Source organism: Ramlibacter cellulosilyticus (assembly GCF_014297465.1).
Lineage (GTDB): Bacteria > Pseudomonadota > Gammaproteobacteria > Burkholderiales > Burkholderiaceae_C > Ramlibacter > Ramlibacter cellulosilyticus.
Window position 1 is genome coordinate 155,102 of record NZ_JACORT010000005.1, and the last position, 111,512, is coordinate 266,613.

At 70.1% G+C, this 111,512-nt stretch carries 102 protein-coding genes, 2 tRNA genes and 3 rRNA genes (1 of these 107 cut by a window edge); 64 read left to right on the top strand and 43 right to left on the bottom strand.

The annotated features are described in order from the left end of the window. Window positions 1-454: 454 nt before the first annotated feature. The 7 genes from rrf to H8N03_RS13530 all read right to left on the bottom strand — a co-directional run bounded on the left by rrf (window position 455) and on the right by H8N03_RS13530 (window position 8,795). Window positions 455-567 (bottom strand): 5S ribosomal RNA (rrf, locus tag H8N03_RS13500). 136 nt (window positions 568-703) lie between these two features. Continuing rightward, window positions 704-3,586, bottom strand: a 23S ribosomal RNA gene (locus H8N03_RS13505). A 330-nt stretch (window positions 3,587-3,916) separates the two neighbouring features. Continuing rightward, window positions 3,917-3,992: transfer RNA gene (locus H8N03_RS13510), tRNA-Ala, on the bottom strand. 23 nt (window positions 3,993-4,015) lie between these two features. Beyond that, window positions 4,016-4,092: transfer RNA gene (locus H8N03_RS13515), tRNA-Ile, on the bottom strand. 95 nt (window positions 4,093-4,187) lie between these two features. Further along, a 16S ribosomal RNA gene (locus tag H8N03_RS13520) occupies window positions 4,188-5,718 on the bottom strand. The 16S, 23S and 5S rRNA genes sit together here with 2 tRNA genes alongside, the layout of an rRNA operon. Before the next feature lie 363 nt (window positions 5,719-6,081). Continuing rightward, window positions 6,082-8,352, bottom strand: a complete 2,271-nt coding sequence (locus H8N03_RS13525) for a xanthine dehydrogenase family protein molybdopterin-binding subunit (protein ID WP_187076715.1) — start codon at window positions 8,350-8,352, stop codon at window positions 6,082-6,084. Continuing rightward, window positions 8,349-8,795 (bottom strand): (2Fe-2S)-binding protein, encoded by a 447-nt coding sequence (locus H8N03_RS13530; protein WP_187076902.1) that lies wholly within the window; start codon window positions 8,793-8,795, stop codon window positions 8,349-8,351. The genes H8N03_RS13525 and H8N03_RS13530 overlap by 4 nt, the downstream gene beginning before the upstream one ends. Window positions 8,796-8,917: 122 nt before the next feature. Between H8N03_RS13530 and H8N03_RS13535 the strand changes: the two genes are divergently transcribed. Next, the gene (locus tag H8N03_RS13535; RefSeq protein WP_187076716.1) at window positions 8,918-10,783 is read left to right on the top strand and encodes an ATP-binding cassette domain-containing protein; all 1,866 of its coding nucleotides are present in this window, start codon (window positions 8,918-8,920) and stop codon (window positions 10,781-10,783) included. 84 nt (window positions 10,784-10,867) lie between these two features. Then, window positions 10,868-12,586: a phospholipase D family protein gene (locus tag H8N03_RS13540; RefSeq protein ID WP_255428204.1), complete on the top strand. Its 1,719-nt coding sequence runs from the start codon at window positions 10,868-10,870 to the stop codon at window positions 12,584-12,586. 4 nt (window positions 12,587-12,590) lie between these two features. Here the strand turns inward: H8N03_RS13540 and H8N03_RS13545 are convergent, their stop codons facing one another. Beyond that, window positions 12,591-14,033, bottom strand: a complete 1,443-nt coding sequence (locus tag H8N03_RS13545) for an aminotransferase-like domain-containing protein (protein ID WP_187076717.1) — start codon at window positions 14,031-14,033, stop codon at window positions 12,591-12,593. 127 nt (window positions 14,034-14,160) lie between these two features. Between H8N03_RS13545 and H8N03_RS13550 the strand changes: the two genes are divergently transcribed. Genes H8N03_RS13550 through H8N03_RS13580 form a run of 7 tightly spaced genes read left to right on the top strand, consistent with a single transcriptional unit; the run spans window position 14,161 to window position 20,170 of the window. Beyond that, window positions 14,161-14,775, top strand: a complete 615-nt coding sequence (locus H8N03_RS13550) for a LysE family translocator (protein ID WP_187076718.1) — start codon at window positions 14,161-14,163, stop codon at window positions 14,773-14,775. After that, the gene (locus H8N03_RS13555) at window positions 14,772-15,704 is read left to right on the top strand and encodes a DMT family transporter (RefSeq protein ID WP_187076719.1); all 933 of its coding nucleotides are present in this window, start codon (window positions 14,772-14,774) and stop codon (window positions 15,702-15,704) included. Before H8N03_RS13550 ends, H8N03_RS13555 begins: the two co-directional genes overlap by 4 nt. Then, a complete protein-coding gene (locus tag H8N03_RS13560) occupies window positions 15,701-16,906 on the top strand; it encodes an aminotransferase-like domain-containing protein (RefSeq protein ID WP_187076720.1) in 1,206 nt (401 codons plus the stop codon). Before H8N03_RS13555 ends, H8N03_RS13560 begins: the two co-directional genes overlap by 4 nt. An 8-nt stretch (window positions 16,907-16,914) precedes the next feature. After that, on the top strand, window positions 16,915-17,781 hold the full coding sequence (locus H8N03_RS13565) for a PhzF family phenazine biosynthesis protein (protein WP_187076721.1): 867 nt from the start codon (window positions 16,915-16,917) through the stop codon (window positions 17,779-17,781). 1 nt (window position 17,782) lies between these two features. Then, the gene (locus tag H8N03_RS13570; RefSeq protein WP_187076722.1) at window positions 17,783-18,460 is read left to right on the top strand and encodes a VOC family protein; all 678 of its coding nucleotides are present in this window, start codon (window positions 17,783-17,785) and stop codon (window positions 18,458-18,460) included. Then, window positions 18,460-19,449 carry a threonine dehydratase gene (locus H8N03_RS13575; protein WP_222622975.1) on the top strand — a complete coding sequence of 330 codons (990 nt, stop codon included), beginning with the start codon at window positions 18,460-18,462 and terminating at the stop codon, window positions 19,447-19,449. Before H8N03_RS13570 ends, H8N03_RS13575 begins: the two co-directional genes overlap by 1 nt. Window positions 19,450-19,498: 49 nt before the next feature. Further along, the gene (locus tag H8N03_RS13580; RefSeq protein WP_187076723.1) at window positions 19,499-20,170 is read left to right on the top strand and encodes a histidine phosphatase family protein; all 672 of its coding nucleotides are present in this window, start codon (window positions 19,499-19,501) and stop codon (window positions 20,168-20,170) included. Here the strand turns inward: H8N03_RS13580 and H8N03_RS13585 are convergent. Together H8N03_RS13585 and H8N03_RS13590 are read right to left on the bottom strand one after the other, a co-directional pair. Further along, window positions 20,161-21,513, bottom strand: coding sequence for a histidine kinase dimerization/phospho-acceptor domain-containing protein (locus H8N03_RS13585; protein ID WP_222622976.1), 1,353 nt, complete (start codon window positions 21,511-21,513; stop codon window positions 20,161-20,163). The two genes, H8N03_RS13580 and H8N03_RS13585, sit on opposite strands and share 10 nt — an antisense overlap. Window positions 21,514-21,533: 20 nt before the next feature. Further along, complete coding sequence (locus H8N03_RS13590) at window positions 21,534-22,220, bottom strand: response regulator transcription factor (RefSeq protein ID WP_187076725.1); 687 nt, start codon at window positions 22,218-22,220, stop codon at window positions 21,534-21,536. A gap of 54 nt (window positions 22,221-22,274) precedes the next feature. On the opposite strand from H8N03_RS13590, the gene H8N03_RS13595 reads away from it, so the two are divergent. The 4 genes from H8N03_RS13595 to H8N03_RS13610 all read left to right on the top strand — a co-directional run bounded on the left by H8N03_RS13595 (window position 22,275) and on the right by H8N03_RS13610 (window position 25,436). Then, the gene (locus H8N03_RS13595) at window positions 22,275-22,958 is read left to right on the top strand and encodes a phosphatase PAP2 family protein (protein WP_255428205.1); all 684 of its coding nucleotides are present in this window, start codon (window positions 22,275-22,277) and stop codon (window positions 22,956-22,958) included. A gap of 4 nt (window positions 22,959-22,962) precedes the next feature. Continuing rightward, window positions 22,963-24,591 (top strand): phosphoethanolamine transferase, encoded by a 1,629-nt coding sequence (locus H8N03_RS13600; protein WP_354005121.1) that lies wholly within the window; start codon window positions 22,963-22,965, stop codon window positions 24,589-24,591. A 31-nt stretch (window positions 24,592-24,622) separates the two neighbouring features. After that, the gene (locus H8N03_RS13605) at window positions 24,623-25,006 is read left to right on the top strand and encodes a thioredoxin family protein (RefSeq protein ID WP_187076726.1); all 384 of its coding nucleotides are present in this window, start codon (window positions 24,623-24,625) and stop codon (window positions 25,004-25,006) included. Between the two features lie 136 nt (window positions 25,007-25,142). After that, on the top strand, window positions 25,143-25,436 hold the full coding sequence (locus H8N03_RS13610) for a KGG domain-containing protein (RefSeq protein ID WP_187076727.1): 294 nt from the start codon (window positions 25,143-25,145) through the stop codon (window positions 25,434-25,436). Window positions 25,437-25,525: 89 nt separating this feature from the next. Here the strand turns inward: H8N03_RS13610 and H8N03_RS13615 are convergent, their stop codons facing one another. The 4 genes from H8N03_RS13615 to mdeB form a co-directional block, all read right to left on the bottom strand. After that, the gene (locus H8N03_RS13615) at window positions 25,526-25,702 is read right to left on the bottom strand and encodes a hypothetical protein (RefSeq protein WP_187076728.1); all 177 of its coding nucleotides are present in this window, start codon (window positions 25,700-25,702) and stop codon (window positions 25,526-25,528) included. A 143-nt stretch (window positions 25,703-25,845) separates the two neighbouring features. Next, complete coding sequence (locus H8N03_RS13620; protein ID WP_187076729.1) at window positions 25,846-26,325, bottom strand: CBS domain-containing protein; 480 nt, start codon at window positions 26,323-26,325, stop codon at window positions 25,846-25,848. A 109-nt stretch (window positions 26,326-26,434) separates the two neighbouring features. Further along, on the bottom strand, window positions 26,435-27,247 hold the full coding sequence (locus H8N03_RS13625; RefSeq protein WP_187076730.1) for a creatininase family protein: 813 nt from the start codon (window positions 27,245-27,247) through the stop codon (window positions 26,435-26,437). Between the two features lie 133 nt (window positions 27,248-27,380). Continuing rightward, complete coding sequence (mdeB, locus tag H8N03_RS13630; protein ID WP_187076731.1) at window positions 27,381-29,945, bottom strand: alpha-ketoglutarate dehydrogenase; 2,565 nt, start codon at window positions 29,943-29,945, stop codon at window positions 27,381-27,383. A gap of 84 nt (window positions 29,946-30,029) precedes the next feature. Here mdeB and H8N03_RS13635 point away from each other — a divergent pair, with 84 nt between their 5' ends. The 7 genes from H8N03_RS13635 to H8N03_RS13665 all read left to right on the top strand — a co-directional run bounded on the left by H8N03_RS13635 (window position 30,030) and on the right by H8N03_RS13665 (window position 36,288). After that, window positions 30,030-30,500, top strand: a complete 471-nt coding sequence (locus H8N03_RS13635; RefSeq protein WP_187076732.1) for an Lrp/AsnC family transcriptional regulator — start codon at window positions 30,030-30,032, stop codon at window positions 30,498-30,500. A gap of 127 nt (window positions 30,501-30,627) precedes the next feature. Further along, entirely contained in the window at window positions 30,628-30,783 is a 156-nt protein-coding gene (locus H8N03_RS13640) for a hypothetical protein (RefSeq protein ID WP_187076733.1), read from the top strand. Between the two features lie 98 nt (window positions 30,784-30,881). Continuing rightward, window positions 30,882-31,625 (top strand): alanyl-tRNA editing protein, encoded by a 744-nt coding sequence (locus H8N03_RS13645; RefSeq protein WP_187076734.1) that lies wholly within the window; start codon window positions 30,882-30,884, stop codon window positions 31,623-31,625. A gap of 41 nt (window positions 31,626-31,666) precedes the next feature. Beyond that, window positions 31,667-33,802, top strand: a complete 2,136-nt coding sequence (locus tag H8N03_RS13650) for a protein-disulfide reductase DsbD family protein (RefSeq protein WP_187076735.1) — start codon at window positions 31,667-31,669, stop codon at window positions 33,800-33,802. A 9-nt stretch (window positions 33,803-33,811) separates the two neighbouring features. Further along, window positions 33,812-34,417, top strand: coding sequence for a thioredoxin family protein (locus H8N03_RS13655; RefSeq protein WP_187076736.1), 606 nt, complete (start codon window positions 33,812-33,814; stop codon window positions 34,415-34,417). 34 nt (window positions 34,418-34,451) lie between these two features. Continuing rightward, window positions 34,452-34,931: a CoA-binding protein gene (locus tag H8N03_RS13660; protein ID WP_187076737.1), complete on the top strand. Its 480-nt coding sequence runs from the start codon at window positions 34,452-34,454 to the stop codon at window positions 34,929-34,931. A 34-nt stretch (window positions 34,932-34,965) separates the two neighbouring features. Then, a complete protein-coding gene (locus tag H8N03_RS13665; RefSeq protein ID WP_187076738.1) occupies window positions 34,966-36,288 on the top strand; it encodes an O-acetylhomoserine aminocarboxypropyltransferase/cysteine synthase family protein in 1,323 nt (440 codons plus the stop codon). Window positions 36,289-36,370: 82 nt separating this feature from the next. On the opposite strand, the gene H8N03_RS13670 is transcribed toward H8N03_RS13665, so the two are convergent. After that, window positions 36,371-37,459, bottom strand: coding sequence for a tetratricopeptide repeat protein (locus tag H8N03_RS13670; RefSeq protein WP_187076739.1), 1,089 nt, complete (start codon window positions 37,457-37,459; stop codon window positions 36,371-36,373). A gap of 37 nt (window positions 37,460-37,496) precedes the next feature. Here H8N03_RS13670 and hemE point away from each other — a divergent pair, with 37 nt between their 5' ends. Then, window positions 37,497-38,603, top strand: a complete 1,107-nt coding sequence (gene hemE, locus H8N03_RS13675) for a uroporphyrinogen decarboxylase (RefSeq protein ID WP_187076740.1) — start codon at window positions 37,497-37,499, stop codon at window positions 38,601-38,603. 358 nt (window positions 38,604-38,961) lie between these two features. Further along, window positions 38,962-41,004 carry a primosomal protein N' gene (locus H8N03_RS13680; protein ID WP_187076741.1) on the top strand — a complete coding sequence of 681 codons (2,043 nt, stop codon included), beginning with the start codon at window positions 38,962-38,964 and terminating at the stop codon, window positions 41,002-41,004. 143 nt (window positions 41,005-41,147) lie between these two features. Here the strand turns inward: H8N03_RS13680 and rsmI are convergent, their stop codons facing one another. Further along, window positions 41,148-42,053, bottom strand: a complete 906-nt coding sequence (rsmI, locus tag H8N03_RS13685; protein ID WP_187076742.1) for a 16S rRNA (cytidine(1402)-2'-O)-methyltransferase — start codon at window positions 42,051-42,053, stop codon at window positions 41,148-41,150. A 13-nt stretch (window positions 42,054-42,066) separates the two neighbouring features. On the opposite strand from rsmI, the gene H8N03_RS13690 reads away from it, so the two are divergent. After that, a complete protein-coding gene (locus H8N03_RS13690; protein WP_187076743.1) occupies window positions 42,067-42,426 on the top strand; it encodes a YraN family protein in 360 nt (119 codons plus the stop codon). 39 nt (window positions 42,427-42,465) lie between these two features. On the opposite strand, the gene H8N03_RS13695 is transcribed toward H8N03_RS13690, so the two are convergent. Next, on the bottom strand, window positions 42,466-42,717 hold the full coding sequence (locus H8N03_RS13695) for a hypothetical protein (RefSeq protein ID WP_187076744.1): 252 nt from the start codon (window positions 42,715-42,717) through the stop codon (window positions 42,466-42,468). A 393-nt stretch (window positions 42,718-43,110) separates the two neighbouring features. Here H8N03_RS13695 and H8N03_RS13700 point away from each other — a divergent pair, with 393 nt between their 5' ends. Both H8N03_RS13700 and H8N03_RS13705 read left to right on the top strand, forming a co-directional pair. Then, window positions 43,111-43,710 carry a phosphoheptose isomerase gene (locus H8N03_RS13700; protein ID WP_187076745.1) on the top strand — a complete coding sequence of 200 codons (600 nt, stop codon included), beginning with the start codon at window positions 43,111-43,113 and terminating at the stop codon, window positions 43,708-43,710. Further along, window positions 43,707-44,453: a BON domain-containing protein gene (locus H8N03_RS13705; RefSeq protein WP_187076746.1), complete on the top strand. Its 747-nt coding sequence runs from the start codon at window positions 43,707-43,709 to the stop codon at window positions 44,451-44,453. The genes H8N03_RS13700 and H8N03_RS13705 overlap by 4 nt, the downstream gene beginning before the upstream one ends. Window positions 44,454-44,694: 241 nt before the next feature. Here the strand turns inward: H8N03_RS13705 and H8N03_RS13710 are convergent, their stop codons facing one another. The 3 genes from H8N03_RS13710 to H8N03_RS13720 form a co-directional block, all read right to left on the bottom strand. Then, on the bottom strand, window positions 44,695-45,597 hold the full coding sequence (locus H8N03_RS13710; RefSeq protein WP_187076747.1) for an NAD(P)-dependent oxidoreductase: 903 nt from the start codon (window positions 45,595-45,597) through the stop codon (window positions 44,695-44,697). Window positions 45,598-45,757: 160 nt separating this feature from the next. Continuing rightward, complete coding sequence (locus H8N03_RS13715) at window positions 45,758-46,894, bottom strand: PilT/PilU family type 4a pilus ATPase (RefSeq protein WP_187076748.1); 1,137 nt, start codon at window positions 46,892-46,894, stop codon at window positions 45,758-45,760. 12 nt (window positions 46,895-46,906) lie between these two features. Further along, window positions 46,907-47,950 carry a type IV pilus twitching motility protein PilT gene (locus H8N03_RS13720; protein WP_187076749.1) on the bottom strand — a complete coding sequence of 348 codons (1,044 nt, stop codon included), beginning with the start codon at window positions 47,948-47,950 and terminating at the stop codon, window positions 46,907-46,909. A gap of 63 nt (window positions 47,951-48,013) precedes the next feature. Between H8N03_RS13720 and H8N03_RS13725 the strand changes: the two genes are divergently transcribed. Continuing rightward, complete coding sequence (locus tag H8N03_RS13725) at window positions 48,014-48,706, top strand: YggS family pyridoxal phosphate-dependent enzyme (RefSeq protein ID WP_187076750.1); 693 nt, start codon at window positions 48,014-48,016, stop codon at window positions 48,704-48,706. Here the strand turns inward: H8N03_RS13725 and H8N03_RS13730 are convergent, their stop codons facing one another. Together H8N03_RS13730 and H8N03_RS13735 are read right to left on the bottom strand one after the other, a co-directional pair. After that, window positions 48,707-49,246: a DUF3617 domain-containing protein gene (locus tag H8N03_RS13730; RefSeq protein ID WP_187076751.1), complete on the bottom strand. Its 540-nt coding sequence runs from the start codon at window positions 49,244-49,246 to the stop codon at window positions 48,707-48,709. A gap of 80 nt (window positions 49,247-49,326) precedes the next feature. Then, complete coding sequence (locus tag H8N03_RS13735; protein ID WP_187076752.1) at window positions 49,327-49,806, bottom strand: Lrp/AsnC ligand binding domain-containing protein; 480 nt, start codon at window positions 49,804-49,806, stop codon at window positions 49,327-49,329. A gap of 90 nt (window positions 49,807-49,896) precedes the next feature. Between H8N03_RS13735 and H8N03_RS13740 the strand changes: the two genes are divergently transcribed. Then, a complete protein-coding gene (locus H8N03_RS13740; RefSeq protein ID WP_187076753.1) occupies window positions 49,897-52,860 on the top strand; it encodes an L-glutamate gamma-semialdehyde dehydrogenase in 2,964 nt (987 codons plus the stop codon). On the opposite strand, the gene H8N03_RS13745 is transcribed toward H8N03_RS13740, so the two are convergent. The 6 genes from H8N03_RS13745 to H8N03_RS13770 all read right to left on the bottom strand — a co-directional run bounded on the left by H8N03_RS13745 (window position 52,861) and on the right by H8N03_RS13770 (window position 59,682). Beyond that, window positions 52,861-53,127, bottom strand: coding sequence for a hypothetical protein (locus H8N03_RS13745; RefSeq protein ID WP_187076754.1), 267 nt, complete (start codon window positions 53,125-53,127; stop codon window positions 52,861-52,863). Between the two features lie 174 nt (window positions 53,128-53,301). Beyond that, window positions 53,302-54,864 (bottom strand): DHA2 family efflux MFS transporter permease subunit, encoded by a 1,563-nt coding sequence (locus tag H8N03_RS13750; RefSeq protein WP_187076755.1) that lies wholly within the window; start codon window positions 54,862-54,864, stop codon window positions 53,302-53,304. Between the two features lie 8 nt (window positions 54,865-54,872). Next, entirely contained in the window at window positions 54,873-56,132 is a 1,260-nt protein-coding gene (locus tag H8N03_RS13755) for an HlyD family secretion protein (RefSeq protein ID WP_187076756.1), read from the bottom strand. A 25-nt stretch (window positions 56,133-56,157) separates the two neighbouring features. After that, window positions 56,158-57,585, bottom strand: a complete 1,428-nt coding sequence (locus tag H8N03_RS13760; RefSeq protein ID WP_187076757.1) for an efflux transporter outer membrane subunit — start codon at window positions 57,583-57,585, stop codon at window positions 56,158-56,160. Then, entirely contained in the window at window positions 57,582-58,076 is a 495-nt protein-coding gene (locus H8N03_RS13765; protein WP_255428206.1) for a MarR family winged helix-turn-helix transcriptional regulator, read from the bottom strand. Before H8N03_RS13765 ends, H8N03_RS13760 begins: the two co-directional genes overlap by 4 nt. 76 nt (window positions 58,077-58,152) lie before the next feature. Beyond that, a complete protein-coding gene (locus H8N03_RS13770; RefSeq protein WP_187076758.1) occupies window positions 58,153-59,682 on the bottom strand; it encodes a class I adenylate-forming enzyme family protein in 1,530 nt (509 codons plus the stop codon). A 136-nt stretch (window positions 59,683-59,818) separates the two neighbouring features. On the opposite strand from H8N03_RS13770, the gene H8N03_RS13775 reads away from it, so the two are divergent. After that, entirely contained in the window at window positions 59,819-60,163 is a 345-nt protein-coding gene (locus H8N03_RS13775) for a hypothetical protein (RefSeq protein ID WP_187076759.1), read from the top strand. 4 nt (window positions 60,164-60,167) lie between these two features. Next, complete coding sequence (locus H8N03_RS13780; RefSeq protein WP_187076760.1) at window positions 60,168-61,901, top strand: RecQ family ATP-dependent DNA helicase; 1,734 nt, start codon at window positions 60,168-60,170, stop codon at window positions 61,899-61,901. Between the two features lie 101 nt (window positions 61,902-62,002). Here H8N03_RS13780 and H8N03_RS13785 read toward each other — a convergent pair whose 3' ends face one another. From H8N03_RS13785 to H8N03_RS13795, 3 genes are read right to left on the bottom strand one after another with little or no spacing between them, the layout of a single operon-like run. Further along, complete coding sequence (locus H8N03_RS13785; protein WP_187076761.1) at window positions 62,003-63,454, bottom strand: hypothetical protein; 1,452 nt, start codon at window positions 63,452-63,454, stop codon at window positions 62,003-62,005. Then, entirely contained in the window at window positions 63,451-64,719 is a 1,269-nt protein-coding gene (locus H8N03_RS13790; RefSeq protein WP_187076762.1) for an SPFH domain-containing protein, read from the bottom strand. Before H8N03_RS13790 ends, H8N03_RS13785 begins: the two co-directional genes overlap by 4 nt. A 30-nt stretch (window positions 64,720-64,749) precedes the next feature. Beyond that, on the bottom strand, window positions 64,750-65,370 hold the full coding sequence (locus tag H8N03_RS13795; protein ID WP_187076763.1) for a hypothetical protein: 621 nt from the start codon (window positions 65,368-65,370) through the stop codon (window positions 64,750-64,752). A gap of 143 nt (window positions 65,371-65,513) precedes the next feature. On the opposite strand from H8N03_RS13795, the gene H8N03_RS13800 reads away from it, so the two are divergent. The 8 genes from H8N03_RS13800 to H8N03_RS13835 all read left to right on the top strand — a co-directional run bounded on the left by H8N03_RS13800 (window position 65,514) and on the right by H8N03_RS13835 (window position 73,846). Further along, entirely contained in the window at window positions 65,514-66,230 is a 717-nt protein-coding gene (locus H8N03_RS13800; RefSeq protein ID WP_187076764.1) for a response regulator transcription factor, read from the top strand. Beyond that, window positions 66,227-68,326, top strand: a complete 2,100-nt coding sequence (locus H8N03_RS13805; RefSeq protein WP_187076765.1) for a sensor histidine kinase — start codon at window positions 66,227-66,229, stop codon at window positions 68,324-68,326. The genes H8N03_RS13800 and H8N03_RS13805 overlap by 4 nt, the downstream gene beginning before the upstream one ends. A gap of 47 nt (window positions 68,327-68,373) precedes the next feature. Continuing rightward, the gene (locus H8N03_RS13810) at window positions 68,374-69,057 is read left to right on the top strand and encodes a D-Ala-D-Ala carboxypeptidase family metallohydrolase (protein WP_187076766.1); all 684 of its coding nucleotides are present in this window, start codon (window positions 68,374-68,376) and stop codon (window positions 69,055-69,057) included. A 110-nt stretch (window positions 69,058-69,167) separates the two neighbouring features. Continuing rightward, complete coding sequence (locus H8N03_RS13815) at window positions 69,168-70,310, top strand: methyl-accepting chemotaxis protein (RefSeq protein WP_222622977.1); 1,143 nt, start codon at window positions 69,168-69,170, stop codon at window positions 70,308-70,310. 154 nt (window positions 70,311-70,464) lie between these two features. After that, window positions 70,465-71,481, top strand: coding sequence for a cytochrome-c peroxidase (locus tag H8N03_RS13820; protein WP_187076767.1), 1,017 nt, complete (start codon window positions 70,465-70,467; stop codon window positions 71,479-71,481). 24 nt (window positions 71,482-71,505) lie between these two features. Next, window positions 71,506-73,074 carry a methyl-accepting chemotaxis protein gene (locus tag H8N03_RS13825; protein WP_187076768.1) on the top strand — a complete coding sequence of 523 codons (1,569 nt, stop codon included), beginning with the start codon at window positions 71,506-71,508 and terminating at the stop codon, window positions 73,072-73,074. Between the two features lie 26 nt (window positions 73,075-73,100). Continuing rightward, complete coding sequence (locus H8N03_RS13830; RefSeq protein WP_222622978.1) at window positions 73,101-73,421, top strand: plastocyanin/azurin family copper-binding protein; 321 nt, start codon at window positions 73,101-73,103, stop codon at window positions 73,419-73,421. Next, window positions 73,418-73,846: a c-type cytochrome gene (locus tag H8N03_RS13835; protein ID WP_222622979.1), complete on the top strand. Its 429-nt coding sequence runs from the start codon at window positions 73,418-73,420 to the stop codon at window positions 73,844-73,846. Before H8N03_RS13830 ends, H8N03_RS13835 begins: the two co-directional genes overlap by 4 nt. Here the strand turns inward: H8N03_RS13835 and H8N03_RS13840 are convergent, their stop codons facing one another. Continuing rightward, entirely contained in the window at window positions 73,847-74,347 is a 501-nt protein-coding gene (locus H8N03_RS13840; RefSeq protein WP_187076769.1) for a pyridoxamine 5'-phosphate oxidase family protein, read from the bottom strand. Between the two features lie 318 nt (window positions 74,348-74,665). On the opposite strand from H8N03_RS13840, the gene H8N03_RS13845 reads away from it, so the two are divergent. Both H8N03_RS13845 and H8N03_RS13850 read left to right on the top strand, forming a co-directional pair. Beyond that, window positions 74,666-74,875, top strand: coding sequence for a hypothetical protein (locus tag H8N03_RS13845; protein ID WP_187076770.1), 210 nt, complete (start codon window positions 74,666-74,668; stop codon window positions 74,873-74,875). Between the two features lie 42 nt (window positions 74,876-74,917). Then, window positions 74,918-75,589 (top strand): alpha/beta hydrolase family protein, encoded by a 672-nt coding sequence (locus tag H8N03_RS13850; protein WP_354005122.1) that lies wholly within the window; start codon window positions 74,918-74,920, stop codon window positions 75,587-75,589. On the opposite strand, the gene H8N03_RS13855 is transcribed toward H8N03_RS13850, so the two are convergent. Then, entirely contained in the window at window positions 75,580-76,131 is a 552-nt protein-coding gene (locus H8N03_RS13855; RefSeq protein ID WP_187076771.1) for a hemerythrin domain-containing protein, read from the bottom strand. The genes H8N03_RS13850 and H8N03_RS13855 overlap by 10 nt on opposite strands. Before the next feature lie 80 nt (window positions 76,132-76,211). Then, window positions 76,212-76,499, bottom strand: coding sequence for a hypothetical protein (locus H8N03_RS13860; protein WP_187076772.1), 288 nt, complete (start codon window positions 76,497-76,499; stop codon window positions 76,212-76,214). Window positions 76,500-76,569: 70 nt separating this feature from the next. On the opposite strand from H8N03_RS13860, the gene H8N03_RS13865 reads away from it, so the two are divergent. From H8N03_RS13865 to H8N03_RS13875, 3 genes are read left to right on the top strand one after another with little or no spacing between them, the layout of a single operon-like run. Next, a complete protein-coding gene (locus H8N03_RS13865; protein ID WP_187076773.1) occupies window positions 76,570-77,322 on the top strand; it encodes a metallophosphoesterase family protein in 753 nt (250 codons plus the stop codon). Then, the gene (locus H8N03_RS13870; protein ID WP_187076774.1) at window positions 77,319-78,749 is read left to right on the top strand and encodes a serine/threonine protein kinase; all 1,431 of its coding nucleotides are present in this window, start codon (window positions 77,319-77,321) and stop codon (window positions 78,747-78,749) included. The genes H8N03_RS13865 and H8N03_RS13870 overlap by 4 nt, the downstream gene beginning before the upstream one ends. Then, window positions 78,746-79,798: a zinc-binding dehydrogenase gene (locus H8N03_RS13875; RefSeq protein WP_354005123.1), complete on the top strand. Its 1,053-nt coding sequence runs from the start codon at window positions 78,746-78,748 to the stop codon at window positions 79,796-79,798. Before H8N03_RS13870 ends, H8N03_RS13875 begins: the two co-directional genes overlap by 4 nt. A gap of 7 nt (window positions 79,799-79,805) precedes the next feature. On the opposite strand, the gene H8N03_RS13880 is transcribed toward H8N03_RS13875, so the two are convergent. Then, window positions 79,806-80,069 (bottom strand): DUF4242 domain-containing protein, encoded by a 264-nt coding sequence (locus tag H8N03_RS13880; RefSeq protein ID WP_187076775.1) that lies wholly within the window; start codon window positions 80,067-80,069, stop codon window positions 79,806-79,808. A 131-nt stretch (window positions 80,070-80,200) separates the two neighbouring features. Between H8N03_RS13880 and H8N03_RS13885 the strand changes: the two genes are divergently transcribed. Next, window positions 80,201-81,091 carry a LysR family transcriptional regulator gene (locus tag H8N03_RS13885; RefSeq protein WP_187076776.1) on the top strand — a complete coding sequence of 297 codons (891 nt, stop codon included), beginning with the start codon at window positions 80,201-80,203 and terminating at the stop codon, window positions 81,089-81,091. A gap of 41 nt (window positions 81,092-81,132) precedes the next feature. Further along, window positions 81,133-81,759, top strand: coding sequence for an HAD family hydrolase (locus H8N03_RS13890; protein WP_187076777.1), 627 nt, complete (start codon window positions 81,133-81,135; stop codon window positions 81,757-81,759). 110 nt (window positions 81,760-81,869) lie between these two features. Here the strand turns inward: H8N03_RS13890 and H8N03_RS13895 are convergent, their stop codons facing one another. Then, window positions 81,870-83,078: an ABC transporter substrate-binding protein gene (locus H8N03_RS13895; RefSeq protein ID WP_187076778.1), complete on the bottom strand. Its 1,209-nt coding sequence runs from the start codon at window positions 83,076-83,078 to the stop codon at window positions 81,870-81,872. A gap of 248 nt (window positions 83,079-83,326) precedes the next feature. On the opposite strand from H8N03_RS13895, the gene H8N03_RS26345 reads away from it, so the two are divergent. After that, window positions 83,327-83,461 (top strand): hypothetical protein, encoded by a 135-nt coding sequence (locus H8N03_RS26345; RefSeq protein WP_354005124.1) that lies wholly within the window; start codon window positions 83,327-83,329, stop codon window positions 83,459-83,461. Window positions 83,462-83,470: 9 nt separating this feature from the next. Further along, entirely contained in the window at window positions 83,471-83,665 is a 195-nt protein-coding gene (locus H8N03_RS13900; RefSeq protein WP_187076779.1) for a hypothetical protein, read from the top strand. Window positions 83,666-83,668: 3 nt separating this feature from the next. Here H8N03_RS13900 and H8N03_RS13905 read toward each other — a convergent pair whose 3' ends face one another. The 3 genes from H8N03_RS13905 to H8N03_RS13915 all read right to left on the bottom strand — a co-directional run bounded on the left by H8N03_RS13905 (window position 83,669) and on the right by H8N03_RS13915 (window position 86,413). After that, on the bottom strand, window positions 83,669-84,832 hold the full coding sequence (locus H8N03_RS13905; protein ID WP_187076780.1) for a zinc ribbon domain-containing protein: 1,164 nt from the start codon (window positions 84,830-84,832) through the stop codon (window positions 83,669-83,671). A 90-nt stretch (window positions 84,833-84,922) separates the two neighbouring features. After that, window positions 84,923-85,303: a hypothetical protein gene (locus H8N03_RS13910; RefSeq protein WP_187076781.1), complete on the bottom strand. Its 381-nt coding sequence runs from the start codon at window positions 85,301-85,303 to the stop codon at window positions 84,923-84,925. Window positions 85,304-85,381: 78 nt separating this feature from the next. Next, window positions 85,382-86,413 carry an AI-2E family transporter gene (locus tag H8N03_RS13915; RefSeq protein WP_187076782.1) on the bottom strand — a complete coding sequence of 344 codons (1,032 nt, stop codon included), beginning with the start codon at window positions 86,411-86,413 and terminating at the stop codon, window positions 85,382-85,384. A gap of 189 nt (window positions 86,414-86,602) precedes the next feature. On the opposite strand from H8N03_RS13915, the gene H8N03_RS13920 reads away from it, so the two are divergent. From H8N03_RS13920 to H8N03_RS14000, 17 genes are all read left to right on the top strand, one after another. Next, a complete protein-coding gene (locus H8N03_RS13920; RefSeq protein ID WP_187076783.1) occupies window positions 86,603-87,034 on the top strand; it encodes a hypothetical protein in 432 nt (143 codons plus the stop codon). A 3-nt stretch (window positions 87,035-87,037) separates the two neighbouring features. Further along, the gene (locus H8N03_RS13925; RefSeq protein ID WP_187076784.1) at window positions 87,038-87,412 is read left to right on the top strand and encodes a DUF1622 domain-containing protein; all 375 of its coding nucleotides are present in this window, start codon (window positions 87,038-87,040) and stop codon (window positions 87,410-87,412) included. Between the two features lie 108 nt (window positions 87,413-87,520). Next, window positions 87,521-89,356 (top strand): glycoside hydrolase family 15 protein, encoded by a 1,836-nt coding sequence (locus H8N03_RS13930; protein ID WP_187076785.1) that lies wholly within the window; start codon window positions 87,521-87,523, stop codon window positions 89,354-89,356. Beyond that, window positions 89,356-90,282, top strand: coding sequence for a cation diffusion facilitator family transporter (locus tag H8N03_RS13935; protein WP_187076786.1), 927 nt, complete (start codon window positions 89,356-89,358; stop codon window positions 90,280-90,282). Before H8N03_RS13930 ends, H8N03_RS13935 begins: the two co-directional genes overlap by 1 nt. Further along, window positions 90,269-90,931, top strand: coding sequence for a cytochrome c3 family protein (locus tag H8N03_RS13940; RefSeq protein WP_187076787.1), 663 nt, complete (start codon window positions 90,269-90,271; stop codon window positions 90,929-90,931). Before H8N03_RS13935 ends, H8N03_RS13940 begins: the two co-directional genes overlap by 14 nt. Before the next feature lie 4 nt (window positions 90,932-90,935). Then, a complete protein-coding gene (locus H8N03_RS13945) occupies window positions 90,936-93,710 on the top strand; it encodes a 4Fe-4S dicluster domain-containing protein (RefSeq protein WP_187076788.1) in 2,775 nt (924 codons plus the stop codon). 3 nt (window positions 93,711-93,713) lie between these two features. Beyond that, complete coding sequence (nrfD, locus tag H8N03_RS13950) at window positions 93,714-95,084, top strand: NrfD/PsrC family molybdoenzyme membrane anchor subunit (RefSeq protein WP_187076789.1); 1,371 nt, start codon at window positions 93,714-93,716, stop codon at window positions 95,082-95,084. Further along, complete coding sequence (locus H8N03_RS13955; RefSeq protein WP_222622981.1) at window positions 95,081-95,608, top strand: DUF3341 domain-containing protein; 528 nt, start codon at window positions 95,081-95,083, stop codon at window positions 95,606-95,608. The genes nrfD and H8N03_RS13955 overlap by 4 nt, the downstream gene beginning before the upstream one ends. Further along, entirely contained in the window at window positions 95,605-96,216 is a 612-nt protein-coding gene (locus tag H8N03_RS13960; protein WP_187076790.1) for a c-type cytochrome, read from the top strand. Before H8N03_RS13955 ends, H8N03_RS13960 begins: the two co-directional genes overlap by 4 nt. Then, entirely contained in the window at window positions 96,213-97,193 is a 981-nt protein-coding gene (locus tag H8N03_RS13965; protein WP_187076791.1) for a hypothetical protein, read from the top strand. Before H8N03_RS13960 ends, H8N03_RS13965 begins: the two co-directional genes overlap by 4 nt. Next, on the top strand, window positions 97,183-97,518 hold the full coding sequence (locus H8N03_RS13970) for a hypothetical protein (protein WP_187076792.1): 336 nt from the start codon (window positions 97,183-97,185) through the stop codon (window positions 97,516-97,518). Before H8N03_RS13965 ends, H8N03_RS13970 begins: the two co-directional genes overlap by 11 nt. Beyond that, window positions 97,515-98,288: a thioredoxin domain-containing protein gene (locus tag H8N03_RS13975; RefSeq protein WP_187076793.1), complete on the top strand. Its 774-nt coding sequence runs from the start codon at window positions 97,515-97,517 to the stop codon at window positions 98,286-98,288. Before H8N03_RS13970 ends, H8N03_RS13975 begins: the two co-directional genes overlap by 4 nt. Continuing rightward, complete coding sequence (gene coxB, locus H8N03_RS13980; RefSeq protein ID WP_187076794.1) at window positions 98,285-99,235, top strand: cytochrome c oxidase subunit II; 951 nt, start codon at window positions 98,285-98,287, stop codon at window positions 99,233-99,235. The genes H8N03_RS13975 and coxB overlap by 4 nt, the downstream gene beginning before the upstream one ends. Then, a complete protein-coding gene (ctaD, locus tag H8N03_RS13985; protein ID WP_187076795.1) occupies window positions 99,232-100,827 on the top strand; it encodes a cytochrome c oxidase subunit I in 1,596 nt (531 codons plus the stop codon). The genes coxB and ctaD overlap by 4 nt, the downstream gene beginning before the upstream one ends. Further along, on the top strand, window positions 100,824-101,444 hold the full coding sequence (locus H8N03_RS13990; RefSeq protein WP_187076796.1) for a cytochrome c oxidase subunit 3: 621 nt from the start codon (window positions 100,824-100,826) through the stop codon (window positions 101,442-101,444). Before ctaD ends, H8N03_RS13990 begins: the two co-directional genes overlap by 4 nt. Then, window positions 101,441-101,785 carry a cytochrome C oxidase subunit IV family protein gene (locus tag H8N03_RS13995; RefSeq protein ID WP_187076797.1) on the top strand — a complete coding sequence of 115 codons (345 nt, stop codon included), beginning with the start codon at window positions 101,441-101,443 and terminating at the stop codon, window positions 101,783-101,785. Before H8N03_RS13990 ends, H8N03_RS13995 begins: the two co-directional genes overlap by 4 nt. Next, the gene (locus tag H8N03_RS14000) at window positions 101,782-102,771 is read left to right on the top strand and encodes an SDR family oxidoreductase (protein ID WP_187076798.1); all 990 of its coding nucleotides are present in this window, start codon (window positions 101,782-101,784) and stop codon (window positions 102,769-102,771) included. The genes H8N03_RS13995 and H8N03_RS14000 overlap by 4 nt, the downstream gene beginning before the upstream one ends. Before the next feature lie 3 nt (window positions 102,772-102,774). Here H8N03_RS14000 and H8N03_RS14005 read toward each other — a convergent pair whose 3' ends face one another. From H8N03_RS14005 to H8N03_RS14015, 3 genes are read right to left on the bottom strand one after another with little or no spacing between them, the layout of a single operon-like run. Next, window positions 102,775-105,672, bottom strand: a complete 2,898-nt coding sequence (locus H8N03_RS14005; protein WP_354005125.1) for an FAD-binding and (Fe-S)-binding domain-containing protein — start codon at window positions 105,670-105,672, stop codon at window positions 102,775-102,777. Continuing rightward, complete coding sequence (locus H8N03_RS14010) at window positions 105,669-106,772, bottom strand: enolase C-terminal domain-like protein (protein WP_187076799.1); 1,104 nt, start codon at window positions 106,770-106,772, stop codon at window positions 105,669-105,671. Before H8N03_RS14010 ends, H8N03_RS14005 begins: the two co-directional genes overlap by 4 nt. Window positions 106,773-106,779: 7 nt before the next feature. Continuing rightward, window positions 106,780-108,573: a thiamine pyrophosphate-requiring protein gene (locus tag H8N03_RS14015; RefSeq protein WP_187076800.1), complete on the bottom strand. Its 1,794-nt coding sequence runs from the start codon at window positions 108,571-108,573 to the stop codon at window positions 106,780-106,782. 247 nt (window positions 108,574-108,820) lie between these two features. Here H8N03_RS14015 and H8N03_RS14020 point away from each other — a divergent pair, with 247 nt between their 5' ends. After that, a complete protein-coding gene (locus H8N03_RS14020; RefSeq protein ID WP_187076801.1) occupies window positions 108,821-111,250 on the top strand; it encodes a membrane-bound PQQ-dependent dehydrogenase, glucose/quinate/shikimate family in 2,430 nt (809 codons plus the stop codon). A gap of 13 nt (window positions 111,251-111,263) precedes the next feature. Here the strand turns inward: H8N03_RS14020 and H8N03_RS14025 are convergent, their stop codons facing one another. Beyond that, window positions 111,264-111,512, bottom strand: the final stretch of a protein-coding gene (locus tag H8N03_RS14025) for a DUF4142 domain-containing protein (RefSeq protein WP_187076802.1). Its footprint extends 936 nt past the window's final position; 249 of the gene's 1,185 nt are visible here — the last part of the coding sequence; its start codon lies beyond the right edge, outside the window; the stop codon is at window positions 111,264-111,266.

The following is a 111,512-nucleotide window of genomic DNA, read 5'->3' on the forward strand; positions in this document are numbered from 1 at the left end:
GCATTCCGCCAGCGTTCAATCTGAGCCAGGATCAAACTCTACAGTTCGATCTTGAATAACTCGCTCATTTAGGAATCGACAAAGACGGCTCATCTCTGAACCTTCTTGTCTTTTCATGAGCGTTTGATTTGTTCCGAAGAACTTGGCAATCCGCCATCAAACGCCCACGCTTATCGGCTGTATGTTGTTAACGATCCGCAGCAAGAACTCCAGCGTTGCGCCTTCTTTCTTGCCCAACCTCGCTGCGATCAGCGAAGCCCTCGATTATGACAGAGCTTTGAGAGGACTGTCAACCTCTTGCTTGCCTTGCTGTCTGTCGCGCTCTCACGCGACTGTCAGCGAAGACTCACATTCTAGCACGCTTTTCGCGTTCTCATCAATGCTCGCTGCAGCTGCCGCCCAGAAGCACTGATGAGAACGCCCCGTCGTTTCCAACGGGGCGGCTCGAATAACAGCCTGACGATGTCCTACTTTCACACGGGAATCCGCACTATCATCGGCGCAGAGGCGTTTCACTGTCCTGTTCGGGATGGGAAGGAGTGGGACCACCTCGCTATGGTCATCAGGCATAACTTTTTGCCCTGCAGCCTTGTGGGCTGCAAAGCCAATTCATAGAGTCTTCTCAGCTTCGGTGCTGGTGGGCACCTGGTATTTGATTGCGTTCAACCCGGCATACACGTTGATCGATGTCGATCAAAGTTATAGGGTCAAGCCGCACGAGCAATTAGTACTGGTTAGCTTAACGCATTGCTGCGCTTCCACACCCAGCCTATCAACGTCCTGGTCTAGAACGACTCTTCAGGGGGCTCAAGGCCCCGGCAGATCTCATCTTGAAACGAGTTTCCCGCTTAGATGCTTTCAGCGGTTATCTCTTCCGCACTTAGCTACCCTGCAATGCCACTGGCGTGACAACAGGTACACCAGAGGTGCGTCCACTCCGGTCCTCTCGTACTAGGAGCAGGCTTCCTCAAATCTGCAGCGCCCACGGAAGATAGGGACCAAACTGTCTCACGACGTTTTAAACCCAGCTCACGTACCTCTTTAAATGGCGAACAGCCATACCCTTGGGACCGGCTACAGCCCCAGGATGAGATGAGCCGACATCGAGGTGCCAAACACCGCCGTCGATATGAACTCTTGGGCGGTATCAGCCTGTTATCCCCAGAGTACCTTTTATCCGTTGAGCGATGGCCCTTCCATACAGAACCACCGGATCACTATGTCCTGCTTTCGCATCTGCTCGACTTGTCAGTCTCGCAGTTAAGCACGCTTATGCCATTGCACTATCGTCACGATGTCCGACCGTAACTAGCGTACCTTCGAACTCCTCCGTTACGCTTTGGGAGGAGACCGCCCCAGTCAAACTGCCTACCATGCACTGTCCCCGACCCGGATAACGGGTCTAGGTTAGAACCTCAAACGCACCAGGGTGGTATTTCAACGTCGGCTCCACCAGATCTAGCGACCCGGCTTCAAAGCCTCCCACCTATCCTACACAGATCCGTTCAAAGTCCAATACAAAGCTACAGTAAAGGTTCATGGGGTCTTTCCGTCTTTCCGCGGGGAGATTGCATCATCACAAACATTTCAACTTCGCTGAGTCTCGGGAGGAGACAGTGTGGCCATCGTTACGCCATTCGTGCAGGTCGGAACTTACCCGACAAGGAATTTCGCTACCTTAGGACCGTTATAGTTACGGCCGCCGTTTACTGGGACTTCGATCAAGAGCTTGCACCCCATCACTTAATCTTCCAGCACCGGGCAGGCGTCACACCCTATACGTCCACTTTCGTGTTTGCAGAGTGCTGTGTTTTTATTAAACAGTCGCAGCCACCGATTTTTTGCAACCCCATTGGGCTCCATCCGCGAGGGACTTCACCTACTAAGGGCACACCTTCTTCCGAAGTTACGGTGTCAATTTGCCGAGTTCCTTCTCCCGAGTTCTCTCAAGCGCCTGAGAATACTCATCTCGCGCACCAGTGTCGGTTTGCGGTACGGTCGTTGCAAGCTGAAGCTTAGTGGCTTTTCCTGGAAGCAGGGTATCACTCACTTCGGAGGCAAGCCTCCTCGTTGTCACCCCTCATCTAAGCCCGGCGGATTTACCTACCAGGCACGACTACAGGCTTGAACCGGGACATCCAACACCCGGCTGAGTTAACCTTCTCCGTCCCCACATCGCACTTGCAATCGGTACAGGAATATTGACCTGTTTCCCATCAGCTACGCATCTCTGCCTCGCCTTAGGGGCCGACTCACTCTACGCCGATGAACGTTGCGTAGAAAACCTTGCGCTTACGGCGAGCGGGCTTTTCACCCGCTTTAACGCTACTCATGTCAGCATTCGCACTTCTGATACCTCCAGCAGCCTTTACAAGCCACCTTCACAGGCTTACAGAACGCTCTCCTACCACTTGCACTTGCGTGCAAATCCGCAGCTTCGGTAACTGGCTTAGCCCCGTTACATCTTCCGCGCAGGACGACTCGATCAGTGAGCTATTACGCTTTCTTTAAATGATGGCTGCTTCTAAGCCAACATCCTGACTGTTTTAGCCTTCCCACTTCGTTTCCCACTTAGCCAATTTTAGGGACCTTAGCTGGCGGTCTGGGTTGTTTCCCTCTTGAGTCCGGACGTTAGCACCCGGTGCTCTGTCTCCCGCGCTGTACTCTTCGGTATTCGGAGTTTGCCTTGGTTTGGTAAGTCGCCATGACCCCCTAGCCAAAACAGTGCTCTACCCCCGAAGGTAATACGCGAGGCACTACCTAAATAGTTTTCGGAGAGAACCAGCTATTTCCAAGTTTGTTTAGCCTTTCACCCCTATCCACAGCTCATCCGCTAGTTTTGCAACACTAGTCGGTTCGGACCTCCAGTACCTGTTACGGCACCTTCATCCTGGCCATGGATAGATCACTTGGTTTCGGGTCTACACCCAGCGACTGAAGTTCGCCCTGTTCGGACTCGGTTTCCCTGCGGCTACCCTATTCGGTTAACCTTGCCACTGAATGTAAGTCGCTGACCCATTATACAAAAGGTACGCCGTCACCCTTGCGGGCTCCGACTTTTTGTAAGCATGCGGTTTCAGGATCTATTTCACTCCCCTCCCGGGGTTCTTTTCGCCTTTCCCTCACGGTACTAGTTCACTATCGGTCGATTACGAGTATTTAGCCTTGGAGGATGGTCCCCCCATCTTCAGACAGGATTTCACGTGTCCCGCCCTACTTTTCGCTAGCTCAGTACCACACAGATCTTTTCGCGTACGGGGCTATCACCCTCTGTAGCCGGCCTTTCCAAGCCGTTCCGCTAAGTTCTGCGCTATCACTAGCAGGCTCTTCCGATTTCGCTCGCCACTACTTTCGGAATCTCGGTTGATGTCTTTTCCTCGAGCTACTGAGATGTTTCAGTTCACCCGGTTCGCCTCGCGCAACTATGTATTCATTGCGCGATACCGCTTGCGCGGTGGGTTTCCCCATTCGGAAATCTCCGGATCAAAGCTTATTTGCCAGCTCCCCGAAGCTTATCGCAGGCTATCACGTCCTTCGTCGCCTGTAATCGCCAAGGCATCCACCACATGCTCTTAGTCACTTGACCCTATAACTTTGATCCCTCTCACGAGGATTCATCATCAATCAAGGACTCGCGAGGTCTTTCACCTCGCGCGTTATGCCGTCTTCATACTTTCGGTTTGATCCGAAATTGAAGTCTGGTTGACGCAATCAAAAAATTGTCGCTAGCGGCACGGTCTGCCATGAAGCAGTTTCCGCTAACGACGCTGATTCGACTCTATGAATTGTTAAAGAACAGCCGATTGACTTGCGAGCAATCTCGCAGTCAACAACAAAGCAGCCTGGTCTTGCGATCAAGCCGCTTTGGTGTTGATTTTTCGGGAAGGCGCATTGTAGCGCCGCGCCCAACAACGTTTGGTGGAGGATGACGGGATCGAACCGACGACCCCCTGCTTGCAAAGCAGGTGCTCTCCCAGCTGAGCTAATCCCCCAGGAATTTCAATTCGAGGAGAGATGGTGGGTCTGGTTGGTCTCGAACCAACGACCCCCGCCTTATCAAGACGGTGCTCTAACCAACTGAGCTACAGACCCCGGGCCGGTCGCTTCAGTTGCGAGCTTCGCCGCTGGCGACATCTTCCAACAACCGATAAGTGTGGACGTTTGAATTGGATTGCTAGTATTTCCAGAAAGGAGGTGATCCAGCCGCACCTTCCGATACGGCTACCTTGTTACGACTTCACCCCAGTCACGAACCCTGCCGTGGTAATCGCCCTCCTTGCGGTTAGGCTAACTACTTCTGGCAGAACCCGCTCCCATGGTGTGACGGGCGGTGTGTACAAGACCCGGGAACGTATTCACCGCGACATGCTGATCCGCGATTACTAGCGATTCCGACTTCACGCAGTCGAGTTGCAGACTACGATCCGGACTACGACTGGTTTTATGGGATTAGCTCCCCCTCGCGGGTTGGCAACCCTCTGTACCAGCCATTGTATGACGTGTGTAGCCCTACCCATAAGGGCCATGAGGACTTGACGTCATCCCCACCTTCCTCCGGTTTGTCACCGGCAGTCCCATTAGAGTGCCCTTTCGTAGCAACTAATGGCAAGGGTTGCGCTCGTTGCGGGACTTAACCCAACATCTCACGACACGAGCTGACGACAGCCATGCAGCACCTGTGTTCTGGCTCCCTTTCGGGCACTTGCACATCTCTGCGCAATTCCAGACATGTCAAGGGTAGGTAAGGTTTTTCGCGTTGCATCGAATTAAACCACATCATCCACCGCTTGTGCGGGTCCCCGTCAATTCCTTTGAGTTTCAACCTTGCGGCCGTACTCCCCAGGCGGTCAACTTCACGCGTTAGCTTCGTTACTGATCCAGTGAAGGACCAACAACCAGTTGACATCGTTTAGGGCGTGGACTACCAGGGTATCTAATCCTGTTTGCTCCCCACGCTTTCGTGCATGAGCGTCAGTGCAGGCCCAGGGGATTGCCTTCGCCATCGGTGTTCCTCCGCATATCTACGCATTTCACTGCTACACGCGGAATTCCATCCCCCTCTGCCGCACTCCAGCGATGCAGTCACAAATGCAGTTCCCAGGTTAAGCCCGGGGATTTCACACCTGTCTTACATCACCGCCTGCGCACGCTTTACGCCCAGTAATTCCGATTAACGCTTGCACCCTACGTATTACCGCGGCTGCTGGCACGTAGTTAGCCGGTGCTTATTCTTACGGTACCGTCATGAGCCCCAGGTATTAACCAGAGCCTTTTCGTTCCGTACAAAAGCAGTTTACAACCCGAGGGCCTTCATCCTGCACGCGGAATGGCTGGATCAGGCTTGCGCCCATTGTCCAAAATTCCCCACTGCTGCCTCCCGTAGGAGTCTGGGCCGTGTCTCAGTCCCAGTGTGGCTGGTCGTCCTCTCAGACCAGCTACAGATCGTCGGCTTGGTGAGCCTTTACCCCACCAACTACCTAATCTGCCATCGGCCGCTCCAATCGCGCGAGGCCTTGCGGTCCCCCGCTTTCATCCAGAGATCGTATGCGGTATTAGCGTAGCTTTCGCTACGTTATCCCCCACGACTGGGCACGTTCCGATGTATTACTCACCCGTTCGCCACTCGCCACCAGGGTTGCCCCCGTGCTGCCGTTCGACTTGCATGTGTAAAGCATTCCGCCAGCGTTCAATCTGAGCCAGGATCAAACTCTACAGTTCGATCTTGAATAACTCGCTCATTTAGGAATCGACAAAGACGGCTCATCTCTGAACCTTCTTGTCTTTTCATGAGCGTTTGATTTGTTCCGAAGAACTTGGCAATCCGCCATCAAACGCCCACGCTTATCGGCTGTATGTTGTTAACGATCCGAAGCAAGACCTTCCAGCGTTGCGCCTTCTTTTCTTGCCAGCCCCGCTGCGATCAGCGAAGCCCTCGATTCTATACCGACTTTTCATCGTCGTCGAGCCCCAGGCTCAATTTTTTCTCCGCCGCCTTCGCTTGCTGCCTTCGCGGCACCTGCTGCTTTCGCAGCGCCGTTGTCAGCGGAGCCCGCGACTATAGCACAGGGAAAACCCCGACCCCTACAGCGCGAAAGGTAACGAACGGTTGCGCTGCCCGGTGAGGGCAAACAGCGCATTCGCCACCGCGGGCGCGATCGGGGGGACCCCGGGCTCGCCCACGCCTGCCGGCGGCCGCTCCGACGGGACGATGTACGTCTCCACCAGCGGCGCAGAGGCCAGTCTGAGCATGGGGTACTCGGGAAAGTTCCCCTGCTGCACCACGCCGTCGCGGATGTCGATGCGGCCGTGCAATGCAGCCGTCAGGCCGAACACGACCGCCCCTTCCATCTGCTGCGCGACGATCTGCGGATTCACCACCGTGCCGCAGTCCACCGCGCACACCACACGATGGACCCGCACCAGCCCTCTTTCAAGGGAGACCTCGGCGACCTGGGCCACGACCGTGCCGAAGCTCTCATGCAAGGCCACCCCGCGGGCGCGTCCCGCCGGCAGCGGCCTCAAGCCCCAGCCGGAACGCTCGGCCGCCAGGTCGAGCACTGCGCGATGGCGCGGCGCGCGACGCAGCAGCGCGCGCCGGAACTCCACCGGATCCCGGCGCAACTCGCTCGCGAGCTCGTCGACGAAGGACTCCGTGAAGAAGGCGTTGTGCGAGTGACCCACGGACCGCCAGAAGCCCACCGGCACTCCCGTGTGCGCGAACACGTGCTCGATCCGCTGGTCGTCGAACTCGTAAGGCTGGTCGAACAGCCCCTCGGACGCCGTCTTGTCCGGCAGATCGACCGGCCCGGCGAGCGCCGGCAGCCCGCGCTCCATCCAGCGCGGCGAGATCGCATCTCCGGCCGACTTGATGTGCAGCCCCAGCGCTTCCCCACCCGCGCCCAGCACCGCCCGCATGCGAGCGACGTGCATGGGCCGGTAGAAATCGTGCCGCATGTCTTCTTCGCGGGACCAGATCAATTGCACCGGAACCCCGGGAAGGTCCATCGCGACGCGCACGGCCTGGGCAACGTAGTCGACCTCGAGCCGCCGTCCGAAGCCGCCGCCGAGCAGTGTCACGTGCAGGTCGACGTGGTCCTCCGGCACGCCGGCAACGCGCGCCGCGGCCGCCCGGCACATTCCCGGCACCTGGGTCGGTGCCCAGACCTCCACGCGTCCGCCCGCCACGCGTGCCGTGGCATTCATCGGCTCGAGCGTCGCGTGCGCCAGGAAAGGCGCGCTGTACCAGGCCTCCAGGGTACGCGCGCCCGCCCGCAAGGGCCGGTCGACCTCGCCCTGCTCGAAGAAACGGTAGCCGTCGCGCCTCTCGACGGCGCGTCGCAGATCTTCCTGCACCCGCTGCGAATCCGGCCCGCTGCCGGGCGGCGGCAGCCAATCCACCTGCACGGCATTCAAGGCCTGCTGCGCACGCCAGTAGCTGTCGGCGACCGCCGCGATGCCCGCGGTCGAGCCTGCATAAGCCGGCAGCGTGACCACACGGTCCACTCCCGGCATGGCAAGCGCCGCCTGCGCGTCGACGCGGCCCGGCGCGCCGCGCAACATGGGTGCGAGGCGCAAGGCCGCGAATCGCATGCCCGGCAGCCGCACGTCCAGTCCGAAGCGCGCGCTCCCGTTCACCTTGGCCGGCACGTCGAGCCGCGGCGCCGGCTGCCCGATCACCCGCCACTCCTTGCGATCCTTCAGCTGGACGACGCCCGGCGGCGTGGCTGCCGCGACGCGCGCCAGTTCCCCATAGGTGATCGAGCGGCCCGACGGGTGGGACACCACGCCCCGCGCCGTCTTCAAGTCTTCCGCGGGCAACTTCCATTGCAGGGACGCTGCGCCGAGCAGGGAGGCACGCGCCGTGGCCGCCGCGAGCCGCACCACCTCCCACGCATCGGCGACGCTGGACGAGCCCCCGGTCGCATTCAGCCCCAGCTCGCGGCTGAACTTCCCCACCAGCCAGCGGCCGGCCTTCACCCGCCCGAAGCCGTCCTCGCGTTCTTCCTCCAGCGGATGGAACGGCAGGTTCCCCACCAGCATCGCCACGTTGCCGTAGACCGCGTCCCAGCCCGCCTGCTCGATGCGCACGCTGGCCAGCGGCACGTCCAGCTCCTCCGCCGCGAGCTGCGGCAGCGCCGTGTGCACGCCCTGCCCCATCTCGCTGCGCGGCATGGCAAGGACCACGCTGCTGTCCGGAAGGATCTTGATCCAGCCGTTGAGGGCGATGTCGCCTTCGCCCGGGGCCATCATGGAAGCGAGCCCGAGCCGCGAGCGCTGCGGCAGCGCCATCCAGCCCAGGAGCAAGGCGCCCGCACCCACCGTGGTGCCGAGCAGCCACGCGCGGCGTTTCACGCCTTCACCCCCGCAGCCCGCTTGATCGCCACGCGCACGCGCTGGTAGGTGCCGCAGCGGCAGATGTTGGTGATCGCCTCGTCGATGTCCGCGTCGCTCGGCTTGGGCTTCTTCTCCAGCAGGGCCGCGGCGGCCATGAGCATGCCGCTCTGGCAGTACCCGCATTGCGGCACCTGTTCGGCGATCCAGGCGGCCTGCAGCGGATGCGGTTTCGCCGCCGTGCCGAGCCCCTCGATCGTCTGGATCGCCTTCCCGGCCACGCTGCCCACCGGCGTCACGCACGAGCGCACCGCCTGCCCGTCGACACGCACGGTGCACGCGCCGCACGCAGCGATGCCGCAGCCGAACTTCGTGCCGGTCAGCTGGAGGACGTCGCGCAGGACCCAGAGCAGGGGCATCGCGGGATCGGCCTGCACCTGCAGGCGCGCACCATTGACATTCATCTCCACGGGAACCCCTCCTCCAACGGCAGGTCCCACTATAGCCAAGCGCGGCCGCGGCACGAAGCACGCAACGCGCCGGTTGCAGCGCGCGGTGATACGCTCGCTGGCTTTTCCCCCGCACGATGGCCCTGATCACCCTTGCCGACGCACAACTCGCCTACGGACACGTGGCGCTGCTGGACCACGCCGATTTCTCCCTCGAAGGCGGCGAGCGTGTCGGCCTGATCGGGCGCAACGGCGCGGGCAAGTCCTCGCTGCTGCGCATCCTGGCCGGCTCGGAGCGTCCCGACGACGGCGAAGTGCAGCGCCAGCAGGGCCTGCACACCGCCTTCGTCGCGCAGGAGCCCGTCCTGCACGAGGACGCGACCGTGTTCGAGGCGGTGCAGTCCGGCCTCGGCGACGTGATCGCGCTGGTCGACGACTACACGCACGGCCGCGGCGACCTCGACGCGCTGCAGGGGCGCATCGAGGCGCAGGACGGCTGGAACTGGCGGCAGCGCGTCGACGAGACCCTGCAACGGCTGCACCTCGATCCGCAGGCCCGCATCGGCGCGCTGTCCGGCGGCAACCGCAAGCGCGTCGCGCTGGCGCAGGCCCTCGTGCGCCGCCCCGACGTGCTGCTGCTCGACGAACCCACCAACCACCTCGACCTCGACTCCATCGAGTGGCTGGAGAACCTGCTGCTGGAATTCCGCGGCAGCGTGGTGCTGATCACGCACGACCGCGCGTTCCTCGACCGCGTCGCCACGCGCATCGTGGAGCTCGATCGCGGCAAGCTGCTGGGATACCCCGGCAACTTCACGCAGTACCAGGCGCTCAAGCAGGAGCAGCTCGCGCAGGAGGCGGTGATCAGCGCCAAGGCCGACAAGCTGCTCGCGCAGGAAGAGGTCTGGGTCCGCAAGGGCGTGGAAGCGCGGCGCACGCGTTCGCAGAGCCGCATCGGCCGCCTCGAGCAACTGCGCGCACGGCGTGCCGCCCGCCGCGAGGCGCTCGGCCGCGTCAGCATGGAAGTCGCCACCGGCCAGCCGAGCGGCAAGCTCGTCGCCGAACTCACGAACGTCTCCAAGTCCTTCGGCGACAAGGCCGTGGTGCGCGACTTCACCGCCACGCTGCTGCGCGGCGACAAGGTGGGCCTGGTCGGCCCCAACGGCGCGGGCAAGACGACGCTGCTCAAGCTGATCCTGGGCGAACTCGCTCCCGACAAGGGCAAGGTCCGCCTCGGCACCAACCTGCAGGTCGCGTACTTCGACCAGATGCGCACCGCGCTCGATCCGAACGCGACGCTCGAGGACTTCATCAGCCCGGGCAGCGAGTGGATCGAGATCGGCCGCCAGCGCAAGCACGTCAAGAGCTACCTGGGGGATTTCCTCTTCTCGCCCGCGCGCTCCGCATCGCCGGTGCGCTCGCTCTCCGGTGGCGAACGCAACCGCCTGCTGCTCGCGCGCCTGTTCGCGCGGCCAGCCAACGTGCTCGTGCTCGACGAGCCCACGAACGACCTGGACATCGACACGCTGGAACTGCTCGAGGAACTCCTGCAGGACTACGAAGGCACCGTGTTCCTGGTCAGCCACGACCGCGCCTTCCTCGACAACGTGGTGACCAGCACGATCGCCTTCGAAGGCGACGGCCGCTGGCGCGAGTACGAAGGCGGCGTCGAGGACTGGCTCACGCAATCGCGCCGTTCGCGGGAGATCGCGGAGGCTGCGCGCGCGCCGGCTCCGGCGCCGGAAAAGGCTGCAGCCGCGCCGACGGCCGCACCCGCAGCCCGACGCAAGCTGGGCTACAAGGAGCAGCGCGAGCTCGAAGCGCTGCCGGCGCTGATCGATTCGCTCGAAAAGGAGCAGAAGGCGATCCAGGAAGAACTCGCCGCCGGTGCCGTCTATCGCGACGATCCGCAGCGCGCCGCGCAGCTGGCCACGCGCAGCGAGCAGATCGAGGAAGAACTGATGACGGCGCTGGAGCGCTGGGAAGCCCTGGGTCAGCTGTAGGCTGCCGCCGTCACCTTTTCACGGCGCCAGCCGACCCACGCCTGGCCCCATCGCGGCAGCGCGGCCGCTACAGTCGCTGCACCCATGCAGATGACCTTTGCCAGCGCCGCGATCCCCTCCCTGCCGGCCTGGCTGCGCCTGCTGCGGTGGTGCGTGCTCGTCATCTTCTCGGGCTGGGCGAGCGGCTGCGCGAGCCTGCCGGCGAACACCAACCGCACGCCGTCCACCCACTTCGCACACCCGGAGCAGACGGCTCTCGGCCAGCTCACGCAGGCACGCCGCTCGCAGGCGGGCACGCGCAGCGATTCCGCCTTCTTCCTCCTGGATAGCGTGGACACCGCGCTCACGAGCCGGCTCGCACTGGTGGACGCCGCGCAGCGCACGGTGGACCTGCAGTACTACGCCATCCACGCCGACGCCAGCTCCGAGGTGATCCTGCAGCGGCTGCGCGAGGCGGCGCGCCGCGGGGTGCGCGTGCGCATCCTGCTCGACGACTTCAACACCGTGGGCGAGGACGCGCAGGTGCTGCGCCTCGCCTTCGAGCCCAACGTGGAGATGCGGCTGTTCAACCCGCTGCCCGGGCCGCGCAACAGCATGCTGGGCCGCATCGTCACGTCGCTGAAGGACGTCGAACGCATGCAGAAGCGCATGCACAACAAGCTGTTCATCGCCGACAGCGCCTGGGGCATCACCGGCGGCCGCAACCTCGGCGACCGCTACTTCGGCGGCGGCGACAAGCAGAACTTCGTGGACCTGGACGTGCTCGCCACCGGCCGCATCGTGCGCGACATGGCGGCCAGCTTCGACCACTTCTGGAACGACCCGCTGGCCTATCCCGTGCAGACGCTGCTCGATCCCGAAGACCTCGATGCATTGCGCAAGCCCGAGCCCGCGGCGCCGCCGGCTGCCGGCGCGCCGCAGGCCGTCAAGCCCGTGCTGCCCGTGACCGCGTCCGCCACGGTGTTGCCGTCGGTCACGCCGGGAGAAGCGCGCGACGCCGAGAAGCCGCCCATGGACTTGCGCACCATCCCGCTGGTGTGGGCGCCTTCCGTGCTGCTCGTCGACCAGCCCGGCAAGGTCGCGCCGGGCGACGACGAGGTGAACGCCGGCGAAACCGTCATCGACGGCCTGCTGCAGCTCATACGCGGCGCGCAGCGCGAGGTGCTGATCATCTCCCCCTACTTCGTGCCCGGGCCGCGCATGATGGCCGTGTACGAAGAGCTGCGCCGGCGCAACGTGCGCATCCGGGTGCTCACGAACTCGATGGCATCCAACGACGCGCCCGCCGCGCATGCAGGCTATGCGCGCTACCGCGACCAGCTGCTCGCCATGGGCATCGAGGTGTACGAGATGCGCTCGGATCCGGAAACGGCGGCGGAGCTCCTGGGCGGCTCCGGCTCGGGCAAGTCAAGGAAGCAAGAGGGCAACAGCTGGTTCGGCAGCGGCCCGGGCGGGTCCAAGAGCGCCACGCACTCGCGCGCCAGCCTGCATTCCAAGGCGGTCATCATCGACCAGCGCCTGTCCGTCATCGGCTCCATGAACCTGGACCTGCGCTCGCAGCTGAAGAACAGCGAGGTCGGCCTCGTCATCCGCAGCACCGCGCTCGCGCAGCAGGCGCACCGGCAGGTGGAGAACACGCTGGCGACGGCCGCGTACCGCCTCGAGAAGCAGGATGGCAAGTTCTTCTGGCGGGCGCCCCCGGGGGCCTCGTTCGGCAACGAGACGAGCGAGCCGGGCGCGAGCACGAAGCTCAAGCTCATGGTGAAGCTGATCGGCCCGTTCGCGCCGGACGAGATGCTCTGAAGCCTCAGAGCTTCTTCACGATCTCCCCGTATTTCTTCCAGAACGCCGCGTCCTGCGCGGTGGTGAAGTTGATGCGCATCAGCGTGCTCGGCTTGCGCTCGGCGTGGAACAGCGCGCCGGGCGCGAGCAGGTAGCCCTCGTCCAGCATGCGCTGCGAGAGCGCATCCGTGTCCACGCCGGTGTCCACCCAGCCGAAGAGGCCGGCGGGCTCCGCCGCGAACGTGCAGCCGGCGGCCAGCGCCAGCTTCACGCTGCGTGCGCGCGCCAGGTCCAGCCGGGTGCGGATGCGTTCGCAGTGCCGCCGCAACTGGCCTTGCTCGATGCACAGGGCCAGGGCCTTTTCCAGCAGCGCGGGCGTCGTGAGCGTCGCCAGCAGCTTCGTGTCCAGCAGTTGCTCCAGCAGCGCAGGCGGCGCGGCCAGGAAGCCGATGCGCCAGTTGGGCGCCAGGATCTTGGCAAAGCCCCCGACGTAGATCGTGCGGCGCAGGCCGTCCAGCGAAGACAGCCGCGTTGCGTGCGGCGGCGCGATGTGGCTGTACGTGTCGTCCTCGACGATGTGGAAGTCGTGCTGGTTGGCGAGCTGCAGCAGCCGGTGCGCGCTGCCCGGCGACAGGCAGTAGCTGGTCGGGTTGTGGAACACGCTCACGCTCACGTACAGCTTGGGCTTGTGCACCTCGCAGTACTTCGCCATCACCTCGAGGTCGGGCCCGTCGGCGCGGCGAGGCACGGGCAGCAGGTGCATGCCCAGGGCGTTGAGGCGTGCGAACTCCACGGCCCAGCCCGGCTCCTCCACCATCACCGGGTCGCCCGCGCGCAGCAGCGTGCGGCTGACGATGTCGAGCGCATGCGTGGCACCCACCGTGGTGATGATCTGCTCCGGCGATGCAGGCACGTCCAGGCCCGTGAGCTTGTTGGCCAGCGCGCGGCGCAGGCCGGCGTCGCCGAGCGGCTCGCCGTACTGCAGCGAGAAGTCGTGCAGCACCCGCGTGCCGGTCACCTTGCGCACCGCCGCCGGCATGAAGGAGGTCTCGAGCCAGTCCGACGGAAACACGCCCATGCCCGGCTGCGGCTTGTTGCTGATCCTGTGGAACATGCCGCGGATCAGCGAGGTGGCGTTCACCGGCGCCGGGCCGCGGCGCGCGACGATCCAGTGCGCCGCATTCCACTCCTGCGGCGACGCGGGCACCTGCTGCGGCGCTTCCTCCGCGGCCGGCACGGTGGCCTCGCGCACGAAGAAGCCGCGGTTCTTGCGCGCCTCCACGAGGCCCTGCGCCAGCAGCTGGTCGTACGCCGCGACCACCGTCGACGGGCTCACGCCATGCTGCTCCGCGCACTGGCGCACGGACGGCAGCCGCGCCCCGGGCGCGAGCAGGCGGTTGCGGATGCGCTCGGAAAAGCGGGCCGCGAGCTGCTCGGTGAGCGACTGCGACGATGCCTTCATCAGCATGGGGAATCCTCGTGTACTGGCATGGCGGCCAATACAGTTCCCATAGTGATCTGGAAAACTGTATTGGCCGTGTATTGGTCAGCCAGATTACATTGGCTCGCATGACCCTGCAATCCCCCTGCCCGCGATGAGTGCCGCGGAGCTGACGGCCCTCCTCCTGTTCTGCACGGCGATGAGCTTCTCGCCGGGGCCGAACACCACCTTGTCCACGGCGCTTGCCGCCAACGGCGGACTGCGCCGCGCGCTGCGCTTCTGCGTCGCGGTGCCCACGGGCTGGACGCTCCTGATGGCGGGCAGCGGCCTGGGCCTGGGCGCGCTCGTCCTGGGCGTGCCGGCGCTGCGCTGGGCGCTGAAGTTCGCCGGCGTCGCCTACATGCTGTGGCTCGCCTGGAAGGTCGCCGGCGCCGGCAAGCTCGCCGAAGTCGACGCGCGCCGGCTCGACGTCACCTTCTGGCAGGGCGTGGGCCTGCAGTTCGTGAACATCAAGGCGTGGATGCTGGCCCTCACGCTCACCGCCGGATGGGTGGTCAACAGCGGCGGGCAGCCCGCGGCCAACCCCGGCGAGCGGCTGGCGATCATCTGCCTGGTGATGCTGGCGTTCGCCTTCACCAGCAACTTCACGTATGCGCTGGTGGGCTCGCTGCTGCGGCACTGGCTCGCGCAGGGGCAGCGCCTGCTCTGGTTCAACCGCGCGCTGGCCCTGGTGCTGGCGGGCACGGCCGCCTGGATGGTGACGGTATGAACGCCGCGGAACGGCGCGGGCTCTGGCTCGGGTTCCTCGGCGTCGCGATCTTCGCGCTCACGCTGCCGATGACGCGCCTGTCGGTCGGCACGCCGGAGGCGCCGCTCATGTCGGGCGTGTTCGTCGCCCTCGGCCGCGCCGCGGTCGCGGCGGCGCTCTCCGCCGTCTTCCTGCTCGCCACGCGCGCGCCCCTGCCGCGCCGCGAGGACTGGTGGCCGCTCGTGCTCACGTCGGCCGGCGTGGTGTTCGGCTTTCCGCTCTTCACCTCGGTGGCGATGCGCTACGTGGAGGCCGTGCACGCGAGCGTGATCGTGGGCGTGCTGCCGCTCGCCACGGCGCTGGTGGGCGCGCTGCTGCACCGGCAGCGGCCCTCGGCGGGCTTCTGGGCCTGCGCCATCCTGGGCAGCGCGCTGGTCGTCGCCTTCGCGCTGCTGCGCTCCGGCCCGGGCGTGCAGCTGCACCTCGCGGACGTCCTGCTGCTCCTTGCCATGGCCTGCGCCGCCGTCGGGTACGCGTACGGCGCGCGCCTGTCGCAGCGCATGCGTGCCGAGCACGTGATCTGCTGGGCGCTGGTCATTGCCACGCCCCTGACGCTGCCGCTCGCCTGGTGGACGCGTCCCGCGGTCGCCCTGCCGGCGAGCGCCTGGTGGGGCTTCGCGTACGTGTCGCTGTTCTCGATGTGGATCGGCTTCTTCGCCTGGTATCGCGGCCTCGCCCTCGGCGGCACGGTGCGCGTGAGCCAGGTGCAGTTGGTCCAGCCTTTCATGAGCATGCTGTTCGCCGTGCCCCTGCTCGGCGAGCGGCTGGACCTCGTCACGCTGGGCTTCGCCCTCGGCGTGATCGCCACCGTGTTCCTGGGCCGCCGCATGCCGGTGCGGCCCGCCGCGCGTTCCGCGCCATCCTTGTCCCCCGCCATGGAGCCCCGATGAAGCCCCACGACCTGCCGCCCACCTCGCAATGGACGCTCGCACGCCGCGCCGAGCGCATGAACCCCTCCGTCCTGCGCGAGATCCTCAAGGTCACCGAGCGGCCCGGCATCATCAGCTTCGCCGGCGGCCTGCCGTCGCCGCGCACCTTCCCCGTGGACGCGTTCGCGCAGGCCTGCGAGCAGGTGCTGCGCAGCGACGGCCCCGGCGCGCTGCAGTACGCCGCGAGCGAAGGCTACCGGCCGCTGCGCGAGATGGTCGCGCGGCTGCTACCCTGGCAGGTCGACCCCGACCAGGTGCTGATCACCACCGGCTCGCAGCAAGGCCTCGACCTCGTGGCCAAGGTGCTGCTCGACGAAGGCAGCCGCGTGCTGGTCGAGACGCCGACCTACCTCGGCGCGCTGCAGGCCTTCGCGCCGATGGAGCCGCAGGCGGTGGGCATCGCGAGCGACGCGGAAGGCATCGACGTCGCCGACCTCGCTCGCCAGCGCGCCGGGGCCCGCTTCCTCTACGTGCTGCCGAACTTCCAGAACCCCACCGGCCGCACCATGAGCGAGGCGCGCCGGCAGGCCCTCGTGCAGACCGCGCGCGAGCTGGCCTTGCCCATCGTCGAGGACAATCCGTACGGCGACCTCTGGTTCGACATGCCGCCCCCCGCCAGCCTCGCATCGCGCCATCCGGAAGGCACGATCTACCTGGGGTCCTTCTCCAAGGTGCTGGCGCCCGGCCTGCGCCTGGGCTACCTCGTCGCGCCGAGCGCCGTCTTCCCCAAGCTGCTGCAGGCGAAGCAGGCCGCGGACCTGCACAGCCCCAGCTTCAACCAGCGCATGGTGGCCGAGGTGCTGCGGGACGGCTTCCTCGACCGCCACGTGCCCACCATCCGCGCGTTGTACAAGGCGCAGCGCGACGCCATGCTGGCCGCCCTCGCGCGCGAGATGCAGGGCCTCGACGTGCAGTGGAACGCGCCCGAGGGCGGCATGTTCCTGTGGGCACGCCTGCCGGCCGGCCTCGACGCGGTGCGCCTGCTGCCGCAAGCCGTGGAGCGCGGCGTCGCCTTCGTGCCGGGTGCGGCCTTCTATGCAGGCGAAGCCGACACGCGCACGCTGCGCCTCTCCTTCGTCACGGCGTCCGTCGAGGAGATCGACCGCGGCATGGCCGCGCTGGCGGCGACCCTGCGCGCGGCGCTCGCTGCCGCGCGGACCTAGGAGGCCCCATGCGCCTGCGACCCTTCCAGCAAGTCGACGTGTTCACCGACGTGCCCTACCGCGGCAATCCGCTCGCGGTGGTCCTCGATGGGGAGGGCCTCTCCGACGCGGAGATGCAGCACTTCACCAACTGGACCAACCTGTCCGAGGCGACCTTCCTGCTGCCGCCCACGCAGGCCGGCGCGGACTACCGCGTGCGCATCTTCTCGCCGGGTCGCGAGCTGCCTTTCGCCGGCCACCCGACCCTCGGCAGCTGCCACGCCTGGCTGGCCGCCGGCGGCCAACCCCGCGGTGAATTCGTCGTGCAGGAATGCGGCGTCGGCCTCGTGAAGCTGCGGCGCGACGGCACTCAGCTCGCCTTCGCGGCCCCGCCGCTGCGCAAGAGCGGTCCGCTGCCGGAAGACGACGTGGCGCTGATCGCGCGCGGCCTCGGCGTGGCGCGCGAGGACATCGTCGGCCACGCCTGGTGCGACAACGGCCCCAACTGGCGCGGCGTGCTGCTGAAATCGGCCGAGCAGGTGCTCGCGCTGAAGCCCGATGCCGCCATCCTTTCGGGCCTGGACATCGGCGTCGTCGGTCGGCGCGGCAAGGTCGGCGTCGTCGGCTCCCGCCCCGCGGGCGACGGGATCGCGTTCGAGGTCCGCGCCTTCTTCCCGGGCAACAACGGCATGGCGGAAGACCCCGTCACCGGCAGCCTGAATGCGGCGCTCGCGCAATGGTTGATCGGTGACGGCATCGCACCGCCCCGCTACGTCGCGAGCCAGGGCACGGCGCTCGGCCGCGCCGGACGCGTGCACGTCGAGCGCGACGAGGGCGGCGAGACCTGGATCGGCGGCGCGTCCGTCACCTGCGTGCATGGCCAGGTGAGGCTCTGACATGGCGGCGCGGGTCGACCACCTCGTCGTCGCGGCCGCCAGCCTCGAGCAGGGCGCCGCCTGGTGCGAAGCCACGCTCGGCGTGACGCCCGGCCCCGGGGGCGAGCATCCGCTCATGGGCACGCACAACCGCCTGCTGCGCATCGCGACCGTCGACTATCCGCGGGCCTACTTCGAGATCATCGCGATCCAGCCGGGGCGGCAGCCCCAGCGCGCGCGCCGCTGGTTCGATCTCGACGACGAGAGCGTGCGCGACACGCTGGCGCGCGAAGGCCCGCGCCTGCTGCACTTCGTCGCGAGCGTGAGCGACGCCGCGGCCGGCGTGGCCGCCTGGCGCGGCCTCGGACTCGAACGCGGCGAACCCGTCGCCGCTTCGCGCATGACGCCGCGCGGACCGCTCTCCTGGCAGATCACCTTGCGCGACGATGGCCAGCGCCTGCTGGACGGGCTGCTGCCCACGCTCATCGAATGGGGCGACGCCCATCCCGCATCGGCCCTGCCGGAGTCCGGCGTGACGCTGCAATCCCTCACCGCCTGCCACCCGCAGGCGGCGACGCTGCGCGCCGCGTACGAAGCCGTGGGCCTGCAAGGCGTCGCGGTGAAGGAAGGCGCCGCCGACCTCTGCGCCGTCTTGGACACCCCCCGCGGCCGCGTGAAGCTGGCCTCGCAAGGCCTGTGATGACGACTGCCATCCACTTCTCTGCCGACGAAGTCGAACACGCGCGGGCGACGGTGCGCCGCTCCGTACCGCCCACCCCGCAGTACGCCTGGCCCTTGCTGCGCGAACGGCTCGGCACCACGGTCTGGGTCAAGCACGAGAACCACACGCCGGCAGGTGCCTTCAAGGTCCGCGGCGGCATGACCTACTTCGAGGGACTGGTGCGCCGCGAGCCCGCGGTGCGCGGCGTGATCTCCGCCACGCGCGGCAACCACGGCCAGTCCGTCGGCTCGGCCGCGCGCCGCTACGGCCTGGAGGCGACGATCGTGGTGCCGCACGGCAATTCGATCGAGAAGAACGCCGCGATGCGGGCACTCGGCGTCACCCTGCTGGAGCACGGCGACGACTTCCAGGCCGCGCGCGAGCATGCGATCGCGCTCGCGGCCGAGCGCGGGCTGCACATGGTGCCGTCCTTCCACCGCGACCTGGTGCTGGGCGTCATGAGCTACTGGGTGGAGTTCTTCGAGAGCTTCCCGGCCGGCGAGGAACCGGCGGTCGTGTACGTGCCGATCGGCCAGGGCTCGGGCTTCTGCGCAGCGGCTGCCGCCCGCGCGCACACGGGACGGCGCAGCCGGCTCGTCGGCGTCGTCTCCGCGCATGCCACGACCTACCTGGACTCCTTCCGCGCCGGGCGGGTGCAGGAAGCCCCTGTCACGACGCAGCTGGCCGACGGCATGGCCTGCCGCATCGCCGACGAGGAAGCGCTCGCGATCGTGCTGCGCGAAGCGGAGGACATCGTGGCCGTGACCGACGAAGAAGTGGCGGACGCCATGCGCATCCTGTTCGCCGACACGCACAACGTCGCCGAAGGCGCGGGCGCCGCCGGCCTGGCCGCGGTCATCCGCGACCGGGAGCGTGCCGCCGGCCGCAGCGTCGGCTTCGCCCTCACCGGCGGCAACGTGGACACCGCGGTCTTCGCGCGCGTGCTCGGCGGCGGCTCGCCGCGCTGAAGTCGCCGCTGGGACGCGCGCGCGCCGCGCGCTTTGCCAGAATGGCCGCATGGGCACCCTTTACCTCGTCCGCCACGGCCAGGCCTCCTTCGGCGCCGACGACTACGACCACCTGAGCGAACTCGGGCAGCGCCAGACCGTGCGGCTCGGCGAGTACTTCGCCGAGCGCGGCGTGCACTTCGACGGGCTGATCGCGGGCACCCTGCGCCGGCACAAGCAGACGCTCGAAGGCATCCTGCAAGGCATGAACCACGCGGGCGAGCACCTCGCGTGGGAGGGCCTCAACGAGTACGACAGCGAGGCCGTGATCGCGACGGTGCACCCGGAAAAGCTGCAGAAGCCCAGCTCCCCCGAGATGGTGCGTCACCACTTCCGCCTGCTGCGCGACGGCCTGTCGCAATGGATGGCGGGCACGGCGAGCCCCGCGGGCATGCCCAGCTACGTCGACTTCGTGGCGGGCGTGGCCGGCGCGCTCGACCACGTGCGGGCCAACCACTACGGCCAGAACGTCCTGGTGGTCACGAGCGGCGGACCCATCGCGACGGCGGTCGGCCACGTCCTCGGCACCCGGCCGGAGACGACGATCGACCTGAACATGCGCATCCGCAACACGGCGATCACGGAGTTCGCGTTCACGCCCAAGCGCCACATGCTGGTGTCCTTCAACGCGATCCCGCACCTCGACGCGCCGGCCTGGCGCGACTGGGTCACCTACACCTGAAGCGCGGGCGCGGGCGCGTCGAAGCGGATGCGCCAGCCGCGGCGCTCGCCCGGCAGCGGCAGGTCCGGCTCGAAGATGGCGCCGTGCAAGGCCGCGACCTTCTCCACCACGCGGTGGCCGAGGCCGAGGCGCAGGGCCTGCACGCCCGGCGCCGCCGGTTCCTCGTCCTGCGTGCCGTGGCTCGCGCCGTCGTCGCTCACCTGCAGCCAGTGCTGAGCGGGGTCGAGCTCGACTTCCACGCGCGTGCCGCGCGGCGTGTGGGCCAGCGCGTTCTGCACCAGGTTGCGCAGCGCCAGTTCCAGCAGCAGCGGGTGGCCGGAGAGCGGGAAGGGGCCGGGGCTGGAGAGCCCCAGCTCGCGGCCACCGGCATGCGCATCGGGCGCGAAGTCGGCCACGACGCGGCGCGCGACCGCGTCCAGGTCCAGCGACTCCGCGGCTTCGTCGAGCTCGGCGCGGCTCGCGCGGGCCAGGGCCAGCAGGTGCGCGAGCACTTCGCCCGCCCGCAGCGCGTCCGCCCCCAGCCGCGCAAGGGCGGCCTCCTGCTCGGGGCCGGGCGGCGTGTCCTGGATGCTGCGCGCCTGCAAGGCGATGGACGCCAGCGGCGTTCGCAGCTCGTGGGCGAACTCGTTGGCCAGCGCCCGCTCGCGGGTCAGGGCCGCGTGATAGCGGTCGACGAGGCGGTTGATCGCGTCCACCGTGGCCGCGAGCTCGCGAAAGCGCACCGGCGCGTCGACCTTCTGCGCGGCATGCGTGTCCAGTGCGTGGATCTGCGCGGCGAGCCTGCGCATCGGCCGCAGCCCGCGATGGATCGCGAGCCCGAGCACCAGTGCCACGGCGGGCAGCAGCCACAGGCCCGGCTGCATCACCTGTTCGGCGATGTCCGCGGCGAGTTCGTCGCGTTCCTGCGCCGACGCCATCACCGTGAGCTTGAAGGCGTGCGGCTCGTCCCAGCGGGAGAAGGTGCGCCAGGCCTGCGCCGGCTGGCCGAGCTGCAGGGTGGCGAAGCCCTCCGGGACCGCGAACGGGGGCGCGGGCGCATCGCCCGTGCGCGAGAGCAGCCGGCCCTGGGCATCCCACACCACCACGGTCAGCGAGCGCTGGTAGTCGTGGGCACGCAGGTCCTTGCCGTTGCCGTTGCTGGTGCCGTGGATGCGCACGGGCGGTGCGCCATCGGGCTGCAGGCCGCCGGGCGCGAGCGGCAACAGCAGCGAGCTGACGCTGGCCAGGTGCCCGTCGGTCAGTTCGTCCGCCTCGTGCTCGCCGGTCTTGTAGCCGAAGAAGACGAACGTGGCCCAGACGATCGTGAGCGCGCCCAGCGCCCAGGCGAGCAGGTGGCGCGTCAACGTCGGGGATCGCGCTCCGTTCACGCTTCGGGCTCCGCCGGCACGTAGTAGCCGACCCCGCGCACCGTGCGCACCACGCCTTCGCCCAGCTTGCGGCGCAGGCGGTGGACGTGGACCTCGATCGCGTTGCTCTCGAGCGTGCTCTCGAAGTTGTAGAGCTTGCCCTCGATCTGCGCGCGCGACAGCACGCGCGGCCGCGACTCCATCAGCGCGAGCAGCACCGAGAACTCGCGCGCGGACAGTTCCACCGGCTCGCCGGCCCGCCGCACGGTGCGGGCCGCCGGATCGATCTCCAGCTCGCCGTAGCGGATGGTGGTCTGCGCGCGCCCGGCCAGGCGGCGCGTCAGGGCACGCATGCGCGCGGCGAGTTCGTCCGGGTCGAAAGGCTTGGTGAGGTAGTCGTCGGCGCCGAGGTCCAGGCCTTCGATGCGGGACGCCACCTGGTCGCGTGCCGTCATGATCAGCACCGGGGTCGCCGGGTCGGGCAGCCGGCCCGCCGGGGCCTGCCGCAGGCGCCGCAGGAGGTCCGTGCCGTCGCCGTCCTCCAGCCCCAGGTCCAGCAGGACGACGTCGTAGGGTTCCGCGCACAGCGCGCGCCACGCCGGCGCCATGCCCGGCGTGCAATCCACCGCGTGGCCCGCCCGCCCCAGGTGGGCCGCCAGGCCGTCCGCGATGCCCCGGTCGTCCTCCACCACCAGCACGCGCATGCGGCATTGTGCCGTTAAGGATCACTTAAGAAGCAACCCCGAGCATCCGCCACCATGAAAACGAGGATGCGGGGCGGGCTCGGCGAAGCCGGCTGGATCACCCTGGGACTGGCGGCCCTGGCGCTGGCCTGGGACGCGAGCGGGCTGGACCTGCCGGCGGCGCGGCTCGCGGGCGGCGCGGACGGCTTCGCGTGGCGCAACAGCTGGCTGCTGGCGGTGCTGGTGCATGAAGGCGGCCGGTCGCTCGCCTGGCTGCTGGCGCTGGCCCTGTGCCTGGCCGCCTGGTGGCCGGTCGGCCCGCTGGCGCGCATCGGCCAGCGCGAACGCCTGCAGCTCGCCCTCTCCACCCTGCTGGGCGCGCTGGCCGTGTCGCTGCTCAAGACCGGCAGCCACACCAGCTGCCCCTGGGAACTCGCCGATTTCGGCGGGCTCGCACGCTACGTCCCGCACTGGAGCGCTTCCGTGGACGGCGGCAGCGGCCATTGCTTCCCGGCGGGCCACGCGGCTTCCGGTTTCACCTTCGTCGGGGGCTACTTCGCGTTCCGGTCCTCGCATCCGCTCCTGGCACGCCGCTGGCTCGCGGCCTCGCTGGCGGCGGGGCTGGTGCTCGGCCTCGCGCAGCAGTGGCGCGGAGCGCATTTCATGAGCCATACCTTGTGGTCTGCGCTCGTGTGCTGGGGCGTCGCGTGCCTCCTGCAGGCCGCATGGCCCCGCGCCTGGAACGCGGAAGGAGCCTGAGGTCGTGAACAAGCGCCAGTCGCGCCCACTGCCTGCCGCCGCCGTCGTGGGGGCCGCCAGTGCCTGGATGGCCACCGCAGGCAACGCTCCCTTGTGGCGCGAGCTGCAGGGACTGGGGCTGCTGCAGGCCCACGGTGGCTGGCTGCTCGCGATCACGCTGGGGGGCATGGTGGCGGCGGCGCTGTTCGCACTGCTGAGCCTGGCCACCTGGCGCCCGCTGCTGAAGCCGCTGATCGCCGTGCTGCTGTTCGTCTCGGCGCTCGGCGCGTACTACATGTGGACCTTCCACATCGTCATCGACGGCGCAATGGCGACCAACACCCTGCAGACCGACTGGCGCGAGGTGAAGGGCCTGCTCACGTGGCGGCTCGTCCTGGTGCTGCTGCTCGGGGCGGCCCTGCCCACGTGGCTGCTGTGGCGGGTCCCGCTGCTGCACCGGCCGTGGCGCCAGCAGGCGTGGCGCAATGCGCTCGGCACTTTCGCGGGCCTCGCCGCGGTGATCGCCCTGGTGCTGCTCAGCTTCCAGCCGCTCGCGTCGACGATGCGCAACCACAAGGAGATCCGCTACCTGCTGAATCCGCTCAACGCGCTGTGGGCCACGGGGCAGGCGGCCTTCGCCGGCCGGCACGTGCAACGCGAACTGCTGCCGGTGGGTCGCGACGCGAAACTGCTCGCCGCCGGCGGCAAGCCGCGCATGCTGGTGCTGGTGCTCGGGGAGACCGGCCGCAGCGGCAATTTCGGCATCAATGGCTACGACCGCGACACGACGCCGGAACTCGCGCGGGCCGACGTGGCGAGCTTCCGCAACGCCTGGTCCTGCGGCACCAGCACGGCCGCCTCGGTGCCCTGCATGTTCTCGCCCCTGGGGCGGGACGCCTTCCTGGCGCGCGAGCGCGACACCGAGGACCTGCTGGATGTCCTGCAGCACGCGGGCCTCGCCGTGCTCTGGATCGACAACCAGCCGGGAGGCTGCAAGGGCGTGTGCGACCGCGTGCCGAACGTGAACACCTCCCAGCTGAAGGATCCGCTGCTCTGCCCGGACGGCGAATGCCGCGACGAGATCCTGCTGGCCGGCCTCGACGATCGCGTGGCGTCGCTTCCCGCGGAACGCCGCCGCAACGGCGTCGTGCTCGTGATGCACCAGATGGGAAGCCATGGCCCCGCGTACGCGCAGCGCACGCCCGCCGCCTTCAAGCGCTTCCTGCCGGAGTGCACCAGCAACCACCTGCCCGATTGCGAACCCGCGACCCTGCGCAACGCCTACGACAACACCATCGCCTACACCGACCACGTGCTCGGCGCCACCATCCGCTGGCTGCAGCAGCGCGCCGACTACGACACGGCCATGCTGTACGTCGCCGACCACGGCGAATCCCTCGGCGAGAACAACCTGTACCTGCACGGACTGCCTTACGCACTGGCCCCGGACGTGCAGAAGCACGTCCCCTGGATCACGTGGCTGTCCCCTGGCTTCGAGCAGGCGAGCGGCGTTGCCACCAGCTGCCTGCGGCGCAATGCGCAGGTGCACGTCACGCACGACGCCCTGTTCCACTCGGTGCTCGGTCTGATGCAGGTGGGCACGTCGGCCTACCGCCGCCCCCTGGACGCGTACGCGGGCTGCCAGCAGCACTGAGCGGCCGCGCGGCGCGGGATAAACTGCCCGCATGGAGAACCCGCCGGGAGACGCCGAACAACCCACCTGGTGGGTCGCGTGCCTGTGCGCCGCCTGGTGCGGCGTGTGCCGCGAGTGGCTGCCCCAGTTCACGACGCAGGCACGCGCGCACCCCACGATGCGCTTCGCGTGGGTCGACGTGGAGGACGAGGACGAGACCATGGGCGACGTCGACATCGAGACGTTCCCGACGCTGCTCGTCGCGCGCGGCGCGGAGGTGATGTATCTCGCGCCCATCCCGCCGCTCGGCACGCAGTTCACGCGGCTGCTGGCGCGCCTGCAAGCTCAGCCTGCGCCCGATCCGGGCGTTCCGGCCGAAGCCAACGCGCTGCTCGCGCGGCTGCGCACCGAAGTCCTGCCCCGCACGCTGCTCTGACGAGGCAGGAAAGCTCCTACAAGCGGCAGCATTGACGCCTGACGAGCGGAGTGCGCACTTGCAAGCTCAATCACAGCATGGCCGGCGCAGACCGGGCATGCAGTTCCAACATTCAGTTTGCAAGGAGATCCTCATCATGGCTTCCAACAATCAGGGCAACCAGGGCGGCAAATCCAACCGTGGTTTCGCCTCCATGGACCCGCAGCGGCAACGGGAGATTGCCAGCGAAGGCGGTCGCGCGGCGCACGAGAAAGGCACTGCGCACGAGTTCACTTCCGAAGAAGCCCGTGAAGCCGGCCGCAAGGGCGGGATGGCGCGCAGCGCCAACCGTCGCAACGCGATGAACCAGGCCAACGGCGGCGGTTCGCATGCGGGCGGCAGCAACAGCGGCGGCGGCTCGCACGGCGGCAGCGGCAACAGCTCGCAGTAAGTCAGCTGCACGGAAGGCTCCCCGGCCTCCCCTCCAACGACAAGGCCCGCATCCGCGGGCCTTGTTCATCCTGGGACCGTGAATTCGTCTCAGTCTTCGCCGAACTGCCACTCGCCCACGAGGCGCACGCGCGCGTCGAGGTCGTCGGGAAGGTCTTGCCCGGGCGCCACGGCCGGCTGCGGCGCGTCGCGCAGCGGCTCCTCGCGCCGGGCTTCGGCCGGCGATTCGGGGCGGTGGAAGACGGACGAGAAACGCATGAGGTTCACCTGCCTGGCAGTGTAGGCAGGCGCCATGACAACGGCATGACCCTTTCGGGGGAGCGCGACATGCTGCGCGCCCCTGTGGCCAGCCTCCAACTCGTCCATCCGGGAGATGGACGCGGGCGCCGACGGGCGGCGCCCGCGTGGTGTCAGTGCTGCGACTGCGACTGGGACTGCTGCGTGCCGGTGCCGGAGCGGTCCGGCTCGGCGGGAGAGGAGATGTCGCCCAGCGACATGGCGACGTCCGCCTCGTCCTCCGGGTTCTTCGCAGCGATGTCCCCCAGCGAAACGATCCCCATGAGGCGTTCGTTGCCGTCGACCACCGGCAGGCGCCGGATCTGCGCCTCGGCCATTTCGGACAGCACCTTGTCGACGTCGTCGTCCTCGCGCGCGCAGCGCACGTGGCCGCTCATCACGTCGGCGAGCTTCATGCTGCCCACTTCGCCCTGCTGGGCCACGCCGCGCACGACGATGTCGCGGTCGGTGACGACACCCACCAGCTTCTCGCCCTCGCAAACGGGGATCACGCCGACGTTCAGTTCGTCCATGCAGCGCGCCGCATCCACCACCGTATCGTTCGGCCCCAGGGTGCGCACGTCCCGCGTCATGACATCTGCCACGGTCGTCATAGGCTAGCTCCTTGCAAGAATGCCTCCCAATCTAGCGCCGCGCTGCGCGGGCGCTGTCGGTGGCCTCGCAAGGTGGTGTAGGACCGCTCTCGCCGCGCTTCGGACGCGACTAGCTGCGCTTCACGACCGTGGAGAGCGGCAGTTGCGCGACTTCCTGCAGCAGCAGCGCCAGCTGCCGGGCCGCGGCGTCGAGCACGGCCCGGCCTTTCTCGGCGCTGCCTGCGGCGGCGTTGCCCGCGGCGCCTTGCGCGTTGTAGTCCTGCATGGCCCAACCGAGCTTGGCGCTGCGGCCGTTGCCGAGGATCGCGTACTTCGCCGCGCGGTCGCGCGACGTGGACGGGAAGTCGCCGGCCTGCGCCATGCGCACCCGGTCCGCGGCCAGCGCGAGCATCAGGGAGGTTTCCATGTCGCCGCCGTGCACGCCGAAGCGGTGCTCCTCCGGCGGGAAGAGGCCGTTCACGTCGTCGCCCAGCGGCAGGTTCCACCAGCTGGCCCCGTACACGATGAGGCCGCAGCGCATGCGCAGCTCGCGCGCGACGATGTCCATCACGCTCACCTGGCCGCCGTGCGCGTTGAACAGCAGCAGCTTGCGCACGCCCGCGCGCGCCACGCATTCGCCCAGCGCGACCCAGGTCGCGATCACGGTGTCGATCGGCAGCGTCAGCGTGCCGGGGAAGTCTGCGTGTTCGGGGCTGTAGCCGACCTGCTGCGTGGGCAGCACGAGGACCGGGAGCTGCCCGGACAGGAGCGGCAAGGCGCGCTGCACGATGCCGTCCACGAGGCAGTGGTCCACCGCCAGCGGCAGGTGCGGGCCGTGCTGCTCGGTGGCGCCGAGCGGCAGCACGGCGACCGTGCTCGCCGGGTCGAGCGCGGCAAAGTCGGTCGTCGTGAGGTCGGCCCAGTAGCGGGAGGGGAGTGCCATGGGGAAGGAGTTTACGGTGGGGTTCGCTGCCGCTCACCGTCCGCGGCTTCGCCGCGCCACCCTACGCCATCGCGGCCCGTGGGGTAGGCCGGCGAATGCCGGCGCAGGTGAGCGCCAGCGAACCCCACCGAAATCATGCGATCGCATCGCGTGCCGCCTGCGCGATGCTGACGCTGTCCACCCCGAAGAACGCCCGCAGCGCCGCCCGCGTGTCGCTGCGGCCGAAACCATCCGTGCCCAGGGTGGTGTAGCTGCGCCCCTGGGGCACGAAGGCGCGGATCGCCTCCGGCACCATGCGCACGTAGTCCGTCGCGGCGACCAGGGGCCCGCCCGTGCCGGCCAGCAGCTGCGTGGCGTAGCCGCCGTCGCGGGCCAGCTCGCTCCAGCTCGTGATGCTCAGCACCTCGCTCGCGATGCCGTCGGCCGCGAGCTGCTCCGCCGCCTTCAGCACCTCGGTGAGGATGGCGCCGGAGCCGAGCAGCGTCACCCGCGGCTCGCCCTGCCCGTAGCGGGCGAAGCGGTAGCCGCCGCGGATCACGCCTTCGCGAGCCTCCGCCGGCAGGTCCGGCATGGCGTAGTTCTCGTTCATCAGCGTGACGTAGTAGAAGACGTCGCGCTGCTCCACCAGCATCTCCCGCATGCCGCGGTCGACGATCACGGCCATCTCGCCCGCGAACGCCGGGTCGTACGCCTTGCAATTGGGGATCGTCGCGGCGACCAGGTGGCTGCTGCCGTCCTGGTGCTGCAGCCCTTCGCCCCCGAGCGTGGTGCGGCCCGAGGTGGCGCCGAGCAGGAAGCCGCGCGCGCGCTGGTCGGCCGCCGCCCAGATCGCGTCGCCCACGCGCTGGAAGCCGAACATGGAGTAGTAGATGTAGAACGGCAGCATGGCGTGGCCGTGCACGCTGTAGCTGGTCGCCGCGGCCGTCCAGCTCGCGATGGCGCCGGCCTCGCTGATGCCTTCCTCGAGGATCTGCCCGTCGAGCGCCTCGCGGTAGGAGAGCACGGAGCCGATGTCCTCCGGCTCGTAGCTCTGGCCCGCGCTGGAGTAGATACCCACCTGCTTGAACAGGTTGGCCATGCCGAAGGTGCGCGCCTCGTCGGCGACGATGGGCACGATGCGCGGGCCGAGCTGCGGGTCCTTCAGCAGGGCGCCGAGCAGCCGCACGAAGGCCATGGTGGTGGACATCTCCTTGCCGCCGGCCTGCAGCGCGAACTGCGCGTAGGCGGCAGCGTCGGGGACCGGCACCACGGCGCAGGCAGTCTCTCGCTTCGGCAGGTAGCCGCCGAGGGCTTCGCGCCTGGCGTGCAGGTACTCCATCTCCGCGCTGTCCGCGGCTGGCTTGAAGAAGGCGAGGCTGGTCGCCTGGTCGTCGCTGATCGGCAGGTTGAACCGGTTGCGGAACTCCAGCAATGCCGCGTCGTCCAGCTTCTTCTGGCTGTGGGTGGTCATGCGGCCCTGGCCGGCCGCGCCCATGCCGTAGCCCTTCTTCGTGTGGGCGAGGATCACCGTCGGCTGGCCGCGGTGCTTCGCGGCCGCGTCGTAGGCCGCGTGGATCTTCACGAGGTCGTGGCCCCCGCGCTTGAGGCGGTCGATCTGTTCGTCGGTCATGCCTTGCGCGAGCCGCGCCAGCGCCTCGTTCTGGCCGAAGAAGTTGTCGCGGTTGAAGCGCCCGTCCTTGGCCGCGAAGGTCTGCATCTGGCCGTCCACCGTGTGCGCGAACGCCTGCACCAGGGCACCCGTCGCATCGCGCGCGAACAGGCCGTCCCAGTCGCTGCCCCACAGCAGCTTGATCACGTTCCAGCCCGCGCCGCGGAACAGCTTCTCCAGTTCGTCGACGATGCGCCCGTTGCCGCGCACCGGGCCGTCGAGGCGCTGCAGGTTGCAGTTCACGACCCACACGAGGTTGTCCAGCTTCTCGCGCGAGGCGAGCGTGAGCGCGCTCATGCTCTCCGGCTCGTCCATCTCCCCGTCGCCGAACACGCCCCACACCTTCCGGCCTTCGCAGTCCAGGAGCTGCCGGTGCGTGAGGTAGCGCATGAAGCGCGCGTGGTAGATGGAGCTGATGGGGCCGATGCCCATCGATCCGGTCGGGAACTGCCAGAAGTCCGGCATCAGCCAGGGATGCGGATAACTGGAAAGCCCGCGGGCGCCGGCGTCCGGCGCCGTGATCTCCTGGCGGTAGTGCGCCAGGTCGTCCTCGGTGAGGCGCCCCTCGAGGAAGGCACGCGCATACACGCCGGGCGCACTGTGCGGCTGGAAGAAGACCAGGTCTCCGCCGTGCCTGTCGTTGCGGGCGCGGAAGAAGTGGTTGAAGCCGACCTCGAACAGGTCGGCCGCGCTGGCATAGCTGGCGATGTGGCCGCCCAGCTCGCCGTAGGCCGTGTTCGCGCGCACCACCATCGCCAGGGCGTTCCAGCGCATCAGCGATGCGAGCTTCTCCTCGATCGCGAGGTCCCCGGGGAACACGGGCTGCTTCTCCACCGGCACCGTGTTCACGTAGGGCGTCACCAGCTCCGGCGACCACGCGACCGCAGGGTGGCGCGCCAGCACGGCGAGCTGGTCCAGGATGAACCGGGCACGCGCCGGCCCCTGCGATGCGACGAGCGCCTGGAAGGCGTCGCGCCATTCAGTGGTCTCGACGGGGTCGGCGTCGCCGCCCTGGTCGGCGAGGTAGCGGGTGATGCTCTGATCGGCCATGGCCGCACTCTAGGCGCGCACGGACGGAATGGGCTACCGAAAAGCCCGCTCCATGGCCCAGTTGCAGCATAAAATGCCGCCAGCATGCAACTCGACGCCATCGACCTCCGCATCCTGGCCGAGCTGCAGCACGATGGCTCGCTGACCAACGTGGAACTGGCGCGTCGCGTCCACCTCTCGCCCTCGCCGTGCCTCGCCCGCGTGAAGGCGCTCGAACAGGCGGGCGTGATCGAGCGCTACGTAGCCCTGGCCAGCGCCAAGCTGCTGGGGCTCGGCCTCAACGTCTTCATCAACATCAGCCTGAAGACGCAGTCCAAGGAAGCGCTGGCGGACTTCGAGCGCCGGATCGCGGAGCACGAGCAGGTGATGGAGTGCTACCTCATGACCGGCGACAGCGACTACCTGATCCGCGTGGCCGTGCCGGACATCGCCGCCCTCGAGCGTTTCATCCTGGAGCAGCTCACGCCCATCCCCGGCATCGAGAAGATCCGCTCGAGCTTCGCGCTCAAGCAGGTGCGGTACAAGACGGCGCTCCCGCTGCCCGTGCGTTCCTGACCGACACGCGTAGTACCTTGCGCCCGCCAGGCGCAGACGGGGCTGACTGCCGCGCAGCCACTGCGCGACCATGCAGTATCGGTGTCCTCTGAATCACACACCCCGGGCGGACGGCGACCATGTGTGCATGGAAAAGCTGTACACGATCGCTGACTGGGCCTGGCGGGAGAGCTGGAACCGCGCCTTCTGGCCCTCGCTCGCGCTGATGGTCGTGGCGTCGATGGACCAGTGCACGCGCGGCCCTTCCATCACCGCGATGGTGCTGACCTACCTCTGCGGCTGAACTCCGGGACGACCCGCCCCACCACGCCGCAGGCGTCGTCCGCCCCCGGCAGCGCCCCCACGTCGGCGGGCCCCCCGCAGAAGCGGGACAATGCCGCCATGACGCAAGAGCTGTTCCGCCAGGACGCGTACCTCCGCGAAAGCCCCGCCACGGTCGTGGGCGTCGATACGCAGGGCATCGTCCTGGACCGCACCGTCTTCTATCCGCTGGGCGGCGGCCAGGCCGGCGACACCGGTGTGCTCGTGCTGGCCGACGGCAGCCTGCTGCAGGTGGCCGACACGCGCAAGTGCAAGGACGCGGAAGGCCGACCCACCGCGCAGATCGCGCACGTGCCCGCCCCCGGCCAGGAAGCGCTTCTTGCGCGCCTGTGCCCCGGCGACGCGGTCGTCGCGCGGATAGCCTGGGACCGCCGCCACCGGCTGATGCGCTTCCACACGACCACGCACCTGCTTTGCCACCTGGTGCCGCAACTGGTGAACGGCTGCTCGATCACGCCCGAATACGCGCGCCTGGACTTCAACATGACGGATCCGCTCGACAAGGACGCCTTGACCGAAGGCATCCGCGCGCTGGTCGCGGCCGGCCACGGCGTCGAAGTCGGCTCGATCAGCGACGGGGACCTGGACGCCAACCCCGCGCTGGTCAAGAGCATGTCCGTGCAGCCGCCGCGCGGCACCGGCCGCGTGCGCACCATCCGCATCGGCGCGGGCGACACCGCGATCGACTACCAGCCTTGCGGCGGCACCCACGTGGCCAACACCTCGGAGATCGGCGCCGTGGTCGTCACCAGGATCGAGAAGAAGAGCGCCACGACCCGACGGGTGGTGCTCGGCTTCGCCTGAGTGGCCGGAACTTGGCCGCCCCCATGCGCTCCCACGCTCCGATGAGATTCCCGCGCCTGTTCGCCGCCTGCCTGGCCTTCGCGGCCCCGCTGCTCGCGCTCGCCCAGCCCGCGCCCGCCGGCACGGTGACGACGCCGCAGGTGCGGGCCGAACTGCTCGCGCACGCTCCCGACGGTGTCCAGCCGGGCAAGCCCCTGTGGGTCGGCCTGCAGATCACGCACCAGCCCGAGTGGCACACGTACTGGAAGAACCCGGGCGATTCCGGGCTGCCCACGGAACTCGCGTGGACGCTGCCGGCGGGCATCGTCGCCGGCGACATCGCCTGGCCCACGCCGAAGCGCATCCCGATCGGCACGCTCGTCAACTACGGCTACGAGGGCACGGTGCTGCTGCCGGTGCCGCTGACCGTCACGCCCGATTTCAAGCCTTCGCCGTTCTCGGGCGAGGTGCCGGTGAAGCTCAAGGCCACCTGGCTGGTGTGCAAGAAGGAATGCATCCCCGAGGAGGGCGAGTTCCTCCTCAAGCTCCCGGTGCGCAGCACCACGGCGCTGAACGGCCCGGCCTTCGACGCGGCGCTGGCCGCGCAGCCGAAGCCCGCGCTGCCGGACACCGGCATCGTCACGGCGAGCAGCGCCCGCATCGACGGCGACGCGCTCGCGCTCACCGTGCAAGGGCTGCCCGTGCAGCTGCGCGGCAAGACGCTGGACTTCTTCCCCGAGCTCGGCGAAGTGATCGACAACGGCGCCAGGTGGACGCAGGCGTGGAACGGCGCGGCGTGGACGGCGCGCGTGCCGCTCTCGCCGCAACGCAGCGCGAGCCCGGGCGTGTTCCCGGTCGTCGTCGCGGCCGATGGCCAGGGCTGGCGCTCCGAGCTGAAGGTCGCGGGCACCTGGCCGGCCGTCGCGCCGCCGGCGACGGTCTCCCCCGCGCTGGAGCAGGCGCTGCGCGAGAACGCGGCGCGGCCGGCGGCACCGGCCGTCGGTTTCGCCACCGCGCTGCTGTTCGCCCTGGTCGGCGGCCTGATCCTGAACCTGATGCCTTGCGTGTTCCCGGTGCTCGCGATCAAGGTCGTGGGCTTCACGCGGCACGCGGACGACCGCCGCGGCCACCGGGTCAGCGCGCTGGCGTACACGGCGGGCGTGGTGGTGTCCTTCCTGTTGCTCGGTGGCGTGATGCTGGCCCTGCGCGCGGCCGGCGAGCAGCTGGGATGGGGCTTCCAGCTGCAGTCGCCCGCAGTGGTGGCGAGCCTTGCCGTGCTGTTCACGCTGGTGGCGCTCAACTTCGCCGGCGTGTTCGAGTTCGGCGCGATGCTCCCGAGCAGCGTGGCCAGCCTGCAGGCGAAGCACCCGGTGCTCGATGCCTTCCTCACCGGCGTGCTCGCCGTGGCGGTGGCCTCGCCATGCACCGCGCCTTTCATGGGCGCGTCGCTGGGGCTCGCGATCAGCCTGCCGGCGGTGCAGGCGCTCGCGATCTTCGCGGTGCTGGGCGTCGGCCTCGCTCTGCCCTACCTCGCCGCGGGCTGGATCCCTGCCGTGGCCCGCATGCTGCCGCGCCCCGGCGCATGGATGGAGACCTTCCGCCGCCTCATGGCCTTCCCCATGTTCGCGGCCGTCGCCTGGCTCGTGTGGGTGCTCGGGCAGCAGAGCGGCGTCGACGGTGCGGGCGCCCTGCTCGCGATGCTGGTGGCGCTGAGCATGCTGGTCTGGGCGCTGACGCTGCGCGGCCGCGCGCGCGTGGCGCTCGGCGCGCTGGCGCTCGCCGCGCTCGTGGGCGTCACGTGGACTGCGGGGGGAGCGATCACGCGCCCGGCGCCCGCCGGTGCCGTGGCCTCGTCGGACACGCGCTGGCAAGCGTGGTCGGCCGACCGGGTCGGGCAACTCGTGTCCCAGGGCCAGCCGGTGTTCGTGGATTTCACCGCAGCCTGGTGCGTCACCTGCCAGTACAACAAGAAGACCACGCTCGCGAACCCCGAGGTGCTGGCCGCGTTCGACGCAGGACGCTTCGCGCTGCTGCGCGCCGACTGGACGCGCCGCGATCCCGCCATCACCGCCGCCATCACGCAGCTGGGACGCAGCGGCGTGCCCGTGTACGTCGTCTACCGGCCGGGGCGCGCGCCGGTGGTGCTCTCCGAAGTGCTCGGAGTGGAGGAAGTGCGCGCCGCCCTGTCCGACCTCTAGGAGCCTGCCATGCTGCGCCGTGCCCTGATCGCCCTGCCTGCCCTCCTCTTCGCCGCCGCCGCGCAGTCGGCGCCCGCCGTCGGCCAGCCCGCGCCGGCCTTCGCGCTGCAGGACGCGAGCGGCCGCACCGTGCAGCTCGCCGATTTCCGCGGCAAGTACGTCGTGCTGGAGTGGACCAACCCCGGCTGCCCCTACGTGCGCAAGCACTACGACAGCGGCAACATGGCGGCCACGCAGCAGGATGCGCTCGCGCGCGGCGCCGTGTGGCTGTCGATCAGCTCCACGGAGAAGGCGAGCTACGACTGGATGGAGCCCGCGAAGCTGGTCGCCTGGCAGAAGGAGCGCAAGGCGCAGCCCACGGCCATGCTGCTGGACGAGGAAGGCACGGTGGGCAAGGCCTACGGCGCCCGCACGACGCCCCACATGTACATCGTCGATCCGCAGGGCCGGCTGGTGTACGCCGGCGGCATCGACAGCATTCCCTCCAGCAGCAAGGACGACATCGCGAAGGCGGTGAACTACGTGCGGCAGGGACTGGCCGAGGCCACGGCCGGCAAGGCGATCAGCGCCGCGACCACGCGCGCGTACGGCTGCTCCATCAAGTACAAATCCTGAGCGCCGGCCCGTGGCGCGTCCCTACACTGGCGCCATGAGCACGATCCACGAACTGCGCCGCATCCTGGGCACCTGCCGCACGATCGCGGTGGTGGGGCTGTCGCCGCAATGGCACCGTCCCAGCTTCTTCGCGGCCAAGTACATGCAGGAGCACGGCTACCGCATCGTGCCGATCAATCCTTCGGCGCCGGAAATCCTCGGACAGCGCAGCTACGCCAGCGTCACGGCGGCCGCGGAAGCGGGCATCGCGATCGACATGGTGGACTGTTTCCGCAAGAGCGCCGACATTCCCCCGCTTGCCGACGAAGCGATCGCCGTCGGCGCGAAGTGCCTGTGGATGCAGATCGGCGTGGTGAACGAGGAAGCAGCGGCGAAGGCGCGCGCCGCGGGGCTGGACGTGGTGATGGACCGCTGCGTGAAGATCGAGCACGCGCGCCTCTTCGGCGGCCTGAACTGGGCGGGCGTGAACACCAAGGTGATTTCGGCGCGGCGTCCGCAGCAATTGTTCTACTAGCTGGGGTGCGCTTCGCGCAACCCAGCCTACCTCCATGAGCCAAGACCACGACTACGGGTTCGGAACCCGCGCCATCCATGCAGGGGCCATTCCCGACCCCGTGACCGGCGCCCGCGCGACGCCGATCCACCAGACCACCAGCTTCGTGTTCGACTCCGCCGAACACGCGGCGAGCCTGTTCAACCTGCAGACCTTCGGCAACGTCTACTCGCGGATCAGCAATCCCACGGTGGCGGTGCTGGAGGAACGCGTGGCCTCCCTCGAAGGCGGGCGCGCCGCGCTGGCCTGCGCCACCGGCATGGCGGCGCAGATGACGGCGATCCTCGCGATCCTGAAGGCGGGCGACCACATCGTCGCGGCCTCCACGCTGTACGGCGGCACGGTGGGCCAGCTCGGGATCGGCTTCGGGCGCCTCGGCATAGCGACCACCTTCGTCGACCCGGAAGATCCGGAGAACTTCCGCCGCGCGATCCGCCCGAACACGCGCGCCGTGTACGGCGAGACGCTGGGCAACCCGCTGGTGAACGTGCTCGACATCGAGGCCGTCGCGCGCATCGCGCACGAACACGGCCTGCCCCTGATCGTCGACAACACCGTGGCGAGCCCCTACCTGTGCAACCCCTTCGCCTTCGGCGCAGACATCGTCGTGCACAGCGCGACGAAGTACCTGGGCGGACACGGCACCACCATGGCGGGCGTGGTGGTCGAATCCGGCAAGTTCGACTGGGGCAGCGGCCTCGCCCGCGAGAAGTTCCCGGAGATGCTGGAGCCCAGCCGCGCCTACCACGGCGTGAAGTTCTACGAGACCTTCGGCGACTTCGGCTACACGATGAAGGCGCGCATGGAGGTGAACCGCACCTTCGGCGGCGCGCTGTCGCCGCTGAACGCGTGGCTGATCCTGCAGGGCATCGAGACGCTGCACCTGCGCATGCAGGCGCATTGCCGCAACGCGCAGCGCGTGGCGGAGTTCCTGGCAGGCCATCCGCTGGTGTCGTGGGTCAACTACCCCGGCCTGGAAAGCTCGCCGCACCATGCGCTGGCGAAGAAGCAGTTCCGCGCGATCGACGGCCGGCCGGGCGCGTCGGGCATCCTGACCTTCGGCATCCGCGCCGCGGACGCGGTCAAGGCGGGCGAGCGCTTCATCGACGCCTGCGAGTTCATGAGCCACCTCGCGAACATCGGCGACGCCAAGACGCTGGTGATCCACCCCGCTTCGACCACGCACCGCCAGCTGGACGAGGCGGAGCTGGAGCGCGCCGGCGTGCGGCCGGACATGATCCGGTTGTCCGTGGGCATCGAGGAGGTCGAGGACATCCTCTGGGACCTCGACCAGGCCTTGCGCCGGGCCGTGTCGTAGGCTGGGTTGCGCGAAGCGCACCCCAGCATTGCGGCGCGCGAAGCAAGCTGGGGTTCGCTTCGCGAAACCCAGCCTACGGCCCCTACAGCCTCTCCATCCACGCGAACAGCCCCGCAATCGGCTGCCGCTGGTCCTCGCGCACCGGACGCCGCTCCAGCGCCTGGATGCGGAAGCCATGCTCCCGCGCGAGGCGCTGCAGCCCCGCTTCCGAGTGCGCGTACCGCAGGCTGCCGCGCAGCACCACCTCGGCGCCCGTGCTCTCTTCCACGGTGAACGCGAAGAGGCCACCGGGCGGCATGCGCGCCGCGAGCAGCCGGAACACTTCGTCGAGCACGCCGACGTAGATGAAGACGTCGGCGGCGACCACCGCGTCGAAAGGGCCGGCCTGCGCGGCGAGGTACTCCACCACGTCGGCTTGCTGCAGGTCGTCGTACACGCCGAGCGCGCGGGACCTGGCCAGCATCTGCGGCGACAGGTCCACGCCGGTCAGCCGCGTGGCCAGCGGCCGCAGCAGCCTCCCGCACAGGCCCGTGCCGCAGCCCAGGTCCAGCGCATGCGCGAAGCGGCGTCCGGAGGCGGCGAGGCGCTGCACGAGCACGCCCGGCGCGTCGTAGCGCAGCGTCTTCAGGTGCGTGTCGAAGCCGTCGGCGTAGCTGTCGAAGAGGCCTTGCACGTAATGCCGCGGCGGCCGCGGGGGAGCGGCACCGCCTTCGAGGCCGGCGAGGTAGTAGTTCAGCAGTTCCGCGTCGCCGCCGCGCGCCAGCGCTTCCCGGTACGAAGCCGCGGCCTCCTGCGCGCGCCCCAGTTCGCGCAGCACGCTGCCGCGGAACATCCACACGGTGGCCGGCTGCGGGCCGGCGGCGATGGCCCGGTCGAACAGGGGCAGCGCGTCCGGCGTCCGGCCCAGCTCGGCGAGGGCCGTCGCGGCGTGGGCGAGCGCTTCCGGGTTGTCCGGCTCCTGCGCCAGCGCTTCCTCCAGCACGGGCAGCGCCTCCGCCGCCCGCTGCAGCCGCAGGCGCACGGCGCCGAGGTTGGTCAGCACGGAGGGCCGGCCGGGGGCCAGCGAGAGGGCGGCGGCGAACTGCCGCTCGGCCTGCTCCAGCCGGCCGGCTTCGTAATGCGCGACCCCTTCCAGGAAGAACGTGCGCGCCTGCTCCAGGGTCTTGTCCATGTCGGGTCGGGATCATAGGCCCTGCGACAATCGGGGCATGACTTTCGCGCCGCTCGCCAACGACACCTTCCTGCGTGCCTGCCTGCGCCAGGCCACCGACTACACGCCCTTGTGGCTGATGCGGCAGGCGGGCCGCTACCTGCCCGAATACAAGGCCACGCGCGCACGCGCCGGCAGCTTCATGGGGCTGGCCACGAACGTGCAGTACGCGACCGAGGTGACGCTGCAGCCGCTGGACCGCTTCCCGCTGGACGCGGCGATCCTGTTCTCGGACATCCTCACGGTCCCCGACGCGATGGGCCTGGGCCTCAGCTTCGCCGAGGGCGAGGGCCCGAAGCTCGCGCGTCCGCTGCGCGACGAGCAGTCCGTAGCCGCGCTGCAGGTGCCGGACCTGGAGAAGCTGCGCTACGTCTTCGACGCCGTGACATCCATCCGCCGCGCCCTGAACGGCCGCGTGCCCCTGATCGGCTTCTCCGGCAGCCCGTGGACGCTGGCCTGCTACATGGTGGAAGGCGGCGGCTCCTCGGACGACTGGCGCGGCGTGAAGAACATGCTGTACAGCCGGCCCGACCTGATGCACCGCATCCTGGACGTCAACGCCGAAGCCGTCGCTGCGTACCTCAATGCGCAGATCGCCGCCGGCGCGCAGGCGGTGATGGTGTTCGACAGCTGGGGCGGCGCCCTGGCGGATGGCGCCTTCCAGCAGTTCAGCCTGCGCTACACGCAGCAGGTGCTGGCAAAAGTCGAGCGCAGCCGCGGCGGCGTGACCATCCCGCGCATCGTGTTCACCAAGGGCGGCGGCCTCTGGCTGCAGGAAATGGAGAAGCTCGACTGCGACGTGCTCGGCGTGGACTGGACCGTGAACCTCGGACGCGCACGCGCCCTCGTCGGCGGCAGCAAGGCCTTGCAAGGCAACCTGGATCCGGCCGTGCTGTTCGCGCCCCCGGAACAGGTGGCGGCCGAAGCGCGCCGCGTGCTCGACGACTTCGGCACGCCGCACGCCGGCCCGGGCACCGGCCCCACCCACGTCTTCAACCTGGGACACGGCATCAGCCAGCACACGCCGCCGGAACACGTGCATGCGCTGGTGGAGGCGGTGCACACGCATTCGGCACGCCTGCGCGCAAGCAACCCGAAAGCGTGAAAGTCGCGTATCAGGGGCTTCCCTAGCAGACAAGAAGCACGAATCCGTCCGGTCGCGCGCTTGACTTATGCACAAAAACCGTGTTGCGGCGCAGCTAGCCCGGCTTTGGGACGCCCGCGGCGCTTCAAAATCGCTAGCGCTCGTAAGTCGTTGATTTTTCTAGGTTCGGCGAACGGAAAAAATCCGGCACGGCCCAGCCAAGCCCTTGATTTTTCGGGCCCTTCCGGGCACGGAGACGGGCAGTATCAACAAAGTTATCCACAGGAGCGAAGGGGTGGAGGCAAAGTGCAGTGGAATCAACGACTTACTCGGGTTTTCGCGAGTCGGTCTTAAGCATGCCGCCTAAGCGCCCCTACCGATGAGTTGCGTCACGCACGTCATCGTTGCCACGCCCGCGCACAGCGCGCTCGGCGAACCCTTGAGCTACCGCAGTGAGTTGCCACTCGCGCCCGGAACCTTGCTGCGCGTTCCCCTGGGCCAGCGCGAAGTGTGCGGTGTCGCGTGGGAGGCGCCCGCGGAGCCGGACAGTCCCACTCCGGAGCAGCTCAAGCCCGTGCTCGGGCCGCTGGAAGGCCTGCCGCCCCTCTCCGCTGCCTGGCGGCAGCTCGTCGGTTTCGCCGCGGGCTACTACCAGCGCAGCCTGGGCGAGGTGGCGCTGGCGGCCCTGCCGCCCCAGTTGCGTGCGCTGGACGCAACGCAGCTCGCCCGACGCCTCGCCCGCGCGGCCCCACCCGCGCCGGACGCGGCGCCTGCCGCGCGGCCGCAGCTCACGGCCGACCAGCAGCAGGCCCTGCAAGCCATGGCCGGCGACGCCGGCCCTTTCCTCCTGTTCGGCGCGACCGGCAGCGGCAAGACGGAGGTCTACCTGCGTGCGGTCGAAGCCCTGCTGGAGCGCGACGCGGAAGCGCAGGCGCTGGTGCTCGTGCCCGAGATCAACCTCACGCCGCAGCTGCAGGCGCGCTTCGAGGAGCGCTTCGGGGCCGCCGCGGTGGTGTCGCTGCACAGCGGCATGACCAACCCGCAGCGGCTGCGCAGCTGGATCGCGGCGCACCTCGGGCGCGCGCGCATCGTGCTCGGCACGCGCATGGCGATCTTCGCTTCCCTGCCCCGGCTGGGCCTCATCGTCGTCGACGAGGAGCACGACCCGAGCTACAAGCAGCAGGAAGGCGCCCGCTATTCCGCGCGCGACCTCGCCGTGTACCGCGGCCGCCTGGAAGGCGCGAAGGTGATCCTGGGCTCCGCCACGCCTTCGCTGGAAAGCTGGCAGGCCTGCGACCGCGGCCGCTACCGCTGCCTCGAGATGCCGACGCGTGTCGGCGCGGGCTCGCTGCCGGCCGTGCGCATCGTCAACATGAACCACCAGCCGCGCGGCACGCTGTTCTCGCCGCCTCTGCTCGCGGCGATCGGGCAGCGCGTCGCCCGCGGCGAGCAGTCGCTGGTGTTCCTGAACCGCCGCGGCTACGCGCCCGTGCTCGCCTGCACGGCCTGCGACTGGCGCAGCGAATGCAGCCACTGCAGCGCCTACCGCGTGTTCCACAAGATCGACCGCACCCTGCGCTGCCACCACTGCGGCTACACCGAACGGGTCCCGCGCGCCTGCCCGAAGTGCGGCAACGTCGACATCGCCCCGCTCGGGCGCGGCACGGAGCGGCTGGAGGAGCAGCTCGCCGAACTGCTCGCGGACACGCGGCGCCCGGACGGTGGGCCCGTGCGCATCGCGCGCATGGATGCGGACAGCACGCGCCACAAGGGCGCGCTGGAGGAGCAGCTCGCCCAGGTGCACGCGGGCGAGGTCGACGTGCTCGTGGGCACGCAGATGGTGACCAAGGGCCACGACTTCCGCCGCATCACGCTGGTGGCGGCCGTGAACCCGGACGCGGCGCTCTTCTCCAGCGATTTCCGCGCGCCCGAGCGGCTGTTCAGCCTGCTGGAGCAAGCCGCGGGGCGCGCCGGCCGCGATGCCGCGCACGCGGACGCGAGCGAGATGTGGGTGCAGACCTGGAACCCCGAGCATCCGCTGTTCACCGCCTTGAAGCGCCACGATTTCCCGGCGTTCGCCGAGCAGCAGCTGAAGGAACGCCAGCAGGCGGCGATGCCGCCCTTCGCCTACCAGGCGCTGCTGCGGGCCGAGGCGCGCACGCAGGAAGTCGCGCAAGCCTTCCTGCAGGCCGCGGCGTCCGCGAGCGAAGCCCTGACCGGCAGCGACCGCGTGGTCGTCTATGCGCCGGTGCCGATGACGGTGCAGCGCGTGGCGAACGTGGAGCGCGCGCAGCTGCTGCTGGAAAGCGGGTCACGGCCCGCGCTGCAGGCCTTCCTGGCGGACTGGCAGCCGGTGCTGCACGGGCTGCGGATGAAGGGCTTGATCCGGTGGGCGGTGGATGTGGATCCGTTGGCGATTTGAGGCCGATCGGTGGGGTTCGCGGCGCTCACCTGCCGCCGCTGGCGCGGCGCCACCCTACGAACACCGGCGCCGCCTTCTCCGTGGGGGTGGCGCGGCAACGCCGCGCCTGTAGGGTGGCGCGGCGAAGCCGCGGACGGTGAGCGTCAGCGAACCCCACCGTTCTTGATCTGCAACGCCTTGTCGTACAGCTCGTTCTTCGACCCCCCCGTGATCTCCGCCGCCAGCTTGACCGCCGTCTTCAGCGGCAGCTCCGCCAGCAGCAGTCCCAGCACCCGCTGAGCCTCGGCATCGTCCTGCACCCGCGCTTCCGGATGCAGCACGAGGGCGAACTCGCCCCGGCTGCGCTGCGGCGAGGCCTGCACCCACGCCGGCAGCTCCGCGCACGCCAGCGACGCGATCTCCTCGAACTGCTTGGTGAGCTCGCGCCCGACCGTGATCCCGCGCGCACCCAGCGCGGCGAGCGTGTCCGCAAGCGCAGCAATGCGGTGCGGCGCCTCCAGCAGGACCACGGCCCGCGCCTCCTGCCTCAGCGCTTCCACCGCCTGCTGGCGCTCGCCGGCCTTCGCCGGCAGGAAGCCGAAGAACACGAACGCACTGTCCTCCTGCTGTGCCGGCACCGCCGACAGCAGCGTGGTGACGCTGCTGGGCCCGGGCAGCGGCACCACCGGCAGCCCCGCCGCGCGCACGGCGGCGACCACCCGCGCGCCGGGGTCGCTCACGCCCGGCGTGCCCGCATCGCTCGCATACGCCACGCGCTGGCCCTGCTGCAGCCGCGCGACCACCTGCTGCGCGCCTTCGGCTTCGTTGTGCCGGTGCACGCTGAGCCAGGCCCCTTTCTCGATGCCGTAGGCGCGCAGCAGGGCCTGCGTGTGGCGCGTGTCCTCGCACGCGACGGCGTCCACCAATTGCAGGACGTGCAAGGCCCGCAGGCTGACATCCGCCAGGTTGCCGATCGGCGTGGCGACGATATAAAGGGCGCCCGGCGGATAGTGCTGCGCACCGGCCGCCTCGCGTGCGGCCGCCAGTGCGGCGGCGAAGGAAGCGCTCAAGGGGACTCCTGCAATGGCGACCACGAAGCAGCAAGGCGACGCGGCGGAAGACCGCGCTCTCGCGCACCTGCTCGCGCGCGGCCTGCGGCTGGTCGCACGCAATTATCGGACGCCCGGGCGCGGAGGCGGCGAAATCGACCTCATCGTGCGCGACACCGACGGCACGCTGGTCTTCGTGGAGGTGCGCAAGCGCAGCGGCAGCGCCTTCGGCGGCGCGGCGGCCAGCATCGGATGGCGCAAGCGCAGGCGCATCGTGTTCGCGGCGCGGCACTACCTCATGCGGCTGCCTTCACCGCCGCCATGCCGCTTCGACGTCATCAGCATGGAAGGCGGCAGCATCCAGTGGATGCGTGCCGCCTTCGATGCTGGCTGAGGCTGCGCCCGCAGGACGAGCCCCAGCAAGGACGCGTGATCAGCCGCGGTCGCGCTTCGGCGCCATCACGGGAGCGGGCTGCTCCACGGGGGCCGGGGCGGCGCCCATGGACTGGCGCTCTTCGACGATGGGGGCCTGCGCCACTTGGGCCGGCTGCTCCACGACGGCGACTTCGCGCACCGTGGTGACCTGGGCGGTCTGCACCTGGTCGATCAGGCCGGGCACGCCGGTCTCACCCATGGAGGTGAGGTGCGAGCTCTGCTGGCCGGCGCCCAGCGCGGGGTTGGACACGAACGGGTTCGGGGGAACACCCTGAGCCACGGCGACACCGATCACGGCGACAGCGGAAGCACCGGCAACCAGACCGGCAATTTTTTTCAGAACAGCCATTGCAACTTCTCCTAGAACTTGATTTGTGGGAACTCAGAACCTGCGGGCTTGATTGGTTAGCCAGCAAGCGCAAGATTAATGAGCCACAGCGGCGGCGAAGTCAGTTCCGCGCGTGAGCTCGTGTCGGGTCGCGTCCGCCAGCGCGTCGGTCATTCCTTCCCGCATTCGTCCGATAGGGACTACACCTGCCGCGCCACGCGAAACATTGGGACAAAACGGGTAACCGCATGTTCACCGTTGGCTCATGCAGCAGACATTTTTCACGCGGAGGCAGGGGGGTATCATGGAGGGGCCATGCTCGAGCAACGCATACAGCAGAACTTCATCGACAGCGCCGACCTGAAGTACCAGGCGGCGCAGATCCTCAGCAAGCCCATCGCGCAGGCCGTGCAGGCAGTGCTTGCCTGCGTCACGAGCGGTGGCAAGGTGCTCGCGTGCGGCAACGGCGGGTCCGCCGCCGATGCGCAGCACTTCTCCGCCGAATTCGTGGGCCGTTTCGAACGCGAGCGTCCCGAGCTCGGCGCGATCGCGCTCACCACGGACAGTTCCATCCTCACCGCGGTGGCGAACGACTACGACTACGAGCGTGTCTTCTCCAAGCAGGTGCGCGCGCTGGGACAGCCCGGCGACGTGCTGCTCGCGCTCTCCACCAGCGGCAACTCGGCGAACGTGCTCGCGGCCATCGAGGCCGCGCACGAGCGCGAGATGACGGTGGTCGCGCTCACCGGCCGCGGCGGCGGCAAGATGAACGGCGTGCTGCGCGAAACCGACGTGCACATCTGCGTGCCGCACGAGCGCACCGCGCGCATCCAGGAAGTCCACATCCTCGCGCTGCACTGCATCTGCGACGGCGTGGACGCGCAGCTCCTCGGAGACCCGGACCCTCCCGCATGACCCGCAAGACCTTCTCCCTTCCCGTTGCCTCGCTCGCCGCGGCGCTGCTCGCGAGCACGCTGGCGGGCTGCGCGCCGCTGGTGATCGGCGGCGCGGCCGCCGGTGCCGCGATCATGATGAACGACCGCCGCAGCTCCGGCGCGCAGATCGACGACGAGACGATCGAGATGCGCGCGGGCTCGCGCCTGACCGAAGCGTTCGGCGAACGCGCGCACGTGAACGTGGCGAGCTACAACCGGCAGGTGCTGCTCACGGGCGAGGTGCCGAGCGAAGCCGCGAAGCAGCAGGCGGAGCAGATCGTGTCGCGCGTCGATACGGTGCGCTCGGTGGTGAACGAGCTGGCGGTGATGCCGCCGACCTCGCTCACGCAACGCAGCAGCGACGTGTTCGTCACGGGCAAGGTGCGCGCCTCCTTCGTCGACGCCGCCGACCTGCAGGCGCAGGCCTTCCGCGTGGTCACCGAGCGCGGCACCGTGTACTTGATGGGGCGCGTGACGCCGCGCGAAGCCGAGCGCGGCACGAACATCGCGCGCCAGATCCCCGGCGTGCAGCGCGTCGTGCGCATCTTCGAGATCATGTCCCCGGAGGAACTGCGGCAGGCCGGCGTGTCGGTGCCGGGCGGCAGCACCGCGGCGCCGGCGACGGTGGCGCCGACGCCGGCCCCCGCGCCAGCGCGCCCGGTGGATCCCGCCTCCGAGATCCCGCCCGCGGGCGGTGGGGCGATCGCGACGCCGGTGCGATAACCGTCATCCCCGCGCAGGCGGGGACCCAGGAAGAAAGCCCCGCAACGCGGGGCTTTCTTCTTGTTCTTCACAGGATTGCGCGGACATCGAAGACTTCGGAACGCAGAGGTCGCAGAGGTGACGCAGAGATCGCAGAGAAGACCTTCCCCAATATCCTGGCTGTTCTCTGCGACCTCTGCGTGACCTCTGCGACCTCTGCGTTCTCCTGCTTGCGCCCCCACGGAGGTCGGGGGGCGCGCGATCAGCGCAAGCGCCGGATCAGGCTCGACGTGTCCCAGCGGTTCCCGCCCATCGCCTGGATGTCCGCATAGAACTGGTCCACCAGCGCCGTCACCGGCAGGCGGGCGCCGTTGCGCTTGGCTTCGTCGAGCACCAGGCCCAGGTCCTTGCGCATCCAGTCCACCGCGAAGCCGAACTCGAACTTGTCGGCGATCATGGTCTTGCCGCGGTTGTCCATCTGCCAGCTCTGGGCCGCGCCCTTGCCGATCACCTCGAGCACCTGCTCCATGTCCAGGCCGGCCTTCAGGCCGAAGGAGATGGCTTCGGAGAGGCCCTGCACCAGGCCGGCGATCGCCACCTGGTTCGCCATCTTCGCCAGCTGCCCGGCGCCGCTCGCGCCCAGCAGCGTGAAGGCGCGCGCGAAAGCCATGGCGACGGGCTTCGCGGCGTCGAAGGCCGCCTGCTCGCCGCCGCACATCACCGTCAGCATGCCGTTCTGCGCACCCGCCTGCCCGCCCGACACCGGGGCGTCGACGAACTGCAGGCCGCGCTTCTGCGCTTCGGCCGAGAGCTCGCGCGCGACGTTCGCCGAGGCGGTCGTGTGGTCCACGAAGATCGCGCCGGCCTTCATGCCGGCGAACGCGCCCTGCTCGCCCAGCACCACGGAGCGCAGGTCGTCGTCGTTGCCGACGCAGCAGAACACCAGGTCGCAGTCCGCCACCGCCTCGCGCGGCGTCGGCGCGGCGGCGCCGGTGAACTCCTTGCACCAGGCCAGGCGCTTCTCCGCGCTGCGGTTGTAGACCGTGACCCGATGGCCCGCCAGCGCCAGGTGGCCAGCCATGGGAAAGCCCATCACGCCCAGGCCGAGGAAGGCGACCTTGCGCGAGGGAACGGATTCGTAGGTACGGGGGTTGGTGCTTGCCATGCGCGGCACTTTAGCAGCGCAGGAAGCCGGACATCCGAACGCAAAGGGCGCAAAAACTACGCAAAGGACGCAAAAGAGCCAAGGAAAACTTCAAGGGTTTCCCTTTTGCGTCCTTTGCGAATCCTTTGCGCCCTTTGCGTTCGGATGTCCGCTCTCGTCTTCAGACGATCGCCAGGTGCTCCGTGCCCGCCGCCAGGTCCTGCGTCTTCGCGCGCTGGCTGTTCAGCTTGATCTGCAGGCGCAGGTCGTTGACGGAGTCGGCGTTGCGCAGGGCGTCTTCGTAGCTGATGACGTTGTTCTCGTACATGTCGAACAGCGCCTGGTCGAAGGTCTGCATGCCCAGGTTGCGGCTCTTCTTCATGATCTCCTTGATCTCGGAGATCTCGCCCTTGAAGATCAGGTCGGAGATCAGCGGGGAGTTCAGCATGATCTCCACCGCCGCCCCGCGGCCCTTGCCGTCCTGCTTGGGCACCAGGCGCTGCGACACGAAGGCCTTGAGGTTCAGCGACAGGTCCATCAGCAGCTGCGGACGGCGCTCTTCCGGGAAGAAGTTGATCACGCGGTCCAGCGCCTGGTTGGCGCTGTTGGCGTGCAGCGTGGCCATGCACAGGTGGCCCGTCTCGGCGAACGCGATCGCGTGTTCCATCGTTTCGCGGTCGCGGATCTCGCCCATCAGGATCACGTCGGGCGCCTGGCGCAGCGTGTTCTTCAGCGCCGCCTCCCAGCTGTCGGTGTCCAGCCCCACCTCGCGCTGCGTCACCACGCAGTTCTTGTGCGGGTGCACGAATTCGACCGGGTCCTCGATGGTGATGATGTGGCCGTAGCTCTGCTCGTTGCGCCAGTCGATCATGGCCGCGAGCGTCGTCGACTTGCCGGAGCCCGTGGCGCCCACCAGCACGACGAGGCCGCGCTTGGACATCACCACTTCCTTGAGCACCTGCGGCACGCCCAGGCCGTCGATGGTCGGCAGGATCTGCGGGATCACCCGCAGCACCATGCCCACCTTGGCCTGCTGCACGAAGGCGTTCACGCGGAAGCGGCCCACGCCCGGGGGCGAGATCGCGAAGTTGCACTCCTTGGTGCGCTCGAACTCCGCGGCCTGCTTGTCGTTCATGATCGACCGCGCCAGCGCCAGCGTGTGCGCGCCGTTCAGGGGCTGCGGCGAGACCTTGGTCACCTTGCCGTCCACCTTGATCGCGGGCGGGAAGTCGGCCGTGATGAACAGGTCGGAGCCGTTGCGGCCCACCATCAGCTTCAGCAGGTCGTTGATGAATTTCGATGCCTGATCGCGTTCCATGGCGCGCGCTCCTTAACCGGGGAAGTTCTCGGGGATCTTGGCTTTGGCGCGCGCCTCGGCCGGGCTGATCATGTTGCGCTTCACCAGGTCCGTGAGGTTCTGGTCCAGCGTCTGCATGCCCACGCTGTTGCCGGTCTGGATGGCGGAGTACATCTGCGCCACCTTCGCCTCGCGGATCAGGTTCCGGATGGCGGAGGTGCCGATCATGATCTCGTGCGCCGCCACGCGGCCGCTGCCGTCCTTGGTCTTGCACAGCGTCTGCGAGATCACGGCCTGCAGCGATTCCGACAGCATCGCGCGGACCATTTCCTTTTCTTCGGCGGGGAACACGTCGATGATCCGGTCGATGGTCTTGGCGGCGGACGAGGTGTGCAGCGTGCCGAACACCAGGTGGCCCGTTTCCGCGGCGGTCATCGCCAGGCGGATCGTTTCCAGGTCACGCATTTCGCCCACGAGAATGCAGTCCGGGTCCTCCCGCAGCGCGGAGCGCAGCGCGTTGGAGAAGGACAGCGTCATCGGGCCCACTTCGCGCTGGTTCACCAGGCACTTCTTGGACTCGTGCACGAATTCGATCGGGTCTTCCACCGTCAGGATGTGGCCGTACTCGGTCTCGTTCAGGTGGTTGATCATCGCCGCCAGCGTGGTCGACTTGCCCGAGCCCGTCGGGCCCGTCACCAGCACCATGCCGCGCGGCTTGAGCGCGAGGTCGCCGAAGATCTTGGGCGCGTTCAGCTGCTCCAGCGTGAGGATCTTGGAAGGAATCGTCCGGAACACGGCGCCGGCGCCGCGGTTCTGGTTGAAGGCGTTCACGCGGAAGCGGGCCAGCCCCTCGATCTCGAAGGAGAAGTCGCACTCCAGGAACTCTTCGTACTGCTTGCGCTGGCTGTCGTTCATGATGTCGTACACCATGGCATGCACCTGCTTGTGGTCCATGGGGTCGACGTTGATGCGGCGCACGTCGCCGTGCACGCGGATCATGGGCGGCAGGCCGGCCGAAAGGTGCAGGTCCGACGCCTTGTTCTTGACGCTGAATGCCAGCAGCTGGGTAATATCCACGAATCCCTCTTCCTTGTGGTCCTTCCCCGGGCGGCGCCCCGCGCGCACCTGGGCCGGCCCATTATGACGACGATTGCTTTGAACCTCCAGAGCGTGCACGAGCGGATCGCGAGGGCCTGCGCGGCCGCCGGACGCGACGTGAACGAAGTCACGCTGCTGCCTGTCTCCAAGACGTTCGGACCCGACGCCGTGCAGGCGGCGTACAACGCGGGCGAACGCGCCTTCGGCGAGAACTACATCCAGGAAGCCGTCGAGAAGCAGGCGCTGCTCGCGGCCCTGCCCATCGCGTGGCATTGCATCGGCCCGATCCAGAGCAACAAGACGCGGCTCGTGGCCGCGCACTTCGCCTGGGCGCAGAGCGTGGACCGCCTGAAGATCGCGCAGCGCCTCTCGGAGCAGCGGCCCGGCAGCCTGCCGCCGCTGCAGGTGTGCATCCAGGTCAACATCGATGGCGGCCCGAGCAAGTCGGGCGTCGCGCCGGGCGAGGCGCTCGCGCTCGCGCGCCACGTCGCCGAGCTGCCACGGCTCGCGCTGCGCGGGATCATGACGATCCCCGAACCGGCCGGGGACTTCGATGCGCAGGTGGCGGTGCACCGCCGCGCGCGTGCGCTCTACGACGAACTGCGCGCCGCCGGGCTGCCGCTGGACACGCTCTCGATGGGCATGACGGCCGACCTCGAGGCGGCCATCCACGCGGGCAGCACGATGGTGCGGGTGGGGACGGCGATCTTCGGGACGCGTCCGCCCAGGGACTGATTACTTCCTCGCCTGCGGCATCGGCTTCACCGCCCCGCAATCGGCCTTCAGCCACTTGCCGCTGCCTTCCATGGTCATGGTCTCCGGCTTGCGGTCGACCACGGTCTTGAGCGTCATGCGGCTCGTGTAGCTCTCGGGCGTGAAGCTCGCCTCGCCCTCGCCGCTCGAGGGCGGGTTGCTGCAGGTGAAGGCGAAGCGCATCTTGCCGCCGCTGCGCTCGTTGCGGGTGGTCTTGCAGCCGTTCTCCATGGGGATGTCGTTGCGCTCGACCTGCTCCTTCGTGAGGCACATCTGCACGACCATCCCGCCGCCCGCGTCCGGCATCATCTTCACGCCCTGCGCGGCCATCGCGGCCTGCATCTGCTTGCGCTGCTCGGGCGACATCTGCGCCATCTGCTTCTGCAGTTCGGCCATCGCCTGGTCCATCTGGCCGCCGCTGCTCTTGTTGTTCATTTCCCACAGGCCGGGCTTCATGGTCTGGGCGCCCGCGGGCAGGGCCAGCGCCAGGACGGCCGCCGCGGCGTAAAGCTTCTTGTGCATGGTTCTCCTCCGGATGGAAAGCGCGGATTCTGCCGACGCGTGCAGCCGCTGCCTATCACCCGGACGGGCCGCGACCGTGATCAGTTGCGCAAAGGCAGCCGCGTCGTGTCCTTCACCTCCTCCATGACGGCATAGGTGCGCGTCTCGCGCACCCCGGGCAACTGCCACAGCACCGTGCCCGCGAAGTCGCGATAGGCCTGCATGTCGGCCATGCGGGTCTTCAGCAGGTAGTCGAAGCCGCCGGCGACCATGTGGCACTCGAGGATCTGCGGATGCACCTGCACGGCCGCCTTGAAGGCGTCGAAGACGTTGGGCGTGGTCCGGTCCAGGAGCACCTCGACGAACACCAGCATGCCCAGGCCCAGCTTCACGGGATCGAGCCGGGCTTCGTAACCGACGACGTAGCCCTCGCGCGTGAGGCGCTGCACGCGCGCGAGGACGGCGGTCGGCGACAGGGCCACGGCTTCGGCGAGCTTGAGGTTGGAGATGCGGCCGTCCGCCTGCAGGACCTCCAGGATCTTGAGGTCGATGCGATCCAGATCGGCAGCGATTGAGTCCATGCGTCGAATTTCCTTCGGTGATTCTGGCGAAATTTAGCGGAACATTCGTCGCACTACCAGCGACGATGGAGGCAATCCACACTTGCAGACATGAGCCCCGAACACCAGCGCCTGCCCTCGCCCTACCGGCCCGAAGCGGCCATCGTCGCCGACCGCCTCGAGACCTTGCAGGGCTCGCTCGACTGGGACGCGGCCGCGCGCGACGCCGCGCCCTGGGTGGAAGCGGTGCGCCGGCATCCGCCGCCGTTCTGGGCGATGGAGAGCCTGCTCAAGGAGTACCCCATCTCCAGCGCCGAAGGCCTCGCGCTGATGCGACTGGCGGAGGCGCTGCTGCGCGTGCCCGACGCGGAGACCGCGATCGCGCTGACCGCCGACCAGCTCTCGCGCGCGGACTTCGCCGGCTCCGCCGACAGCGCGCTCGCGCGCCTCTCGCACAGCGCCATCACGCTCTCCAAGCGCTTCCTGCCGGGAGACGGCGCGCAGCCCGAAGGCGGCCTCTTCGCGCGGCTCGGCGCGCGGACCGTGGTGGCGGCGACCCTGCGCGCCGTGCAGCTCCTGGGCCGCCAGTTCGTGCTGGGACAGGACATCGGCGAAGCGATGGACGAAGCACGCGAGGCGCGCCGGCGCCAGCCGCAGCTGCGCTTCTCCTACGACATGCTCGGCGAAGGCGCGCGCACGGCGGAGGACGCCCGGCGCTACTTCGCGCACTACGAGCAGGCGATCGCCGCCATCGCCGCCGCGGCGGATCCGTCCGCGCCGCTGCCGCGCAACGACGGCATCTCGATCAAGCTGAGTGCCCTGCACCCGCGCTACGAGGCCCTGCAGCGCGAGCGCGTGCTGCAGGAGCTGGTGCCGCGCGTCGCGCGTCTGTGCGAGCAGGCCGCGCGCGCGAACATCAACCTCACCATCGACGCGGAAGAAGTAGACCGGCTGGAACTGTCGCTGGACGTGTTCGAAGCGCTCGCCGCGCACGTGGCCGCGACGCATCCGCAATGGCAAGGCTTCGGCCTCGCGCTGCAGGCCTACCAGACGCGCGCGCTGGAGCTGATCGCGGAAGTCGCGGCCATCGGGCGCCGCCACGGAATCCGGCTCATGTGCCGCCTGGTGAAAGGCGCGTACTGGGACGCGGAGATCAAGCGGGCGCAGGAGCTCGGGCTCGCGCACTATCCGGTGTACACGCACAAGCACCACACCGACATCTCGTACCTCGCCTGCGCCAGGGCGCTGCTGGAAGCGCAGGACGTCATCTTCCCGCAGTTCGCCACGCACAACGCTGGGACGATCGCAGCCATCGTGCAGATGGCGCGCAGGAACGGCGCCCCCTTCGAACTCCAGCGCCTGCACGGCATGGGCGAAGGTATCTACCGCGAGGTGCTGAAAGACGGCAGCCTCGCGTGCCGTGTCTACGCTCCGGTGGGACAGCACCGCGACCTGCTCGCCTACCTCGTGCGGCGGCTGCTCGAGAACGGCGCCAACTCCTCTTTCGTGCACCAGCTCGCCGACGAATCCGTGGGTCTGGACCAGCTGCTGGAGTCGCCGCTGCACCTCGCGCCCGAGCCTTCGCTGCCGCTGCCGCCCGACCTCTATGGCCCTCGACGCCGCAACAGCCACGGCCTCGACCTCGCCGTGCCCGCGGTGCGCGCGCAGCTGGAACAGGCCTTCGCCGCAGCGAGCGTCCCGGCCATTCCCGGGTCCGCGCCGGAAGACGTGGTGCCCGCGGTCGACCGCGCCGTCGCCGCCTGGCCGGCATGGGAGCGGCGCAGCGCCGAAGACCGCGCGCTCATCCTGCGCCACGCCGCCGACGCCATGGAAGGCGAGCTGCCGCGCCTGTGCGCGCTGCTGGTGAAGGAAGGCTTCAAGTGCTGGGGCGACGCGGTGGCCGAGGTGCGCGAGGCAGTGGACTTCCTGCGCTTCTATGCGAACGAGGCGGAGCGCATCCTGCAGCCCGCCACGCTGCCGGGACCCACCGGCGAGAGCAACGTGCTGCGCCTCACCGGCCGGGGCACCTGGGCCTGCATCAGCCCCTGGAACTTCCCGCTCGCGATCTTCACCGGGCAAGTCGCGGCGGCGCTGGTCACCGGCAATTGCGTCATCGCGAAGCCGGCCGAACAGACGCCGGGCATCGCGGCCGAAGCGGTGCGGCTGCTGCACGCGGCAGGCGTGCCGCACCCGGTGCTGCAACTGCTGCACGGTGCCGGCGAAACCGTGGGCGCCGCGCTGGTCGCGGAGCCGCGCATCGCCGGCGTCGTGTTCACCGGCTCGACGCAGGTCGCCAAGATCATCCAGCGGACGCTGGCGGCCAAGGACGGGCCCATCGTCCCGCTGATCGCGGAGACTGGAGGCATCAATGCGATGCTGGTGGATTCGACGGCGCTGCCCGAGCAGGTGGTCGACGCCGTCGTGCAGAGCGCCTTCCGCTCGGCGGGCCAGCGCTGCTCGGCGCTGCGCCTGCTGGTCGTGCACGAGGCGATCGCGGACGGGGTGATCCGCATGCTGCAAGGTGCCGCGGGCGAGCTGGTGGCAGGCGACCCTTCGCAGTGGCGGACCGACGTCGGCCCGGTGATCGACGGCGAGGCGTTCGCGAACCTGCAGCGCCACGTGCGGCGACTCCAGGCGGAAGCGAAGCCGCTGCTGCCCGAATCGGAGCCCGACGAAGCGACGCGCCTGCTGCCGCCGCAAGCCTTCGAGGTCGCGGCGGTCGAGCAGGTCAGGCACGAGATCTTCGGGCCGGTGCTGCACGTCGCGCGCTGGAGCGGCGACCCGCAGGCGGTGATCCACGCGATCAACCGCATCGGCTACGGCCTCACGCTGGGCATCCAGACCCGCATCGACAGCCGGGCGGAGGCGCTGGCGCGCGAGGCGCGCATCGGCAACGTCTACGTCAACCGCAACATGATCGGCGCGGTCGTCGGCGTGCAGCCCTTCGGCGGGGAAGGCATGTCAGGCACCGGGCCCAAGGCCGGCGGTCCGAACTACCTGGCGCGCTTCTGTGCCGAGCAGACCGTGACGATCAACACCGCTGCCGCTGGCGGCAACGTGGCGCTCCTGGCCTGATCAGATGGTCGTGAGCTTCAGAAGGTTGCGCGACAGGCGCTCCTTCTGCGGGTCGCCCAGCAGTTCGTTGGCGCTCGGCAGCTTGCCGTCGTAGGCGCCCAGCACTTCCTGCAGGGCGGACAGCGTGCGCTTCAGCTCGTCGGCGTTCTCGCGCTTCGCGAGGTCCGCCTGCACGTCCTCCAGCGCGCGGAACAGCAGCGCGCGGGTGTTGCCGCGGATGACGAGGTTGCCGTCGCATTGCCAGATGGCCTTGTGCATGTATTTCATGGAGCATCTCCCTGGTATGCGAAGAAGGATGCGCCACGCACGGGGCCTGGCCTGTGGGCTCGCGAAGGGTTCGGGTGACCGGCGTGTTCTTCCCGCCACGTCAGTGCGAAGCACAGCCTTGGGCGTCGAAGCGGCGGCAATGCGGTGTCGGACGCCACCGCACTGGCCGCCTGATCAGTGCGCTCCCGCCGCGGCTTCGCCCGCGCCGGCGCCGGCTTTCTGCGGATGGGTCAGCCACACCAGCGGGATCAGCAGCAGGAACAGCGCCGCGGACATGTAGAACACGTCGTTGGCGGCCAGCATGAAGGCTTGCTGGTTCACCATCTGGTTCACCTGCGCCAGCGCCTGCTCCTGCGTGAGGCCGCTGGCGACGAGGCCGGACAAGGTCATCTGGGCCGCCGCGCTCCCGTTGGAGACGGACTCCGCCAGCTGCGCGTGGTGCAGGGCCGCGCGGCTTTCCCACAGCGTGGTGAAGATCGAGGTGCCCATCGCGCCCGCGGTGATGCGCACGAAGTTGCTCAGGCCCGAGGCCGCGGGAATGCGGTCCGGCGTGAGCCCCGACAGCGTGATCGTGGTGAGCGGGATGAAGAAGAACGCCATCGCGATCCCCTGGATCACCGTCGGCACCAGGATGGTTGCGAAGTCGGCCTGCGTGTTGAAGCGCGAACGCATCCACAGCACCAGCGCGAACACCACGAACGCGAAGGTGGCGTACTTGCGCGGGTCGACCTTGCCCAGGGTCTTGCCGACGAAGGGCGACAGCACCAGCGCCATCAGTCCCACGGGCGCCATCACCATGCCGGCCTCCGTCGCCGTGTACCCCATGAACTGCTGCAGCCACAGGGGCAGGATCACGACGTTGCCGAAGAAGAGGCCGTAGGCCACCGAGATGGCGATGGTGCCGCCCCAGAAGTTGCGCCGCGCGAACAGGCGCAGGTCGACCACCGGGTGTTCCTCGGTGAGCTCCCACGCGAGGAAGAACGCGAAGCCGATCGCGGCGGCGACGGCGAGGCCCACGATCAGGGGCGAGGAGAACCAGTCGTATTCCTTGCCCAGGTCCAGCATCACCTGCAGGCAGCCGATCCACAGCACCAGCACCGCGAGGCCCACCTTGTCGATGGGGAGCTGCCGCGTCGGGCTCTCGCGCTTGCGGTAGATCGCGAACGAGGCGAAGGCCGCGGCGATGCCCACGGGGATGTTGATGTAGAAGATCCAGGACCACGCGATGTTGTCCGTGATCCAGCCGCCCAGCAGCGGCCCCATCACGGGCGCGACGAGCGTCGTCATCGACCACATCGCCATGGCGAGTCCCGCCTGCGCGCGCGGGTAGCTGGCGAGCAGCAGGGTCTGCGACAGCGGGATCATCGGCCCCGCCACGAAACCCTGCAGCGCGCGGAAGGCGATCAGCGCCGTCATGTTCGGCGCGAGGCCGCACAGCCAGGACGCGATCACGAACAGCACCACGCTGGCGACGAACAGGCGCACCTGGCCGACGCGCTGCGACAGCCAGCCGGTGAGCGGCACCGCGATGGCGTTCGCCACCGCGAAGCTGGTGATGACCCAGGTGCCCTGGTTGGGGCTCACGCCGAGGTCGCCGGCGATGGCCGGCAGCGAGACGTTGGCGATCGAGGTGTCCAGCACGTTCATGAACGTGGCGGCGGACAGCGCGATCGTGCCCCACACCCGCGCGGAGCCTTCCAGCGGCGGGTGCGGGAGCGGTGCTTGGGCGTTGGCCATGCGCGCGATCAGTGCCGCGAGGACGCCATCGCGCCGTGGGCGCGCAGGTTGGCGGCCCCGCTGTTCATCGCGATGACGCGGCGCACTTCGGCGTCGGCGCCATCGTCCTGGGTCTCGAAGACCTGCGTCTGGGCGATCGCGGAAGCGCGCGGGGCGTCCGCGAGGGTCTTGCCTTCCTGCCGGCTGATGTCGACGGTGGCCTCCATGGAGAGACCGACGCGCAGCGGGTGCTCCTTGAGTTGCTGCGCATCCAGCGCCACGCGCACCGGCACGCGCTGCACGACCTTGATCCAGTTGCCCGTGGCGTTCTGCGCCGGCAGCAGCGAGAACGCCGCGCCCGTGCCGACGCCCAGGCCGGCGACGGTGCCCTTGTATTCCACGCGCTTGCCGTAGATGTCGGCGGTCAGCGTCACGGGTTGGCCGAGGCGGATCTTGCGCAGCTGCACTTCCTTGAAGTTCGCATCCACCCACACCTGGTTCAGCGGGATGATGGACAGCAGCGGCGCGCCCGCCTGGATGCGCTGGCCCAGCTGCACGGTGCGCTTGGCGACGTAGCCGTCGACGGGAGCGACCAGCACGGCGCGCTGGTAGGCGAGCCAGGCTTCGCGCACCTTCGCCGCGGCGGCCTGCACCTGCGGGTGCTGCTCCACGTCGGTGCCGGCGGTCATCGCCTGGTTGCTCGCGAGCTGCTCGCGCGCGCCCACCATCGCGGCCTGCGCCGCCGTGAGGTTGCTGCGCGCGGCACTGAGCTGCGTCTGCGCGTGGTTCAGTTCCTCGCGCGAGACGGCGCCGTTGCCCACCAGCGAGGCGCGCCGGTTGTAGTCGTCGCTGGCGCGCGTCACCTCGGACTGCGCCTTGGCGACGTCGGCCTGGCGCAGCGTCACCTGCGCGGCGAGCGAACCGTTGTTCGCGTACAGCGTGCGCACCTGGCGCACCGTCTGGCCCAGGGCGGCCTCGGCCTGCTCCAGCGCCACCTTCGCATCGGCGGGATCGAGCTTCACCAGCGGCTGGCCAGCCTTCACGAAGTCGGTGTCGTCCGCGTGGATGGACATCACCGTGCCGCCGACTTGCGGCGTGATCTGGATGACGTTGCCCTGCACGTAGGCGTTGTCGGTGCTCTCGTAGTGGCTGGCCACCAGCCACTCCCAGGCGCCCCACGCGACGCCGCCGACCACGACCATCGCGGCCAGCGCCGTCAGGGCCTTGCGGCGCTTGGTGTTGCGGCCCTGCAGCGCGGGGACGGCGGCGGGATGTTGTTGTTCGCTCATGGTGTAGGTCTTCTTTGCGAGGTGTTCAGTGCGCCGCGACGTTCTCGGCGGTGGCGGAATAGCCGCCGCCCAGGGCGCGGTAGAGGGCGACGCGTGCGTCCAGCGCCCGCGCCGCGAGATCCACGCCGAGGCGGCGCTGCGCCAGCACGGCGTTTTCCGCGCTCAGCACGTTCAGGAAGGTGCCGAGGCCGGCGCGGTAGCGCTGCACGGCGATGTCGTAGGCGCCTTCGGCGGCCGCTTCGGCCTGGCGCTGTTCGGCCTGCTGGCGCTCGACGGACTGCACGGCGGCCACGGCATCGCCGGCTTCGTGGAAGGCTTCCAGCACGGCGCCGTTGTAGCTCTCGATCGCCGAGTCGAGGTCGGCGGTGCGGCCCTTCAGGTTGGCGCGCAGGCGGCCGGCGTCGAAGATCGGCAGGCGGATCGCCGGGCCCACGCCCCATTGCGTGCTGCCCAGGTCCAGCAGCTTGCCGAGGCCGAGCGTGGAGAGGCCGAGGAAGGCGGTGAGGTTGACGTTGGGATAGAACTGCGCCTGCGCCGACTTCACGTCCTGCGACGCGGCTTCGACGCGCCAGCGGGCGGCGTTCACGTCGGGGCGGCGGGCGAGCAGGTCGGCGGGAAGCGCGGGCAGCGTCGTTCCGGCGCGCACGGTGCGCAAGGCGGGGAGCTGGCCCACGGCAGGCACGTCCTGCGAAGCGACGAGCGCGGCCAGCGCGTTGCGCGTGGTCTGCGCCTGCTCCTGCAGCGCCTCGATCTGCTGGCGCGCTTCGGGGATCGCACCTTCGCTCTGGCGCTGTTCCAGCGTGGTGTCGAGGCCGGCGCTCACGCGCTGCTGCACCAGCTGCAGTTGCTGCTCGCGCTGCTGCAACGTGCGGCGCGCGACCACGAGCTGTTCCTGCAAGCGGGCGAGCTGGAAGTAGGTGCGCGCCACGTTGCTGGCCAGCACGACGCGCGCAGCCGCAACGTCCGCATCCGCGGCACGCGCGCCGCCCAGGGCCGCCTGCAGCGCCGCTTCGTTTTTGCCGAAGAAGTCGATCTCCCAGTTCGCGTTCGCCTGCAGCGTGCCCGTGTCCTGGATGGAGCCGGCGAGCGGCTTGGGATAGAGGCTGTTCTCGCTGAAGCGCTGGCGCGTGATGTCCAGCGCACCGTTCACCTGCGGGTAGCGGCTCGCATCCGCGGCCTCGGTGGCGGCCTGCGCGCGGCGCAGGCGGGCGCGGGCGACGCCGAGATTGGGGCTGTCGCGCAGCGCCTGTTCGATCAGGCGGTCGAGTTGAGGGTCGCCGAAGTCCTTCCACCAGTCGGCGGCGAGCGGGGCCACTTCGGTGGCGGCGACGCTCGGCACGGGCGGGGTCCGCAGCGTGGCCTCGGGTGCGATGCCCTTCATGTTGGCGCAACCCGCGAGCAGCAGGGCGGCAGCGAGGCCGGCGAGCGGCCGGCCGTGCGATCGTGTGTTCATTCCTGTCCTTGGGTTTCGGCCTGCAGCGCCTGGCCGTTGGCGAGGATGCGGCGCAGCAGGTCCTTGAGCTGCGTCCACTCGGCGACCGTGAGCCCCTGGAGGAAGGCGTTCTGCACGTCGCACAGCACCGCGGGGATCTCCTTGGCGGCCTCGCGGCCCTCGCGCGTGAGCTCGAGGTTCACCACGCGGCGGTCTTCGGAGGAGCGCACGCGCGCGACCAGCCCCTTGGCCTCCAGGCGGTCGAGCGTGCGCGTCATCGCGCCCGCGTCGAGCTTGCATTCGCGCGCCAGCTCCGCCACGGTGGAGGCCTGGCCCATGTGCAGCTTGACCAGCGGCACCCACTGCGCGTTGGTGAGGCCGGCAGGCTCCAGCGCCTTGTCGATCTGCGACGTGGCCAGGCTGAGGATCTGGCGCATCAGATACGCCGCGCTCTCGTCGGGCTGGTAGGTCTCCGGCTTGTAGAAGGTGATGGCGCGGCTGCTTCGGCTCATGAGGGCCCGGATAATACTTGCCTAGGCAAATATTGTCAAGGCTGTGATTGCCCCGGCAGCTTCCTGCCGGGCAAGGTCAGCCGGGCCGGTAACTTTCGCGCAGCTGCCTCTTGAGCACCTTGCCGATGTCGCTGCGGGGCAGTTCGTCCACGTAGCGCAGGTCGACGAGGCGCTGCGTCTTGCCGAGGCGTTCGTTCGCCCAGGTGCGGAGCGCTTCGGCCGCCGGCGCGCCGGCGGACGCGACGACGAAGGCCACCGGCGACTCGCCCCATTCCTCGGAAGGCACGCCGACCACCGCGGCGTCCTGCACGCCGGGATGGCCGCGCAGCACGGCCTCCAGGTCGCTCGGGTAGATGTTGAACCCGCCGCTGATCACCATGTCCTTGCGGCGGTCCATCAGCATGAGGAAGCCGTCCCCGTCGAAGCGCCCGACGTCGCCGGTGCGGATGAAGCGGTTGCCCTGCAGGTCGTACCACTCCGCTTCGCGCGTCTTGCCCGGCTGGTGGTGGTAGCCGGTCATCATCGCGCCCGAGCGGCCGACCACTTCGCCGATCTCGCCGCGCGGCAGTTCGCGGCCGTCCTCGTCGATCAGGCGGATGTCGTGTCCTTCCGCGGGTCGGCCGACCGTGTGCAGCTTCTCCGGGAACTTGTGCGCTTCCAGGATGCAGGTGCCGCCGCCTTCGGTCATCCCGTAGTACTCCACCAGGCCGCCCGGCCAGCGCGCGAGCACGTCCGCCTTGAGCTTCGCGCCGAAGGGCGCGCTGGTGCAGAACTTCATGCGGAAGGACGACAGGTCGTGCCGCGCGAAATCGGGCACGGCCATGAGCCGCTGGTACTGCACGGGCACCAGCATCGCATGCGTGGCACGCACCTCCTGCGCCAGCGCCAGGTAGCGCTGCGGGTCGAAGCGCCCTTCCGTGAGCACCACCGTGCCGCCCTTGGCCAGCGCGGGGAATACCGAGACCAGCGTGGTGTTGGAGCACAAGGAGGTGGCGACCAGGGCGACCGTGTCCGGGCCGTAGCCGTAGTTCTCCCCGCGGGCGACGTGGGCCCAGCGCATCCCGTGCGGCTGCACGATGCCCTTGGGCGTGCCCGTGGTGCCGGAGGAATAGATGATGTTGAAGGGCCACTCCGGCCGGATCGCGACCGGCTGCGGCGCGCCCGCGGCATCGCCGAGCCACGTTTCGAATTCGGCGGTGTCCATGCGGATGCGGGGCACCGGCACGTCGACGGCAGGAACGCTGCCGTCCGCGAAGAAGAGCCGCGCACCGCTGTCCCGAACCATGCCCGCCAGCTGTTCGACGGTCGTGCCGGTGGGCAGCGGCGCGACGGCGAGCCCGGCGCGCAAGCCGCCGAGGAACAACGCCACGTACGGCAGCGAATTCGCGCCGCAGATCGCGATGCTCTCGCGCGGCTGGCAGCCCAGCCCCTGCAGCCGCACCGCGATGCGGTCGGCCAGCGCGTCGAGTTCCGACCAGCTGAGGCAGGCGCCGCCCTGGCGCACCGCGGCGTGGCGGGGCCTGGCCCGTGCGTGCTCGCGCACGAGGTCGGGAATGGTGCGGAACGGCGGCAGGCCCGCGGGGGCCGGGGAAGCTGCGGTGCTCATCGTGTCTCCTTGCGCGCACTGTACGCGAGGGGTCGCCGCAGGGCTGCGTCCGACACGGCCGTGGTGCCGGAGCCGACGCCCCGCTGCGGGCGCGCACGGGAGACTGTCCCCATCCTGATCCCGGAAGGAGAACGAGATGGCATACAGCAGCATCCTGGGCGGCGAAGTGGCGCCGCAGCAGCCGAGCGGCCGCGAAGCCGACCTGCTGGGCCCGAGCGACAACACGGACTCGGGCAGCGACACGATCGGCACCTTCGAGGCGAGCGACGACACGACCGACAGTGGCAAGACGGGCGACCGCGGCGCGGTGGCCGGCGCCGAAGCGGAGATCGGCGGCGACATCCGGCCCGACCGCGTCGTGAACCTCGCCGACGACGAAGGTTTTCCCGAAGCCGACCCCGACGGCATGGAGATGACCGACCTGGACAACGACGACGTGCAGGCCATGGCCGACGAAGACGCGTCGGACCAGGACCGCTGACCCCATGCCCCGCAGCGCCACGCCGGCCGCCGTCGCGCGGCAGGTGCGGACCCTCCTGCGCGACACCTTCGGCCTGTCGCGCCTGCGCCCCGGCCAGTTGGCCGTGATCGACCGCGTGCTGGCGCACCAGCCCACGCTGGCGATCATGCCGACGGGGGCCGGCAAGTCGCTGTGCTACCAGCTGCCCGCCCTGATCCTGGAAGGCCGCACGGTCGTGGTGTCGCCGCTCATCGCGCTGATGAAGGACCAGTGCGAGTCGCTGCGCGAACTGGGCATCGCCGCCGTGCAGATGAACAGCGCGATCGACAGCGAGGAAGCGAAAGCCGCCGAAGCCGCCATGGCCGACGGCAGCGCGCGCATCATCATGACCACGCCCGAGCGGCTGGCGGAGCCCGGCTTCCTGGAGAAGCTCACGACCCATCCCGTGGCGCTGCTCGCGATCGACGAGGCGCACTGCATCTCGCAGTGGGGGCACGACTTCCGGCCCGCCTTCCTGGAGATCGCGCATGCCCTGCCGCGCCTGGGCCATCCGGTGGTGCTGGCGCTGACGGCGACGGCCACCGAGGACATTGCGCGCGACATCTGCCAGCAGCTCGGCATCCCCGGCGACGGGGTCGTCAACACCAGCGCGTACCGGCCGAACCTGGACCTGCGCGTGGTGCCCGTCGCACGCGAGGCCGACAAGCTGGCGCAGGTGCTCAAGCTCGTGAAGGCCACCGAAGGCAGCGGCATCGTCTACACCGCCACCGTGAAGGCAGCGCAGGCGGTGTACGAGGCGCTGCTGGCAGCCGACGAGTCCGTGGGGCTGTACCACGGCAAGCTGCCCGCGGCGGAACGCACCCAGGCGCAGGAAGCCTTCATGGACGGCGAGCGCCGCGTGATGGTCGCCACCAATGCGTTCGGCCTGGGCATCGACAAGCCCGACATCCGCTTCGTGCTGCACTACCAGTTGCCGGCGACGCTGGAGGCTTACTACCAGGAAGCGGGACGCGCCGGGCGCGACGGCGGGACAGCGCGGTGCACCCTGCTCTTCCTGCGCGGCGACAAGGCGATCCAGCAGTTCTTCATGGCCGGGCGCTATCCCGGCGAGGAAGACGCGCAGGCGATCGTGCAGGCGCTGAAGGACAAGCCCGCCGAAGGCGGCGCCTGGACGCTGCCGCTGCTGCAGGCGCGCGTCGGCCGCCCGAAGTCCAAGCTGCAGGTCGCGCTCGGGCTGCTGCGCAAGGACAGGATCGTCGCCATGGCGCGCGACGGCAGCCTGCGCCTCGCGGCCCGCCTGCCCAAGGGATCGCGCGTGCGCGAACTCACCGAAGGTTACGGGCGCAAGCGCGACCTGGACCGCGAGGCGCTGGAGCGCATGGTCTTCTATGCGCAGACCGGGCAGTGCCGCTGGCGCGTGGTGCTGGAACACCTGGAAGGCGAAGCCCCGTTCGAGCGCTGCGAACACTGCGACAACTGCCGGCGCATCGCCGCGCACGAAGCGGTGGTGGAAGACCTGCTGCGGCGCAAGGAGTCCGAGCCGGAGGAAGAAGCGCACGAGGAGAGCGACTCGCCGGTGTTCACACGCGGCGACCTCGTCGAAGTGCGGCGCTACGGCCGCGGCGTGGTCGAGGAAGCCACGGCAACGCAGGTGACCGTGGCGTTCGCGGACCGCAGTCGCAGGAGCTTCCTGCCGGAGTACGTGAAGAGGGCGAGGGCGGCGAAGGCCAAGGCGGCTGCGAGCGGCGCGCCGGCATGAGAGTCGAAGCTGGGGTTCGCATTCGCGAAACCCAGCCTACGAAGACCCGACGTCGCGGCTGGTAGGCTGGGTTTCGCGCAGCGAACCCCAGCGCCCCACCATCACCGCACCGACACCGTCATCCTCTTCCACGCCGGATCCTGCCACCGCTGGAACGGCCCCAGTGCCCCCGCCTCCGGCGACTGCTTCTGCGTCGCCAGCGAGTCCAGGCCCACCACCTCGTAGCTGCGCCGATACCTGCCCTCGCCGCGCGCCTCGCGCGCCACCAGCACCTGCTGCCCGCCGGGCACCCAGCCGGCGAACTCCGCGTAGCCCAGCTGCGGCGTGAAGGTCGCCGGTGGCAGCACGTCGATCGCCCATTGCTTGCCCTGCCGGCGGAACAACCACAGCTCGCGCCACGCTTCCATCGGCTGCACGGCCAGCGCGAGCGCATTGCCTTCGCGGTTGAGGGTGGCGGACTGCGGCCAGACCAGCGCATACGTGCAGCGTCGCGCCAGCGGTTGCGACGGGCCGTGCTGCCCGTCGACCAGCAGCACGCAGGTTTCGCCGGGCTGGCCCGGCTGCGTCACGATCCAGGGCCGCTTGCCGTCGGCGGCGACGGCCGATCCCGGCAGCGCCGCCCAGCGCGACGCGTTCACGCGCATGGCCGCTTCGTTCCACGCGGCGAGGTCCTCTTCCGCGAGGTCCTCCTTGCGGGCCATGGCCAGTTCGTCGAGCGCGCGCTGCGCCGCCAGGTGCGCCGGCTCGCCGAGCCGCGCCTGTTCGTACGCGAGCGTGCTCCACACCGAGGCGCGCCGCAGCAGCAGGCGGTTGCGCACGTGCGGCGGGACGTTGGCGATCTCCACGCGGTCCAGCACCTCCGCGCGCCAGAGGTTGGCCTTGTGGCGCTGCAAGGGTTGCAGCGCGGGATCCATGCATTCGGCCTGTGTCAGCGCCAGCGCCGCCCGCGCCTTCTGCTCGCCGTTGGCAGGCAGCGCCAGCACGCGCTGGAACGCGTCGCCGTCGTAGCAGATGCGCATGCGGCCTTCGCTCTCGTAGCTCGCGAACTTCACGCCGTAGCGCGCGGCGACGTCGAGGTGCGCCGACAACGCGAGCTGCGCCTGCTTGCTCGCCGCGCCACCAGCCGACGCGCGCTGCGCCAGCCTCTGCGCGAAGACGCCGAGCGCGTCGAGCGCTTCCGCCCCCGCGGCCCCGCGCACGGACTCCGCCGGCGCCGCCTGCACCCACGCCGCCGCGAGGCCGATGCCCAGCGACTCCGCGCCGGGGGCTTCCCGCAGGAAGCGCAGCACCGCGAGCAGGTCCGGCGCCTCGGCCGGCGTGAGCGCCACGCGCCGCACTTGGTCGGCGCGGACGTAGCCGCCGCGCTCGCGCTGGTGGTCCCAGACCTGCAGGTAGCCGAGGCGCTCGCCCCGGACCTCCAGCGCTTCGCCCTGCCAGAGCTGCACCTGCGCGGCGGCGGAATCGCGCGGCGACGCGCGCAGCACCGCCTGGTCCGTGGCGACGATCGCGGTGCCCAGGCTCGCGGCAGCGAGGACGGTCGCGAGCATGCTCATTCCTCCTCGCGGACGGACGCGTGCTGCGGACCGGCTTCGCGTGCGCCGGCGCCGCCGCCCAGCAGGTTGGCCGCCAGGAAGCCGCCGCCCGAGCCGGGCGGGGCGATGATCACCTGCACCTTGTCCGAGAGCTTGTCGGCCAGCGTCTTCTGGATCAGGAGCGGGTGGCGCGAGAGCAGCGCGCCTTCGCGGGCCATCTGCTCCGCGTTCGCCTGTCCCACCTTCTCCATGCGGAAGGCCTCGGCTTCGGCCAGGCGCTTGCGCGCGTCCGCCTCGCCCGTGGCCTCGATGCGGCGCGCCTGGGCATTGCCTTCCGCCACCTTCATGCGCGCTTCCTTCTCCGCCTGGGCTTCCAGGCGCCGCTGCTCCACCTGCCGCTGCTTGAAGGGCAGCACGTGCTTCATCGCTTCTTCCTGCGCCCGCGCGGCGATCACCTGTTCGCGTGCGGCTGCTTCCGCGCGCAGCTCGCGCCGGACTTTCTCGGCCGACGCCTCCAGCGCCGTCTCCTTCACGCGCTTGTCCTTCAGCTGCAGCGTGTATTCCATCTTCTGGGTCTCGAGTTCCTCGGCGAGCAGGCCTTCCATGCCGCGCTTGTAGTCGGCCGGCAGGTCCACCTTGCCGACCAGGACGCCCTTGAGCGCCACGCCGTCGGCCGCGAGGCGCTGGCGCAGGTCGGCCTCGATCGCCTGCTGGATCTCGACCCGCTTCGTCGAGAAGATCTCGCGCACGGTGTAGCGGGCGAACACCTTGTAGACCACGTTCTGCACCGCCGGCTCGACGATCTCCGCATCCAGGTCCGCGGGCAGGCTGCGCGCCGTGGCGCGGAGGCGGGAGGCATCGAGCGCGTAACGCACGGCCATGTCGATGCCGACGGAGAGCCCTTCCACCGACTGCACCGGGGCCGGCCCCGATGCGCTGGCGATCTGCGCGGGGCGGTACACGCGGTCGCGCACGGTGAAGACCTGCGCCTCGTGCAGCCCGGGCAGCACGAGGATGCTGCCGTCGCGCCACTGCACGACGTCGCCGGTGACGAGGTTCGTGCGCACGCCCACTTCGCCCGCGCCCACCGTGCGCAGCGGCGGATGCGTGAACAGCACCCAGCCGGCGGCGCCGACCACGGCGGCGACGCCGATCGCGCGCTTCGCCTGCTGCACCCGCGCCAGGGCGCCTTCGGCGAACAGCATCTCGCCTTGCGCGGGGCGGCGCCACCGGCGCTGCAGGCCGATGCGGAGCGCGCGGACGATGGAATTCAGTCGGGCCAGCATGTCTTCTCTCCAGGAAGGTTCGGGTGGGGACTAGCAGCCGTCGGCCGGCATTTCGGCGGTCGGCAGGTTCAGGCCGGGCTGGGCCCTGGTGGACAGCAGCAGGTAGGTGGCGAGGCCCTCGACATCGACGAGGAAATCGGGGCGGCTGTCGCCGTCGAGGTCCGCGACCGCGCGGACGCTGGTGCTGGCGCCGGCGGGGCCGACGACGTAGGTGTAGGTGTGGCCGGCGTAGCCGATCTGGTAGCGCACGCTGGCATCGACTTCCTCGACACGCACGGTGTAGCGGCCGGGCCGGGCCGCGTCGTCGTCACGCGGACGCACCATCTCCAGGTGCATCAGGCCGGGGCGCAGGCCCGTCTTCAGCGTCGTGCCGGGCAGGCGGAAGTACAGCGCGTCCGCGGGGATGGCCTGGCGCTCGGTCGGCTTCACGGCCCGCACGTCGATGTCCTGTTCGAGCGCGGCGATGCGGTACCAGCCGGTGGACGGCCACGGGCCGCTGTGGCCGCTGACGACTTCCTGCTGCCAGGTCAGCGCGTCCAGCAGCAGGCCCTGCTCGGGACGGTTCTGCGCCCACAGGGACGCGGCGGCGCCGGCAGCGGCGGCGACGAGCGCGAAACGGACCAGGGCGCTGCGGGTGCTCAGGGGCTTCATCGTGCTTCTCCTTGCTTGGTGACGATGGAAGCCATTCTTCGAAGCGGCCCGCGAAGGAACAATGCAGCGGCAGGGCGGCTTCGTTCACGCCCCGGAAGAAATCTTCCGGGGGGCCCCGCGCGGGGCATTCGATAATGGCCCGCATGACCCGCGTCGCCGTCATCGAGGACGACCTGCCCACCAGCAACCAGCTCGCCGGCTGGATCCGCGCCGCCCGCCCCGGCATCACCATCGACCAGTGGTTCGACCGGGACAGCGCCGAGGCGGCGCTGGAGCGCGAAACCTACGACGTGGTGCTGCTGGACATCGAGCTCGGGCGCGAGCGCCATGCGGGCGTGGCGCTGATCAACGCGATCAACAAGCGGCGCGCGGGCGTGCCGGTGCTGGTGGTGTCCGCCATGCCGGCGGCGATCTACCGCAGCATCATGAAGGCGCTGGACGCCTGGGACTACCTGCAGAAGACGACCTTCGAGGAGGCGGACTTCATCGAGACCTTCCTCGAGATCCTGCGCGTCGCGCGCGAGCGGCGCGCCCAGGACGAACCCGCGCCCCCGCCCGCGAGCGAGCTCGCGCTCGACCCGCTCTGGCAGCGCACGCCCACCTGGCGCGGCGAGCGCATCAACCTGCCGCTCACCGCGCAGCGCATCCTCGCCACGCTCTACCAGCGCCGCGGGGAAGTGGTGTCGTACGAGGAACTGTTCGACGTGGTCAAGAGCGGCCGCAACCGCGACAACGTGCGCAAGCACGTGGCCACCATCCGCGACGCGTTCCGCGAAGTCGACCCCGGCTTCGAGGCGATCGAGAACGTCCCCATGCGCGGCTTCCGCTGGACGGACCCGGCCCCGCGCAAGCGCGCATGAAGCTGCCCGACCTGGCCCTGCGCGAACTGGCGCTCGAAGTGCCGCGCCTGGGCCTGGCGTCGTTCCGGCGCCGGATCCTCATCCGCGCCGTGTTCCTGCTGCTCGCGCTCGCCACGCTCGCCCTCGCCGTGGTCCTCCTGCAGGACGAGAAGGAGCGCAGCTTGCGCAACTACCAGCAGAACTTCCGCAAGACGCAGGCGGACGTGCTCGCGCGCCTGCGCCAGCCGGCGGGCCAGCTCGCGCTGCTCAATCCCTATCCGCCCGCGGAAGTCGTGCCGCTGCATCCGCTGGTGCTGCCTTACCCCGCGCTGGACTTCGACGATCCGGGCAAGGCGCTGCAGGCGGCGGACCTCGCGGGCTGCTCCACCATCTACCCGGACGACAGCGCGCTCTGCGCCGGCGTGGGGAGCAATGCGTACACGGGCGGCTTCCTGTACCTCGTGGGCAGCTTCACGGGCGGCGAGCTGGTGGGGCGCGACCCGGGCGAGGCGAACTTCGGCGACGTGCACCTGGCGCGCATCCGCCTGGAGATGCGCGGCGAAGTGCGCAGCTGGATCGCGCCCTTCGAACGGCAGTCCATGCGCGGCGAGCCGCTGGTGCGCGGTCGCCTCGTCGCCTATGCGGCGCCCGCGGAGGGATCGCCATGGGTCGAGTCCGCGGCGCCGCTGCGGGACTTCCGCGGCTGGGTCTGGCAGAGCGCGTCGTGCTCCGCCGGCGGCGAGCCGCCGGACTGCCTGCGCCGCATCTCGTATGCGATCCGCCTGCCGGTCGAAGGCTTCCGCGCCGCCCTGGGCAGCGGCCGGCCCGCCTGGCCGCCGCCGGACCTGGACCGCATCCGCGTGCACCTGCAGATGTTCGCGCCGGGGGGCGCGACGGTGTTCGACAGCAACGCGGCCGGCGCCGTGCCGCCCGCGACGCTCAACGACCTCGCCCGCCTGCTGCAACCGGGCGAGGATCTCACGATCCGCCGCGCGGGCAGCACGCAGCCGCTCGCCGTGCTGAAGTCGCCGGGCGACGGCGCGGAGCGCACCTCGCCGCTGATCCTGCGGCTCATCGACCGGCTGCCGGTCACCTCGCGGCCGGCGCCGGTGTCCGCGCAGGAGATCGTCGGCACGCCGCTGGGCAACTACGAGGTGCGGCTGGCCGGCGACGCGCAAGGCGTCGCGCGCGGGCTGGGCGTGGTGGCCACGCGCATGTCCTGGTACGTGGGGGCGATGCTGGCGGCGATCGCGCTCGCGTGGATCGTGATCGAGGTCGGCCTGATCCGCCGCATCGCCGTGCTGACGCGGCGCGCCGCGGCCGTGTCGCACAACGTGCAGCTGGAACCCACGGGCGACGCGCGCATCGTGCAGCTGGACGTGTCCGACCTGCGCGGCAGGGACGAACTGGGCATCCTGGCCGGCGGCCTGTCCGACCTGCTGCAGCGGGTGAAGAGCGACGTGCAGCGCGAGCAGGTCCGCGCCCAGCGCGAACGCGACATGCTGCAGGCGGTGGGCCACGAGATCCTGTCGCCCCTGCAGTCGCTGATGGTGCTGCATCCCGACCCGACCGATCCCGCGCACCGCTACGTGCAGCGCATGCAGCAGGCCGTGCGCGTGCTGTACGGGCAGGCCTCGCCGAGCGAGGCCTTGGCCGCCGCGCAGCTGGAGCTCTCCGCGCTGGACCTGGACGCCTTCCTGCGCGAGGTGGCGGAGAACGCGGCGTACGCCGGCATCGACGACGTCCGCTACGACGGGCCGGGCACGCCGCTGCCGGTGCGCGCCGACCCGTTCTCGCTGGAAGACGTCGTGACCCACATCCTGCGCAACGCGCAGCGCCACCGGGCCCCCGGCACGCCGATCACGCTGTCCCTCGCCGCCGGCGAAGGCGAGGCCGTGGTCGCGGTGCACAACGTCGGCGAGCCCATTCCGGAAGCGCTGATCGGGCGCATCTTCGACTACGGCGTGAGCGAAGGCGCGGCGGACGAAGCGAGCGGCCGCCGCGGCCAGGGCCTGTTCGTCGCACGCACCTACATGGCCAAGATGGGCGGCTCCGTCCGCTGCCGCAACGAACGCGGCGGCGTGGTGTTCGAGCTCGCGCTGCCCCTGGACGGTTGAGGCAGTCGCAGCCCCCGGCGCGCGCGGTGCTGCGCTAGGCTGCGCGCATGCGAACGAACCTGCGCCGCCTCGCGCTGCTGTGGCCCCTGGTGGCCGCGCTGGCCGCGTGCAGCCCGCGCGCGCCCGCGCCGCCGCCGCCCGCACCGGCACCGTCCGCGCCGCCCGAAGCTCCTGCTCCGGCCGCCCCGGCGGCGAGCGCCCCCTCCGCGGACAGGGAGCGCGACGCCGTGCTCTTCACGCACTGGCGCGCCACCCACGTGGCCGAAGTCGACGCCTTCGAGGAATTCCTCGTCCGCGAGCACGTGGCCGCGGTCGTGCCGACCTACCAGCTCCTGCGCAGCGCGTCGATGTGGAAGGAGTGCCGTGCCGAGCCCTTCCAGCTGCCGCCCGCGGTGGAATGGCCCGCGGTCCGCGACTTGCTGGTGCTGCTGCGCGAGCTGCGCAAGCGCGGCGTGCTGCTGGACTTCGAAGTGGTCTCCGCCTACCGCGACCCGCGCCTCAACAAATGCGCGGGCGGCGCGCCGGGCAGCTCGCACCAGCGCTTCGCGGTGGACATCGCGCCGCTGCCCGAGCCCGAAGGGGCGCGCCTGTGCCGCTTCTGGCGCGAGGAAGGCAAGGCCTGGGACATGGGCGTGAGCCGCTATCCCTCGGGCCGCATCCACATCGACCGCACCGGCTACCGCACCTGGGGCGCCTCGCACCGTCGCGCGAGCAGCTACTGCCTGGAGTGAGCAAGCGCTGCGCTGTGCAGGAATGCACGGAGTCGCCGCTTGCGTGCTTGGTGCCCGGCAATGGCTGTGCCACAGTGTTGCCGCAGAAGTACACATAAGTTGGGGGCAAGATGCGGTTCACCGTCATCACCAAGCTGTATCTCATGCTGGCCTTGATCGTCGCCGGCATGCTGCTGGTGGCAGCGCTGGCATGGCGCTACGTTCCGGAGGCCGACCGGTACCAGTTTGGCGTGGGCGCCGCGATCCTGATCGGCGCGTTCACCGTCGCGGGGCTCGTCCTGCGCCTGTCCATCCGCAGCGGCATCGTCGGCAACCTGCGCGCCGCCAGCCACGTGATCGGCCGCGTCGCCGAGGGCGACCTCACCGCGCGCGTCAGCGTGCGTGCCTATGGCGAGACCGAGAAGATGCTGCGCGGCCTGGAACGCATGACCGCCGACCTGGCCTCGCTCGTGCGCCAGGTGAACGGCAGCGCGCGCACCGTCGCCGCCAACAGCGCGCGGCTGGCGCAGGGACACCGCGACCTCGCGTGGCGCAGCGAGCACCAGGCCAGCACGCTCGAGGAAACGGCCAGCTCCATGGAGGAACTGACCTCCACCGTCGCCCAGAACGCGGAAACCGCGCGCGAGGCGAGCGAGCTCGCGCGCACCGCCTCCGAAGTGGCCACGCGGGGCGGCCAGCTCGTCTCCGACGTCGTGGCCACCATGGACGGCATCTCCGATTCCGCCGGGCGCATCAGCGAAATCAGCAGCGTGATCGACGGGATCGCCTTCCAGACCAACCTGCTCGCCCTGAACGCCGCCGTCGAGGCGGCCCGCGCGGGCGAACAGGGCCGCGGCTTCGCCGTCGTCGCCTCCGAAGTGCGGACGCTGGCGCAGCGCAGCGCCGAAGCCGCCCGCGAGATCAAGACGCTGATCGGCGACTCGGTGGCCAAGGTGGAAGCCGGGCACCGGCTCGTGACGACCACGGGCGAGACCATGCAGGACATCGTCGGCTCCGTGCGCAAGGTCGCCCTGCTGATCGAGGAGATCGCCGCCGCGAGCCGCGAGCAGAGCTCGGGCATCGTGCAGGTGAACACCGCGGTCGCGGAGATGGAACAGGGCGTGCAGCAGAACGCGTCCCTGGTGCAGGAAGCGGCGGAAGCCACCGCCGCGCTCGCGACCCAGGCGGAATCGCTGCTGCGCATCGTCGCCCGCTTCCAGGTCGAAGAAGGCCGGCACGGCCAGGGCCCCGCGACGCCCATCCTGGCTGCGTGAGTTAGAACGCAAGACTTCCCCCGCCCGACCGGCGGCGGCAGCAGCCCTACCGAGCGGTAGGGAACCCCCCTAACGGCTTGTTGCCACTTGTATCAATCCTCGCCTAAATTGTGACCTGCCCGGCCGAAGCCGGCGCTCGTTGAGGAGAGATCGAATGGCCATTTCCGCCCGCCTGCTGACCTGCGCCGCCGCCGCCGCGGTGCTCGCTGCCTGCGCCACCCTGGGTTCTTCCGTGCCGGCACCGACGCCAGCCGAGCAGGCCTGGCGCCTGCCCGCCGAAATCCCGCAACCGGCGAACAACCGCAGCACGCCGGCCCGCGTCGAGCTGGGCAAGGCGCTGTTCTTCGACCACCGCCTTTCCGACAGCGGCGCGATGTCCTGCGCCTCCTGCCACCTGCCGCACCTCGGCTGGACGGATGGCCGCAAGCTGCCCGTGCTGCCGGACGGCACCGTCCTGGGCCGCCACTCGCCCACCATGCTCAACCTGGCCTACAACAACATCTACATGTGGGACGGCCGCAAGACCACGCTGGAGGAGCAGGCCATCGGCCCGCACCGCCACCTGAGCAAGGCAGCGTTCGCGACGTCCGCGGCCAAGGTGCGCGAGATGCCCGGGTACCGCCAGATGTTCGCCGCCGCCTACCCCGGCGAAGCCATCAACGAGGAGTCGATCTCGAAGGCCCTCGCCGCCTTCGAGCGCACGATCGTCACGCGCAACTCGCCCTTCGACCGCTGGGTGGCGGGCGACACGAAGGCGCTGACCCCCGAGCAGTACCGCGGCTACAAGGTCTTCGCCGACCCCGCCAAGGGCAACTGCGCGGCCTGCCACAACGGCCCGAACTTCACGGACAACGGCTTCCACAACATCGGCATCACCGGCAAGGACGAAGGGCGCTTCCCCTTCCGCAAGGTCGCGTCGATGAAGGGCGCCTTCAAGACGCCGACGCTGCGCGACATCGAGCTGACGGCGCCTTACTACCACGACGGTTCCGCGGCCACGCTGCGCGACGTGGTCGACCACTACGTGCGTGGCGGCGACGACCGCAGCAACGTGTCGCCCGACGTGCGCCCGCTGAACCTCACCGAGCAGGACAAGCAGGACCTGGTCGCCTTCATGCGCTCCCTGACGGGCGAGAGCGTCGCGTTCGTGGCGCCGAAACTGCCGCAATAAGAAACCCGCGGCCGGGAGGGAGGGATGATCAAGTCGGGCGTGATCGCCGCGCCGCTGCTGCCGCCTGCGGAAGCGGAGGCTCCGGCCGCCGCGCCCGGGGTCCGGCGGCGCAGCGCCGTCGGCCAGTGGAAGCGGCAGCTGGCCTGGTTCGCGAGCGCCATGACCGTGCTGGTCGTGCTGGTGGCCGCCGCGAGCGCCACCGCGATGTGGCAGGTGATCAGCCAGGTGGCCGCCGCCGAGCGCGCGAACGAAGCGCGCTCCGCCGCGGCCGTCGACGCGCGCCTCGCGGTGCTGGAAGTCGACCGCCTGCTCTCCCAGACCATGGCGGAGGAAGACCCTGGCAAGGTGCGCGCTGCGGCCGTGGCCTCCATCGCCGCGGCCTCGCGCCTGGAAGACGCGGTGAATGCATTGCGCGTCGCCCTGCCCCACAGCACGGACGTGGCGCAGATGGGCCGCCTCGTCGACGACGTGAAGGCCCCGCGCGTCAACGTCATCACGCTCGCGCGCAAGGGCCAGCGCAGCGAAGCGGCGGCGGCGCGCCAGTCCATCCTGGAGCAGCTCAGGCAGATCGACGCGCTGTCGGCGAGCATCCTGCAGAAGGAAGCGGAGAGCCGCGAGGTCGCCGCACAGGAACGATCGGCCCTGTTCGAACGCGTCCTCTACGGCCTGCTCGTCGCCGCCCTCCTGAGCACGCTGACCGGCGTGCTGTTCTACCGCCGCCTGATGCGCCGCTTCGTGCCGGTCGAACAGCTGCTGGAAGAGGTGGCGAACAGCGCGCGCGAGCTGCAGGCCGGTGGCCAGGAGCTCGATGGCGTGAACACCGACGTGCAGGGCGCCAACCGCCAGCTGCGCGTGCTGCTGGAACGCAGCCAGACCACGATGGACGCGATGATGCAGGAGGCCGAGCGCTGCCTGCAGGAGGTCGACCAGCTCGGCGCCACCTGCGATGCGTCGGCATCCATGTCGCGCCGGCACGCGGACGAAGCCGGCGAAGTGGCGCAGCAGATCCAGGCGACGAGCGCGCGGCTGCACCAGCTGCTCGAGACCACGCAGGCGCTCGCGCGCAGCCGCAGCGACATCGCGCGCTTCGCCGACCAGATCGAGGTGATCTCCGCCACGACGCGGCTGCTGTCGCTCAATGCCGCGGTGGAAGCCGCGCGCGCGGGCAGCGCCGGGCGGGGCTTCTCGGTGATCGCCAGCTCGGTGCGCAAGCTCTCGGAGGACACGGCCGAAGCCGCGCTGCAGATCCGCCGCGCCAGCGAAGACATCACCCGCCAGCTCGGGGCCACCACCGAGGCCGTGCAGGCCACCAGCGTGCTGATGGACCAGGGGGCCACGCGCATCGCGGGCCTCGACTCCTCCGCGCGTTCCAACCAGGCCCTGGCCGACGGCATGCACAAGGAAGTGCAGGGCTTCCGCGACACCTTCCAGCGGCAGGTGGACCGCGTGCAGTCCATGGACCGCGAGTCGCAGGCGCTGGCCTCGGCGCTCGACGACGGCCACCGGCACGCGGAACTGCTGGACCGCACGTCCGCGTCCCTCACCCAGACCTCCACGGCGCTGCTCCAGCGCCTGTCGAACCTCCAGGCATGAAAACCCCGAATACCAAGGAGACCTCCATGGGCTCGACCCTCATCCGCGCCGGCGTGCTGCTGCTGGCGCTCGCCGCCGGCCCGGCGCTCGCGGCCGAACACGTCGTGAGCCAGAAGGGCAAGACCTTCTCGGTGAAGAAGCTGTCCGTGCAGGCCGGCGACTCGGTGAAGTTCGTCAACGACGACCCGTTCGCGCACAACGTGTTCTCGCTCTCGGACATCAAGAGCTTCGACCTCGGCTCCTACGGCCAGGGCCTGTTCAAGTCCGTGCTGATGGACAAGAAGGGCATCGTCGACGTGGAGTGCGCCGTGCACCCGGACATGAAGATGACGGTGGAAGTGAAGTGAGGGCCGCTGCCTCGCTCGCCGCGCTGGTCGCGGCGCTGGCCGTTGCGCCCGCGCAGGCGCAACTGAGCAGCGCCTACGCGCAGGTGGTCGCCACCACCGCGAAGCCGCTGCTGGCGCGCGACGGCCCGGACGCGCAGGCGTTCCGCGGCAGCCTCGTGTTCTTCAACTACTGCGTGACCTGCCACGGGCCCAACGCCGATGGCAACGGCCGTGCCGCGCGGCTGTACGACCCGCGCCCCGCGAACCTGCGCGCCAGCGACAAGAACCTGGCGTACATGCGGCTCATCGTCCGCCGCGGCGGCAAGGCGATGAACCGCTCGGAGTTCATGCCGCCGTGGGGCGAGGAACTCACCGACGAGCAGATCGACGACGTGACCGTGTACCTGCAGTCGATCAACGACCGCGTCGCCGCCGGGCCGAAGTGATCAGTTGAACTGCACTTCCTGGTGCTCGCCCATCTTCTTCGGGCGGCTGCCGGTCACCGCTGCCTTGCCCATCTTGAGCATCTGCAGCAGCTTGTTCTCCTTCACGTTCCAGTACTCGGCTTCGTCGATCTTCACCTCGACGAGCTCCATGTCCGGGTCCTCCGGGCCGCCCGGGAACCAGGCCTTGGCGATCGGGTTGAACAGCTCCTGCTTCTTCGCCAGGTCGTCCAGCACGCGCGCGGTGCCGGTGACGGAGACCCACGTGTCCTTGTCGGGGTTGGCGTAGGCGAGGTTCACGTTGCCGTCCTGCTGCAGGCGCTGGCCCACCTCGGTGGACTTCGAGACGAAGAAGTACAGGCAGCCGTCCTCTTCCAGCGTCTTGTTCTGCGTGGTCAGCGGGTGCGAGTGCAGCGTGCCGTCCGCGTGGCGGTGCGACAGCATGCAGAAGCGCTGTTCCTTGATGAGGTCCCAGATCACTTCGTGCTGTTTCGAGTCGTTCATGGATTCTCCTGTTCGCGTATGGCTTCCATGCTCACCCAGCCGGCGCGGTGCCGGCGTCGGGCACCTCGGGCGGCGCGTGTGGGCGCAGGCCGACGCCTTGTGGTAGCACGCATGGCCCAGCCAGACGCGCATGGCTGGGTCATCCTGCGGCTGACCCGGCATAGGACGGCTCCTATCCCGCCTCGGCGGACGACCCCCCGCGAATCGGAAGAGTCCTTGCCCCCGATTCAGCCAGTTCCGATCGAAGGAACCCGGGGCGTCGACCATCATGAAGGCACACAGGAGGGGCGATGTGCCCCCGGTCCAAGGAGTAGCGACATGAACCAGTCCAGCGCCAACGCCCACCAGCTGTGCTTCCGTTCCCTGTTCCACAGTGGCCGCGGCTACGCCTTCCCGTGCGACCCCCAGGGTCACGTCGACCTCGACGCGATGAGCGAGCGGGCCCGGAACAACTACTTCTACGCCCGTGCGATGGTCGGCCGCGAGCTGTCGCCGCCCGCCATCGAAAGCGCGATGCTGATGCACTGATGCACTGAGGTACGCTGGGGCGCACCGCCCCGCGACCTCGCCGTGAACCAGCAATCCCTTGCCCTTTCCCCGCCCCAGGGCGGCCCGCTGGCCGCCCTTCTCGATTCCCCACCCTCCCCTTACGCGTGCTACGTCCTTGCCCATGGCGCGGGCGCCGGGATGGACCACGCCTTCCTGGCCGCGCTGGCCGGGCGGCTGTGCGCGCAAGGCGTGGCGGTGCTTCGGTTCCAGTTCCCCTTCATGCAGCAAGGCAGCCGGCGGCCCGATCCGCCCGCGGTCGCGCAGGCGGCCGTGCGCACAGCGGTCGAGGAGGCCGGGAAGCGCTTTCCAGGCTTGCCGCTCTTCGCCGGCGGCAAGTCCTTCGGTGCGCGCATGAGTTCGCAGGCACAGGCGGCGTCACCGCTGCCCGGCGTGCGCGGGCTCGTCTTCGTGGGCTTTCCCTTGCATCCGGCCGGCAAGCCGGGGATCACGCGCGCCGCGCACCTGGACGGCGTACACGTGGCCATGCTGTTCCTGCAAGGCACGCGCGATGCGCTGGCGGACCTGTCACTCGTGCAAGAAGTCGTGCAGCCGCTGCGGCCACGCGCGACCTTGCACGTCGTCGACGGCGCGGACCATGCGTTCCACGTGCTGGTGCGTTCCGGCCGCACCGATGCGCAGGTGCTCGACGAGCTGGCGCTCGCCGCCGCGCAGTGGATGCGCGCTCAGATGTAGGCGCGGGGCAGCGGCGCGTGCCGCAGGTGCAGGGCGATGTCGAGGGCGGCCATGTGGTTGCCGTCGCGGCGCAGGATGGCGTCCGCGAGCGGCAGGAAGCCCTCCTCCTCGCGATGCGCATGCTCCTCGTAGAGGCTCACCAGGCGATCGACTTCCGCGCCGAACAGCAGCTCGTTCGCCGGCTTGCCGGCCGCAATGCGCACGACGGCCGGACGCAGCTTGTCCCACAGCGCCTCGATCTGCCGGTGCTGCGCCGTCAGCAGCACGACGAAGTCCTCCACCTGCTGGCGCTCCTCCGCACCGCGGCAGCTGCGCTGCACGGCGTCGAACAAGGTCTCCTCCTCGTCGCCATGGTGGCCGCGCACGACCCGGTCGAACAGGTCCAGCGTGGCCGCGGCCGTCTCGCGTGCGCGCTCCGCGGCCGTGGCGAGCGCCGGCAGTTGCTCCAGGCCGGCGAGGCCGGACAGGATGCCGGAGTGGGCGCCGCGGAACTGGCGCAAGGGAGCGCCGGCGAGGACGGGAGTGGCAGCTTGGGTCTTCATGGTGGTACTCCACGCGGCGAGCGCGCAGACCCAGTGTGGCGCCGGGCGGCGCCGGCGCCTTGACGCGCGTCAAGCCGCCCTCAGAAGGTCGGGAGGTGCGCCATGCGGCTGCGCAGCGGCGTGCCGGCGTCGTCCACTTCCGCGTCGATCCCCTCGGGGCACGCCTTCATGCGGAAGAACCGGCCGGTGTCGCCGTCGACGAACACCCGTACCTCGCTCGACCTGCAGACCTCCGCCGCGTCCACCACCGGCGCCACCGTGGAAGCCCCGCGGTGGACGCGTTCGCCGTCGAAGGACACCGTGTGCCAGCGCACCTGCGCGATGTGGCCATCCTCGCCCCAGCGCACCGCTTCGATCACGTAGTACATGGCCGCATGCTGGCGCCGCGGCGCCGCGGGGCATGTAGGACGACGCGGGCTTTTGCGCCATCATGGCGCGGTGAAGCTGGCCCTGCTGTCCGACCTGCACGCCAACCTGCGCGCCCTGCGCGCCTGCCTCGCGCACGCGCGGCAGGCCGGCGCCACCCGCTTCGCGGTGCTGGGCGACAGCGTGGGCTACGGGCCGGAACCGGTGGCGGTGCTGCGGGAAGTGATGGCGCTGCGGGACGAGGGCGCCGTCGTCCTGCAAGGGAACCACGACGAAGCCGCCTGCCGTCCGCCAGCCGGGGACCGGACCGCGGAGGAAGTCTCGTCGCGCTGGACGCATGCGCAGCTCGCGCCGGCGCATCGCGACTGGCTCGCTGCGCTCCCGCTCACGGCACGCGTGGGCGACGCGCTCCTCGTGCACGCCAGCGCGCACGAGCCCGCACGCTGGGAATACGTGGACCGTCCCGCGCTCGCGCAGCGCTGCCTGGACGCAGCGCAGGCCACCCACGGCGTACGCCAGGTGTTCTGCGGCCACGTGCACGAACAGCAGCTCTATTACGGCGGCGCGGACGGCCGGCTGCAGGCCTTCACGCCCGTCCCCGGCGTGCCCGTGCCACTCGCTGCCCACCGCGGGTGGGTGGCGCTGGTGGGCTCCGCCGGCCAGCCGCGCGACGGCGACGCGCGCGCCATGTACGCGCTGCTTGACGTGGCGCAGGGCCGCCTCGCCTTCCACCGCGTACCGTACGACCATGCGGGGGCTGCCGCGGCGATCCGCGCGGCGGGACTGCCGGAGGCTTTCGCGCGAAGACTGGAGCGGGGACGATGACGCGGCTGCAGGCAGGCTCGGTGGTGGACGGCTTCGTGGTCGGCCCGCGCGTGCACGCCGGCGCGATGGCGGAGCTGTACCGCGTCACCTACGACGGCGGCCGCCCGGACCCGGGCTTCCCCATGGTGATGAAGGTGCCGCGCATGGGCGGCGGCGAAGGCGCGGAGAACCTCGTCGGCTTCGAGGTGGAGCAGCAGATGCTGCAGGTGCTCGAAGGCCCGCACGTGCCGCGCTTCGTCGCGGCCGGCGACCTGGCCCGCCTGCCCTTCCTCGTCATGGAATACGTGGAAGGCCGCACGCTGCAATCCCTCCTCGACGAAGCCGCGGCGGCGCGCCAGCGGCCCGCACCGGAAGCCATCGCGCGCTGGGGCCGCGCGGTCGCGCTCGCCGTGCACAGCCTGCACCAGCAGAACGCCGTGCACCAGGACCTCAAGCCGGCCAACGTGCTCCTGCGCGCCGACGGCCGCTGCGTGCTGATCGACTTCGGCCTGAGCTGGCATGCGCACTATCCCGACCTGCTCGCGGCGGAGATGCGGCCCGCGATCGGCTCGCCCGCGTGGATGGCGCCGGAGCAGGTGGTCGGCGTGCGCGGCGACCCGCGCAGCGACCTGTTCGCGATCGGCGCGATGCTGTACGAGCTCGCGACCGGCGAGCTTCCCTTCGGCGAGCCCGTCACGCAGGGCGGCCTGCGCCAGCGGCTGTGGATGGACCCGGCGCCGCCACGCGCGCTGCAGCCGGCGTGTCCGCCCTGGCTGCAGGAGGTGATCCTGCACTGCCTCGAGCCGGAAGCGGCGCAGCGGCCGCCGTCGGCCGCGCACCTGGCATTCGACCTCGCGCATCCCGAGGAGGTGGACGTGGGCACGCGCGGCCAGCGCACCACGCGCACGCCGTGGACGCAGCAGCTGCGGCGCTGGATCCGCGCCGCCGGCCTGCAGTACCAGCCCAGTCCGCAGCCCAGCGAACGCGTCGGCGAAGTGCCCATCGTCATGGCCGCCGTGCCGCACCACGAGACGACGGACGCGGGGCTCTACGCGCTGCGCCAGGCGGTGAAGCGCTCGCTCGGCATCCGGCCCGGCGCGCGCCTCGCCTGCGTGACGGTCGTGGCGCCCGGGATCCAGGACGACGAAGCGGCGCTGCACCGCCACCACGGCGAGCAGCTGCGGCAATGGGCGCGCGGCCTGGACCTGCACGGCCACCAGGTGTCTTTCCAGGTGCTGCAGGCGGAGGATGTCGCCGGCGCCCTGCTCGCCTATGCGCGCGCGAACCACGTCAGCCTGATGGTGCTGGGCGCGGCCACGCACGGCCTGGCGCTGCAGCGGTGGATCCCGACGGTGCCCGCGCGCATCGCCGCCGAGGCGCCCTGCAGCGTGCTGCTGGTGCGCGACGCGCCGCCGCTCGCACTTCTGGGCCAGCCCGCCCCCGCGTGAAGCGCCGCAAGCGGATGCTCGCGGAAATCCTGGAGGACAATGCCGGCCTCGACCGCAACCCGGAATTCAGGGGGACATGGATGCGTGCCTGGTGGATGAACGTGGGCGACACCGACGCCCGGCTCGAACTGCGCGAAACGCCGGTGCCGCAGCCCGGCCCGCGCCAGATGCTGGTGCGCGTGCGCGCGGCCGGCCTGAACCGGGGCGAGTTCATCGTCGGCGGGCTGGTCAAGGCCGGCAGCAGCAAGGCGATGGGCATCGAGGGCGCCGGCGAGGTGGTGCAGGTTGGCAGCGAGGTCACGCGCTTCCGCGCAGGCGACCGCGTGATGGGCCGCTTCCCCGGCGCGCTCGCGGAACAGGTGCTCGCGGACGAAGCGCAAGCGATGGCCGTCCCCGCGAACCTCTCGTGGGAAGAAGCGGGCGGCCTGCCCACCACGTACATGGTGGCGCACGACATGCTGTTGCTGCAGGGCGGCCTGCAGGCGGGCGGCTGGCTGCTGGTGACGGGCGTGAGCGCGGGCGTGGGCGTTGCAGCGCTGCAGATCGCAAAGGCGATCGGCGCCAGGGTGATCGGCACCTCCGGCTCGCGCGAGAAGCTGGAGAAGCTGCGCGCGCAGGGACTCGACGTCGGCCTCTGCACGCGCCGGCCCGACTTCCACGCCCAGGTGATGGATGCCACCGGCGGCGCCGGCGTGAACCTCGTCGTCAACAACGTGGGCGGTTCCGTGTTCGCCGAGTGCGTGCGCTGCCTCGCCTTCGAAGGCCGGCTCGCCACCGTCGGCTACGTCGACAAGGTGCTGCAGGCCGAGATCGACCTGCAGGCGCTGCACGCGAAGCGGCTCGTGCTCTTCGGCGTGTCGCAGAAGATGACGAGCCCCGCGCAGAAGGCCGAAGGCACGCAGCGCTTCGTGCAGGACATGCTGCCCCTGGTGGCTTCCGGCAAGCTGCGCCCGCTGATCGACCGCCGTTTTTCCTTCGACGACGTGCCGGCCGCGCGCGCACGCATGGAAGCCGATGCGCACCTCGGAAAGATCGTGATCGCCGTGTAGTGCCACCCTACGGCCGCAGGTCGAGCGCGGGGCGCACCCGGTCGAAGGGGATCTGCGCCTTGCGGTTCAGCGCCTCGACGCTCTCGCAGCTGCCGCTTTCGAACAGGCACATGCAGCGGCCGTCCTCGGGGACGAAGGTCGTGCGCAGGTAGTGGATGGGCGTGCCTGCGGCGGTCATCTCCGCGGCGGTGCGGATCGCCCGCTGCTGCGCGGCGGCGAGCTGGTCCATCGGAATGCCCTTGAGCGAACGCTCGACCATGAAGACTTCCATGACGCGACTCCTGTGGGTGAAGGGAGCGCCATGATGGTCGCGGGCCGCGGCGCGCGGAAGGGTCGCGCGCTTATGGATCCATAAGCGCGCCGCCTTGACCGGCGCGCGAGCGCGCTGCTACCGTGCATCGCATGGAACTGCAGCAGATCCGCTACTTCCTCGCCGTGCAGCGGCACGGCAGCTTCTCGCGCGCCGCCGAGGACTGCGACGTGTCGCAGCCCGCGCTCACGCAGGCGGTGAGGAAGCTGGAGGAGGAAGTCGGCGGCGAACTGTTCCACCGCGAAGGCAAGCGGCTCGTGCTGACCGCGCTGGGCCGCCTGATCCAGCCCGCGCTGGAGCAGGCGGTCGTCGGCGCGCAGAGCGCGCGCAGCCTCGCGGAGAACTTCAAGCTGCTGCGGCAGGCGCCGCTGCGACTGGGCCTGCAGACCACGATCGGCCCGACGCGCATCGCATCCTTCCTCTCCGTCTTCCACCGCCGCCAGCCCGGCGTGGAGATCACCGTGGAGGACGGCACACCGGTGGCCTTGCTGGACAAGCTGGAGCGGGGCGAACTGGACTTCGCGCTGCTGAGCGGCGCGCAGCCGATCGCCGAAGCCTTCCGCTACGAGACGCTCTATGCGGAACCCTATGTGGTCGTGCTGCCTGCCGGCCACGTGCTGGGGCGGCTGCCGCAGATCCGCCTGGCGGACGTCGACGGGGAAGCCTACGTGGACCGGCTGTCCTGCGAGATGCGCGAGGCGGTGATGGCGCTGTCGCGCGACGCCGGCATCAACCTCTACGCCACTTTCCGCAGCGAGCGGGAGGACTGGGTCGAGGCGATGGTGCAGGCGGGCCTGGGCTTCGCGTTCATGCCGGCGTACTCCATCCGTTCGCGCGACCTGCACCAGCGCCCGCTGGTGGAACCCGCCGTGCAGCGCGACGTGCTGGCCGTGGACGTGCGCGGCCGCGTGCGGACGCCCGCCGCGCGGCTGTTCCTCGAAGAGATCAAGGCGTTCGCGTGGCTCCCGGCGCCAGGCGCCTGAGCCTTGGCCGATGTGCGCCGCCGCCGGCGGACAATCCCGGCATGCAAGAGACTTCCGCGCCCGTGCGCGCCGTGCTGTTCGACCTGGGCGGCGTGCTGCTGGACATCGACTTCGGCCGTGCCGTCGCCGCCTGGACGCGGCACTCGCGCCTGCCGCCGCAGCAGGTGCGCGAACGCTTCGCGTTCGACGAGCCCTTCCGCCACCACGAGACGGGGCGCCTGGACGACGCCGCTTACTTCGCCCACCTGCGCCAGGCGCTGGACCTGGACTGCGAGCTCTCCCAGGTGGAAGCCGGCTTCAACGCCATCCTGATCGGCGAGATCACCGAGACCGTCTCGCTGCTGCAGGCCCTGCGCGGCCGCGTGCCCTGCTACGCGATCAGCAACACGAACCCCGCCCACGTGCTGCACATGCGGCGCGCCTTCCCCGGCTTCCTCGACCGCTTCGACCACGTCTTCACCTCGCACGAGATCGGCCACCGCAAGCCGCAGCCGGAGAGCTTCGCGCACGTGCTGCAGGCGATCGGGTTGCCGGCGGGGGAGGTGCTGCTGTTCGACGACCTCGCGCCGAACGTGGAAGCCGCCCGCGCGCTCGGCCTGCAGGCGGTGCTGGTGCGCAGTCCGGCCGACGTGCGAAAAGGGCTGGCCGATCGGGGGCTGCTGTCCTGACGCCAAAGAAAAGGCCACGGCGCAACCGCACCGTGGCCTGAAGTTGGCAACCGCGAGGAACAGGAGTCCGCCCGCAGTACTGTCATTCTATACAGTCTTTCGGCGGCCGCTCACTTGGTCGAGACCACTTCCTTGCGGCGGATGATGCTCGCGCGACGCTCGTCTTCCTTGTACGCGTAGCCACGCTCGCCGCCGCGCCACGTGCCGAGCCACAGCATGTTCCCCGAAATCGCATCGTGGTCGGTCGGCGAGAACGCGCGGTCGTAGGTCGTGACCACGCCGCGGTAGATGTTCGACGGGTTCTCCAGCGCGCGCTTCAGCGCCGGGCCACTGAGGTCGCCCTTGGAGTCGAACATGGCGCGCAGCAGCAGGTGGATGCTGTCGTAGGTCTGGGCGGCGGACATCATCGAGCCGATGGGCGCCTCCTTGCTCAGCTTGGCGTAGTTGCGCAGGAAGGTGGAGTTGCGCTCCAGGAAGATGTTCGGCAGCACCGTCTGCACCATGTAGCCGCCGTCCACCCGGCCCTGCGACACGGCGTACGCGGACGCGTGCGACAGGCCCCAGGGCCCGAACTGCGGCACCTTCCAGCCGATCGCCGCCCGCGCCGCGGAGATGACGCCCTGCTCCGGGCCGACAGTCCAGCCGATGAGCGCATCGGCGCCGGAGTCGCGCAGCTGCTTCATTTCCTCCTCGAGGTTCTTCACGCCCACCTTGAAGCGCACGACCGCCGAGGGCTTGAGCCCCGCGCGCTGCAGCGCCGCCTCCAGGTCCTTCAGCCCGGCGTCGCCGTAGCCGGAAGCGTCGACCAGCAGGGCGACGCTGCGCAGCCCGCGCTTGACGATCTCGTCGACGAGGAACTGCGTCTGCAGCTGGTCGCGTGCCGAGGTGCGGAAGATGTAGCTCTCGGCCGGCGGGTACTTCGCGGTGATCGCCGTGCCCGTGGCGCAGGGCACCATCAGCACGCTCTTGTTCGCCTGGAACACGTCCAGCGCCTTCATCGCCACGCCCGTGTTGCAGAAGCCCACGGTGGCCACGACCTTCTCGCGCGTCACGAGCTCCTGCGCGTGCTTCAGGCCGGTGTCGTTGTCGGCCTGGTCGTCGCGGATCACCAGTTCCAGCTTGCGGCCGAGGTAGCCGCCCACCTCGTTGATCTCGTTGACGGCCACCTGCGCGCCGACGCGCGCGCTGTTGCCCATGTCGGAGGAACCGCCGGACAGCGGCACGATGAGGCCGATCCGCACGTTGGGTGCGCCCTGGGCATGGGCGCCGAGTGCGAGGACGCCGGCCAGCAAGGCAGGCAGCAGGGAGGCACGTGACACGGTTCTCTCCTTCGGGTTGGTAACATGAAGTTACGACCCGAGCCCGGCAGTAGCAACCGAAAATTCCTCCGCCCCGTGAAATGCCTGTCGATTCCGTCAGGTTGAATTAAGCGTTTTCCTTAACGGTTGCGGAAAGACCCTCTCCCCGCCCATGGGGTAGCATGGGACGAGGAACGCGCCGAAGCCCTGGTGAAAGCAGTGGCGAGCAACCGACAGGCCCTGCGCAGCCTGTGCAACCGGAGGACACCGTGGCCAAACCGAATTACGCGTTCGAGAAGCGGCAGCGCGAGCTGGAGAAGAAGCGCAAGAAGCAGGAGAAGGAGCAGCGCAAGGCCGCTCCGCAGAACGCGCCCGTGCAGCCGCCCGTGGCAGAGCCCAAGTAGGCCCGCCGCATGAAGGACGAGGTCAAGACCAAGGTGCGACCGGACGGACTGCGGTACGAGTCCAAGAGCGTCGGCACCGACTTCCCCGGTCCGTACGGAGGCACCATGAGCTGCTTCCTGTGCGGCCAGCACATGCCCCGTTCGCGCCTGGCGCCTTTCAAGGTGGCGGGTGCGCAGCAGTTCCGCTGCCGCAACGGCTGCTGACGCCTAGACCGCCACGCCCCGCCGGCTGAAGATCTCGCGGATGGCCGCCGCGTGCGTGCCATCCTGCGAGAGCAGTTTCGCGAACGTCGCGGCGAGCTCGCGCGGCGGCACCGCCGGGCGCAGCCTGAACCATGCATCCAGGATCAGCTTGTCCGCGGCGCGCTGCCCGAGGATCTGGCGGATCTCCCAGAAGGCAGCGCCCCAGATCTCCGTGCCGTCGACGAGCGCCGACTCGTGCCCCGGGCGGATTTCGCTGAACCGGCGCTGGTTCGTCAGCTTCCAGGCCGACACCGCCGGCGTCTCCGCCCGCCCCACGAAGCTGCACGGCAGGTACCAGGCGATGCCGGATTCCAGGGCGTAATGCTCCGGGGAATTCCCGAGCTTCCTGCCGCCCATCAGCACGTGGTGCATGTACTCGCGGTAGAGCACGATCGGCTCCGTGACGTACTTGCTGTCGATCACCATCCGGCGCTTGTCCGGCTCGTAGTAGGCCACGGCCCCCTGCTTCTGCAACAGGTCGCCGCGCACGTCGAGCTCCACGCGTTCCTTCGTCTGGCCGTACCCGAGTTCGCCCAGGTACTGCTGGTAGCCCGTGAACGCCGCCTGGATCTGCGCCTTCTGCGACGCGGAAACGTTGGACGTGGGGGAGATCCCTACCTTCTCGCCGATCTGGTCCACGCGCCTGGTCAGCGAATCCAGTTGCGCGGCGATGGCGGTCGTGTCGCGCAGCCGCGCACTCAGCTTGTCGTATTCGAGCGCGAGCTTCTCGCTGTCGCCCTTCAGCTTCTCCGCGCTGCTGCCCGCGGTTTCCAGCTTCTTCGTGACCTCCGCCTGCGCCCGCTGCACCTGCGAGGTGAAGTCCGAGTAGGTCTTGATGCCCAGGATGGCGAGCACCAGCAGCACGAGGGCCGCGGGCACGCCGACGAAGAAGCCGAACAGCTTCGCCCAGTCGGTCAGGCGCGCGGCGATGGCCTGCGCCGTCTCCACCTCCAGCAGCTTCTGGTCCTTGAAGCGCGCCGCCACCGCCGCCTCGACCTGCTGGCGCATCGCGCCATCGACGTACTCGCGCACGGTCGCGGCCTCGGGCTGCAGCCCGAACCCGCACGCCCCGCAGAACCGGTTGCCATCGGGGCTCGCCGCCTGGCACCGCGGACACTGGATCGTCATGCGCCACCTCCCCGGGAATGCGGGGAGTATGGGATGCGGTGCGCGGCGCGGCCATCCCCGGTTGGGGTAGCGCGCCCGCCCGGCCGGCCGCTACTTCGTCGCCTTCGGCTTCGGTGACCGGCGCGCGGCCTCGGCCGCTGCCTGCTCCGCGTGCTTCTCCGCACGCGAGCGACGGGCCTTGGGCTTCTTCACGTCCTTGGCGTGCGCGTCCTTCTCCGCCTTCGGCCTTTCCTTCGGCTGGGCGTGGTGGGTGCGCACCAGGCGGTCGAGGGCGGTCGGCCGCGGCAGCTGCGCCTGCGCGTGGCGCTTCTCCCGCTCCTCCTTCAGCTGGCGGCGCTCCTCGAGCAGGGCGGCTTCGGCCTCGGAGGGCTCGTCACCGGCGGCGGCTTCCATCCGGCGCGCCATGGCGCGGTGCAGCGCCTGGCCGTTGCTCGCGATCTTCTTGCTCAGCGTTGCGGTGCGGATCGGCATGTGCAACTCCTCGAAGTGGAGGGGAAGCACTGTAGGCCAAGCCGCAACGGGGCGCCAGTGGGCTGCACCGCTGCGGGCTCACCGGCGCGCGGGTGCGCCTTCGAGCGCTGCCTCCACGTACAGCGCCTTGACGAGCAGCATGGCCACGACGGCCAGCGGCGTCGCGAGGAGCACGCCAGTGAGTCCGAACAGGCCGGCCGCGACCACCACGCTCACCACGCCGACCGCGGGCGGCAGGTGCACGGTGTGGCGCTGCACGAGCGGCACCACCAGGTTCCCCTCCACCTGCTGGATCGCGAGGACCAGGATGGCAACCTGCATCGCCACCTGCGGGCCTTCGGAAAGCGAGAGCAGCACCGCGAGGCCGCCGGAGACGATCGGTCCGAAGAAGGGAACGAAATCGAGCATCGCCGCGACGATGCCGAGCACCAGCGCGAGCGGCACGCCGAGGAGCGACAGCCCGACGCCGGTGGCGAGGCCGACGAAGGTCATCGAGAGCGCCTGGCCCTTGAGCCAGCCGCGCAGCCCGCCGCCACAGCAGTCCAGCGCGTCGCCGACCGCGCGACGATGCGCCGTCGGCAGCAGGCGCAGCAGGCCTTGCCGGTACAGCTGCGGCTCGGCCGCGATGAAGACCCCCACGAGCAACACCAGCAGCGTGTCGCCCGCGATGCCCAGCGTCAGCCCCGCAGCGCCGGCCACGCGCGACCACGAGACGTCGTGCGCGCGCACGTCGTCCCAGAGCTGCACCACGTAGGGGCCGACCGGGCTCGTCTCCAGCCACGCCCGCGCGGCCGCGAGCGCGCCGGGCAGCCGCGACGCCAGTTCGCCCGCCTGCGCGACGAGCACGCCACCGACGAACCAGCCCAACGCGGCCAGCAGCGCGCACGCGAGGATCACGCAGACGATCACCGCCAGCCGGTGGGACAGGTGGGTGAGCCGCCGCACGCGCCCGGCCAGCGCGACCAGCACCGTGGCGACGAGCAGGCCTGCGAAGACCAGCAGGAACAGGTGGCGCAGGTGCCAGGCGGCGAGGGCCAGCGCCAGCAGGGCGATGGTCACCAGCACCTTGCCGGGGTAGCTCATGTCGTGCGGGCGCGGCGGTCCTTCCATCGCGACGATTCTGCGTCAGCGCGCGCACGCGCGGGTCCGACCTTGCGCGCGCCACCGCCGAGGCCGGGACGCCTCGACGGCGGCAAGATGCATTTGGGCCAAATCCATACAGGGCGCGTCGGCGCAGGCCTATGCCCCGGACGCGCCAGCACTCCGAGCATGGTGGCAGCTCCATGCAAGGACGACGCCATGCCTGCCTCGAAACACCTCTTCCTGTCCGTGCTGCTGGCCGCAAGCGCCGCCGTGCACGCCGCCGGCGCCGGCCGCGCCGATCCCGTCCCGAAGTCGCCCGTGCTCGGGCCACCCTCGCCCAACGGCGTCATGGGCGGCACCTTCCCCAGCGCGATTCCGCCCGGGCGTCAAGGCGAAGGGTTCGTGCCCCAGGACCTGCCCGTGATCGAGCACGCCGGCAGGATCGGCGACTCGCCCGTGCTCGGCCCGAAGGGCGACGACGGCGTGATGGGCGGCACCTTCCCGAGCGTGCTCGCCGCACGCGGCATCCCGCTGGGTTCGAAGCGGCCGATCGAGGAGGAAACGGGCAAGCTGCACGAGTCGCCCGTGATCGGGCCGCCCGGTCCCACCGGCGGCACGTTCCCGAGCGCGCTGCCCGGCTGGCGCTGAACGATGTTCGCCAGCTTCGAAGAGGGCGTGCGCGCCGGCGTCGAATGGTTGCGCCTGGGGGTGGAGACCCTGGGCGCGCTGGTCATCGCCGTGGGCGTGCTGCTCGCCATCGCAGGCCTCGCGCGCCATGCCTTGCACGAGCGTGGCCGCAGCTTCACGCCGATCCGGCTCGCGTTCGCGCGCTACCTCACGCTCGCGCTCGAACTGCAGCTCGCCGCGGACATCCTCTCCACCTCGGTCGCACCCACCTGGGAGCGCATCGGCAAGCTCGCGGCCATCGCGGTGATCCGGACTGCGCTGAACTACTTCCTCAGCAAGGAGATCGAGCAGGAGCGGCGCCAGGAAGGCGTGGTGCCGTCGAGTCCGGAAAAGGGCTGAAGACTCCGTCACACAACAAACCGCGTCGGTGATACATTCGCGACAAATACATCCAACAGGAATCCGCGGCGGGCATCTTCCGCCGGTCGCGGGCGCCGGGGAGATCGCGTGTCCTTGGGACCACCGAGCATCGGAGACCATGCCGCCATCGGGGACTGCCGGTCCCTTGCGCTCGTCTCGCGGCACGGCAGCATCGACTGGTTCTGCACTCCCGTCTTCTCCGCGCCTTCGGTGTTCGGCGCGCTGCTCGACGCGGAGCGTGGCGGCCACTACCTGCTCGCGCCACCCGCCCACACTCTGCTGTCCGTCCCGCAGCAGCAGTACGAACCCGGCAGCAACGTTCTGCGCACGACCTACACGTGTGCAGGTGGAACCGTCGAGGCGCTCGACTTCATGCCGGTCGCCGAGGCAGGCGCATCCTCGGACGAGCGCGTCCCGCAACAACTGATCCGGTCCCTGCGCTGCACGGGCGGCGAAGTCGAGCTCGCCGGCCGGTTGCAGCCCCGTCCTGCCTATGCGGCGCGGCAGGTCGCGTGGCGGGCGCTGCACCCGCAGGCATGGCGCTGCGACGCGGACGGCTTCAGCCTCTCCTTCTGTTCCACGCTGCCGTTCCGTGCCGAAGGGCAGGACCTCGTCGCTTCCTCGCGCATGCGCGAGGGCGAGCGGCACGTGAGCCTCATCCAGGCCCCGGCGGCAACGCGCATCAACGTCGCCGCCCTGGCCACCGATGTGGAGGAGCGCCTGGCAAGCACCCTCGCCTGGTGGCGCGCCTGGTGCGGCCGGTGCACCTACCGCGGTCCGCATGCAGGGGACGTGGTGCGCAGCGCGCTCACCCTGAAGCTGCTCACCTATCGTCCGAGCGGCGCAGTCGTCGCCGCCGCCACCACGTCCATCCCGGAAGGCCCCGACGGCCGCCGCAACTGGGACTACCGCTACTGCTGGCTGCGCGACACCTCGCTGGTGCTGCACGCCTTCGTCGATCTCGGCTACGTGGGCGAGAGCGACGCGTTCCTGCGCTGGCTGCTGCACGCGACCCGCAGCACGGGCGACCGCCTGCAGGTCGTCTACGACGTGCACGGCGAACCCCTGCTGGCGGAGCACGTCGTGGGAAGCCTCGCGGGGTACCACGGCATCGGGCCGGTGCGCATCGGCAATGCGGCGTCGGGCCAGGTGCAGCACGACGTGTACGGCGAGGTGCTGCTGACCGCCTGCGAGCACGCACGCGCCGGCGGCATGCTCGATCCGGGCGAGAAGCAGCTGCTCGCGCGCCTCGCGCACCGGATCTGCGCAATCTGGCGCCAGCCGGACCAGGGCATCTGGGAAGTCCGCCTGCCTCCGCGGCACAACACGCATTCCAAGCTGATGTGCTGGGCGGGGCTGGACCGCGCGCTCTGGCTGCACGACCGGCACGGCGTGCCCCTCGACCGCGCGCATGTCGCGCGCGAACGCGAGCTGCTGCGCGCCGACATCGACGCGAGCGGCTTCGACGCCTCGCTGGACAGCTACGTCGGCGTGTACGGCACCCAGTGGGCGGATGCGAGCCTGCTGCTCATTCCGCGCCTGGGCTACCTGCCGGCGCGCGACCCGCGCGTGCTCGGCACGGTGCAGCGCATCTTCCGCGAGCTGTCGGTCAAGGGCCTGCTGTACCGCTATCCGCCCGACCAGGGCTACGACGGCGTTTCGGGCGAAGAGCACCTGTTCGCCATCTGCAACTTCTGGGCGGTGGACTGTTTGGTGCGGCAGGGTCGCGTCGACGAGGCGCTGCGCATGTACGAGCGGCTGCTCTCGCTGCGCAACCACGTGGGGCTCTACGCGGAGGAATTCCGCGTGGAAAACGGCACGCCCATGGGCAACTTCCCGCAGGCGTTCAGCCACGTCGGCCTGATCACCGCCGCCCTGGCGCTGGGCCAGGCCATGGGCGTCGCACGCGCGGGAGCAGCGTGATGGCGGAGTCCCGCACCGCCTTGTACGGCGCCATGGCCGCCAACGTCGCGATCGCCACGACGAAGTTCGTCGTCGCGGCCGTGACCGGCAGCTCGGCGATGCTCTCCGAAGGCGTCCACTCGCTGGTCGACACGGGCAACAGCGTGCTGCTGCTCGTGGGCGAGCACCGCAGCCGGCAGGCGCCTTCGGCCCAGCACCCGTTCGGCTACGGCAAGGAGCTGTACTTCTGGAGCCTGATCGTCGCGGTCCTGATCTTCGGGGTGGGCGGCGGCGTTTCGTTCTACGAAGGCGTGCTGCACGTGCGCGACCCGCATCCGCTGGAGGGCGCGCACTGGAGCTACGTCGTGCTCGGCGCCGCCGCCGTGTTCGAAGGCATCAGCTTCGGCATCGCCTGGCACGCATTCGCGCGCGAACGCGGCAGCCGGCCGTTCTGGCAGGCACTGCGCGGCAGCAAGAACCCCGCGGTGTACACGGTGCTCGCGGAAGACGGCGCCGCCCTGCTGGGGCTCGCGGTCGCGGCGATCGGCGTGTTCTGCAGCCATGCGCTGGACATGCCGCGCCTCGACGGCGCCGCGTCGATCGTGATCGGGCTGCTGCTCGCGGGGGTGGCCGTGCTGCTGATCCGCGAGTCGCGCGGCCTGCTGGTGGGCGAAGGCATCCGGCCGGAGACGGTGCAGGCCATCGTCCAGATCGCGCGTGGGGAACGCGGCGTCGAACAGGTGGGGCGCGTGCTCTCCATGTACATCGGTCCCGAGGAGGCGCTGGTGACCTTCGACGTGGCCTTCGCGGCCGACCAGCCCGTGGAGGACGTGGGGGCCGCGATCAAGCGCATCGAAGCCGCGATCCGCGCGCGCTTCCCCACGCTGCGCCGCATCTTCATCGAGCCGGTGTCCGCCGTGCCTGGAGCGGAGCATGGCCAGCAGTGAGCGCGACCAGGTGTTCAGCCGCCGCGTCGAGCTGGGGATCAAGCTCGGCGTGCTCGCGCTCTTCCTCTCCTTCCCCGCGCTGGTGGCCTACGGCGTCTGGCGGGAGAGCAGCTACCAGGCGATCGGCGAACCGGTCGCGCAGCCCATCCCCTTCAGCCACAAGCACCACGTGGGCGACGACGGCATCGACTGCCGCTACTGCCACACGCAGGTGGAAACGAGCCGCCACGCCGGCCTGCCCGGTTCCAGCATCTGCCTCACCTGCCATTCGCAGCTGTACACGCAGGCCGCCGTACTGGAGCCCCTGCGCGAAAGCGCGCGGACGGGCCAGCCCATCCCCTGGCGGCGGGTGCACACGCTGCCGGACTTCGTCTTCTTCGACCACGGCGTGCACGTCGCCAAGGGTGTCGCCTGCCACGAGTGCCACGGCCGCATCGACCAAATGCCGCTCACGTGGCGCGCCCAGCCGCTGCAGATGCAGTGGTGCATCGCCTGCCATCGCGATCCGGCACCGCACCTCCACCCGCGCGACCAGGTCTTCGCCATGCCGCCGCCGCGGGTGTCCGAACGGCAGGCACAGGACCTCGCCCGCCTGATGCAACTGGAGAGCACGCGGCGGCTGACCGACTGCTCCACCTGCCACCGCTGACGCCATGGACACCACGCCGCAATCCCTCGTGTTCCACCGCGCGGTACCGGGCGCGATCACGCGCCGCCGCGCCATGGCGTGGATGGCCGCTTCGGCCGCCCTCGCGAGCGCCGGCTGCAGCCCGCCGGAACGCGGACGGATCCTGCCGTGGGTCGACATGCCCGAGGCGCGCGGGGCGAGCGACCCCGTGTACTACGCCAGCGCCGTGCTGCGCGACGGCTTCGCGCAAGGCGTGCTGGTGGGCACGCAACTCGGGAGGCCCATCAAGGTGGAAGGCAATCCGGCGCATCCTTCGTCCCTGGGCGCGACGGACCCCTTCGGGCAGGCGGCGGTGTTGCAGCTGTGGGACCCGGACCGCTCGCAGGCGGTGGTGCAGCGTCTCGCGCCGGTCGGCACGCCGAATGCGACGCAGGCCGCAGGCCTCTCGAGCTGGCCGGCGTTCGAATCTGCATGGCGTCCGCTCGCAGGGCGGCTGCAGGCGCAGCGCGGCGCCGGCCTGCGCATCCTGAGCGGGCCGCTCACCTCGCCGACGCTGCGCGCGCAGCTCGCGCGATGGCTGCACGCCCTGCCGCAGGCGCGCTGGCACCAGCACGCGGCCCTGGCGGACGCGACTGCGACCGAGTGGACCCTGTCCGCGTTCGGCACGCCCGCGCACCCGGTGGCGCGGTTCGACCGGGCGCGCTGCGTGGTCGCGCTCGGCGGCGATCCGTTCTCGGAAGGCGCGGCCTGCGTGCGGCACGCCGCCGACTGGGCACGCCTGCGTCGCGAAGGGCGCACGCCCGTGCTGTTCGCCGTGGAAGTCGCACCGGGCCTGTTCGGCGGGCGGGCCGACCGGCGCATCGCGCTGGCGCCGCGCGAGATCGATGCGCTGGTACAGCGCCTGGCCGCGGACGCGCCGGACTCCGCGTTCGAGGGCGAGCTGCTGCAGGCGATGCGCGCAGCGGGCCCGGACCTGCTCCTGCTGCCCGGCCCCGGACTGGATGCTGCCAGCCATGCCGCGGTGCACGCGATGCACGACCGCGCGGGCGCGACCAGCCGCACCTTGTCGTGGCTGCCCCCCCTCGCCTGGGCGCCGGAGGCGGGCACCTTGCGCGAGCTGGTGGACGCCATGCTGGCGGGTGCCGTCGACACGCTCGTGATGCTCGACGCCAATCCCGTCTACGACGCGCCCGGCGCGCTTGCCTTCACGCAGGCCCTGGAGCAGGTGCGGTTCACTGTGCACGCCGCGACGTATCGCGACGAGACGGCGCGCGCGAGCGCCTGGCACCTGCCCGTGTCGCATGCCTTCGAGCAATGGAGCGACGCCCTCGCGCACGACGGCACCGCCACGCTGCTGCAGCCAGCCATCGCGCCGCTGTACGACACGCGCGCACTGCACGAGATCGTGGCGCTGCTCGCCGGCGAAGACGCGCGCGAGGGCCACGCGCTCGTGCAGGCGACCTGGCGCGCGGCGTGGGGCGATGCGTTCGACGAACGCTGGCGCGAGAGCTTGGGGGCGGGGGTCGTGCGGGACAGCGCGCCTGCGCCGATCGCAACCCCCGCCGCCCCGGCGCCCCGGCAGCGGGAACGCGCGCGCGTGCCCGACGGCGAGCTCGCCGCGGTGTTCCGCCCCGACCCTTCCGTCCTCGACGGTCGCCACGCGAACAACGCCTGGCTGCAGGAACTGCCGCGCCCCTTCACGAAGCACACCTGGGACAACGCGGCCTTCCTCGGCCCGCGCACGGCCGACGCCGCGGGCCTCGCCACCGGCGACCGCGTGCGCGTGTCGGCCTTCGGCGCGCACGTGGATGCGCCGGTGTGGGTCGGCGCCCTGCATGCCGAAGGCGTGGTCACGCTGCCCCTGGGCTACGGCCGGCGCGCGGCGGGACGCGTCGGCAACGGCGTCGGCTTCGATGCCTATCGCGTCCGCCCCTTGCGCGACGTGGATGCCGCCGTGCGCTTGCAGAAGCTGCCCGGCGGCGGCCACGCCTTCGCCCTCACGCAGAACACGCAGGACCCGTCGGGCCGCGAACCGGCGCGCAGCCAGTCCGCGAACGCGAGACGCCCCGGCCCGCCCCACCCGGTGCCGTCGCTCTATCCCGGCTACGCATCGCCCGACCATGCCTGGGCCATGGTGATCGACCTCGATGCCTGCATCGGCTGCAACGCCTGCACCATCGCCTGCCAGGCGGAGAACAACATCCCCGTGGTCGGCAAGGAGGAGGTCGCGCGCGGCCACGAGATGCACTGGATCCGGGTGGACCGCTACGACAGTGCGCTGCCCGGCGGCAGCATCTTCCAGCCCGTGCCCTGCATGCACTGCGAGAAGGCGCCGTGCGAACTCGTGTGCCCCGTGGGCGCCACGATGCACGACGACGAGGGCCTCAACGTGCAGGTCTACAACCGGTGCATCGGCACGCGCTTCTGCTCCAACAACTGCCCGTACAAGGTGCGGCGCTTCAACTTCCTGCAGTACACCGACGCGCAGACCGAGTCCCTCAAGGGCCAGCGCAACCCCGAGGTCACCGTGCGCAACCGCGGCGTGATGGAGAAGTGCACCTACTGCCTGCACCGCATCGCCCGCGCGCGCCAGCACGCGCAGGCGCAAGGCGTGCCGCTGGCCGACGGCGACGTGGTCACCGCCTGCCAGGCCGTCTGCCCCACGCAGGCCATCCACTTCGGCGACCTGCGCGATCCCGCGAGCGAGGTGCTGCGGCTGCGCGCATCGCCACGCCATTACGTGCTGCTGGAGGAGCTCGACACCCGGCCGCGCACGACCTACCTGGCCCGCAGGACCTGAGCGATGGCCGAGCCCCCCATCGTCTCCCGCGACATCGGCGTGCTGCGCGCGGGTTGGGGCTACGCGAGCATCGGCGACAAGATCAGCGACGCCGTCCTGACCCGGCCGCTGCGCTGGCCCTGGCTCGCCGCTTTCCTCGGCACCTTCGTGGGCACGCTGGTGCTGCTCGGCGCGATGACCTACCTGTTCCTCACCGGCGTGGGCATCTGGGGCGTGAACATCCCGGTGGGCTGGGGCTTCGCGATCGCCAACTGCGTGTGGTGGATCGGCATCGGCCACGCCGGCACCTTCATCTCCGCGATCCTGCTGCTGCTGCGGCAGAAATGGCGCACCTCCATCAACCGCTTCGCCGAAGCGATGACGCTGTTCGCGGCCGCGATGGCGGGCCTCTTCCCCATCCTGCACCTGGGGCGGCCCTGGTTCTTCTACTGGCTCGCCCCTTATCCCGACCGCATGAACCTGTGGCCGCAGTGGCGCAGCCCGCTCGTGTGGGACTTCTTCGCCATCGCCACCTACATCACCGTTTCCTTCCTGTTCTGGTACATGGGGCTGATCCCGGACCTGGCGACCTTGCGCGACCGCGCGCACGCGCGCTGGAAGCAGGCCGCCTACGGCCTGTTCGCGCTCGGCTGGCGCGGCGAGGCGCGCGATTGGGCGCGGCACCAGTCCGCCTACCTGCTGCTGGCCGGCATCGCGACGCCGCTGGTGGTGTCGGTGCACTCGGTCATCTCGCTGGACTTCGCCATCGGCAACACGCCCGGCTACCACTCCACCATCTTCCCGCCCTACTTCGTGGCGGGTGCGCTGTTCTCCGGCTTCGCGATGGTGCTCACGCTCGCGATCCCGCTGCGCCGCGCCTTCGGGCTGTACGACTTCATCACGGACGTGCACCTGGACCACGCCGCCAAGGTGATGCTCGCCACCGGCGCGCTGGTGGCCTACGGCTACGCGAGCGAGACCTTCATGGCCTTCTACAGCGGCGACGCCTACGAGATCGCAATGACGGTGGACCGCTGGACGGGGTTCTACGCGCCGGTGTACTGGACCATGCTCGCGATCAACGTGCTGCTGCCGCAGGTGCTGTGGTTCCGCCGCGTGCGGCGCAGCGCGGGCGCGCTGTTCGCGCTCAGCCTCGTGGTCAACCTCGGGATGTGGATGGAGCGCGTCGTGATCGTGGTGCAGAGCACCTCGCACGATTTCCTGCCTTCGGCCTGGGGCCGCTTCGTGCCCACGGTCTGGGACTGGATCATGCTGCTCGGCTCGATCAGCGCCTTCGCGTGGCTGTTCCTGGTGTTCATCCGCCTGCTGCCGGCGATCTCGATCTCCGAGATGCGCGAGCTCGCCCGCGAGAGCGTGCGGGAGGACGCGCGATGAAACCCTGGGCACTGATGGCGGAGTTCGCGGGTGCCGACGCCTTGCTGGCCGCGGCACGGCGCGCGCGCGCCGCCGGCTACCGGCACGTCGAGGCCTATTCGCCCTTCCCGGTCGAAGGCCTGGCCGAGACGCTCGGCTACGCGCGCACGCCGGTACCCTTCTGGACCTTCCTCGGCGCCCTCGGGGGCGGCACCGGCGGCTACTTCATGCAGTGGTATTCGGCCGTGGTCGACTACCCCGTGAACATCGCCGGGCGGCCCTTGCACAGCTGGCCCATGTTCATCCCGCTCACCTTCGAGCTGGCGGTGCTCGGGGGCGCGCTCGCGGCGGTCGTGGCCTTCCTCGCCGCCAGCGGCCTTCCGCGGCTGCGCCACCCGCTCTTCGCCTCGCGCGATTTCGACCTCGCCACGCGCAACCGCTTCTTCCTGTGCCTGCGCGGCGACGACCCCGCCTTCGATGCGCAGCAGACGCGCGACTTCCTGCAGTCGCTGCAACCCCTGGCCTGCATCGAGGTGGCGCCATGAAATGCGCCTGCGTCCTCCTCGCGGTGCTGGCGCTGGCCGGTTGCGAACGCTCCATGCACGACATGTACCGGCAACCGCGCCTGGACCAGGGCGAAGCGAGCCCGCTGTTCCCGGACGGGCGCGGCGAGCGCCCGCCGCCCGCGGGAAGCGTGCCGGTCGCAGCCGGCACGCTGGCGATGACGAGCAGCGGCCGCAAGGGCCGCGAACTCCCGCTCGCCTGGCAGGTCGCCTCCGAACGCCAGGCGCTGCCGGCGGTCACCGACACGCTGCTCGCCCGCGGCCAGGAGCGCTACGGCATCTACTGCCTGCCTTGCCACGGCGCGGTCGGCGACGGCGACGGGCCGGTCGTGCGGCGCGGCTTCCCGCATCCGCCCAGCTACCACGAGCAGCGCCTGCGCGACGCACCGGACCGCCACTTCCACGACGTGATCACCAACGGCTACGGGATCATGCATTCCTATGCGGACCGCGTGCCGCCGCAGGACCGCTGGGCCATCGTGGCGTACATCCGCGCGCTGCAGTTCAGCCAGCAGGCACCGGTCGCGCAACTGCCGCCCGCCGTGCGCGCGAAGCTTCCCGGCGGCGGGCCGGCCGGAGGCCCGCGATGACGCGCCTGCTGCTCGCCGCGTGGCTCGCCGCCTGGTGGTGGTGCCTGGGCCTCGTGCTCGGCTGCTTCGCCAATGCGTGGACCAGCCGCCTGTCCGGCGGCGCGTGGGGCGTGCCGGTGCAGGCCAGCGCCTTGCTGCTGCGGCGGGCGCTGCCCTGGTTGCTGCTCGCCATGCTGCCGCTCGCCCTCGGTCACGCGTGGCTGTATCCGTGGGCGTCCGGCGACGCCTGGCTCGCGCACTACGCGCGTCCGGCCTTCGTCCGCACCTGGCTGTCCTCGCCCTTCTGGCTCGCACGGCTTGCCGTCTATGCGCTCGCCTGGTGGTGGATCACCCGCCCGGCCAGCCTCGCGAGCAAGGGGCGGGCGGCCGCCGCGCTGCTGCTGCACGTGCTCCTCACCTCCCTGGCTTCCGTCGACCTGCTGATGGCGCTCGTGCCGCGCTGGTTCAGCACCGCCTTCGGGCTGGTGGTGCTGTCCGTGCAGGCCCTGTCCGGCGCCGCGGTGGTCGCCCTGCTCGCGCGTGCGCCCGGGCAGCGCAGCGCCGGGGGCGTGCCGGTCTCGCGCGACCTCGGCAACCTGCTGCTGATGTGGGTCATGAGCTGGGCCTACCTCGCCTTCATGCAGTTCCTGATCATCTGGGCCGAGAACCTGCCGGCGGAAGTCACCTGGTACGTGCCGCGCCTGCAGACCGGCTGGAGCGCGGTCGGGGTGGCCCTGGCGCTGCTGCAACTGGCGGTTCCCTTCGTGCTGCTGCTGTTCCGCGCCGTGAAGGACCGGCCGCAGCGCCTGCGCCGCGTGGCCGCACTGCTGCTCGCCGCCAGCGCACTGGATGCGACCTGGATTGTCCTGCCCTCGGTCGACCCGCACACCTGGCACGGGTGGTGGCTGTTTCCGGCGGTGTTCCTCGCCGCGGCGCTGCTGCTGTGGAGCGTGCTGCGGCGCCACGTCGCCGGCATGGAGGCGACGCATGCGGGATGAGATCGCCGTGCGGCCCATCGCGTGGGTCGGCGCCTCGATCGCCGCCGTCGTGGCGCTCGTGGTCGTGGCCGTGTTCCTGCTGCTGCGCCTGTGGAACGCCGACCCTGGCGCCGACCGCGTGCGCATGCGCGAGACCGTGCTCGTCCCCGGCCCGGTGGTGCAGAGCGCGCCGCAAGAGGACCTGCGGGCCTATCGCGAGGAAAAGCGGCGCATCCTCGAAAGCGCCGCGTGGGTGGATGCGCAGCGCGGGATCGCGCGCATCCCGATCGCGGATGCGATGGCCATCCTGGCCGCTTCGGCGCCACGCGCGGAGGCCACCCGATGAAGGCCTGGACCGGCGCGCTGCTCCTCGCGTTCGGCACGGCCGCGGCGCAACCCATCCCCTCGCCTGCCGGCGTGTCGCTGGACCAGCGTATCGGCAAGCCGCTCCCCTTGACGACGCAAGTGCGCGACGCGCGCGGCCACGCGGCGCACCTCTCCGACTTCTTCGCCGCCCGCACGCCGGTGCTTCTGGTGCTCGGCTACTACCGCTGTCCGCAGCTGTGCGGCCTGGTCATGCACAGCCTGCTGGAAGGGCTGCACCGCACCGGCCTCCCCGCTGCGCAATGGCGCATCGTCGGCCTGAGCCTCGCGCCCGACGAAGGCCCCGAAGATGCCGCCCGCCGGAGTGAACAGGACCTCGCCTACGCCCGCTGGCTGCAGGACGGCGGCGTCCTGCCGCGCCTGGACCTGCTGGTCGCCGCGCCGGACGACGTGCACCGCATCGCCGACGCGGCCGGCTTGCGCTACGCGCCGCGGGACGACGGCATCTCCCATCCGGCCACGGTGGTCCTGCTCACGCCGGAGGGCCGGGTCGCCCGCTACTTCAACGGCGTCGGCCTGGACGCGCCGCAGCTGCGTGACGCCCTCGTCCAGGCCAGGGAGGGAAGGCTCGGCACCTGGAGCGAGCGGCTCGCGCTCCTGTGCAGCCACCTCGATCCAGGTAGGGGCCGGCACACGGGCGCCGTGATGGCGGCGCTGCGCCTGACCGGCATCGCGGCGCTGGCCCTGTGGGCGGCGCTCGCCTGGCGGCAGTCGCGGCGGAGGCAGCGATGAACGACACGGACGCGCGCCTGAGCGCCACCTTCCGCCTGCTGCAGCAGAGCGCCTCCAGCATCGCGGACCGGACCGACCTGCTCTTCACGGGCATGCTGCTGCTCACCGGTGCGATCGCCCTCGCGATTTGCGCCACCATCGTCGTCTTCTGCATCCGGTACCGGCAGGGCGCGCGCGTGGAGCGCGGACTCGTCGGCCGCAAGCTCGGGCTCGAGGTGGGCTGGACGCTGGTGCCGCTCGCCCTGTTCATCGGCCTCTTCGTCTGGGCCGGCCACGACTTCGTGCGGCTGTACCAGGCGCCCGAGGACGCCCTTCCCGTGTATGTCGTCGCGAAGCAGTGGATGTGGAAGCTGCAGCACCGCAACGGCCGGCGCGAGATCAACGAGCTCCACGTGCCGCTCGGCCAGCCCGTGCGGCTCGTCATGAGCTCGCAGGACGCGATCCACAGCTTCTACGTGCCCGCCTTCCGCCTGAAACAGGACGTGCTGCCGGGCCGCTTCACCGGCCTGTGGTTCACGCCCACGCAGCTGGGCGAGTTCCACCTGTTCTGCGCGGAATACTGCGGCACGGAGCACTCGCGCATGATCGGCCGCGTCGTGGTGATGACGCCGGCGGACTACGCGCGCTGGCTCGCGTCCGGGCCGCAGGAGCCGTCGCTCGCGCAGTACGGCTTCGCGCTCTTCCGCCAGCTCGGATGCAGCGGCTGCCATGCCGCCGGCTCCACGGTGCACGCGCCCTCGCTCGCGGGCCTGCTCGGGCGGCAGGTGCACCTGCAGGACGGCCGCACGGTCGTCGCGGACGAGAACTACGTTCGTGATTCCATCCTGCTGCCCCGCAAGGACGTCGTCGCCGGCTTCGCGCCCGTGATGCCTTCCTTCGCCGGCCAGGTGAGCGAGGAGGACATCCAGGCGCTGGTCGCCTACCTGCGAGCGGGGGCGGCGCCATGAGCTACCTCGACGACGGCCACACGCTGCGCTCGTGGCTCACGAGCACGGACCACAAGCGCATCGCGATCCTCTACTCCATCGCGATCACGGCCTTCTTCTTCGTCGGTGGCGCCGCCGCCACGCTGATCCGGCTGGAGCTGGCCACGCCGGCCGGCGACCTCGTGTCGCACACCACGTACAACAAGCTGTTCACCGCGCACGGGATCATCATGGTCTGGCTGTTCCTGATCCCGTCCATCCCGGCGGTGCTGGGCAACTTCCTCGTGCCGCTGATGATCGGTGCCCGGGACCTCGCCTACCCGCGCCTCAACCTGCTGTCCTGGTACGTGTACTGCGCGGGCGGGCTGGTGATCCTGGTGGCCCTCGCACTCGGCGGCGTGGACACCGGCTGGACCTTCTACACGCCGTACTCCACGATGTTCTCCAACAGCTGGGTCACGGTGACGCTCACCGGCGTGTTCATCGTCGGCTTCTCGTCGATCCTCACCGGCCTCAACTTCATCGTCACCGTGCACCGCGAGCGCGCGCCGGGGCTGGGCTGGTTCCGCCTGCCGCTGCTGGTGTGGGCGCTGTACGCGACGAGCGTGATGCTGGTGCTGGCCACGCCCGTGCTGGCCATGACGACGTTGCTGGTGATCGCGGAGCGGCTGATGCAGATCGGAGTCTTCGACCCCGCGCACGGCGGCGACCCGCTGCTGTTCCAGCATCTCTTCTGGTTCTATTCGCACCCGGCCGTCTACATCATGGTGCTGCCGGCCATGGGCGTCGTGAGCGAGATCGTCCCCTGCTTCGCGCGCCAGCGCATCTTCGGCTACCGCTTCATGGCCTACGCGATCCTCGGCATCGCCAGCATCGGCTTCCTCGTGTGGGGCCACCACATGTTCGTGAGCGGCCAGTCGGTAGCCGCGAGCCTGGTGTTCTCGCTCCTGAGCTTCCTCGTCGCGATTCCGTCGGGCATCAAGGTGTTCAACTGGACGGCCACCCTCTACAAGGGGTCGATCCGCTTCGATGCGCCCATGCTGTACGCGCTGGGCTTCGTCGGCCTCTTCACCATCGGCGGCCTCACCGGCCTCTTCCTCGCGTCGCTGTCCCTCGACGTGCACCTGACCGACACCTACTTCGTCGTCTCCCATTTCCACTACATCATGGTCGGCGGCGCCGTGATGACGTACTTCGGCGGGCTGCACTTCTGGTGGCCGAAGGCGACCGGCCGCATGTATCCCGAGACCTGGGGCCGCATCGCCGCGGTGCTGGTGTTCCTCGGCTTCAACTTCACCTTCTTCCCGCAGTACATCCTGGGCGTGCAAGGCATGCCCCGGCGCTACCACACCTACCCGCCCGAGTTCCAGGTGCTGCACCTGCTCTCCTCGGCCGGCGCGGTGGTGCTCGCGCTGGGTTACCTGCTGCCGCTCTTCTACTTCGCCTGGTCCTTGCGGCACGGCCGCGTGGCGGGGCCGAACCCCTTCGAGGCGAAGGGGCTGGAGTGGCACACGCCTTCGCCGCCGCCGACGCACAACTTCGACACGCCGCCGCAGCCGCCGGAGCGCGTGTACGACTACGACCCGACGCAGCCGCGCGGGACGCCCGCATGAACACCGCGGCGCATCCGCTCGGTGGCGATCGCACCGCGCCCCGCACGCTGGGAATGTGGGTGTTCATCGCCTCCGAGCTGCTGTTCTTCGGCGCGCTGCTGGCCGCCTACCTCGCGGGCCGGCTGCACTGGCCGCACGGCTTCGGCGCCGCGAGCCGGCATACGCACGTGGTACTGGGCACGCTGAACACCGCGGTGCTGCTCACCAGCAGCGCGCTGGTGGCGCTCGCCGTCGCGTGCGCGCGCCACCACGCGCACCGCCGCTGGACGGCGCGCCTGCTGTGGGGAACGGCGTCGCTCGGCCTCGTCTTCCTGGCGATCAAGGGCGGCGAGTACGCGATGGAGTGGCGCGAGCACCTGTTTCCCGGGCCGGCGTTCGCGCTGCGGGAGCCGGGCGCGCAGTTGTTCTTCATGCTGTACTTCTTCATGACCGGGCTGCATGCCGTGCACCTCGTGTGCGGGATCGCGGCCGTGGCCGTGTTCGCGCGTGCCATCGGCGCGCGACGTGCGTGGGCCGACGCCGAGCGGCTCGACGCGGTCGCGCTGTACTGGCACTTCGTCGACGTCGTGTGGATCTTCCTCTATCCCTTCCTCTACCTCGTCGAGAGGCACGCATGAACGACGCGCAATTCCGGCGCCGCGCGCGCCACCTGCTGGTGGCCTGGGCCGCGCTGATCCTCCTGATGCTCGCCAGCCTGGGCAGCGCCTACATCCCGCTGGGAACCGCGAACGGGCTGATCGGCGCGGGCATCGCAATGTTGAAGTCGGCGATTGTCGTGTCGCTGTTCATGGGCCTGTGGAGCGCCGGCGCGCTGCTGCGCATCGTGGCCGCCACGGCGCTGGCCACGTGGTGCATCCTGCTGGCACTGGGCGGGCTGGACACCACGCAGCGGCCGCGCCTGCCCGCGCCCGCGCAGGACCCGCAGCAAGTCGCGCCGCACCTGCAGGAGGCACGATGAAGCAGCACGCACGGGGAGTGGCCGTCATCACGGGTGCGTCCGCCGGCATCGGACGCGCCACGGCGCGCGAGTTCGCGCGGCGCGGCTGGCGCGTCGCGCTGCTCGCGCGCGGCCGCGACGGGCTGGACGCGGCACGCGCCGAGGCGGAGGCGCTGGGCGCGGAGGCCCTGGTGATCCCCACGGACGTCGCCGATCCGCAGCAGGTGGAGGCGGCCGCGGCGCAAGTGGAGGCGCAGTGGGGTGCCATCGACGTGTGGGTGAACGACGCGATGGCCACCATCTTCGCCGACGCGCTGTCCATCGCGCCGGAGGACTTCCGCCGCGCGACCGAAGTGACCTATCTCGGCGCGGTATGGGGCACGCTCGCCGCGCTGCGCCGCATGCGGCCGCGCGGCCGCGGCACCATCGTGCAGGTCGGCTCCGCGCTCGCCTACCGGTCCATCCCGCTGCAGGCGCCCTACTGCGGCGCCAAGGCGGCGCTGCGCGGCTTCACGGATTCGGTCCGCTGCGAGCTCGTGCACGCGCGCAGCCGGGTCCACGTGACCATGGTGCAGCTCTCGGCCTTCAACACGCCGCAGTTCGAATGGGGGCGCACCAACCTGCACCGGCGGCCGCGGCCGATGGGCAGGATCTTCCAGCCGGAGATCGCGGCGCGCGCGGTGTACTACGCGGCGACGCACCGCCGCCGCGAACTGTGGGTGGGCTGGCCGGCGGTGCAGGCGATCCTGGGGCAGAAACTGGTGCCGGGATTGCTGGACCGCATGCTCGGGCGCACGGCGGTGGACGGGCAGCACACCGACGAGCCGATCCCGCCGGGGCGGCGCGACAACCTGTGGGAGCCGGTCCCCGGCGACCACGGCGCGCACGGCCGCTTCGATGCGCAGGCGCATGCGTCCAGCTGGCAGCAGTGGGTGGACGAGCGCAGGGCGGCGCTGGCGGTGGGCGCCCTGGCCGCTTCCGTCACGTGGCTGCTGCGCAGGAGGTGAACCTCAGCGCGGGATCGCCCGCGCCAGCACTTCCGCGACGTGCAGCGCCTGGCGCCCTGTGCTCTGCGCGATCTGCTCGCGGCAGCTGAAACCGTCTGCCACGATCAGCGTCCCCGGCGCCGTGCGGCGCACCGCCGGCAGCAGCACCCGCTCGCCGCAGGCCTGCGCCACCGCGTACTTCGCAGCCTCGAACCCGAAGGACCCCGCCATGCCGCAGCATCCCGTGTCCGGCAGGTCGACGTCCAGGTGCAGGCGGTCGCGCAGCAGCTTCTCCTCCGCGGTGAAACCGAGCACCGTCTTGTGGTGGCAGTGGCCGTGCACCAGCGCGTGTTCCGTCAGGGCTGCGAACGCCGCCCCCGCTGCCTGGTCCTGCAGGAAGTCGGGCAGCAACACGGCCTGGGCCTGCAGGCGCTTCGCCTGCTCGTCGCGCGGCAACATCAGCGGCAGCTCCTCGCGGAACACCGAAAGGCACGCAGGTTCGAGCACCACGATGGGCGTGCCGCGCCGCAGGTCCTCGTCGAGCACGCGCAGGACGTGCCGCAGGTAGTCGCGTGCCGCGTCGAGGAAGCCGAACTCGTACAAGGGCCGGCCGCAGCACACGGGCGCCGCCGGTACGCGCACGCCAAAGCCTGCGTGCCGCAGCACTTCGGCCGCCGCGTGGGCGGTGCCCGGATGGAAGTGGTTGTTGAAGGTGTCCGGCCAGAGCAGGACCTCGCGCCGGCCGGATGCCCCGTCGGCGCGGAACGCTCGCAGGAAGCTGCGCTCCGCCACCAGGGGCAACCGGCGCCCGGGCGCGATGCCGAGCGCGCGCTTGGCCAGGGCAGCCAGCAGCGGCGAGCGGGACGCATGGCGCACGACCCCCGGCGCGTGCTCCGCCCAGCGGGCCCAGCGGTCCACGAAGCCGAAGGCATACGCACCGAGCGGCCGCCGGTGCTCCCGGTACCAGTGCCACAGGAACTCCGCCTTGTACGCCGCCATGTCCACCTTGACCGGGCATTCCTTCTTGCACCCCTTGCAGGACAGGCACAGGTCCAGCGCTTCCTTCACCGCCGGCTCCTTCCAGCCGCCCTTCAGCACGCCGCCTTCGCGCTCGCCATTGAGCATCTCGAACAGCAGGTGGGCGCGGCCGCGCGTCGAATGCATCTCCTCGCCGGTGGCCTTGTAGCTGGGGCACATCGTTCCGTCCTTCTTGCGGCACTCGCCCACGCCGACGCAACGCAGCACGCTGCGCGCGAAGTCGCCGCGGTCGGCCGTGAAGTGCAGCACGGCTTCCACCGGCTGCGGACGGTAGCCCGTGCCGAGGCGCAGGTTCTCGTCCGGCCGGTACGCGTGCACGATCTTGCCGGGGTTCATGCGGCCTTCCGGATCCCAGATGGCCTTGAATTCCTCGAAGGCGCCGCACAGGTCCTCGCCGAACATGAGCGGCAGCAGTTCCGCCTTGCTCTGCCCGTCGCCGTGCTCGCCGGAGATGGACCCGCCGAGGCTCACCGCGAGCTGCGCCGCGTCGTGCAGGAAACGCCGGAACTTGGCGATGCCGTCCGCGGTCTCCAGGTCGAAGTCGATGCGCGTGTGGACGCAGCCCTGGCCGAAGTGGCCGTACAGGTCGCAGCCGTAGCCGTAGCGGTCGAAGAGCGCGCGCAGCTTGCGCAGGTACTCGCCCAGGCGCTCCGGCGGCACGGAAGAGTCTTCCCACCCTTCCCAGGTGATCGGCTGGTCCGGCACGTGCGCGGTCGCGCCGAGCCCCGACTCGCGCACCTTCCAGATGCAGGCTTCCTGCCTCGGGCCGTCGAGGAGCTTCATGGTCGGCGCGTTCCGCGCGTGGCGCAGGCGATCCATCAGGCGGTGCGCCCTGGCATCCGCCTCCTGCTGGTCGTCGCCACCGAACTCCACCAGCAGCCAGCCGCCGCCCTGCGGCAGCATCTTCACGTCCTCAGGATGGATGTGCGAGCGCGTGATGTCGGACACGAGGCGGTCGTCCATGCCCTCGAGCGCGATGGGACCGGAGGCCATCACCTCCGGCACGTGGTCGCCGGCGTCGTACACCGTGGGGTAGCCGAGGACCAGCAGGGAGCGCGCCTTCGGGTCGGGCAGCAGCCGCAGCGTCGCCTCCAGCACCACGACGCAGGTGCCTTCGCTGCCGACGAGCGCGCGCGCCAGGTCGAAGCCGTTCTCCGGCAGCAGCGCGGGGAGGTTGTAGCCCGAGACGCGCCGCGGGATGGGCGGATAGCGCGCGCGGATCGCCTCGGCGTGCCGCTCCGCCAGCGTCTTCAGGCGCAGCGCGATCTCCGCGCGCCGGTCGCCCGCCTGCCGCAGCGCTTCGAAGGCTTCGTCGTCCGTTCGCCCGACGCGCAGGCGCAGGCCATCGTACGTGAGCACTTCCAGTTCGATCACGTTGTGGACCGTCTCACCGCCCATGACCGAATGCGGCCCGCAGGAGTTGTTGCCGATCATGCCGCCCAGCGTGTTGTGCGTGTGCGTGGCGGGATCGGGCGCGAACGTGAGGCCGTGCGCGCCCGCTGCCTCGCGCAGCCGGTCCAGCACCAGCCCGGGCTGCACGCGGGCGATGCGGCGCTGCGGATCGATCTCCAGCACCTGGTCCATGTGGCGGGAGAAGTCCAGCACGATTGCCACGTTGCAGGTCTGGCCGCACAGCGAGGTGCCGCCCCCGCGCGACAGCACCGGCGCGCCGTGCTTGCGGCACGCGGCGACAGCCGCCACCACGTCGTCCACCGAACGCGGCAGCACGACGCCGATCGGCACCTGCCGGTAGTTGGACGCGTCCGCCGCGTACAGCGCGCGGCTGCCGCTGTCGAAACGCACTTCCCCCCGGACCGTCGCGCGCAAGTCTTCCTCCAGCGCGGCGATGTCGATGTCCGGGGAAACCGCACCGGGTGGGATCACGACGCGTACTCCTTCGCGTCGGCCCAGCGGAAGGCCAGGCCCAGGCCCGGCCGGGACCGGTCGGCCTCCACCAGGCCTTGCACCGGCTGCGGCGCGCCGTCGAACAGCATGCGCTCGATGCGGGCGTGGTCGTGGAACCATTCCATGTGCACGGCGGTCGCCGCGCAGCAGCAGGCGGCCACGTGCAGCGCCGGCGCGCAGTGGCTGGAGAGCGGCACGCCGTGCGCCTGGCAGAGGGCGGCCGCGGCCATGAAGCCGGTCAGGCCGCCGCACCGCGTCGCGTCCGCCTGCAGCACGTCCACCGCGCCGCCCTCCAGCAGGCTGCGGAAGTGCAGCAGGTCGAAGCCGTACTCGCCGGCCGCGATCTCCATGCGCGCCGGCGCGCGATGGCGCAGCAGGCAGAGGCCTGGCACGTCGTCCGAGCTCACCGGCTCCTCGAACCAGCGCACGTCGCACTCGGCGAAGCGTTGCGCGAGGGCAAGCGCCTCGCTGCGGGTGCAGGCGCCGTTCGCGTCGACGAAGATTTGCGTATCCGGGCCGACCGCCTCGCGCGCCCACGCCACCCGCTGCGGGTCCTGCGCCGGTTCGCGGCCGACCTTCATCTTCACGAAGCGCATCCCCTGCGACGCCCACCCGGCGAGCTGCTCCTGCAACTGCGCGCGGTCGTAGCTGGTGAAGCCGCCGCTGCCGTACACGGCCACCGCGCGGCGCGCCGCGCCCCCGAGCAGGTGGACGACCGGCTGGCCCAGGAGCTTGCCCTTCAGGTCCCAGAGTGCGGCATCCACCGCGGAGATGGCGAGCGCCGCGACGCCCTGCCGGCCGAGGTTGCGCGCAGCCTGCCGCATGCGCACGAAGAGCGCCATGGTGTCGAGCGCATCCTGCTGGTGAAGCACCTGCGCGAGCGATTCGCGCACGAGCGCCGCGCCCGCGGCCGGCCCGTAGCTGTAGCCGATGCCTTCCCGACCGCCGGCGCGCACCTGCGCGAGCACCAGGGTCGTCGCGTTCCAGGCGAAGGTGCCGTCCGACTCCGGCGCGTCGGTGGGGATGCGCCAGGACCAGGCCTGCACGTCCTCCACGGGCGCAGCGCTGTCGCGCAGCATGGCGGCCTCATCCGCGGTGGCGGCCCGCGACGAGGCCGTCCCACCACTCCTTGGCCGTGGCGATCACCGTCTGCACGGACTCCGGGTCGCCGTGCCGCAAGGCGCGCGCGTACGCCTTCACCTGCTTCGCGCTCACGTGCGGCGGCAGGGGCGGCACGTTCGGGTCGGTGACCATCTCCAGCAGCGCCGGGCGGCCGGCGCGCAGCGCCTCCTCGATCGCGGGCCCGACGGCCTTCGGGTCGTCCACGCGCACGCCGTGCAGGCCGAGCGAGCGCGCGTAACCGGCGTACGGGAAGGCGGGCAGCACCTGCGAATCCTCGAACTTGGGGTCGCCGCTCATCACGCGCTGCTCCCAGGTGACCATGTTCAGGTCGCCGTTGTTCAGGACGACGACCAGCAGCCGCGGATCGCTCCACTTCTTCCAGCGATGGGCGATGGTGACCAGCCCGTTGTTGCCGATCATCTGCATGGCGCCGTCGCCGGACATCGCGACCACCACGCGCTCCGGGTACGCGATCTTCGCGGCCAGCGCATAGGGCACCGCGGGACCCATGGTCGCCAAGCCGCCGGAGAGCGAAGCCATCATGCCGCGGCGGATCTTCAGGTCGCGGGCATACCAGGCGGCGGATGAACCCGAGTCGCAGGTGAGGATGCTGGCATCGGGCAGGCGCGGCGACAGCTCCCAGAAGACGCGCTGCGGGTTGATCGGCTGCGCGTCGTTCATCGCGCGCGCCTGCAGCACCTCCCACCAGCGACGCACGTGGCCTTCGATCTCCTCGCGCCAGCGACGGTCTTCCTTGCGCCGCAGCAGGGGGACCAGTGCGCGCAAGGTCTCGCGTGCGTCGCCCACGAGGTTCACGTCCATGGGATAGCGCAGCGCCAGCTTGCGGCCGTCGAGGTCGATCTGCACGCCGGCCGCCTGGCCTTCCGCGGGCAGGAACTCCGAGTACGGGAAGCTGGAGCCGACCATGAGCAGCGTGTCGCACGCTCTCATCATTTCCCAGCTCGGTTGCGTGCCCAGCAGGCCGATGGAGCCGGTGACGAAGGGCAGGTCGTCCGGCACCGCCGCCTTGCCGAGCAGTGCCTTCGCGACGCCGGCTCCCAGCAGGTCCGCCACTTCCACGATTTCGTCGGTCGCGTGCAAGGCCCCCGCGCCGACCAGCATGGCGACCTTGCCCCCGGCGTTGAGGAGGTTCGCCGCCTCGCGCAGCTGCGCCTCGGAGGGAACCACGCGCTTGGCCGTCATGCCGATGCCGCTGTGGATCGTGCCGTGCTCGCGCGGCGGCTTCTCCACCGCGTCGAGTTCCTGCAGGTCGTGCGGCACGATGATGCAGGTGACCGTGCGCTGGTCGCGCGCGATGCGCATCGCGCGGTCCACGAGGTGGCGCACCTGCTCGGGCACCATGGCCATGTGCACGTATTCGTGCGCCACGTCCTTGAAGAGGCTGAGGAGGTCCACCTCCTGCTGGTAGTCGCCGCCCATCGCGGTGCGCGCAGCCTGGCCGACGATCGCCAGCACCGGCTGGTGGTCCGCCTTCGCATCGTAGAGGCCGTTGAGCAGGTGGATCGCGCCCGGTCCCGACGTGGCCATGCAGACGCCCACCTCCCCGGTGAACTTCGCGTGCGCCGTCGCCATGAAGGCCGCCAGCTCTTCGTGGCGGGCCTGGATGAACTCCAGGCCGTCGCCCACGCGCTCGAAGGCGCCCATCAGGCCGTTGATGCCGTCGCCCGGATAGCCGAACACCCGGCGCACGCCCCAGGCCTGAAGGCGTTCGAGGATCTGGTCGCTGGTCGTCTTCACGGCGCGCGCCTCCCCCGGCCTTGCCGCAGCAGGGGCGGCATCACGCCGCGGCGGAAGGCCAGCAGCCCCAGCAGTGCGAGGCCCAGGGCGATCGCGATCTTCATGCGTTGCCTCCACGGATGCGCAGGCCCGCAGCCTGCGACTCCCAGTCTGGCCCGCGCGGCGCCGATCGGATGTAGGATGCCTTCGCAAGTATTTTTGTGGCAAATGTATCGTGCGGGTGGCGCCACCCGCGGGAGGCGTTCCGATGTCAGCAGCCGGCAATGTGCTTCGTCGCGTGCTGGCCGCCGTGCTGGCCCTGGCCGGGCTGGTCCTGCTCGCAGGAGGCGGCTGGCTGGTGGGACTGGGCGGGTCCTGGTACTACGCCGTCGCCGGCGTGGTGCTGCTCGCCGACGCCTGGCTCCTCTGGCGCGGTCGTGCGGCGGCCCGGCTGCTCTTCGCGCTCCTGCTGGCCGGCACGCTGGCCTGGGCCTTGTGGGAGTCGGGGCTCGACTGGTGGCCGCTCGCGGCACGGCTCGACGTGCTGTTCGTGCTCGGCTTGCTGCTCCTGCTGCCCGGCGTGGCGCGTGAACCTTCCGGCACGCGCAGCGGACGCGCGGCACTGTCGGTCGTGCTGCTCGCTTGCGTGGTGGTCGCCGTCGCGAGCGCGGTGCACGACCCCCATGACCTGCGGGGCACCCTCGCGGGGAGCGAAGGCGCTTCCGCGACCACCGGCACGGCAGCGGCCGACTGGACGGCGTACGGCGGCACCGCCTTCGGCCAGCGCTATTCGGCACTGCGGCAGATCACCCCCGCGAACGTGAAGCAGCTGCAGCAAGCGTGGCACTTCCAGACCGGCGACTTCCGCGGGCGGCCGGGCGACCCGGAGGAGACCACCTTCGAAGTCACGCCGCTGAAGATCGGCAACCGGCTCTTCCTCTGCACGCCGCACCAGGACGTGATCGCGCTCGATGCCACCACGGGGCGGCAGGTCTGGCGCTACGACCCGCGCATCCAGGACAAGCTCGCGCTGCAGCACCTGACCTGCCGCGGGCTCAGCTGGCAGGCGGCCGCCGCTCCTGCCGCTGCTCCCGTCGCAACCGCGCCGGCTTCGGCCGCCTCGCCTGCGCCCGCGACCGCACCCATCGTCGCGGCGGCCGAAGGTCCGGCGGACCCCGCCTGCGCCGCCAAGCTGTTCATGCCGACCGCGGACGGCCGCCTCATCGCGCTGAATCCCGACACCGGACACGTATGCGCGAGCTTCGGCGGCGGCAAGGGCCAGATCTCCCTGTGGGAAGGCATGCCCAACTACCGCCCCGGCGCGTACTACGCGACTTCGCCGGTCGTGGTCACGCGCAACCTCGTCATCGTGGGGGGGACGGTGCTGGACAACGCCTCCGTGCACGAGCAGTCCGGCGTGATCCGCGCGTTCGACAGCGAGACGGGCCGCCTCGTGTGGAACTGGGACTCCGGCAATCCGGACCAGACCGCGCCGCTGCCGCCGGGCCAGACCTACGTGCCGAACTCCCCGAACAGCTGGAGCATCTCCGCCGTCGACGAGGGGCTCGGCCTGGTGTACGTGCCGCTCGGCAACCAGCCGCCCGACCAGTGGGGTGGCAAGCGCAGTCCGGCCGTGGAGCGTTACTCCTCGTCCATCGTGGCGCTCGAAGTGGCGACGGGCAAGGCGCGCTGGGCCTTCCAGACCGTGCACCACGACCTCTGGGACTACGACGTGCCGTCCCAGCCATCGCTGCTGGACCTGCGCGTCGGCGGCAGCATGGTGCCCGTGCTCGTGCAGCCCACCAAGCAAGGCGAGCTCTTCGTCCTGGATCGCCGCACCGGCACGCCGGTGGTGCCGGTGCGCGAGCAGCCGGCGCCGCAGGGCGCGGCGGAAGGCGACCACACCGCCGCGACGCAGCCGAAGTCCGGCCTGTCGTTCGAGCCGGTGCCGCTCGCCGGCAGCAGCATGTGGGGCACCACGATGTTCGACCAGCTCTATTGCCGCGTGGCGTTCCACCGCCTGCGCTACGAGGGCCGCTTCACGCCGCCTTCCGTGCAGGGCTCGCTGGTGTATCCCGGCAACTTCGGCGTGTTCAACTGGGGCTCGATCGCGGTGGACCCCACGCGCGGCATCGCGTTCACGACCCCGGCCTACCTGGCCTTCGTCTCGAAGCTCGTGCCCCGCCCCAACGACACGGCGTTGATGGTGCAGGACGACGGCCCGCCCTCGGGCAGCCTGCCGGCGTTGAACGAGAACTTCGGCGCCCCGTTCGCCGCGAAGATGCAGCCCTTCGTCTCGCCGCTCGGCATCCCGTGCCAGCAGCCGCCCTGGGGCTACGTGGCAGGCGTCGACCTCGCGGGCGGGCGCATCGCCTGGCAGCACCGCAACGGCACGGTGCGCGACCTCGCGCCGGTGCCGCTGCCCTTCCGCATGGGCGTGCCCAACCTCGGCGGGCCCATCGTCACCGCCGGCGGCGTGGCCTTCCTCTCCGGCACGCTGGACTACTACGTGCGCGGCTACGACGTGGCCACGGGCGAGGAGCTCTGGCGCAGCCGCCTGCCCGCGGGCGGCCAGGCGACGCCGATGACCTACGAGGGAGCGGACGGTCGCCAGTACCTGCTGGTGGTCGCGGGCGGCCACGGCTCGCTCGGCACGAAGGCCGGCGACGACGTGATCGCCTACGCGCTGCCGAAGTGAAGCGCGTGCGGGCTCACGCGTTCAGCACCATCGCCAGGATGTTGTTGCGCGGATCCGCGACGCGGCCGGCGAAGATCTCCAGCGGCGTGATGTCCGGGCGGCCGTAGTAGGCCTCGTTGGCTGCCTCGTCGGCGACCACGTTGGTCACGCCGAAGGACAGGCCCGCGTAGGCGCCCTGCGTGCCGGACCAGAGCACGATGTCCTGGATCTTGCCGGCGGAGGCCTGTTCGCGCCCCGTGAACTCGCCGAGCGTCAGCGCCAG

Excerpts from the sequence above, each read along its gene's own strand:
- H8N03_RS13990 (WP_187076796.1), top strand. The coding sequence starts at position 100,824 with ATGAACACCGCGGCGCATCCGCTCGGTGGCGATCGCACCGCGCCCCGC.
- H8N03_RS13750 (WP_187076755.1), bottom strand. The coding sequence starts at position 54,864 with ATGGCCAACGCCCAAGCACCGCTCCCGCACCCGCCGCTGGAAGGCTCC.
- H8N03_RS13635 (WP_187076732.1), top strand. The coding sequence starts at position 30,030 with ATGCAACTCGACGCCATCGACCTCCGCATCCTGGCCGAGCTGCAGCAC.
- coxB (WP_187076794.1), top strand. The coding sequence starts at position 98,285 with ATGAACGACACGGACGCGCGCCTGAGCGCCACCTTCCGCCTGCTGCAG.
- H8N03_RS13855 (WP_187076771.1), bottom strand. The coding sequence starts at position 76,131 with ATGAAGACCCAAGCTGCCACTCCCGTCCTCGCCGGCGCTCCCTTGCGC.
- mdeB (WP_187076731.1), bottom strand. The coding sequence starts at position 29,945 with ATGGCCGATCAGAGCATCACCCGCTACCTCGCCGACCAGGGCGGCGAC.
- H8N03_RS13840 (WP_187076769.1), bottom strand. The coding sequence starts at position 74,347 with ATGAACGACTCGAAACAGCACGAAGTGATCTGGGACCTCATCAAGGAA.
- H8N03_RS13645 (WP_187076734.1), top strand. The coding sequence starts at position 30,882 with ATGACGCAAGAGCTGTTCCGCCAGGACGCGTACCTCCGCGAAAGCCCC.
- H8N03_RS14000 (WP_187076798.1), top strand. The coding sequence starts at position 101,782 with ATGAAGCAGCACGCACGGGGAGTGGCCGTCATCACGGGTGCGTCCGCC.
- H8N03_RS13800 (WP_187076764.1), top strand. The coding sequence starts at position 65,514 with ATGACCCGCGTCGCCGTCATCGAGGACGACCTGCCCACCAGCAACCAG.
- H8N03_RS13765 (WP_255428206.1), bottom strand. The coding sequence starts at position 58,076 with ATGAGCCGAAGCAGCCGCGCCATCACCTTCTACAAGCCGGAGACCTAC.
- H8N03_RS13575 (WP_222622975.1), top strand. The coding sequence starts at position 18,460 with ATGACGACTGCCATCCACTTCTCTGCCGACGAAGTCGAACACGCGCGG.
- H8N03_RS13785 (WP_187076761.1), bottom strand. The coding sequence starts at position 63,454 with ATGAGCATGCTCGCGACCGTCCTCGCTGCCGCGAGCCTGGGCACCGCG.
- H8N03_RS13965 (WP_187076791.1), top strand. The coding sequence starts at position 96,213 with ATGACGCGCCTGCTGCTCGCCGCGTGGCTCGCCGCCTGGTGGTGGTGC.
- H8N03_RS13705 (WP_187076746.1), top strand. The coding sequence starts at position 43,707 with ATGACCCGCAAGACCTTCTCCCTTCCCGTTGCCTCGCTCGCCGCGGCG.
- H8N03_RS13745 (WP_187076754.1), bottom strand. The coding sequence starts at position 53,127 with ATGAAATACATGCACAAGGCCATCTGGCAATGCGACGGCAACCTCGTC.
- H8N03_RS13870 (WP_187076774.1), top strand. The coding sequence starts at position 77,319 with ATGACGCGGCTGCAGGCAGGCTCGGTGGTGGACGGCTTCGTGGTCGGC.
- H8N03_RS13760 (WP_187076757.1), bottom strand. The coding sequence starts at position 57,585 with ATGAACACACGATCGCACGGCCGGCCGCTCGCCGGCCTCGCTGCCGCC.
- H8N03_RS13555 (WP_187076719.1), top strand. The coding sequence starts at position 14,772 with ATGAACGCCGCGGAACGGCGCGGGCTCTGGCTCGGGTTCCTCGGCGTC.
- H8N03_RS13565 (WP_187076721.1), top strand. The coding sequence starts at position 16,915 with ATGCGCCTGCGACCCTTCCAGCAAGTCGACGTGTTCACCGACGTGCCC.
- H8N03_RS13580 (WP_187076723.1), top strand. The coding sequence starts at position 19,499 with ATGGGCACCCTTTACCTCGTCCGCCACGGCCAGGCCTCCTTCGGCGCC.
- H8N03_RS13715 (WP_187076748.1), bottom strand. The coding sequence starts at position 46,894 with ATGGAACGCGATCAGGCATCGAAATTCATCAACGACCTGCTGAAGCTG.
- H8N03_RS13535 (WP_187076716.1), top strand. The coding sequence starts at position 8,918 with ATGGCCCTGATCACCCTTGCCGACGCACAACTCGCCTACGGACACGTG.
- H8N03_RS13925 (WP_187076784.1), top strand. The coding sequence starts at position 87,038 with ATGTTCGCCAGCTTCGAAGAGGGCGTGCGCGCCGGCGTCGAATGGTTG.
- H8N03_RS13650 (WP_187076735.1), top strand. The coding sequence starts at position 31,667 with ATGAGATTCCCGCGCCTGTTCGCCGCCTGCCTGGCCTTCGCGGCCCCG.
- H8N03_RS13655 (WP_187076736.1), top strand. The coding sequence starts at position 33,812 with ATGCTGCGCCGTGCCCTGATCGCCCTGCCTGCCCTCCTCTTCGCCGCC.
- H8N03_RS13945 (WP_187076788.1), top strand. The coding sequence starts at position 90,936 with ATGGACACCACGCCGCAATCCCTCGTGTTCCACCGCGCGGTACCGGGC.
- H8N03_RS13790 (WP_187076762.1), bottom strand. The coding sequence starts at position 64,719 with ATGCTGGCCCGACTGAATTCCATCGTCCGCGCGCTCCGCATCGGCCTG.
- ctaD (WP_187076795.1), top strand. The coding sequence starts at position 99,232 with ATGAGCTACCTCGACGACGGCCACACGCTGCGCTCGTGGCTCACGAGC.
- H8N03_RS13820 (WP_187076767.1), top strand. The coding sequence starts at position 70,465 with ATGGCCATTTCCGCCCGCCTGCTGACCTGCGCCGCCGCCGCCGCGGTG.
- H8N03_RS13955 (WP_222622981.1), top strand. The coding sequence starts at position 95,081 with ATGAAACCCTGGGCACTGATGGCGGAGTTCGCGGGTGCCGACGCCTTG.
- H8N03_RS13545 (WP_187076717.1), bottom strand. The coding sequence starts at position 14,033 with ATGCTGATGAAGGCATCGTCGCAGTCGCTCACCGAGCAGCTCGCGGCC.
- H8N03_RS13810 (WP_187076766.1), top strand. The coding sequence starts at position 68,374 with ATGCGAACGAACCTGCGCCGCCTCGCGCTGCTGTGGCCCCTGGTGGCC.
- H8N03_RS13710 (WP_187076747.1), bottom strand. The coding sequence starts at position 45,597 with ATGGCAAGCACCAACCCCCGTACCTACGAATCCGTTCCCTCGCGCAAG.
- H8N03_RS13770 (WP_187076758.1), bottom strand. The coding sequence starts at position 59,682 with ATGAGCACCGCAGCTTCCCCGGCCCCCGCGGGCCTGCCGCCGTTCCGC.
- H8N03_RS13560 (WP_187076720.1), top strand. The coding sequence starts at position 15,701 with ATGAAGCCCCACGACCTGCCGCCCACCTCGCAATGGACGCTCGCACGC.
- H8N03_RS13735 (WP_187076752.1), bottom strand. The coding sequence starts at position 49,806 with ATGGACTCAATCGCTGCCGATCTGGATCGCATCGACCTCAAGATCCTG.
- H8N03_RS14020 (WP_187076801.1), top strand. The coding sequence starts at position 108,821 with ATGTCAGCAGCCGGCAATGTGCTTCGTCGCGTGCTGGCCGCCGTGCTG.
- H8N03_RS13995 (WP_187076797.1), top strand. The coding sequence starts at position 101,441 with ATGAACGACGCGCAATTCCGGCGCCGCGCGCGCCACCTGCTGGTGGCC.
- H8N03_RS13885 (WP_187076776.1), top strand. The coding sequence starts at position 80,201 with ATGGAACTGCAGCAGATCCGCTACTTCCTCGCCGTGCAGCGGCACGGC.
- H8N03_RS13660 (WP_187076737.1), top strand. The coding sequence starts at position 34,452 with ATGAGCACGATCCACGAACTGCGCCGCATCCTGGGCACCTGCCGCACG.
- H8N03_RS13890 (WP_187076777.1), top strand. The coding sequence starts at position 81,133 with ATGCAAGAGACTTCCGCGCCCGTGCGCGCCGTGCTGTTCGACCTGGGC.
- H8N03_RS13540 (WP_255428204.1), top strand. The coding sequence starts at position 10,868 with ATGCAGATGACCTTTGCCAGCGCCGCGATCCCCTCCCTGCCGGCCTGG.
- H8N03_RS13880 (WP_187076775.1), bottom strand. The coding sequence starts at position 80,069 with ATGGAAGTCTTCATGGTCGAGCGTTCGCTCAAGGGCATTCCGATGGAC.
- H8N03_RS13730 (WP_187076751.1), bottom strand. The coding sequence starts at position 49,246 with ATGCACAAGAAGCTTTACGCCGCGGCGGCCGTCCTGGCGCTGGCCCTG.
- H8N03_RS13940 (WP_187076787.1), top strand. The coding sequence starts at position 90,269 with ATGGCCAGCAGTGAGCGCGACCAGGTGTTCAGCCGCCGCGTCGAGCTG.
- H8N03_RS13530 (WP_187076902.1), bottom strand. The coding sequence starts at position 8,795 with ATGAATGTCAATGGTGCGCGCCTGCAGGTGCAGGCCGATCCCGCGATG.
- H8N03_RS13755 (WP_187076756.1), bottom strand. The coding sequence starts at position 56,132 with ATGAGCGAACAACAACATCCCGCCGCCGTCCCCGCGCTGCAGGGCCGC.
- H8N03_RS13795 (WP_187076763.1), bottom strand. The coding sequence starts at position 65,370 with ATGAAGCCCCTGAGCACCCGCAGCGCCCTGGTCCGTTTCGCGCTCGTC.
- H8N03_RS13670 (WP_187076739.1), bottom strand. The coding sequence starts at position 37,459 with ATGGACAAGACCCTGGAGCAGGCGCGCACGTTCTTCCTGGAAGGGGTC.
- H8N03_RS13590 (WP_187076725.1), bottom strand. The coding sequence starts at position 22,220 with ATGCGCGTGCTGGTGGTGGAGGACGACCGGGGCATCGCGGACGGCCTG.
- H8N03_RS13935 (WP_187076786.1), top strand. The coding sequence starts at position 89,356 with ATGGCGGAGTCCCGCACCGCCTTGTACGGCGCCATGGCCGCCAACGTC.
- H8N03_RS13830 (WP_222622978.1), top strand. The coding sequence starts at position 73,101 with ATGGGCTCGACCCTCATCCGCGCCGGCGTGCTGCTGCTGGCGCTCGCC.
- H8N03_RS13920 (WP_187076783.1), top strand. The coding sequence starts at position 86,603 with ATGCCTGCCTCGAAACACCTCTTCCTGTCCGTGCTGCTGGCCGCAAGC.
- H8N03_RS13970 (WP_187076792.1), top strand. The coding sequence starts at position 97,183 with ATGCGGGATGAGATCGCCGTGCGGCCCATCGCGTGGGTCGGCGCCTCG.
- H8N03_RS13640 (WP_187076733.1), top strand. The coding sequence starts at position 30,628 with ATGGAAAAGCTGTACACGATCGCTGACTGGGCCTGGCGGGAGAGCTGG.
- H8N03_RS13960 (WP_187076790.1), top strand. The coding sequence starts at position 95,605 with ATGAAATGCGCCTGCGTCCTCCTCGCGGTGCTGGCGCTGGCCGGTTGC.
- hemE (WP_187076740.1), top strand. The coding sequence starts at position 37,497 with ATGACTTTCGCGCCGCTCGCCAACGACACCTTCCTGCGTGCCTGCCTG.
- H8N03_RS14010 (WP_187076799.1), bottom strand. The coding sequence starts at position 106,772 with ATGCTGCGCGACAGCGCTGCGCCCGTGGAGGACGTGCAGGCCTGGTCC.
- H8N03_RS13825 (WP_187076768.1), top strand. The coding sequence starts at position 71,506 with ATGATCAAGTCGGGCGTGATCGCCGCGCCGCTGCTGCCGCCTGCGGAA.
- H8N03_RS13665 (WP_187076738.1), top strand. The coding sequence starts at position 34,966 with ATGAGCCAAGACCACGACTACGGGTTCGGAACCCGCGCCATCCATGCA.
- H8N03_RS13595 (WP_255428205.1), top strand. The coding sequence starts at position 22,275 with ATGAAAACGAGGATGCGGGGCGGGCTCGGCGAAGCCGGCTGGATCACC.
- nrfD (WP_187076789.1), top strand. The coding sequence starts at position 93,714 with ATGGCCGAGCCCCCCATCGTCTCCCGCGACATCGGCGTGCTGCGCGCG.
- H8N03_RS13605 (WP_187076726.1), top strand. The coding sequence starts at position 24,623 with ATGGAGAACCCGCCGGGAGACGCCGAACAACCCACCTGGTGGGTCGCG.
- H8N03_RS13700 (WP_187076745.1), top strand. The coding sequence starts at position 43,111 with ATGCTCGAGCAACGCATACAGCAGAACTTCATCGACAGCGCCGACCTG.
- H8N03_RS13740 (WP_187076753.1), top strand. The coding sequence starts at position 49,897 with ATGAGCCCCGAACACCAGCGCCTGCCCTCGCCCTACCGGCCCGAAGCG.
- H8N03_RS13725 (WP_187076750.1), top strand. The coding sequence starts at position 48,014 with ATGACGACGATTGCTTTGAACCTCCAGAGCGTGCACGAGCGGATCGCG.
- H8N03_RS13775 (WP_187076759.1), top strand. The coding sequence starts at position 59,819 with ATGGCATACAGCAGCATCCTGGGCGGCGAAGTGGCGCCGCAGCAGCCG.
- H8N03_RS13620 (WP_187076729.1), bottom strand. The coding sequence starts at position 26,325 with ATGACGACCGTGGCAGATGTCATGACGCGGGACGTGCGCACCCTGGGG.
- H8N03_RS13975 (WP_187076793.1), top strand. The coding sequence starts at position 97,515 with ATGAAGGCCTGGACCGGCGCGCTGCTCCTCGCGTTCGGCACGGCCGCG.
- H8N03_RS13805 (WP_187076765.1), top strand. The coding sequence starts at position 66,227 with ATGAAGCTGCCCGACCTGGCCCTGCGCGAACTGGCGCTCGAAGTGCCG.
- H8N03_RS13690 (WP_187076743.1), top strand. The coding sequence starts at position 42,067 with ATGGCGACCACGAAGCAGCAAGGCGACGCGGCGGAAGACCGCGCTCTC.
- H8N03_RS13900 (WP_187076779.1), top strand. The coding sequence starts at position 83,471 with ATGAAGGACGAGGTCAAGACCAAGGTGCGACCGGACGGACTGCGGTAC.
- H8N03_RS13610 (WP_187076727.1), top strand. The coding sequence starts at position 25,143 with ATGGCTTCCAACAATCAGGGCAACCAGGGCGGCAAATCCAACCGTGGT.
- H8N03_RS13915 (WP_187076782.1), bottom strand. The coding sequence starts at position 86,413 with ATGGAAGGACCGCCGCGCCCGCACGACATGAGCTACCCCGGCAAGGTG.
- H8N03_RS13845 (WP_187076770.1), top strand. The coding sequence starts at position 74,666 with ATGAACCAGTCCAGCGCCAACGCCCACCAGCTGTGCTTCCGTTCCCTG.
- H8N03_RS13680 (WP_187076741.1), top strand. The coding sequence starts at position 38,962 with ATGAGTTGCGTCACGCACGTCATCGTTGCCACGCCCGCGCACAGCGCG.
- H8N03_RS13910 (WP_187076781.1), bottom strand. The coding sequence starts at position 85,303 with ATGCCGATCCGCACCGCAACGCTGAGCAAGAAGATCGCGAGCAACGGC.
- H8N03_RS13570 (WP_187076722.1), top strand. The coding sequence starts at position 17,783 with ATGGCGGCGCGGGTCGACCACCTCGTCGTCGCGGCCGCCAGCCTCGAG.
- H8N03_RS13815 (WP_222622977.1), top strand. The coding sequence starts at position 69,168 with ATGCGGTTCACCGTCATCACCAAGCTGTATCTCATGCTGGCCTTGATC.
- H8N03_RS13780 (WP_187076760.1), top strand. The coding sequence starts at position 60,168 with ATGCCCCGCAGCGCCACGCCGGCCGCCGTCGCGCGGCAGGTGCGGACC.
- H8N03_RS13625 (WP_187076730.1), bottom strand. The coding sequence starts at position 27,247 with ATGGCACTCCCCTCCCGCTACTGGGCCGACCTCACGACGACCGACTTT.
- H8N03_RS13860 (WP_187076772.1), bottom strand. The coding sequence starts at position 76,499 with ATGTACTACGTGATCGAAGCGGTGCGCTGGGGCGAGGATGGCCACATC.
- H8N03_RS13550 (WP_187076718.1), top strand. The coding sequence starts at position 14,161 with ATGAGTGCCGCGGAGCTGACGGCCCTCCTCCTGTTCTGCACGGCGATG.
- H8N03_RS13905 (WP_187076780.1), bottom strand. The coding sequence starts at position 84,832 with ATGACGATCCAGTGTCCGCGGTGCCAGGCGGCGAGCCCCGATGGCAAC.